We start from the raw sequence: 81962 nt of genomic DNA, 5'->3' as shown, positions 1-81962 counted from the left end.
AATATGGCGCAGCGGACGGGACTCGAACCCGCGACCCCCGGCGTGACAGGCCGGTATTCTAACCGACTGAACTACCGCTGCGCGATACACGTAGAGAAAGTGGTGGGTGATGACGGGATCGAACCGCCGACCCTCTGCTTGTAAGGCAGATGCTCTCCCAGCTGAGCTAATCACCCGCTTGTCTCTCGGTGTGGCGCGCATTCTACGGATGGACCTACCACCTTGCAAGCGCTTTTTTAAATTATTTTTCCAAGCCTTCCAAACACTTAGCGCAGGGTTGGCCTGTACCCTCACACGAGACAATAATGCGTCCCTTATGTGCTGAGGAGTGATTCACCCCATGTGGTTCAAAAACCTGCTTGTCTACCGCCTGACCCAAGATATTCCTTTCGACGCCGAAGCACTGGAAACCGCATTGGCCACCAAGCCGGCTCGCCCCTGCGCCAGCCAGGAACTGACCACCTATGGTTTCGTCGCCCCTTTTGGTAAAGGTGAAGACGCCCCTCTGGTTCACGTCAGCGGTGATTTCCTGCTGATCAGCGCGCGCAAGGAAGAACGCATCCTGCCGGGCAGCGTGGTGCGCGACGCCGTGAAAGAGAAGGTTGAAGAGATCGAAGCCGAACAGATGCGCAAGGTCTACAAGAAGGAGCGCGATCAGATCAAGGACGAGATCATCCAGGCCTTCCTGCCCCGCGCCTTCATTCGCCGTTCGGCCACCTTTGCCGCCATCGCCCCCAAGCAGGGCCTGATCCTGGTGAACTCGGCCAGCCCCAAGCGTGCCGAAGACCTGCTGTCCACCCTGCGTGAAGTGATGGGTTCGCTGCCGGTTCGCCCGCTGACCGTGAAAACCTCGCCTACCGCCGTGATGACCGAGTGGGTCAAGACCCAGCAAGCCGCGCCCGACTTCTATGTACTGGACGAGTGCGAACTGCGTGACGTGGAAGAAGACGGTGGCATCGTGCGCTGCAAGCGCCAGGACCTGACTTCCGACGAGATCCAGCTGCACCTGAGCACCGGCAAGCTGGTCACTCAACTGGCCCTGGCCTGGCAGGACAAACTGTCGTTCGTGCTGGACGACAAGATGGTGGTCAAGCGCCTGAAGTTCGAAGAGCTGCTGCAGGACCAGGCCGAAGAAGACGGCGGCGACGAGGCCCTGGGCCAACTGGACGCCAGCTTCACCCTGATGATGCTGACCTTCGGCGATTTCCTGCCGGCACTGTTCGAAGCCCTGGGCGGCGAAGAGTTGCCACAAGGCATCTGATGCGCCCGTGACGCGGCCTATCGGCCGCTGCTACCCCGCTCCCGTGGGAGCGGGTTCTACCTGCGAAGACAACACCGCGTAGCATCAGATACGCCGCAACGACCTTTTCGCGGGCAGAGCCCGCTCCCACGAAAAGCACTCGGTCGGCGTCACAACCTATAAGAAGGAAACACCTGTCATGCGCGCCCTGGCCGCCCTCAGCCGTTTTGTCGGCAACACGTTCGCTTACTGGGTCTTACTGTTCGCCGTGCTGGCGTTCCTGGCGCCCCAGTGGTTCATCGCGCTTAAAGTACTGATCGTGCCTCTGCTGGGCCTGGTGATGTTCGGCATGGGCCTGACCCTCAAGCTCGACGACTTCGCCGAACTCAGCCGGCACCCCTGGCGCGTACTGCTGGGCGTGGTGGCGCACTTTGCGATCATGCCCGGCATGGCCTGGTTGCTGTGCCAGCTGTTCCACCTGCCAGCGGAAATTGCCGTAGGCGTGATCCTGGTAGGCTGCTGCCCAAGCGGCACGGCCTCGAACGTCATGACTTGGCTGGCCAAGGGCGACCTTGCACTTTCGGTGGCCATTGCCGCGGTCACCACCCTGCTCGCCCCGCTCATGACACCTGCGCTGATCTGGTTGCTGGCGTCGGCGTGGCTGCCGGTTTCGTTCATGGAAATGTTCTGGTCGATCCTGCAACTGGTGATGCTGCCGATCGTGTTGGGCGTGGTTGCCCAGCGCCTGCTCGGGGCACGGGTGCGCTATGCGGTGGACGTACTGCCGCTGGTGTCGGTGGTGAGCATCGTCATGATCGTCTGCGCCGTGGTTGCCGTAAGCCAGGCGAAAATCGCCGAGTCGGGCCTGTTGATCATGGCCGTGGTGATCCTGCACAACAGCTTCGGCTTTGTGCTGGGCTATGTCACCGGTCGCGTGTTCAAACTGCCGCTGGCCCAGCGCAAGTCACTGGCGCTGGAGGTGGGCATGCAGAACTCCGGGCTGGGGGCCGCCCTGGCCAGTGCACACTTTTCGCCCCTGGCGGCGGTGCCCAGCGCGCTGTTCAGTGTGTGGCACAACATTTCCGGGGCATTGCTGGCCACCTTCTTCCGCAAGATGGACGACCGCCCGTAGCGGCATGCTTGTTTGCAGGTTGAGAAATGTGCACTATAGTGCGCACCCGCAGGACGACCTGCCGGTGCGCACTTTTTCGTTCGGGGACGGCCCCATCACGTGATTGATGATGGAGGTTGCCATGTCCTGGCTGATTCTTTTCCTGGCCGGCCTGTTCGAAGTGGGCTGGGCCATTGGCCTGAAATACACCGACGGCTTTTCCCGCCCCCTGCCCACCGCGCTCACCGTTGCCGCCATGGCGGCCAGCCTTGGCCTGCTGGGCCTGGCTATGCGTGAATTGCCTCTGGGCACAGCCTATGCCATCTGGACGGGGGTGGGCGCCGTGGGGACGGTGATTGCCGGGGCGGTGCTGTTTGGCGAGGCCGTGGCGCCCATTCGCATCGCCAGCGTGGCGCTGATCATCACCGGCCTGGTGGGCTTGAAAGTCAGCGCCGCGTAACGCCGGAGGTATCAGCGGCCGTCGCCGCGCAGCTCGGCGACTCGCACCCGCAACTGCGATGGCACTGCCTGGTCCGCTGCAATCGGCGCCCCGGCAATGACCTTCACCCGCGACCACAACCGACGGAAAAAACCTTTCTGCGGGTCACGGCTGAAGAAACTGCCCCACAGGCCTTGCAGCGCCAGGGGAATCACCGGCACCGGGGTCTGTTCCAGCACCCGCGTGACGCCGCTCTTGAACTCATCGATCTCGCCGTCGGTGGTCAGCTTGCCCTCCGGGAAGATGCACACCAGTTCGCCCTCGGCCAGGCAGGCGGCGATGCGCTTGAAGGCCTGATCGTAAATCAGCAGGTCTTCGCCACGCCCGGCAATGGGGATGGCACCCGCCGTGCGGAAGATGAAATTGAGCACCGGCAGGCGGAAGATTTTGTAGTACATCACGAAACGAATCGGCCGCCGCACAGCGCCGCTGATCAACAGCGCATCCACGAACGACACATGGTTGCACACCAGCAACGCCGCGCCCTCGTCCGGTATCTGGTCGAGATCGCGGTGCTCCACCCGGTACATGGAATGGCTGAGCAGCCAGATCATGAAGCGCATAGTGAACTCCGGGACAATCTTGAAGATGTAGGTGTTGACCGCGATGTTCATCACCGACACCACCAGGAACAGCTGCGGGATCGACAGTTTCGCCACGCTGAGCAGCACGATGGAAACAATGGCCGACACCACCATGAACAAGGCGTTGAGGATGTTGTTGGCGGCAATCACCCGCGCCCGCTCCTTCTCGGCGGTGCGAGACTGGATCAGCGCATACAGGGGCACGATATAAAAACCGCCGAACATGCCCAGGCCCAGGATATCGACCAACACCCACCAGGCATGACCGATACCCAACAGGGTCAGCCAGTCATTGGCCACGGGGCCTTGGGCAAAGTCGCCCGAATGCCACCACAGCAACAGGCCGAACAGGGTCAGGCCAAAGGAGCCGAACGGCACCAGGCCGATCTCCACCTTGCGCCCCGACAGCTTCTCGCACAGCACCGAGCCCAAGGCGATACCCACCGAAAACACGGTCAGGATCAGCGTGACGACCGTCTCGTCGCCGTTGAGCCAGTCCTTGGCATACGCCGGGATCTGCGTAAGGTAGATGGCGCCGACGAACCAGAACCACGAGTTGCCGACCACCGAACGCGATACCGCCGGGGTTTGCCCCAGGCCCAATTTCAGCGTGGCCCAGGATTGGCGAACGATGTTCCAGTCCAGGCGGATGCCAGGGGTGTCGGCGGCGGCGCGGGGAATGGCGCGACTGGCCAGGTAGCCCAACACCGCCACCAGTACAATGGCCGTGCTGACTATAGGTGCGTAGCGGGCCTGGGACATCATGACCCCGGCGCTGATCGTGCCTGCCAGAATCGCCAGGAAGGTGCCCATTTCCACCAGGCCGTTGCCGCCCACCAGCTCTTCTTCGCGCAGGGCCTGGGGCATGATCGAATACTTCACCGGGCCAAACAGCGCCGAATGGGTGCCCATGGCGAACAGCGCGGCCAGCATCATCCACAGGTGGTCGAACATGAACCCGGTGGCACCCACGGCCATGATCACGATCTCGCCCATCTTGATCACCCGGATCAGCGTGTCCTTGTTGAACTTCTCGCCCAATTGCCCGGCCAGTGCCGAGAACAGGAAGAACGGCAGGATAAACAGCAGCGCACACAGGTTGACCCAGATCGTGCGGTCACCGCCAATGCTCAGCTTGTACAGAATGGCCAGGATCAGCGACTGCTTGAACACGTTGTCATTGAAGGCCCCCAGGGACTGGGTAACGAAGAACGGCAGGAAACGTCGCTTGCTCAACAGACTGAATTGCGAAGGGTGACTCATCGTCCTTGCACCTTAGTGGCGCCGTTATCGGCGTAGGCTTTTGGCATTGGATGCAACCGGCGACCCTGCAAGCCACATCCGCTGCCATAGCTTACCTAAACCACCCAGGTTTTCACTGCCCGCGCGCGGCGGCGATACATGGCGACACAAATAGTTCGCCACGCCAGGCGCCACGCACGGTACGGGTCATCACCAGCGCCCACAGCATCGCCAGGCACGCCACCAGGCCCTGACCGCACCAAGTGAAGAACGACAGGTGCAGCACGCTGCCCAGGCGCAAAGTCGCCAGAGTGTAGACCCCCAACGGGAAAATGAAGCCCCACCAGCCCAGGTTGAATGGCATGCCACTGCGCAGGTAGCGCACGGTGATCAGCATGGCCAGCAGCATCCACCACAGGCCCATGCCCCACAGAATCACCGCACTGACCAACCCCAGCCCGTCGATCATGGTGCCCACGCCCGGCAGCACCCCGGCGGCGGCAAAAATGCCCGGGGCGTCGCCACCCAGCACCAGCATCCCCAACGCCCCGGTACCGATGGGGCCCAGTGCCAGCCAGCTCGACGCTGCCATGCTTTCATGGGGCAGTTTGTGCAACGCCATGCGCAGCATCAGGATGGTGAGGATGGCAAAGGCCACCGGCACCGAGAAGGCCCACAGCACATAGCTGGTGATCAGCATGCCGAACTGCGCCGCCGGGGCCAGCAGGTGCGGGGCCAGCAGGCCGCCACTGGCCGCCGCCACTTCGGCAGCCACCACCGGCAGCAACCACACGGCGGTCATCTGGTCGATGCTGTGCTGTTGACGGGTGAACATCAGGAATGGAATACCCACCCCGCACGCCAGCGACAAGGCCACGTCCAGCCACCACAGGCCCTGCAACCACGGCAACGCCCCTGCCCCCGCATCCGCCAGGGCGAACACCACGAAACCGTTGATCAGCGTGGCCAGCGCCATGGGGATAGTGCCGATGAACATCGACACCGTGGAGTGCCCGAAAATACGCCGCGCCTCGTCGAAAAACAGCACCCAACGCGCGGCGTACAACAGCGTGAACAGGCCGAACAACAGCACCGCCAGCACCCACATGCCCTTGGCCAAGCCGTGCATCACCGACCACCCCGGCGGCAGTTGCGCCAAGGCCAGGGCCAGCACGCCAGTGCCCATCACGGCGGCAAACCAGTTGGGGGTGAATTGGCGAATCACTTCACGAGGGTGCTGCAAAGCGCTGAACGGCCGGGTGGCCAGAGGGATCGGGCGGTGCATGGTGTTCTCCTGTCCTCGTATGAGGTAAGGCTATGCTAGCCGCCTTTAATTTATCTACTAAACGGGTAGTTTCGCTATGGGTCATCGATTATGCCGATATGGCCGCGGCACCTCGACGCAGCCACATGCCCAGCAAGGCCACCGCGCACAAGGCAATCTGCAACACACCATAGCCTTCGCTGGTCACCACCAGGCCGACGGTGCGCACCAGGAAACCGGCCAATATCGCCGGCACGCTGAAGGCCAGGTAGCTGAGCACGTAGAACGTCGACATCAACCCTGCGCGCTCATGGGCATGGGCCAGGGGCAACACGCTGCGCGCCGAACCCAGGAAGCCGCTGCCAAAGCCGGCGCCGGCCATTACCGCGCCCACGAAGAACAGCAACAGCGCCTGGTGATTCGCCGCCAGCAGCACTAGCGCAATACCGATGGCCAACAGCACCGTGCCCAGGCGCAGTACCTTGTCGCAAGCGCTGGCACGCAGGGCGTAAATGGCCGCGGCACCACTGAGGGTCAAGGTGGCCACCAGCGCTCCGCCGATCAGGTTGGACGTGGAACCGGTGGCGGCTCTCACCAGCGACGGCGCCAGCGACAGGAAAAAGCCGCCGGTCATCCACACCGCCGTGTTCACCGGCAACATGCGCCATACGGCGGCGCGCGCCTGGCTGGGCACACTCAGCCGTGGCCGCAGCGACGCCAGCGCGCCGGGCTGGGCGCTGACGCTTTCCGGCAGCCACACCAGCATCACCGCCTGCATCACCAACAGCGCCAACAACACCCAGTACACCAGGCTCAAGGGCATGGGCGCGTACTGCACCAGCAAGCCACTGCCCAGGCCGCCCAGGGCCATGCCCAGCAACGGCGCCAGGCTATTGAGCAGCGGGCCTTTGTGCCGGTCGTTGTCCAGCAGCGCGGCACCCAGGGAACTGGTAGCCATGCCCGTGGCAAAGCCTTGCAGGATGCGCGCCGCCAGCAGCCAATTGACGTCACGGGCATAGATGAACGCCAGCATCGACACCATGTTCATCAGCAAGGCTGCGCGCAGCACCGGGCGCCGACCGATATAATCCGACAGCGAACCGACGGTCAGCAGCGCCGCCAGCAGGCTGAGGGCGTACACGCCGAAGATCATCGTCAGCATGCCCGGCGAGAATTGCCAGGCTTCCTGATACAGGTGATACAGCGGCGTCGGCGCGCTGGAGGCCGCCAGGAAAGTCAGCAGCACCACCGACAGGTAGGTCAGGCTGTTTCTTGCAGACAGGATGCTGGGCATGTGACACTCTCCACAAAAGCTAATTAATTGCATTAGCAGAGTCTGCACCCGCGTCATGCTTAAAGCAAACGCTTTGTGTTAAGGTCGTTGAATGGCTATCAAAGAAGGTATTCGCACGGGCGGCCGCAGTGCCCGCGTGCAAGAGTCTGTGCACGCGGCCGTCCGCGCCCTGCTGCAAGAGCAGGAGCGTGAATCACTCACCGTGCCGCTGATTGCCAGCCGCGCCGGCGTTACCCCGTCGACCATCTATCGGCGCTGGGGCGAACTGGCCGCGTTGCTGGCGGATGTGAGCCTGGCACGTCTGCGGCCCGACAGCGAACCCTTGGACACCACCAGCCTGCGCGGTGATTTGGTGGCCTGGGCCGAACAGTACCTGGACGAGATCAACTCGGAACCGGGCCGCAACATGATGCGCGACTTTATCGCCAGCGGTTGCTCGTTCCAGTGCGCCACGGTGCTGCGCGGCCAATTGCAGACCATTCTGGACCGCGCCCGCCGCCGCGGCGAGACCCCGCCGGATGCCGATCACCTGCTCAACCTGTTGGTAGCACCGGTGGTGTACCGCGTGCTGTTCGCCGAGTCCGCACCCAGTGTCGCGCAGATGCACCAGCTGGTAGACCTGAGCCTGACGTAACCACCGGCTACAACCTTGGTCGACACTGACGCCACGGCCTGCGCCATGCGAGACTGTCATTCCATCTGCATCGGAGCCTTTGATGTCGCTGTCCAGCGGGCTGATCGCCGCCGTCGCCCTGGCCTATATGGCCATCATGTTCGCTATAGCCTTTTACGGTGACCGCCGTGGCACGCCGCTGTCGCCACGCCTGCGCGCCTGGGTGTACAGCCTGTCGCTGGCCGTGTATTGCACCAGTTGGACCTTCTTCGGTGCAGTGGGCCAAGCCGCCGAGCAACTGTGGGCGTTCCTGCCGATCTACCTGGGGCCGGTGCTGCTGATGGTGTTTGCGCCCTGGGTGCAACAGAAGATGGTCCTGATCAGCAAGCAGGAAAACATCACCTCCATCGCCGACTTCATTGCCGCCCGCTATGGCAAATCCCAGTCTTTGGCCGTGGTGGTGGCGCTGATCTGCCTGGTGGGTGTGTTGCCCTATATCGCCCTGCAACTCAAAGGCATCGTGCTGGGCGTCAACCTGCTGATCGGTGCCGGAGCCGACGCCGCCGGCACCCGCGTGCAGGACACCGCATTGGTGGTGTCCCTGGTACTGGCCCTGTTCACCATCGTGTTCGGCACCCGCAGCCTGGACGTTACCGAGCACCACCGCGGCATGGTCCTGGCCATTGCCTTCGAAGCCCTGGTCAAGCTGTTTGCCTTTCTGGGTGTGGGGGCGTTCATCACCTACGGCCTGTACGACGGTTTCGGCGACCTGCTCAGCCAGGCCAGGCTGGCACCTGGGCTGGAAACCTACTGGCAGGAAACCGTGAACTGGCCGTCGATGGTGGTGCAAACCGGGGTGGCGATGATGGCGATGATCTGCCTGCCGCGGCAGTTCCATGTCACGGTGGTGGAAAACATAGAGCCTCAGGACCTGCGCCTGGCGCGCTGGGTGTTCCCTGCCTACCTGGTGTTGGCTGCACTGTTCGTGGTCCCCATCGCCCTGGCCGGGCAGATGCACCTGCCAAGCTCGGTGATTCCCGATTCGTTCGTGATCAGCCTGCCTCTGGCCGAGTCGCACCCGGCGCTGGCCCTGCTGGCCTTCATCGGCGGCGCCAGCGCCGCCACCGGCATGGTCATCGTCGCCAGCGTGGCGCTGTCCACCATGGTTTCCAATGACATGTTGCTGCCCTGGCTGCTGCGCCGGCAGAGCGCCGAGCGGCCATTCGAGGTATTCCGTCATTGGATGCTGTCGGTGCGCCGCATCAGCATCGTGGTCATTCTGCTGCTGGCCTACGTCAGCTACCGCCTGCTGGGCAGCACGGCCAGCCTGGCCACCATCGGCCAAATCGCCTTTGCCGCCGTGGCTCAACTGGCGCCGGCCATGCTCGGCGCCCTGTATTGGAAAAAAGCCAACCGCCGTGGCGTGTTCGCCGGGCTCGCTGCCGGTACCTTCCTGTGGTTCTATACCCTGGTGCTGCCCATCATGGCCCACAGCCTGGGCCTGTCGCTGCACCTGTTCCCAGGCCTGGCCTGGCTGCGCGGCGATCCGCTCGGCCTGCCCATTACACCGCTGACGCTGGGGGTGGTGCTGTCGCTGGCAGGCAACTTCACTCTGTTTGCCTGGGTGTCGGCGCTGTCGCGCACGCGGGTGTCCGAACATTGGCAGGCCGGGCGCTTTATCGGCCAGGAGACCAGCGCGCGCCCCGGCGGCCGCCTTCCCCTGTCGGTGCAGATCGAAGACCTGCTGACCCTGGCGTCGCGCTTTGTCGGTGAAGAACGGGCGCGCCAGAGCTTCATTCGCTACGCCTACCGCCAGGGCATCGGCTTCAACCCCAATCAGAGCGCCGACAACGAGTGGATCGCCCACACCGAGCGTCTATTGGCCGGGGTACTGGGCAGTTCCTCGACCCGGGCCGTCGTACGCGCGGCCATTGAAGGCCGCGACATGCAGCTGGAAGATGTGGTCAAGATTGCCGACGAAGCCAGCGAAGTACTTCAGTTCAACCGCGCCCTGCTGCAAGGCGCCATCGAGAACATCAGCCAGGGCGTCAGCGTGGTCGACCAGTCGCTGCACCTGGTGGCCTGGAACCGTCGCTACCTGGAACTGTTCAATTACCCCGACGGGCTGATCAGCGTGGGCCGGCCCATCGCCGACATCATTCGCTACAACGCCGAGCGCGGCCTGTGCGGCCCTGGCGAAGCCGAGGTGCATGTGGCCCGGCGCCTGCACTGGATGCGCCAGGGCCGCGCCCACACCTCCGAACGGCTATTCCCCAGCGGCCGGGTCATCGAGCTGATCGGCAACCCCATGCCCGGCGGCGGCTTCGTCATGAGCTTCACCGACATCACCGCGTTCCGCGAGGCCGAGCAGGCCTTGACCGCGGCCAATGAAAGCCTGGAACAACGGGTAGCCGAACGTACCCACGAGCTGTCGCAGCTCAACCAGGCACTCACCGTGGCCAAGAGCACCGCCGAGGCCGCCAACCAGTCCAAGACACGCTTCCTGGCCGCCGTGGGCCATGACCTGATGCAGCCGTTGAACGCCGCACGGCTGTTCTCCGCAGCGCTGTCGCATCAGGGCGAAGGGCTGTCGGCAGAGGCCCAGCAACTGGTGCAGCACATGGACAGTTCGCTGCGTTCGGCCGAAGACCTGATCAGCGACCTGCTGGACATCTCGCGCCTGGAAAACGGCAAGATCACCCCCGACCACAAGGCCTTTGCCCTCGGTGACCTGTACGAGGCACTGGGCGCCGAGTTCAAGGCCCTGGCCCAAGAGCAGGGCCTGACCTTCCACCTGCACTCTTCGGCACTGCGCGTGAACAGCGACATCAAGCTGCTACGGCGCATTCTGCAAAACTTCCTGACCAACGCCTTCCGTTATGGCAAGGGGCCGATCGTGCTGGGTGTGCGTCGCAAGGCCGGGGCCCTGAGCCTGGAAGTGTGGGACCGTGGCCCGGGCATCCCCGAAGACAAGTTGCAGGTGATCTTCGAAGAGTTCAAGCGCCTGGACAGCCACCAGACCCGCGCCGAAAAAGGCCTGGGCCTGGGCCTGGCGATTGCCGACGGCCTGTGCCGGGTGCTCGGCCATAGCCTGCAAGTGCGCTCATGGCCTGGCAGGGGCAGCTTATTCAGCGTGCGCGTGCCGCTGGCCGGCGCCGATAGCGCCGCCCCGGTCACCGCTATCGCCAGCAAGGGCCAGGACCTCAGCGGCCTGAAAGTGCTGTGTGTCGATAACGAAGACAGCATTTTGATGGGCATGCGCAGCCTGCTCAGCCGCTGGGGCTGCGAGGTGTTCACCGCGCGCGACCGTGGCGATTGCAGCCGCCTGCTGGAACAGGGCATGCGCCCCAACCTGGCGCTGGTGGACTTCCACCTGGACGAGGGCGATACCGGCCCGCAATTGATGGCCTGGCTGCGCGCGCACCTGAGTTCGCCGATACCGGGCATGGTGATCAGCGCCGACGGCCGCCCCGAAGTGCTGGCCCAGGTGCACGCCGCTGGCCTCGATTACCTGGCCAAGCCGGTCAAGCCGGCGGCCCTGCGCGCCCTACTGAACCGGCACCTCAGCCGGCAGTGAGGCGCCTTCGGCGTCGGTCATGGCGCGTTCCAGCAGGTCAGCCGGCAGGCTCTTGCTGGCACGGGCGCCCAGCAGCTTGAGCTGCTCGGTGCGGCTGACCAGGTTGCCGCGGCCATCGGTGAGCTTGTTGCGCGCTGCGCTGTAGGCCTTGTCCAGTTGTTGTAGGCGGTTACCCACCTCATCCAGGTCCTGGATGAACAGCACGAATTTGTCATATAGCCACCCGGCACGCTCGGCGATCTCCCGGGCGTTCTGGCTCTGGCGCTCCTGCTTCCACAGGCTGTCGATCACCCGCAAGGTGGCCAGCAACGTGGTGGGGCTGACAATGACGATCTGCCGGTCGAAGGCTTCCTGGAACAGGTTCGGTTCTGCCTGCAAGGCGGCCGAAAAAGCCGCTTCGATGGGCACGAACAGCAACACAAAGTCCAGGCTGTGCAAGCCTTCCAGGCGGTTGTAGTCCTTGCCGGACAACCCCTTCACGTGATTGCGCAGCGACAGCACGTGCTGCTTGAGCGCGGCCTGGGACACCGCTGGGTCTTCGGCGCTGATGTATTGCTGGTAGGCGGTAAGGCTCACCTTGGAATCGACCACCACCTGCTTGTCGCCCGGTAACATGATCAGCACGTCTGGCTGGAAGCGCTCGCCATCCGGGCCTTTCAAGCTGACCTGGGTCTGGTACTCGCGGCCCTTCTCAAGGCCTGCGTGCTCCAGCACCCGTTCCAGAATCAATTCACCCCAGTTGCCCTGGGTTTTCTGCCCCTTCAGCGCCTGGGTCAAGTTGGTGGCTTCGTCGCTCAGGCGCTGGTTGAGCTGTTGCAGACGCTCCAGTTCCTTGCCCAGGGAAAAGCGTTCGCGCGCCTCCTGCTGGTAGCTTTCTTCCACACGCTTTTCGAACGACTGAATGCGCTCCTTGAGCGGGTCGAGCAATTGCCCCAGGCGTTGCTGGCTGGTCTCGGCGAAGCGCTGCTCGCGCTCATCGAAGATCTTCCCGGCCAGTTCGGCAAACTGCGCCCGCAGTTCATCGCGCGAGCCTTGCAGGTCGGTCAGACGCTGCTGGTGGCTGTCCTGCTGCTCGCGCAATTCGGCCTGCAGGCCTGCACACTGGGCGTCCAGGCGGCGCAGTTCCATTTCCTTGGTACTGCGCTCCAGATTCCAGGCGTGGGAGGCGTCGCGGGCGTTGTCGCGTTCGATCTGCAACAAGTCCAGTTCGCGCCCTTGGGCGGCCAGTTCGGCCTGCTTGACGGTATTGGCCTGGGACAGGTCGCTGATTTCATCGCGACAGGCATCCAACTGCGCACCTAAGCCATCCTGGGCCAACTGCGCGGTGGCCAGGCGTTCCTGCAGCAGCGCCGTATCGGCATTCAGGGCGCTCAGGCGTCGCTGTATCCGCCAGGCCAGCGCCAGGCTGGGCGCGCCTGCCAGCAGCAAGCCAAGTAAAAGGCTGGTGATGTCCAATGCCATTTCAATTCCACCGCGTACGAACAAAGGCCACAGTTTGAGCGATGCGGCGACTGGCGGCAAACAGACGCCCCCCTGGCCTCTGGTCGGGCGATAGCCGCACGATTTTGAACCTCCGAACGAAAAAAATATCAGTCCGACACCGATGGAAATTCTTCTCATCATGCGACTGGCCAGTTCGCATGAAGACTTTGTAAGAAACATGAAATAACCGGGTACGCCCGTGCTAGAGCAAGCGCTCGGGACAATCCACAGAAGCTGTGGATAACTCAGTGGACAACCGCCTCGCAATCCCCGCAAACCCTTGCGGAATAGGGCCTCCAGTCAAACTGACGATTTTTTCACCAGTAAAAAAAAGCGTTTTTTTTCATTGACTTAAATTTTCAGTCCGGCGTAGGGGGCATATCGCCAGCGCCACCGCTGCCCCATGACAATTGTGGGGCAGTATGTGTACAACCGCCCTCAATGAAGGCGTCCGACCGCACCATTTTCGTACTCGCTGTCAAGTAAAGCGGTGAAAACGCCGCCCTGGGGGGCTTCCCAACGGGTGCGTCACGAGGCAAACTGGTCTGCTGAGCATCGAGTACTGCCCATGCATCCAGTACATTAAAAAAATCCTTGCAAGTTACCCAGGCTATCGATTAGTCTTGGAACCGTTAGTACCAAGCTGAAAGTCAATTTACGGTCGACACAGTCCTCCAGCACGTTGTTCGCAGCAAAGCGAACCCCCTGCTGAAACAGCGGACCGACCAACTCGATGGTTTCCAGGTAAACACTTCACGAGCCGTGGCCAACGCCAGGCATCGATGCCAAGCCTCTTTACTCTGACCCAACCAACCTGCTGATTGATCAGGATCTTCACCCACGGGCAGCGAACCTTTGCCCCGGTGTGCTGCCTGTCCTCCTAAGTACCTACCGGTCAGCCCAAGCGCCACATTTTAAATGCGCTTCACACTGGCTGCTTTTGTTCCAGTCAGGTTCTTCGTCCGGCCAATGGTGGCCCGCGTTACTGGAACGTTTTTAGTGCGCACGGATCTTATCCGTGTCTTTTGCAGGAACATCCAATAACTATGAACACTATCCATACTCAAGATGCCATTCGCACCCTGACCCACGCGTTTGCACCAATGAACTGCCTGATCATGGCCGCTCGCAAAGGCTGCTTCAGCTTCACGATCGTCAACGAGCACGGTATTGCCCGCCACAGCGAACGCCTGTACCCGGAGCAATACTCCAGCGCTGAACCGCTGCAAGCCGTTATCGATCGTACGCGCCAGGCACTGGTCGCCTAAAGCGAACAGGCAACACCCGAGGCCCCGCTACTGAGCGGGGCTTTTTTTGGCCTTTTCATCGATTTTCAGCCGCCCACCCCGCCGCCACGCACAGGCTGCGCCGTGCACACAAGGCGGACGGTAAAGAGGCCACTGGGACGCTACGCTGGAAGCAAACGGCAGGAGCGACGGGGCGGCCATGCCCGCGGCGCTTCGCGGACACGGCGCTCTCCTACCTGTGTTTGGAGCGTGCACAATCAGTGACATCTCCACCGTCCGCCTTGTTTGTCCCGCCACGAAACCGCAGTGCTCCGATAGGTCTTCCTTATAATTTGCCTTATCACCTCAGGGCATATCCCCAGGTTCTCGTCACCGGCAAATAATTTAAAAACAGCCCTTTACAGCACAAATTTGACACTACACTTCAATTCAAGCGGTTAGCGCCGCTTCCGATGGAGCCTGCCGATTCACTGCTGCCAAGCACCGGGCTTCGTCGGCCAGACAGGAGAGGTCGAAGGAGCTTATGGGTATCGCCGCGCGGGAATTGAGCCAGTACGTGATACGCCCGACGTTGATGTACCTGGGCCGTCACTGCGCCACGGCCGAAGCCTTGCTGCTAGGCGTGGCCGCCAGCCAGTCGGCGCTGGGCACCGAGTTGCACGGCCGCCGCGGTCATGGCCTGTACCGCATTGGCGCCCTGCGCCATCAGGCGTTATGGGACAGCTACCTGGCCCTTGACCCCGATCTGGCGAGCCTCGTGAGGGGGCTGGCCAGCCAACATGCTTTTTTAAGTGGCCCGCACCAGGAATTGACCGTCAACCTGCGATACGCCACCGCTATTGCGTGGCTGTTGATCGAAGAGCAAAAAGCGCCCTTGCCACAGGCCGATGATGTTATCGGCATGGCCAGAATATGGCGCCAAACCTTCCAGCCTCAGGGGCGTTTAAGGGATTTCACCGCCGCCTGGACAACCTGCATCACCGTTACTGACAGATTAGCCAGCTGAACATCATGGCATAAAGCCAGCTTATAACCCGCAAATCTGGTCGGATTGTCCTACAAAACCGCTCTATCTCCAGCGATACGGGCTATAGCGCCGCGACGAAAATGTTGGTAGTTTTCGCTTCGGTGATCACATGGAGTTCTAATAATGAAAAAAGTAATGCTCAAGACCACACTCAGCATCGCCGTTACAGTCGCGTCCACCCAGCTGTTCGCCAGTGGCTTTGCCATCAACGAAACCAGCATCAGTGGCATGGGCACCGGCTTTGCTGGCCGCTCTTCTTCTGCCGATGACGCCAGCACCATCTACGGCAACCCTGCCGGTATGTCGCGTCTCAAGAAAGAGCAAGTGACCGTAGGTGCCGCCGTCATCGACGCGAAAACCGACATCAGCGACACCAAGAGCAACTTCGGTGGCAAAGAAGGCGGCGACATGGTGCCGATGACCACGGTTCCCATGGGCTACTACGTCAAGCCGATTGATGATCATTGGGCGTTCGGTGTCGGTTTCTATGTGCCGTTCGGTCTGATCACTGACTACCACAGCGACTTTGCCGGCCGTTACTTTGCCAACAAGAGCAAGGTGCAGGTCATCACCTTCCAGCCAACCGTCAGCTACGCCTTCAACGACGTGGTATCGATCGGTTTTGGTCCAACCATCAACCGCATCGACGGCGAGTTGAGCTCGATGGTGCCAAACGCCTTCACGCCTGGCACCAACGACGGCAAGGTCAAGATCAACGGTAACGACACCGCTATCGGCTTCAACGCCGGTATCCTGGTACAGGCCACGCCGACTACCAGCCTGGGTCTGACCTACCACTCCAAGGTTGACTACCACTTGGATGGCGACACAAAGGTCAGTGGCGGCACGTTCAGCCTGCTGGGGGTAAGTGGCAAAAGCTACGACGCTTCGCTGGATCTGGACACTCCGGAATCCGTTGACTTCTCCATTACCCAGAAGCTGGGTGATGACTGGACCGTCTACGCCGGTAGCACCTGGACCCGCTGGAGCCGCCTGAAAGACATTACCGTCGAGACCACCGGCCTACCGGCCCAGCTGGCCACGCTGGCGACCAACACCGAAGAGCAAAACTGGCACGACACCTGGGCTCATGCCATCGGTGCCGCCTACCAGTTGAACAAACAAGTCGTGCTGCGCGCCGGCTACTCCGTTGACCAGTCGCCCACCAACAACGTCAACCGTTCGCCACGCATCCCTACCGGCGACCGCCAGGCCGTCAGCTTCGGCGTGGGTTACACCCCGGTGGACAACATCACCCTGGACTTCGCCTACTCCTACCTGTGGGAAGAGAGCGTGAAGATCAACGAAGACCCGGGCACCGCCCTGGCCTACAGCTCCAAGTACAAGAACAGCGCCAGCGGTTTCGGTACCTCGATTACCTACCGCTTCTGATCCACGTACCTGCAGCAAAAAAACCCGCTTCGGCGGGTTTTTTCATGGGCCGTATCCCGCCCCACAAGAAAGTTGCTGCTACGGTTTGGAGGCAATCGCCTTTTCCACGGCCGCAATCAGGTCTGGGTCATCGGGCTTGGTGATGCTGGAAAAACTGGCAATGACGTTGCCCTGGCGGTCCACCACGTATTTATAGAAATTCCACTTCGGTGCACTGCTCTGCTCGGCCAGCACCTTGAACAGGTGGGTGGCGTTCGAACCACGCACGGCAGCCGGCTGGGTCATGGTGAAGGTCACGCCATAGTTGGCGTAGCACACCTTGGCGGTTTCCGCCGTGTCCTGGGCTTCCTGCTTGAAGTCGTTGGACGGCACGCCAATCATTTCCAGGCCTTGGCCTTTGTAGCGCACGTACAAACCTTCGAGGCCGTTGAACTGCGGTGCAAAGCCACAGTAACTGGCCGTGTTGACCACTACCAGCGGCTTGCCGGCGAAGCGCTGGCACAGGTCAATGGAGTCTTTGCCGCGCAGCTTGGTCATCTGGCCTTGCAGCAATTGGGGGCAGTCAGCGGCCAACACCGTACCGCTGGCCGCAAGCAACAACAGGGGTACCGTCATCCAGCGCAGGTTCATGACCACAATCCTCGACTGATGGAATCACCAAGCTACCACACCCTCGCACCCGCCACAGGCGGAACGAACTTCCTGCACGCAGCACGCCTCTGAAGTTTAAGCCCCCAGCCAGAAGCCGCCACCCATGGACCTCGTCATCGCTCGCCCCGAAGGCTTGTATTGCCCGCCCGGGGATTTCTACATCGACCCCTGGCGGCCCGTGGAACGCTCGGTGATTACCCACGGCCATGGCGACCACGCACGCACCGGTAACCAGCATTACCTGGCCGCCAGCCCCGGGGCCGGCATACTGCGCGCAAGGCTGGGCGCCGACATCAACCTGCAAACCCTGGACTACGGTGAACGGCTGGTGCACCACGGCGTCACCCTCAGCTTCCACCCCGCCGGCCACGTGCTGGGTTCGGCCCAGGTGCGCCTGGAATATCAGGGTGAAGTCTGGGTCGCTTCCGGCGACTACAAGGTCGAGGCCGACGGCACCTGCGCGCCGTTCGAGCCGGTGCGTTGCCACACGTTCATTACCGAGTCGACCTTCGGCCTGCCCCTCTACCGCTGGCAACCGCAGCAGGAAATATTCAGTGAAATCGACGCCTGGTGGCGCGCCAACGCCCAGGCCGGCAAGGCCAGCGTGCTGTTCGCCTACGCTTTCGGCAAGGCCCAGCGCATCCTGCACGGCATCGACGCCAGCATCGGCCCGATCCTGGTGCATGGCGCGGTCGAACCGCTGAACCGGGTGTACCGCGAAGGCGGCGTGCGCATCCCCGAAACCCTCTACGCCGGCGACTTCAAAAAGACCGACCCGGCGTTGCGCCAGGCCCTGATTCTGGCGCCCCCTTCGGCCGGCGGCAGTACCTGGATGCGCCGCTTCGGCGACTACAGCGACGCCTTCGCCAGCGGCTGGATGCGCCTGCGCGGCACCCGCCGGCGGCGCGGTGTAGACCGTGGTTTTGTGCTGTCCGACCACGCCGACTGGCCGGGCCTGTTGTGGGCCATCGAACAGACCGGCGCCGAACGCGTGATGGTCACCCACGGCTCGGTGGCCGTGCTGGTGCGTTACCTGCGCGAGGCAGGCCTGGATGCCCAGGGCTTCACCACCGAATACGGGGATGACGACGAGCAGGCCAGCGCATGAGAGCCTTTGCCGAGCTTTACGCGCGCCTGGACGAAACCACCTCCACCAACGCCAAGCGCGATGCCCTGCTGGACTACTTCAGCCACGCCGACGCGGCCGACGCCGCATGGGCGGTGTATTTTCTGTCCGGCGGCCGCCCCCGGCAACTGGTGCCCAGCCGCGTATTGCGCGAGATAGCAGTGGGCACCAGTGGCCTGCCCGGCTGGCTGTTCGAGGAAAGCTACCAGGCGGTAGGCGACCTGGCCGAAACCTTTTCCCTGCTGCTGCCCGAGTCGGCGCACAGCAGCGACCAGGGCCTGGCCTGGTGGGTAGAGCAAGCACTGTTACCCCTGCGCGGCCAGCCACCCGAGCTCTTGGCCGAACGCCTGCCAGCGCTGTGGGCCCAACTGGACCGGCAAAGCCTGCTGGTGTGCGTGAAACTGATCACCGGCAGTTTCCGCGTGGGCGTCTCGAAGCTGCTGGTGACCCGCGCCCTGGCGCAGTTGGCGGACATCGACAGCAAGCGCGTGGCCCAACGCTTGGTAGGCTACACCGACCTGGCGCACCGACCCACGGCGGCCAGCTATCAGCAACTGATCGCCGCCGAATCGGACGACGAGCATGCCCAGCGCGGTGGCCAGCCCTACCCGTTTTTCCTCGCCCATTCCCTGCAACAGCCCGCAGATCAGTTCGACACCTTGCTAGGCCCGGTCAGTGACTGGCAGGTGGAATGGAAGTGGGACGGCATTCGCGCGCAACTGGTCAAGCGCGACGGCCGCCTGTGGATCTGGTCACGCGGGGAGGAACTGGTGTCCGAGCGCTTTCCCGAACTGCACGTGCTGCAAGCAACCTTGCCCGACGGCACCGTGATCGATGGTGAGATCGTGGTGTGGAACGATGATCGCGTACAACCATTCGCCCTACTGCAACAGCGCATTGGCCGCAAAACGCTGAGCCGCAAATTGCTCGATGAGATACCCGTGGCCGTGCTGGCCTATGACCTGCTGGAGTGGCAGGGCCATGACTGGCGCAACCGCAACCAGCACCAGCGCCGCGAGCAACTGGAGAACGTGGTGAGGGCCGTCGCCCATCCGGAGTTGCGCCTGTCCCCCGTATTGCACGGCAGCGACTGGCTCGACCTGCAACGCCAGCGCGAAGACTCCAGGCGCCTGGGGGTGGAAGGCATGATGCTCAAGGCCCGCGACGCGCTGTACGGAGTGGGCCGCACCAAGGACATGGGCGTGTGGTGGAAATGGAAAGTCGACCCGTTCAGTGTCGATGCCGTGCTGATCTATGCCCAGGCTGGCCATGGTCGACGCGCCAGCCTCTATACCGACTATACCTTTGCCGTGTGGGACGGGCCTGCCGACGCCAGCGAGCGCACGCTGGTGCCGTTCGCCAAGGCCTACTCAGGCCTCACCGACGAGGAAATGCGCCAGGTGGACGCCATCGTGCGCAAGACCACCGTGGAAAAGTTCGGGCCGGTGCGCAGCGTGCGCCCCACCCTGGTGTTCGAGCTGGGATTCGAGGGCATTGCCCTGTCAAAACGTCATAAAAGCGGCATTGCCGTACGTTTTCCGCGCATGTTGCGTTGGCGGCATGACAAGCCGGTGGAAGAAGCCGATAGTCTGGCTACGCTGCAAGACCTGCTGCGCTGATTGCGCGTTTTTGGTGCGCGTTTCGAGGCTCGCCCGATTTCGGGCACGCGGCCGTGCCAGAGCCTTTGAGGCCGCCCCATTTAAACGCTCGTTCGGGTACTGTGGTGCGAAAATTGCTATCAGAATGATGTCTGGCATCCGCCGGTAACGAATGTCGCGTACACCCGTACGCTCTTCTCAGGTTCTAAGGACTGCACAATGAAAAAAGCATTGCTGACCCTTTCTGCACTGGCCTTATGTTTGTCTGCTGGCGCCGCGATGGCCAAGGATTACAAGGTACTGCGCTTTGGCGTGGACCCTTCCTACGCACCTTTTGAATCCAAGGCCGCCGATGGCAGCCTGGTGGGCTTTGACATCGACCTGGGCAACGCCATCTGCAAAGAACTCAAAGTCGAGTGCAAATGGGTTGAGAACGACTTCGACGGCATGATCCCCGGCCTCAACGCCGGCAAGTTCGACGGCGTCATTTCGTCCATGACCGTGACCGACGCGCGTGCCAAAGTCATCGACTTCTCCGCCGAACTGTTTTCCGGCCCTACCGCACTGGTGTTCAAAAAAGGTGCAGGCTACAGCACCCCCGAATCGCTCAAAGGCAAGACCGTGGGCTATGAGCAAGGCACCATCCAGGAAGCCTACGCCAAGGCCGTCCTGGACAAGGCCGGCGTGACCACCAAGGCCTATGCCAACCAGGACCAGGTGTATGCCGACCTGACCTCCGGCCGCCTGGATGCCTCCATCCAGGACATGCTGCAGGCCGAGCTGGGCTTTTTGAAATCGCCGCAGGGCGCAGACTACGAAGTCAGCAAACCGGTTGACGATCCCCTGCTGCCGGCCAAGACCGCCGTGGGTATCAAAAAGGGTAACAAAGAGCTCAAGGCTCTGCTGGACAAAGGTATCGAAGCGTTACACAAGGATGGCACCTACGACACCATTCAGAAGAAACACTTCGGTGATCTGAACCTGTACAGCGGTAAGTAACATTTGGTAACGACGCCTTCCTCCCGCGCGGAGGAAGGCGTTTTTTCTACCTGCACAGGCCTGATCCATGTTCGACGACCTATTACAAAGCCTGGGGCTTTCGGCATTCAGCTTGAAGGGCTTTGGCCCGATCCTGCTGGAAGGCACCTGGATGACCATCAAGCTGGCAGTGCTGTCACTGCTGGTGAGCGTTTGCCTGGGCCTGCTGGGCGCCAGCTGCAAACTCTCCAGCCTCAAGATGCTGCGCGTGCCCGCCCAGCTCTACACCACCCTGATCCGCGGCGTACCCGACCTGGTGCTGATGCTGCTGATCTTCTACAGCCTGCAAACCTGGCTGACCAATCTCACAGATGCCATGGACTGGGACTACATCGAGATCGATCCATTCACCTCCGGTGTGATCACCCTCGGGTTCATCTATGGCGCCTATTTCACCGAAACCTTCCGCGGCGCCATCCTGGCCGTCCCGCGCGGTCAGGTGGAAGCGGCCACCGCCTACGGCCTCAAGCGCAGCCAGCGCTTTCGCTACGTGGTGTTCCCGCAAATGATGCGCTTTGCCCTGCCGGGCATTGGCAATAACTGGATGGTGATGCTCAAGGCCACCGCGCTGGTATCGATCATCGGCCTGGCCGACCTGGTCAAGGCCGCGCAGGACGCCGGCAAAAGCACCTACCAGCTGTTCTACTTCCTGGTGCTGGCCGCCATCATCTACCTGCTGATCACCAGCGCCTCCAACCTGGTGTTGCGCTGGGCCGAACGGCGTTACAGCGCAGGCAGCCGGGAGGCCGTGCGATGATTGAACTCTTGCAACAATACTGGCGCCCGTTCCTGTACTCCGACGGCCAGCACATCACCGGCCTGGCCATGACCCTGTGGCTGCTCAGCGCCTCCATTGCCATCGGCTTCGTGGTGTCCATCCCGCTGTCCATCGCCCGCGTGTCCACACACTTCTGGGTGCGCTGGCCGGTGCAGTTCTACACCTACCTGTTCCGCGGCACGCCGCTGTATATCCAGTTGCTGATCTGCTACACAGGCATCTACAGCATCGAGGCGGTGCGCAACCAGCCAGAGCTGAACGCGTTCTTCCGCGACGCCATGAACTGCACCATCCTGGCCTTTGCCCTGAACACCTGCGCCTACACCACCGAGATCTTCGCCGGCGCCATCCGCAGCATGAACCACGGCGAAGTGGAAGCCGCCAAGGCCTACGGGCTGACCGGTTGGAAGCTCTACACTTACGTGATCATGCCGTCGGCGCTGCGCCGCTCGCTGCCCTTCTACAGCAATGAAGTGATCCTGATGCTGCACTCCACCACCGTGGCCTTCACCGCCACCGTACCGGACATCCTCAAGGTGGCCCGCGACGCCAACTCGGCCACCTTCATGACCTTCCAGTCGTTTGGCATCGCCGCGCTGATCTACCTGACCATCACCTTCACGCTGGTGGGCCTGTTCCGCCTGGCGGAACGCCGTTGGCTGGCCTTTCTTGGCCCCGCGCACTAGGACGCAACCATGCATCATCGCACCCACGACCTGATCAGCCCGGTGCCCGGCACCGGGCGGCAGATCCACAGCTTCCACTTCGGCCCCACCGACGGCGCGGGCAAGATCTACATCCAGGCCTCGCTGCACGCCGACGAGTTGCCCGGCATGCTGGTGGCCTGGCACCTCAAGCAGCGCCTGGGCGAGCTGGAACAGGCCGGGCGCCTGAACAGTGAAATCGTGCTGGTGCCGGTGGCCAACCCCATTGGCCTGGAGCAGGTACTGATGGACGTGCCGCTGGGCCGCTACGAGCTGGAGAGCGGGCAGAACTTCAACCGCCTGTTCATCGACCTCAGTGACGAAGTGGGCACCGACGTCGAAGCCCAGTTGGGCGACGACCCACAGCACAACGCCCGCCTTATCCGCGCCAGCCTGCGCCGCGCCCTGGAGGCGCAAGTGCCGGCCACCCAACTGCAATCCCAGCGCCTGACCCTTCAGCGCCTGGCCTGCGACGCCGACATGGTGCTGGACCTGCACTGCGACTTCGAAGCCGTGGCCCACCTGTACACCACGCCCGAGGCCTGGCCGAAGGTTGAACCGCTGTCGCGCTACCTGGGTGCCCAGGCCAGCCTGTTGGCCACCGACTCGGGGGGCCAGTCGTTCGACGAATGCTTCACCCTGCTGTGGTGGGAGCTGCAACAACGCTTCAACCACCGCTTCGAGATTCCCCAAGGCAGCTTCTCGGTGACCCTGGAGCTGCGTGGCCAGGGCGATGTCGACCATCACACCGCCAGCGGCGACGCCCAGGCGATTCTCGATTACCTCACCGACTTCGGCGCCATTGCCGGCACGGCCGCGCCACTGCCCGAACTGCTTTACCCGGCCACCCCGCTGGCCGCCGTGGAGCCCGTGGTGAGTACGGCCGGCGGCCTGCTGGTGTTTCACGTGCTGCCGGGGGAAATGATGAGTGCAGGCCAACTGATTGCCGACGTCATCGACCCCATCACCGACCGCATCACGGCCGTGCGCTGCACCCAGCCTGGCCTGCTGTACGCCCGTTCTCTGCGGCGCATGGCCACCGCCGGCATGGTGGTGGCTCACGTCGCCGGCCGCGAGGCCTTTCGCAGCGGCTACCTTCTTTCGCCTTGAGACCTGATTGCATGTACAAACTGACCATCGATGGCCTGCATAAAAGCTACGGCGACAACGAAGTGCTCAAGGGCGTTTCGCTCAAGGCCAAGACCGGCGACGTCATCAGCCTGATCGGCGCCAGCGGCTCGGGCAAAAGCACATTCCTGCGCTGCATCAACTTTCTGGAAACTCCCAACGACGGCGCCATGAGCCTGGACGGCAAGCAGATCCGCATGGTGCAGGACAGCCACGGAATGCGCGTGGCCGACCCGGACGAACTGCAGCGCATCCGCACGCGCCTGGCCATGGTGTTCCAGCATTTCAACCTATGGAGCCACATGACCGTGCTTGAGAACATCACCATGGCCCCGCGCCGGGTGCTGGGCGTGAGCAAGCACGATGCCGAAGAGCGTGCGCGCCGCTACCTGGACAAGGTGGGCCTGCCGGCCCGCGTGGCCGACCAGTACCCGGCGTTCCTGTCCGGCGGCCAGCAGCAGCGCGTGGCCATTGCCCGTGCGTTGGCCATGGAACCTGAGGTGATGCTGTTCGACGAGCCCACTTCGGCGCTGGACCCCGAACTGGTGGGCGAAGTATTGAAAGTGATCCAGGGCCTGGCCGAGGAAGGCCGTACCATGATCATGGTCACCCACGAAATGAGCTTTGCTCGCCAGGTGTCGAGCCAGGTGATGTTCCTGCACAAGGGCCTGGTGGAAGAAGAAGGCGCGCCGGCCGATGTGCTGGGCAACCCCAAGAGCGAACGCCTGCGCCAGTTCCTCAGCGGTAACCTCAAGTAACTGCCGCAGGAGCGGACCGGTCCCGGGTAAACTAATCCGCTGGGTTCGCTGTCACTGGTTTAACCCCCACGGACAGCGCCCATGCCCGATCACGCCAAACACTGGTTCGCCGCCCGCCACTGGAAGCCGTTCGCGTTCCAGAAGCAGGTGTGGGCCGCTGTGAAGGCAGGGCAATCAGGTTTGCTGCACGCCAGCACCGGCGCCGGCAAGACCTACGCCCTGTGGTTCGCTGCCCTCAACCGGTTTGCCACACCCGGTAGCCGCACAGCAGCGCTGACGGTGCTGTGGATCACCCCCATGCGCGCCCTGGCCGCCGACACCCATCGCGCCCTGTTGGCACCGCTGGACGAGCTGCAACTGCCATGGACCGTGGGCCTGCGCACCGGCGACACCGGCAGCGCCGAACGCGCCCGCCAAGGCCGGCGGCTGCCCACCACGCTGATCACCACCCCGGAAAGCCTGACGCTGCTGTTGGCGCGCGCCAATGCCCAGGCCGAGTTCGCCAGCCTGGCCATGGTGGTGGTGGACGAATGGCACGAACTGATCGGCAACAAGCGCGGCGTGCAATTGCAACTGGCGCTGGCCCGCCTGCGCCAATGGCAGCCGGCGTTGATCACTTGGGGCATTTCGGCAACGCTGGGCAATCAACGTCACGCCCAGGACGTACTGCTGGGTTTGGACCAGGGCGTCACCGTGCATGGCGCCGAGGCCAAGCGTATCGAGGTGGACACCTTGCTGCCCGCCGCCATTGACCGCTTTCCCTGGGGCGGGCACATGGGCCTGCGCATGCTCGGCCAGGTGGTGGGCGAAATCGACGCCAGCAGCAGTTGCCTGGTGTTCACCAATACCCGCTCCCAGGCGGAAATATGGTTCCAATCCATTCTCGATGCCCGCCCCGACTGGGCCGGCATCATTGCCCTGCACCACAGCTCACTCGCCCGGGAGACCCGCGACTGGGTGGAGCAAGCCCTCAAGAACGGCCAGCTGAAGGCGGTAATCTGTACCTCCAGCCTGGACCTTGGCGTGGATTTTCTGCCCGTGGAGCGTGTGTTGCAGATCGGCTCGGCCAAAGGCGTGGCGCGGCTGATGCAACGCGCCGGCCGCTCGGGGCATGCACCGGGGCGGTCTTCGCGGGTCACCCTGGTACCCACCCACAGCCTGGAACTGGTGGAGGCCGCCGCCGCCGAACACGCCGTGGCCCAACGGCAGATCGAACCGCGCGAATCACCCCACAAGCCCCTGGATGTGCTGGTGCAGCACCTGGTAAGCATGGCCCTGGGCGGCGGCTTCACGCCTGACGCCCTGTTGCACGAGGTACGCAGCGCCTGGGCCTACCGTGAACTGAGCGATGATGAATGGCAGTGGGCACTGGCCTTCGTGCGCCATGGCGGTCATTCCCTGACTGCCTACCCCGACTACCGCCGCGTGGAACCCGATGACCTGGGCATATGGCGCGTGCCGGACGCGCGCCTGGCCCGCCGCCATCGCATGAGCATCGGTACCATCGTCAGCGACGCCAGCCTGCAGCTCAAATTCTGGAGCAAGGGCGGTGGCGGCCGTTCGCTGGGCAGCGTCGAGGAAGGCTTTATCGCCCGCCTGCGGCCCGGCGACGGCTTTCTCTTTGCCGGGCGCCAGCTGGAACTGGTACGGGTGGAAAACATGACCGCCTACGTCAAGCGCAGCACGGCGAAAAAAGCCGCCGTGCCACGCTGGAATGGCGGGCGCATGCCGTTGTCCAGCGAACTCGCCGCGGCCCTGGTGCAGCAGTTGGGGCTGGCTGCACGCGGCGAGTACCAAAGCGCCCCCATGCGTGCCGTGCGCCCGTTACTGCAAGTGCAGCAGCACTGGTCGGCGCTGCCCACGCCGCAGACGCTGCTGGCCGAAACCCTGAAGTCGCGCGAAGGCTGGCACCTGTTCCTCTACCCCTTCGCCGGTCGCCAGGTGCATCTGGGCCTGGCCAGCCTGCTGGCGTCACGCATGAGCCAGCGCCAGCCGCTAACCTTCTCCATTGCCGTCAACGACTACGGCTTCGAACTGTTGAGCGCCACGGCCGTGGACTGGCCCCAGTGGCTGAACGGCGCCTTGCTGAGCCCTGAGCAACTGCTGGCGGACGTGCTGGCCAGCCTTAACGCCGGTGAACTGGCCCTGCGACGCTTTCGTGAAATCGCGCGCATCTCGGGGTTGGTGTTTGGCGGCTACCCCGGCGCGCAGAAAAGCACACGCCAGGTGCAGGCTTCCAGCGGGTTGTTTTTCGAAGTGTTCAAGCAGTACGACGCCGGCAACTTGCTGCTGACCCAGGCCCAGGAAGAAGTGCTGCGCCAGGAGCTGGATGTGCAGCGCCTGGAGCAGACGCTGTTGCGCATGCAGCGCCAACGCCTGGACCTGCACGCCCTCAAACGCGCAACGCCCTTGGCCTTCCCACTGATGGTGGAGCGCTTCCGCGAAAGCCTGAGCAGCGAAAAACTCGCCGACCGCATCGCGCGCATGGTCAGCGACCTGGAAACGGCGGCGGGACCATGAGTGGGCACCACGCGGTCAGCTTTCATGGCGCCACTTTGTGGCTGCTGCCCGAGAAAGCCATCTATTGGCCTGAACAGCGCGCCCTGTTAATTGCCGATGCACACTTCGGCAAGGCCGCCGCCTACCGACGCCTGGGCCAACCGGTGCCGCACGGCACCACGGCCAGCAACCTGGCGGTACTGGACCGCCTGCTCTGCAGCCACGACTGCCAGCAGCTGATTTTCCTCGGAGACTTCCTGCATGCGCCGGGGTCCCAGGGCGCCAGCACCCTGGGGGCCTTGCAGCAATGGCGCGAGCGCCATTCACAGCTGGCCGTGACCCTGATTCGAGGCAACCATGACCGTCGCGCCGGCGACCCACCTGCCGCATTGGCCTTCCAAATGGTAACCGAACCGTTGCTGCTGGGGCCCTTCGCCCTGCAGCACGAACCCGACGCGCACCCCCACCTGCCGGTGCTGGCCGGCCATGTGCATCCGGTGTATCGGTTACATGGCAAGGGCCGCCAGCGCTTGCGCCTGCCGTGTTTCAAGTTGGGTGGGGCTGTCAGCCTGCTGCCGGCGTTTGGCGCCTTCACGGGCGGTCATGGGGTATACCCTGGCCGTGACGACGCCATTTTCGTGATCGGCGACGGCCAGGTGTGGCCAGTGGGCAATCAGGCGACGGGGGCAGGTGGCGGTTCATCGGGGATGGTCGGTTCCCCGGGCTCCGACGGTTGTGGATAGTTCGGGGTGTCGGGGTCCGGTTGGCCCGGAACGCCCCCGGCCTGCTGGGCCATGGGGTTGGCCAGCAAGGTCCAGGCGAGCACGCCAATCTGGTTGGGTTCAAGCCTGGCCAGTTCGGCGCTGATGGTCGGGTCGATTTTCATGGGCACTCCCTGGGCAATGGCCCGTTTCACGTAACGCGAAACAGAACAGTTCACCTCGATAGAGTGCCTTTTGCCCGACTAATTCCTTGCGCCGGTCGGATTATGTACGCGGCAGGGTCACGCCACGCTGGCCCTGGTACTTGCCGCCACGGTCCTTATAGGACACTTCGCACTCTTCGTCCGATTCCAGGAACAGCATCTGCGCCACGCCTTCGTTGGCGTAGATCTTGGCCGGCAGCGTGGTGGTGTTGGAGAACTCCAAGGTCACGTGGCCTTCCCACTCCGGTTCCAGCGGGGTGACGTTGACGATGATGCCGCAACGCGCGTAGGTGCTCTTGCCCAGACAGATGGTCAGCACGTTGCGCGGAATGCGGAAGTATTCAACCGTGCGGGCCAAGGCGAAGGAGTTCGGCGGAATGATGCATACGTCGCTCTTGACGTCGACGAAGCTCTTCTCGTCGAAGTTTTTCGGGTCCACGGTAGCCGAGTTGATGTTGGTGAACACCTTGAATTCATCGGCGCAGCGCACGTCGTAGCCGTAGCTGGACACCCCGAAGGAGATCAGGCGGTCGGCGCCTTCGCCACGCATCTGGCGCTCGACGAAAGGTTCGATCATGCCGTGCTCTTGCGCCATGCGGCGAATCCACTTGTCCGATTTGATGCTCATGGCGGGGGTGTCCTGAATAGCGAGGTGGTGAAAATAATGCCCGCATCTTACCGGACCGCAGGCCATGGCTCAAAGCGCCGCCGACATTTACCCGGACCGCCTGGTCATTCGGTGCCCCACAGCCCCCGAAAACTGCGACTTTCCGTCACTTGCCCACACCGTCAGTCATGATTTGGGATATTCGTGTGTCAGGGCATTGGCAGGCCTCGGAAAAAGGGTTAAGGTGGCGTCACTGTGTTGCTTGTGTCACTGAGAATCTCTACCCGATGTTTTACATCTTCATGAATTTTCCTGCTCTTTGCACTCAGTCTCGGCCAAGGCATTTCTTGAGCCGCAGTTAACTTTGTCCAAGGAGATTTACCATGTCCAATCGCCAAACCGGTACCGTTAAGTGGTTCAACGATGAAAAAGGCTTCGGCTTCATCACTCCACAATCCGGTGACGACCTGTTCGTACACTTCAAAGCCATCCAGGCTGACGGTTTCAAAAGCCTGAAAGAAGGCCAGCAAGTTTCTTTCGTCGCTACCCGCGGCCAGAAAGGCATGCAAGCTGAAGAAGTTCAAGTTATCTAACTTGTACTGAACAGTTAAAAAGAACCCCGCTCTCGAGCGGGGTTTTTTTATGCCTGCTGCAACCAGAAATACGCCTATTTCGTGGAGCGGGCCCTGCCCGCGAAAAGCACACCGCCGATTATCAGATACACCGCGGCATTCTTTTCGCGGGCAGAGCCCGCTCCCACCTAAAGCGAGAGGCTACTGGTTCAATCTTCGCTAATGGTAATACTCGGCATCGCCGGCGCTGCCGCTTCCTGCAACACGATGCGCGCGCCCACGTGGCGGGCCAGGTCTTGATACACCATGGCGATCTGGCTTTCCGGCTCGGCGATAGCCGTGGGCTTGCCGCTGTCGGCCTGCTCGCGGATCAGCATCGACAACGGCAGCGACGCCAGCAACTCAACGCCGTACTGGCTGGCCAGCTTCTCACCGCCGCCCTCGCCGAACAGGTGCTCGGCGTGACCGCAGTTGGAGCAGATGTGCACGGCCATGTTCTCCACCACGCCCAGCACCGGGATGTTCACCTTGCGGAACATTTCCACGCCCTTCTTGGCGTCCAGCAGCGCCAGGTCCTGGGGCGTGGTGACAATCACAGAACCGGCCACCGGCACTTTCTGCGCCAGGGTCAGCTGGATGTCGCCGGTGCCCGGCGGCATGTCGATGACCAGGTAGTCCAGGTCATCCCAGGCGGTCTGGGTTATCAGTTGCATCAACGCTCCGGACACCATCGGCCCACGCCATACCATGGGCGTGTTGTCGTCGGTCAGGAACGCCATGGACATCACTTCCACGCCATGAGCCTTGAGCGGCACGAACCACTTCTGATCCTTCACCTGCGGCCGCGTGCCTTCGGGAATGCCGAACATCACGCCCTGGCTGGGGCCGTAGATGTCGGCGTCGAGCATGCCCACGCGGGCGCCTTCGCGTGCCAGGGCCAGGGCCAGGTTGGCCGCGGTGGTGGACTTGCCCACACCGCCCTTGCCCGACGCCACGGCAATGATGTTCTTGACGTTGGCCATGCCCGGCACCTGGGCCTGGGCCTTGTGGGCGGCGATGACGCAGTCGATGCGCACCGTGGCGCGCGTCACGCCTTCCAGGCCCTCGATGGCCAGTTGCAGCATCTGCGCAAAGCCATTCTTGAACAGGCCGGCGGCGTACCCCAGTTCCAGGACCACGCTAACCTGCTCGCCATCGATATCGATGGCCCGCACGCACCCGGCGCTGACCGGGTCCTGATTCAGGTAAGGGTCGGTGTACTGGCGAAGCACGGCTTCGACGGCGGCGCGATTGACGGCACCCATGGGTTCTCCCGTTATAAAGACTGAGCAAGACAGGTGGCTATCCTAGCGCGTCCACCAGACGAAATCTGTAATTGTGGGAGCTGGCTTGCCCGCGAGCTCCAAGGGTTCCCAAAATCTCGCTGGCAAGCCAGCTCCCACACTGCAAGGCGAAGAGGCGGGGTGAAAAAAATCCGCCAGGCCTTTATAGTGGCCGATCTTCGTTTGACTTCTAAGTAGCCGAGCCCCATGTCCGAGCCCCGCAAGATTCTCGTCACCAGCGCCCTGCCCTACGCCAATGGTTCGATCCACCTTGGCCACATGGTCGAGTACATCCAGACCGACATGTGGGTGCGTTTCCAGAAGCACCGTGGCAACCAGTGCACCTACGTCTGCGCCGACGACGCCCACGGTTCGGCCATCATGCTGCGCGCGGAAAAGGAAGGCATCACCCCCGAGCAACTGATCGCCAACGTGCAGGTCGAGCACAGCACCGACTTCGCCGACTTCCTGGTGGAGTTCGACAACTTCCACTCCACGCACTCGGACGAGAACCGCGAGCTGTCGTCGCAGATCTATCTGAAGCTGCGCGACGCCGGGCACATTTCCCAGCGCTCGGTAACCCAGTACTTCGACCCAGACAAGCAGATGTTCCTGGCCGACCGCTTCATCAAGGGCACCTGCCCCAAGTGCGCAGCCGAAGACCAGTACGGCGACAACTGCGAAAAGTGCGGCGCCACCTACGCCCCCACCGAGCTGAAGAACCCCAAGTCGGCGATTTCCGGTGCCACGCCGGTACTGCGTGACTCACAGCACTTCTTCTTCAAGCTGCCCGACTTCCAGGCCATGCTGCAGCAGTGGACCCGCAGCGGCACCCTGCAGGACGCCGTGGCCAACAAGCTGGCCGAGTGGCTGGACAGCGGCCTGCAGGAGTGGGACATCTCCCGCGACGCACCCTATTTCGGCTTCGAGATCCCGGGCGAGCCAGGCAAGTATTTCTATGTGTGGCTGGACGCGCCGATCGGCTACATGGCCAGTTTCAAGAACCTGTGCGCGCGCCGTCCGGACCTGGACTTCGACGCCTACTGGGCCAAGGACTCCACTGCCGAGCTGTACCATTTCATCGGCAAGGACATCATCAACTTCCACGCCCTGTTCTGGCCCGCCATGCTCGAAGGCGCTGGCTACCGCAAGCCGACCGCCGTCAACGTGCACGGCTACCTGACCGTCAACGGCCAGAAAATGTCCAAGTCGCGCGGCACCTTCGTCAAGGCCCGCACCTATCTGGACCATCTGTCGCCCGAGTACCTGCGCTACTACTACGCTTCCAAGCTGGGCCGTGGCGTGGACGACATGGACCTGAACCTCGATGACTTCGTGCAGAAGGTCAACTCCGACCTGGTGGGCAAGGTGGTCAACATCGCCAGCCGCTGCGCAGGTTTCATCCACAAGGGCAACGCCGGCGTGCTGGTGGCCGAAAACGCCGCGCCAGAGCTGACCGACGCGTTCCTGGCGGCCGCGCCAAGCATCGGCGAAGCCTACGAGAACCGCGACTTCGCCCGCGCCATGCGTGAAATCATGGCACTGGCCGACCGCGCCAACGCCTTCATCGCCGACAAGGCCCCCTGGGCCCTGGCCAAGCAGGAAGGCAAGCAGGACGAAGTACAGGCCGTGTGCGCACTGGGCGTGAACCTGTTCCGCCAGCTGGTGATCTTCCTCAAGCCCGTGCTGCCGCAACTGGCTGCCGATGCCGAGGCGTTCCTGAACGTCGCACCACTGACCTGGGCCGACCACGCCACCCTGCTGGCCAACCACCAGCTCAACCCGTTCCAGGCGCTGATGAGCCGTATCGACCCGGTGAGAGTGCAGGCCATGGTCGACGCCTCCAAGGAAGACCTGGAAGCCGCCCAGGCCAGCAATGCCCCGGCCGGCAACGGCGAGCTGGTGAAGGAGCCGCTGGCGGCGCAAATCGAGTTCGACACCTTTGCCGCCGTTGACCTGCGCGTGGCCCTGATCGTCAAGGCCGAGCACGTGGAAGGCGCCGACAAGCTGCTGCGCCTGACCCTGGACATCGGTGACGAGCAACGCAACGTGTTCTCGGGCATCAAGAGCGCGTACCCGAACCCGGCGGAACTGGAAGGTCGCCTGACCATGATGATCGCCAACCTCAAGCCACGCAAAATGCGCTTCGGTATGTCCGAAGGCATGGTCATGGCTGCCGGCCCCGGTGGCGAAGAGATCTACCTGTTGAGCCCTGACAGCGGCGCCAAGCCGGGCCAACGCATCAAGTAATACCCTTTGCGGGAACTGGCTTGCCAGCTCCCGCAATTGTTCCTGCACTGCGGACCCAAAGATGAGCCTGATTCAACGCATCGACGCCCTGCTGCCCCAGACCCAGTGTGGCAAATGCGGCCATGGCGGCTGCCTGCCGTATGCCAAGGGCATTGCAACAGGCGAAGACATCAACAAATGCCCGCCAGGCGGCACGGAAACCCTGGGCGCCCTGGCCAACCTGCTGCAGGTTCCGGTGATTGCACTGGACACCAGCCGCGGCAGCGCCCCGGCGCAAGTGGCCTTTATCCGCGAAGCCGAGTGCATCGGTTGCACCAAGTGCATACAGGCCTGCCCGGTAGACGCCATCCTCGGCGCAGCCAAACAGATGCACAGCGTCATCGTTGACGAATGCACCGGCTGCGACCTGTGCGTGGCACCGTGCCCGGTTGATTGCATCGAATTGCGACCGCTGCCGGCCGGCGTCACCGTGGCGATTGTCGGCGGCCTGGCCACCAGCGAGGTTCAGCGCCAAGCCCGCTCGCTCAAGCGCGACCGCGCGCGCCGGCGCTTCGAAAACCGCAGCGCACGGCTGGCGCGCCAGGTAGCGCTGCGCGAAAGCCGGCGGCCGGTCGCTGTGGTTGCCACGCCTGCCCCGGCCGCGGCGCCGTCCGACCCCGTGCAGGCGGCCCTGGCACGGGTCAAGGCGCAAAAGGCGGCCAATGCCGACGCACAGCTCAAACAGGCCAAGATAGCCGCCGCCATGAGCCGTGCACAGTGGAGCAAAACCCTGCGGGCCTACACCACGCCGCCTACGCTGGAACAGTTCGAACGCCTGCATGCCCTGGACGCCGAAGCCAGGCAGGCCGAGGCGCACTTGGCGAGCCTGCTACGCGGCCAGCCATGACCCCTTGCCACCCTGGACACCGTGATCGATGAACAACGTCAAACGTCGGGAAATATTCCGCCGGCTGCATGAAGACAATCCCGAACCCAAGACCGAACTGGCCTACAGCTCACCGTTCGAGTTGCTGATTGCCGTGATTCTGTCGGCCCAGTCCACCGACGTGGGCGTCAACAAGGCCACCGCCAGGCTGTACCCGGTGGCCAATACCCCAGCCGCGATCTACGCACTGGGCGTGGAAGGGTTGTCCGAATACATCAAGACCATCGGCCTGTACAACAGCAAGGCGCGCAACGTGATCGAAGCCTGCCGCATGCTGGTGGAACTGCATGGCGGCGAAGTGCCACAAGACCGCGAATCACTTGAGGCCTTGCCAGGCGTTGGCCGCAAGACGGCCAACGTGGTGCTCAACACCGCGTTCCGCCAGCTCACCATGGCCGTGGACACGCATATTTTCCGAGTCAGCAACCGCACCGGCATCGCCCCGGGGAAAAATGTGATCGAGGTGGAAAAGAACCTGCTCAAGTTCGTGCCACGCCAATATCTGCTCGATTCCCACCACTGGCTGATCCTGCACGGCCGTTACGTGTGCCAGGCGCGCAAGCCGCGATGCGGCAGTTGCCGTATCGAAGACCTGTGTGATTACAAGCACAAAACGTCCGACGATTGATCGGCTATTGAAAAAATCCATAAGCCGATTGAAAAAATCTTTTTTACGTGCTGCAAAATTACCGATATAAGGTGCGCCAATGGCATTCCAAGCCTGGAGTTGACTGTATGAGCACCGGTAAAGAAGAACTGGATGTGGAAGACGAGTTTGCCCCTGTCGACAACGAAGAAGCAGATGCCCCGGTAGAGGTGGCAAAAACCAATCTCAACAAGCGCCGTACCATTGATAACCTGCTGGAAGAACGCCGCCTGCAAAAGCAGCTGGCCGACTACGATTTCGACCTGTAGCCCCTTTCCCCTTCGAGCACCGGCCTTGTAGCCGCTGCCGAAGGCTGCGGTGGCCCTTAAGCCAAACCATTTCGCTGCGCCAGCTCGATCAGGTCCACCAGCGAACGGGCATTGAGCTTGAGCAGCAAGCGGGTCTTGTAAGTGCTGACCGTCTTGTTGCTCAGGAACATGCCGTCGGCGATCTCCTTGTTGCTCTTGCCCCGGGCCAACTGCTGCAACACCATCATTTCGCGCCCCGACAGGCGTTCGATCATCTGCGCCTCCGACGCATTGCCCAGGCTTGAACGCACCGAGTGCAATGCCTGGTTGGGAAAATAGCTGTAGCCGGACAATACCGCCTTGATGGCACTGAGCAGTTCGGTGAGTTCCTGCTGCTTGCACACGTAACCGGCAGCGCCAGTCTGCATGCAGCGCAGGGAAAAATGCCCGGGCGCCTGCGAGGTCAGGACCAGCACCTTGCACGAACGCTTTTCACTGGAAAGGCGCGCGATTACCTCCAGGCCATCGAGCTTGGGAATGGCAATATCGAGTATGACGATGTCAGGTTCATGCTCACGAGCCAGTTGCAAGGCGTCCACGCCATTGTCCGTCTCGCCGATCACCTCGTAGCAATGGCGCTCCATCAGCATGCGCACCGCCAGGCGAACGACAGGGTGATCATCCACGATCAGCACTTTATTCATGGGCAAATCCAATTTTCGCTGTTCGAATTTTTAGAGCCCGCACAATAGCCTAGTCGTCTGGCTCTTTGCATTGCATCGCCGCCAGCCACCTAGCAGCAAAGACAAAACCTACAGCCAAGAGAGACATTTCCTACAGAAAACCTCACTCCTTGAAGTTCCCTCCAGATTTTTCCGACAATTGGTAGCCCTACATTGATAAATATATGACGACAAAGAGCATTGCACATTGAATTATCCACAGCAATTGAGTATTTACTTACAAGCCAGTCAACCTGTGTCGAACTCTTCACGCACACTCTTTCGCCTGCCAGTCATTACATTCTGCTGGCAAAGTCCCGCCAAGGCCTCTGTACTCTTTATATCCAGCTGTAAATAACCGTACAACTGTCAGAACCTGCAAAGCCTCCCGCAACGCCTGCGCCCCGGGCCCTTCGGACAGGAAAGGGGTTCCCCCGCAGGCACCGTACAACGCTGACAGCTGTCATATCCGCAAACAAAAATAACTATGCATCGGATAGCCCTCGCCACAGAAACTCTAATATTCCAATGACAGATGCCGGCTTATGAACAGGCCGCGCCAAGGAGTTTCGATGTCCAGCCCGCCCGCGCATACCAAGAACCCCCTGACGATCATTGCCATATTCGCAGCCATCGTCGAAGCCTCAGCACTGGCGTCGTTGCCATTTCTCAAGGACGATAGCCAGGACTTGTACACCTGGTTCCTGATCGGCTTCCCGCCATTCCTGACCCTGCTGTTTTTTGTAACACTCAACTTCAATTACAAAGTGCTGTATTCGCCTTCCGATTTCAGCAACGAAGGTGATTTCCTCCAGATCGCCAAAGGCGGTGCCGCGCCCCCCTGCAATACGGCCGCAGCCAAACCCGATGACCTGGCACCGCCCCCCGAGGCGGCCACCGAGCCCTCGGCGGCAAGCCATGCCCAGGCGCCGCCCGGGGCTGCGCCGCGCCAGGAGCGCATGGTTGAATCCAGGGCGCTGTATATCCTTGATTGCCAGCACTTCGCTTGCGACGAACAGCTGGGCAGCACGGTCAACGAAATCCTGAAGCCTAACCAGGGGCCGGACCGGCACCTGATCATCCTGTATCGCACGCCACAACTGCGCAGCCCTGTCAGCCAACTGCTGACCCAGGTGTTGAGCCAGGCATTCGAGGGCGGTACCGATTGCGTCATCAGTGCCTATGACCTGGACGAAGCGGCGCTCACCACCCTGACCCGGCGGCTGGCCAGCGCACCTGGCCGGCCGATAGCCGGCGAGCCATGAAAGGCAGGCACCTAAACGCACAAAGCCCCGGGCAGGCCGGGGCTTCGTGGGTTAACCAGGGGGCAATCAGAACAGCTTGCGACCCTTGTTGGCTGCGATGCGCATGCGCAGTGCGTTGAGCTTGATGAAGCCCGCTGCGTCAGCCTGGTTGTACGCGCCGCCGTCTTCTTCGAAGGTGGCGATGTTGGCGTCGAACAGCGAGTCGTCGGACTTGCGGCCGGTGACGATGACGTTGCCCTTGTACAGCTTCAGGCGCACGACGCCGTTCACGTTGACCTGGGAGGCGTCGATCATCTGTTGCAGCATCAGGCGCTCAGGGCTCCACCAGTAGCCGGTGTAGATGAGGCTGGCGTACTTGGGCATCAGCTCGTCTTTGAGGTGAGCCACTTCACGGTCCAGGGTAATGGACTCGATGGCCCGGTGAGCGCGCAGCATGATGGTGCCGCCTGGGGTCTCGTAGCAGCCACGGGACTTCATGCCCACGTAACGGTTCTCGACGATGTCCAGGCGGCCGATGCCGTGGGCGCCGCCGATCTTGTTCAGGGTAGCCAGCACGGTAGCCGGGGACATTTCCACGCCGTCCAGGGCGACGATGTCACCGTTGCGGTAGGTCAGTTCCAAGTATTGGGCGGTGTCGGGTGCGTTCTCTGGCGAGACGGTCCAACGCCACATGTCTTCTTCGTGCTCGGTCCAGGTGTCTTCCAGCACACCGCCTTCATAGGAGATGTGCAGCAGGTTGGCGTCCATCGAGTACGGGGACTTCTTCTTGCCGTGGCGCTCGATCGGGATCGCGTGCTTCTCGGCGTAGTCCATCAGCTTCTCGCGCGACAGCAGGTCCCATTCACGCCAAGGGGCGATGACTTTCACGCCTGGCTTGAGGGCGTAGGCACCCAGCTCGAAACGCACCTGGTCGTTGCCCTTGCCGGTGGCGCCATGGGAAATGGCGTCGGCGCCGGTTTCGTTGGCGATTTCGATCAGGCGCTTGGCGATCAGCGGGCGAGCGATGGAAGTACCCAGCAGGTACTCGCCTTCGTAGACGGTGTTGGCGCGGAACATCGGGAACACGAAGTCACGCACGAATTCTTCGCGCAGGTCGTCGATGTAGATCTCTTTGACGCCCATGGCTTGCGCCTTGGCGCGGGCCGGCTCTACTTCCTCGCCTTGACCCAGGTCTGCGGTGAAGGTCACCACTTCGCAGTTATAAGTGTCCTGCAGCCACTTGAGGATCACCGAAGTGTCCAGGCCGCCGGAATACGCCAGAACGACCTTGTTTACGTCCGCCATGCCATCACTCCACGGGGTTGTACGGAAAGCCGATTAGTCTACCGTTCAAACCCGCAAAATTACAGAGGCGCGACAGCAAATGACGATGAAGCGACAATAAGTTTCACCCCGGCGACCCTACTCTCTACGCCCCAGCACCTGTAGCAGCGGCCGCAGGGCGCGGCAAAGGCACCGCGCAGTGCCTGACACACCGCGCCGCAAAACGCAGCCTTCGCCAGCTACCCGCTCCCACAAAGACAGTTGCTGCTACGGGAGTGGTCGCAACCGGCACTACAACTGCGCTGGCGGCTTGGGCTGCGCCGGTCCTGGCTGGGCAGGCGCCTGCTGGGACGCTGGCACCGCCGCCTTTTGCGCGGCTTCGGCAGGCACTGCCGGCTTGTCTGACGCAGCCACCCGCGACAGCTGGATATTCACCCGGCGGTTCAGCGCACGGTTGGCCGCGTTGGTGTTCGGCGCCACCGGGTACTGCTCGCCATGGAAACGCATGACCATGTCGGTCTCCGGCACGCCCGCAGCCTTGAGGTAATCCAATACCGCCAACGCACGGCGACGGGACATGTCACGGTTGGTCAGGCGGTTGCCACTGTTGTCGGAATGGCCGTCGAGCTCGACATGGTTCACCGAGGGGTCGGCTTTCATATATGCCAGTATCGTATCCAGGCGGCGCTTGTCGGCCGCATCCAGATCTGCCCCACCCCCAGGGAAACCCACCTGGGTACGGCTGACCTGATCAAAGTTCATTGGCAGCAGCTTGGTGGTGCACGCCTGGAAATCGCTGTAGCCCTGGTTGAACCGCACCGGCAGCACGCGCACTTCGGTGGGCCGTCCGGTTTCTCCGGAAATAGTGCGGATGACCGTACTGCGACCCTCGATCAGGCCGCCGATCAAACGGCTGGCCTGGCCCTGGGAGGTGCTGAACAACGTGCCGCCACCGCCCATGCGCACCGAGCCCAGGTTGATGTCGCCACGCCCCGGCTGCCAGGGCGCAGCCGCCGCCAGCAAAGTCGCCGAGCCATGGCCCAGCAGCAGGCTGGTGGATTTGAGGCTGAACACCGCGCCCTCGCCCGCGCGCTGGACGAATTCGCCGGCACCGAAATCGGTGATCGGCTGGACCAGGCGGCACTCGAACTGATCGCCTTCAACCTTCCACTCGACGCTCTCCAGGCGGGTCTGGAAAGTGATGGCCATCGCAGGCAAGGTGGCAAACATACTGAGCAAGGCAAGATAACGCTGGCGCACGGGAGGCTCCACAGATTTGTACGGCATACCTCCGGGCTATCGGTCAGCTGTCTGAAAACTTGATAGCGAGTGCCTGCATCGGCCATTTGCGGTAGCATTCCCCCGAGTTCGAACCGCCTGGAATCCCCCCAATGTCCGACCGCCTGACCCTCCTGCGTCCCGATGACTGGCACATCCATCTTCGCGATGGCGCCGTGCTGCCCCATACCGTCGGCGACGTCGCGCGCACCTTTGGCCGCGCAATCATCATGCCTAACCTGGTACCACCCGTTCGCAACGCCCAGGAAGCCGACGCCTACCGTCAGCGCATCCTGGCCGCGCGCCCGGCCGGCAGCCGTTTCGAGCCCCTGATGGTGCTGTACCTCACCGACCTGACCACCCCTGCCGACATTCATGCGGCCAAGGCCAGCGGTTTTGTCCACGCCGCCAAGCTGTACCCGGCCGGAGCCACCACCAACTCCGATTCCGGCGTGACCAGCATCGACAAGATCTTCCCGGTACTGGAAGCCATGGCCGAAGCCGGCATGCCGCTGCTGGTGCACGGTGAAGTGACCCGTGGCGAAGTCGACGTGTTCGACCGCGAGAAGCAGTTCATCGACGAGCACATGCGCCGTGTGGTGGAACGCTTCCCGAGCCTGAAAGTCGTGTTCGAGCACATCACCACCGGTGATGCCGTGCAGTTCGTCAACGAGGCCTCGGCCAACGTGGCGGCCACCATCACCGCGCACCACCTGCTGTACAACCGCAACCACATGCTGGTGGGCGGCATTCGCCCGCACTTCTACTGCCTGCCAATCCTCAAGCGCAACACCCACCAGGTGGCGTTGCTGGACGCGGCCACCAGTGGCAGCAGCAAGTTCTTCCTGGGCACCGACTCGGCGCCCCATGCCCAGCACGCCAAGGAAGCCGCCTGCGGCTGCGCGGGCTGCTACACCGCCTATGCGGCGATCGAGTTGTACGCCGAGGCGTTCGAACAGCGCAATGCCCTGGACAAGCTCGAAGGCTTTGCCAGCCTGCACGGCCCGGCGTTCTACGGCCTGCCGGTGAACACCGACCGCATCACCCTGGTCCGCGAAGAGTGGACCGCCCCGGCCAACCTGCCCTTCGGCGAGTTGTCCGTTATCCCGCTGCGCGCCGGTGAAAAACTGCGCTGGCGCCTGCTGGAGCAAAACGCGTGAGTGAAGATCAGTTCGACGAAGACCAGGACAACGGCAGCAGCGCTTCGCGCCACCCCATGGCGGCGCGTTTTCGCGGTTACCTGCCGGTAGTGGTCGATGTCGAGACCGGTGGCTTCAACAGCGCCACCGACGCGCTGCTGGAAATTGCCGCCACCATCATCGGCATGGACGAGATGGGCTTCCTGTACCCCGAGCACACGCTGTTCTTCCGCGTGGAACCGTTCGAAGGCGCCAACATCGAACCGGCCGCCCTGGAGTTTACCGGCATCAAGCTGGACCACCCGCTGCGCATGGCGGTAAGCGAAGAGTCGGCGCTGACCGAGATCTTCCGCAGCATTCGCAAATCGTTGAAGTCCAACGGTTGCAAGCGTGCGGTGCTGGTGGGCCACAACGCCAGTTTCGACCTGGGGTTCCTGAACGCCGCCGTGGCGCGCAATGACCTCAAGCGCAACCCGTTCCACCCCTTCTCCAGCTTCGACACCGCCACGCTGGCGGGCCTGGCCTACGGCCAGACCGTGCTGGCCAAGGCCTGCCAGGCCGCCGACATCGACTTCGATGGCCGTGAGGCTCACTCGGCGCGCTACGACACCGAAAAGACCGCCGAGCTATTCTGCGGCATCGTCAACCGCTGGAAGGAAATGGGCGGCTGGGAAGATTTCGATCATTGATCGATGCGTGAGCTTCGCCAACGGCGCCTTCGGGCGCCGTTTTCATGTGTGCACTACCGCTCATCGCTCCTCATCATTTATAGAACGAAGTTGTTTTGACAAGCATTCTCATTACGATTAGTCTCACCGGATCAAGAAGACACAGCGACGGTGTGTACCCTATGTATGTTTGCCTCTGCCAAGGTGTGACCGACGGTCAGATCCGTGACGCGATCTATGAAGGATGCTGCAGCTACAAGGACGTCCGCCAGACCCTGGGCGTGGCCAGCCAATGCGGCAAATGTGCCTGCCTGGCCAAGCAGGTGGTACGCGAAACCCTCACCGAACTGCAAGCCACCCAGGCCGCTCTGCCCTATCCAGTAGAATTTACCGCCGCCTGAAATAACGCATTTTGAAGAACCGGACCTCGTGTCCGGTTTTTTTATGCCTTTAATTCAATCAGTTACGCCGTGGATGCAGAACTCAAACATTCTTATTCCGATTAATTTTCATATATTATTCAATAACTTAGGTTTGACAGCGGAAGTTGTCGGGCTCAAACTTCTGTCATTGGCATACTTCAACCAGGACAGGACCCCATCATGAAAGGCGATATCAGCGTCATCCAGCATCTCAACAAGATCCTCGGTAACGAGCTCATCGCCATCAACCAATACTTCCTTCATGCCCGCATGTATGAAGACTGGGGCCTGAACAAGCTGGGCAAGCACGAGTACAAGGAATCCATCCAGGCGATGAAGGACGCTGACAAACTGATCAAGCGTATCCTGTTCCTCGAAGGCATTCCCAACCTGCAAGAACTGGGCAAGATCCTGATCGGCGAGCACACCCGCGAAATGCTGGAATGCGACCTGAAGATCGAGCGCAAGGCGCACACCGACATCAAGGCCGCCATCGCCCACTGCGAAACCACCGGTGACTACGGCAGCCGCGACATGCTGGAAGACATTCTGGAAGACCAGGAAGAGCACATCGACTGGCTGGAGACCCAGCTGGGCCTGATCGACAAGGTCAGCCTGGAGAACTACCTGCAGTCGAGCATGGGCGACGACGAGTAATCCTGCCCTGCCCCAACAGCCCCGCCGGCAAACACCCGCGGGGCTTTTTCATGGACAACACGAATTGCCACCATCAGGCCGGCGGCCCCGCAGCCTTGGCGTTTAATCGGCCACACGGAAAATGAGTTCCGAATGGGAAGATGAAGATACTTTCATGATGCTTGCACAAGGTGCGACAAACCGCCGCAGGCCGCCAAGCACGGGCCTTTCGGCCATTCGTGCAGTTCTCGCAAGAAATCGTTGCAAAAATTAGGTATTTACTTAGGAAGCTACCAAATTCTATAAAAGAGTCCTGCAGAGCCTTGCTGCAGAACTTGAGAAATTGGAGCTTTCAAATGACTGTAAAAGTAACCGAACGCGACGATTCACATATGTCCCACGAAGGCCTCGCCGCTGGCATCCGTATCTGGGACGTGTATCAACAAGACCTGCTGGTCGGCATGTTCCACAACGAGAACGACGCCCACAGCTATAAGGCCGAGCTGGAAAACCTCGAAGCGCAGCGCTTCCAGCAATAATTCATGGTTACCTCTTTTCTGCCTTCAACAAAAAACCCCGCCTAGGCGGGGTTTTGTTTTACAGCGGCGTTACCACATCAGGTCATCAGGGATCACGTACGCCGCGTACGGGTCATCCGCGTCCGGCTCTTCGGTCACCACGTTGAGCAGCACGATACGCTCCGGTGCGCGCTCCTGAATCTTCAGGGCGGCTTCGCGAGGAATCACCTCGTAACCACCGTTGTGGTGCACGATGGACAGCGAGCCGGAGCTGAGCTTGGCGCGCATCAAGGCGTTGACCGACAGGCGCTTGACCTTCTTGTCGTCGACGAAGTTGTAGTAGTCCTCGGTGGTCAGCTTGGGCAGGCGCGACACTTCGATCAATTGCTTGACCTGGGCGGCACGGGCCTTCTGCTCGGCCTTTTCCTGCTGCTGGCGATTGAGCTCCTGGTCGCGCTTGACCTTCTCGGCCATCGCTTCCTGGGCCAGGCGCTGCTGGGTGTCATCGACTTCCACCTGGCCTTTTTGCTCCAGGCGTTTCTGTTTCTGCTGGGTCTTGCTGACTTGCTTGACCTGCTTATGGTTGACCAGACCGGCTTTCAGCAATTGGTCACGAAGGGAAAGGCTCATGGTACGTGCTCACTTATGCAACGGGCTCAGCCACAGCTGGGCAGGTTCTTTTCCTGGCGTTTGGCTTCACCCCACAGGGCGTCCAATTCGTCGAGGGTGCAATCTTCAATGGGACGGTGGGTGTCGCGCAATGCCTGTTCGATAAAACGGAAGCGCCTGTCGAATTTACCGTTGGCGCCACGCAGGGCGTTTTCCGGATCGACCTTGAGGTGACGGGCCAGGTTGACCACGCTGAACAGCAGGTCGCCGATCTCCTCGGCCACCGCGTCCTTGTCATCGCCGGCCATGGCTTCCAGCACTTCGTCCAGTTCTTCGCGCACCTTGTCCAGCACCGGTAGCGCGGCGGGCCAGTCAAAGCCAACGCCAGCGGCGCGCTTTTGCAGCTTGGCCGATCGGGCCAAGGCCGGCAAGGCCTGGGGAACGTCATCGAGCAGAGACAACTGTTCCGGGGCCTTGGCCTTCTCGGCGCGCTCCTGGGCCTTGATCTCTTCCCAGCGATGCTTGACCTGTTCTTCGGTCAAGCGCGGGGTGTCCAGGGGCGCGTAGAGGTCACCCGTGGGGAACACATGGGGGTGGCGACGGATCAGTTTGCGGGTGATGCTGTCGACCACACCATCGAACTCGAACCGCCCTTCCTCGCGGGCCAGTTGGCTGTAGTACACCACTTGGAACAGCAGGTCGCCCAGCTCGCCCTGCAAGTGCTCGAAATCGCTGCGTTCGATGGCGTCGGCGACTTCGTAGGCCTCTTCCAGCGTATAGGGGACGATGGTGGCGTAGGTCTGCTTGATGTCCCACGGGCAACCGTATTGCGGGTCACGCAGGCGGGCCATGAGGCTCAGCAAATCTTTGAGTTGATACATGGGGCTCCTTTGGGTCGCAGCTTCAAGCTGCAAGCAGTACGCGCTCGGCTTGCAGCTTGCAGCTACGCCTCAAGGCGTACGGTTACGGCGGGTCTCGATGATGTTAGGTAACTGCGAGATGCGCCCCAGCAAGCGCCCCAGGGCGTCCAGGCCGGGGATCTCGATGGTCAGCGACATCAGCGCGGTATTGTCTTCCTTGTTCGACCGGGTATTCACCGCCAGCACGTTGATGCGCTCGTTGAGCAGCACCTGGGACACGTCACGCAACAAGCCGGAACGGTCGTAGGCACGGATGATGATGTCCACCGGGTAGGTGAGCACCGGCACCGGGCCCCAGCTGACCTGGATGATGCGCTCAGGCTCGCGACCCGACAGTTGCAGCACCGAGGCGCAGTCCTGGCGGTGAATGCTGACGCCGCGGCCCTGGGTGATGTAGCCAACAATGGCGTCGCCCGGCAATGGCTGGCAGCAGCCGGCCATTTGCGTCATCAGGTTGCCCACGCCCTGGATCTGGATATCGCCACGCTTGCCCGGTTTGTAACCGGTGCTGGACTTGCGCGGTATCAGTTCCAGTTGCTCGTTGCCGCGCTCCGGCTCCACCAGTTGCTGGGCCATGTTGACCAGGTGTGCCAGGCGCAGGTCGCCCGCGCCAAGGGCTGCGAACATGTCCTCGGCGGTCTTGTGGTTGGCTTTTTCGGCCAACTGCTCGAAGTCCACCTGGGGCAGGCCCAGGCGACTCAGCTCACGCTCCAGCAAGGTCTTGCCGGCAGCCACGTTCTGGTCGCGCGCCTGCAGTTTGAACCAGTGAACGATCTTGGCCCGGGCCCGCGAGGTGGTCACGTAGCCCAGGTTGGAGTTCAGCCAGTCGCGACTCGGCGTGCCGTGCTTGCTGGTGATGATTTCCACCTGCTCGCCGGTCTGCAGGCTGTAGTTGAGCGGCACGATGCGGCCGTTGATCTTGGCGCCACGGCAGTTGTGGCCAATCTCGGTGTGCACCCGGTAGGCAAAGTCCAGCGGGGTGGCGCCCTTGGGCAGGTCGATGGCGTGGCCGTCGGGGGTGAACACGTAAACGCGGTCAGGCTCGATGTCCACGCGCAGCTGTTCGGCCAGGCCGCCAATGTCGCCCAGTTCTTCGTGCCATTCCAGCACCTGGCGCAACCACGAGATTTTCTCTTCGTAGTGGTTGGACCCCGACTTGACGTCAGTGCCCTTGTAGCGCCAGTGCGCGCACACGCCCAGCTCGGCCTCTTCGTGCATGGCGTGGGTGCGGATCTGCACCTCCAGCACCTTGCCCTCGGGGCCGATCACGGCGGTGTGCAGCGAGCGGTAGCCGTTTTCCTTGGGGTTGGCGATGTAGTCGTCGAACTCCTTGGGAATGTGCCGCCACAGGGTGTGGACGATGCCCAGCGCGGTGTAGCAGTCGCGCATTTCCGGCACCAGCACGCGCACGGCGCGCACGTCGTAGATCTGGCTGAACTCCAGGCCCTTGCGCTGCATTTTGCGCCAGATGGAATAGATATGCTTGGCGCGGCCGCTGATGTCGGCCTTCACGCCGGTGGCCAGCAGTTCGTTCTGCAACTGGGTCATCACGTCGCTGATAAAGCGCTCGCGGTCCAGCCGCCGCTCGTGCAGCAGCTTGGCGATCTGTTTGTACTGGTCGGGCTCAAGGTAACGGAAGGACAGGTCCTCCAGCTCCCACTTGATATGGCCGATGCCCAGGCGGTGGGCCAGCGGCGCATAGATGTCGAACACCTCGCGGGCCACGCGGTTGCGCTTCTCTTCGTCGGCGTTTTTCACCGCGCGGATGGCGCAGGTGCGTTCGGCCAGCTTGATCAGCGCCACGCGCACGTCGTCGACCATGGCCACCAGCATCTTGCGCAGGTTTTCCACCTGCCCCTGGCTGCCCAGCACCAGCGACTGGCGCGGGCTGAGGCTGGCGCTGATGGCGGCCATGCGCAGCACACCGTCGATCAGCTTGGCCACCAGCGCACCGAAGCGCTGGCCCACGTCGGCCAGGGTAACGCGACCCTCACGCACGGCGCGGTAGATTACCGCGGCCACCAGGGTGTCCTGGTCCAGCTTGAGGTCGGCGAGAATTTCAGCGATTTCCAGGCCCGCCTGGAAACACGAGGTGCCGTCGGCCCACGAATGCTTGGCCTTGTTGCCTTGCTGTTCGGCCTGCAGGGCGAACTCGCAGGCCGTCTTCAGGGCTTCACGGTCCAGCGCCAGATCGACGCTGACAATATGATCGAGCCATGCATCGAGATTGATACTGCCGTCAGTGTTGATCGGCTGGTGTGCTCTCACCTGTACCATCTTTTACCTTCCCTATGACGCGTTGCTAACGCATCAACAGATCGCTGGCTTTGACCTTCGCTGGGCCGGCGAAGGTCCTGCTTTCAAGCACCAGTCGGATTAGACGGACCGTCCTGGTCCGCTTCAAATAACGCCATCGCCTCGACATGCGCTGTCTGGGGGAACATATCGAGGATTGCGGCACGTTTTAACCGGTAGCCCTGCTTGATCAATTCGACCGCGTCGCGTGCCAAAGTTGCCGGGTTGCAGGACACATACACCAATCGCTTGGCACCCAGTGCCGGGATGTTCCTGACCACCTCGAAAGCACCGTCGCGCGGTGGGTCCAAGAGTACCGCAGAAAAGCCCCCGGCGGCCCAATCCGAACCCGCCAGCGGCTGGGACAAATCGGCCTGAAAAACCTTTACGTTATGCAGATTGTTGCTGAGCGCATTGGCTGCCGCCCGGTCCACCATGGCCTGCACGCCTTCAACCGCCACCACCTCTTTCACCCGGGTGGCCAGTGGCAAGGCAAAGTTGCCCAAACCACAGAATAGATCCAGAACCCGCTCCTGGGGTTGCGGTGCGAGCCAGGCCAGGGCCTGCTCCACCATCAAGGTATTGACCGCCTCGTTGACCTGCACGAAGTCCCCGGGGCGGTACGCCAGCGTCAGGTTCCAGGGTGCCAGGGCAAAGCCCAGCGCCGCGTCGCTGTCCACCGGCTGCGGCTGGCCATCGCCCTGCAACCACAACTGCGCACCATGCTCGGCGCAGAACCCTTGCAGGGCTTGCAGGTCAGCTTCGGGCAACGCCGCGGTGTGGCGCACCAGCACGCACAACGCGGTGCCGGCGAACAGTTCCACGTGGCCGATGGCCTGGGGTTTGTTCAAGCCCTGAAGCACGGCGGGCAAACCGCTCATGATCGGCTGCAAGGGCTGTACCAGCACCGGGCAATCGACGATGGCCACGATGTCCTGGCTGGCGGCGGCACGGAAACCCACGTCCAGTTTGCGCGCCTTGATGTCCCAGCGCACGGCCACGCGGGCGCGGCGGCGGTAGCCGAATTCGGGCCCGGTCAGCGGCGTATCCCACTGTGGCGGGGCAATGTTACCGGCACGCTGCAGGTGCTCGGCGAGCATGCGCTGTTTGAGTGCCAACTGTTCTTCGCGCGGCACGTGCTGCACGCTGCAACCGCCGCAGCGGTCGGCGTGGGCGCAGGGGGCGGGACGGCGCATGGCGCTGGCCTTGAGCACCTTTTCGGTGCGTGCCTCCACCACCTTGCCGTGGGCGTTGAGCACACGTGCTTCTACCTGCTCGCCGGCCAGGGCGCCCAGCACGAACCAGGTGCGCCCTTCCAGGAAGGCAATGCCGCGGCCGTCGTTGCTCAGGCGTTCGATATCCAGGCGCTGCTTCTTGCCCGTGGGCACCTGCACGGCGCGCTGACCGCCCGTTGGCTGAAAGCGCAGGCCGACATTCTTCTTAGCCATCAGTTGGGCGCATCGAAAATGCCGCTGGACAGGTAGCGGTCGCCGCGGTCGCAGATGATCGCCACGATGGTGGCGTTCTCCACTTCCCGGGACAAGCGCAGCATGGCCGCCACGGCACCGCCCGAGGATACGCCGCAGAAGATGCCTTCCTCGCGCGCCAGGCGGCGTGTGACATCTTCGGCTTCGGCCTGGGCCATGTCGACGATGCGGTCAACGCGGTCAGCCTGGTAAATTTTGGGCAGGTATTGGGTGGGCCAGCGGCGGATGCCGGGGATGGCCGAGCCTTCCATCGGCTGCAGGCCGACGATCTGCACGTCAGGGTTCTGCTCCTTGAGATAGCGCGAGGTCCCCATGATGGTACCGGTGGTACCCATGGAACTGACGAAATGGGTGATGGTGCCGTTGGTCTGCTGCCAGATTTCCGGGCCGGTGCTGACGTAGTGGGCCTCGGGGTTGTCACCGTTGGCAAACTGGTCCAGCACCTTGCCGCGGCCTTCGGCCTGCAGGCGTTCAGCCAGGTCGCGGGCGCCTTCCATGCCCTGTTCCTTGGTCACCAGGATCAGCTCGGCGCCATAGGCGGTCATGGCGGCCTTGCGCTCGGCGGTGGAGTTGTCGGGCATGATCAGGACCATCTTGTAGCCCTTGATTGCAGCCGCCATGGCCAGGGCAATACCCGTGTTGCCGGAGGTCGCTTCGATCAGGGTGTCGCCGGGCTGGATCTGCCCACGTGCTTGGGCGCGGGTAATCATCGACAGCGCCGGGCGGTCCTTCACGGAACCTGCCGGGTTATTGCCTTCCAGCTTGAGCAAAAGAATGTTGCTGGTTTCACCGGCCAGGCGCTGCAAGCGCACCAGCGGCGTGTTGCCGACGCAATCGGCGATGGTTGGGTACTGCAGGGTCATGGCGTCTTCGCAATCCGGACTGCGGGGCCGCCTATCATACCGGCAAACGTCCCGAGGCCATATCACGCAAAGTGCAGCACTAATTCCATTCAGCTATAAGTAGCCGGCACGCGCAGGTTCAGGCGCAGGCCCGCGCCGGTGTTCTGCGCCCACAAAGCCCCGCCCTGCCGGGCCAGGGCGTTGCGGGCGATGCTCAGGCCCAGGCCAAAACCGCCGTCACCCGGCCGGGCGCCATCCAGGCGGATAAAAGGATGAAAGATGCGTTCAAGATCGCCATCCGCCACACCGCCGCCCTGATCCTCCAGCAACAGCAGCCACTCGTCGCCCTCGCGGCGGGCATGCAGGCTGATCACGCCCTGGGGCGGCGAATGACGAATGGCGTTGCGCAAAATGTTTTCCAGGGCCTGGGCCAACGCGTTGAGGTTGCCCTGCACCCAGCAGTCGGCGCTGACCGTGCAGTGCAGTTGGCTGACGGGCCAGCCGCTTTCGTAACACGCATTTTCCACCAGCATGTCCCACAGCGCCTGCACCTGGATGGGCTCCAGCGCCGGTGCCTTGCGTTCGGTGTCCAGCCAGGCCAGTTGCAGGGTGTCGTCGACCAGGCGCTGCATGCCCTGCACCTCGCGCTGTACGCGGTCACGCAGGCGCGCGCAGTCCTGCTCGCTGTCGCTGGCCACGCGCAGGCGGCTCAGCGGCGTGCGCAACTCATGGGACAGATCGCGCAATAGCTGGCGTTGCAGGGCCACGGTGCTTTGCAGGTGCTCGGCCATGTGGTCGAAGGCGCGGCCCAGTTCGCCCAACTCGTCGGCGCGGCTGGTGGCCTGGGCGGTCAGGCGGCCTTGCAAGGGGTCGGCGCGCCAGGCGTTGGCCTGTTCGCGCAGGCGGTTGAGCGGCGCGATCAGCAAGCGGTACAGGCCCACGCACAATAGAAAGGTGAACAGCCCGGGGATGATGCCGGTGATGCTCACGTGCCACAGCAAGGCGTAGCGGCCAGGCATCAGGCGCTCGGGCAACTCAATCACCAGGCTGCCGGCCTGGGGGTGGTGCGCGAACGGCACGCGCAGCCAGGGCAGGCCCAGGCTGCGACGGCTCACCGGCCAGTCCAGGCCGCGCAGGAACGTCATGCGCTGGGCCTGGGCGTCGGTCAGTTCGCGGCTGCCCAAAGGTTGCAGGTCACGACCGATCACGCCTATCCAGCCTTGCTCCTGGCGCGCCATGGCGGCCAGCCAAGTGTCGACGCCAGCGGTGCCGCCCCGCTCCCAGGCCCGTTCGGCATCCTCGGCATAGTGGCTGAGCAGCGCCTTGGCCTCGCTGGACAGGAAGGCGTTCTGCGTTTCCATGTAGCGGCCCCAGGACCAGCTCAACCAGATCATCAGCAGGCAGAAGCCGATCAAAAGCACCACCAGTTTCCAGAACAGCGACTGACGGCCGGGCATCACAGCGCCTCGCTGGCGCTGAACACATAGCCCTTGCCCCATACCGTGCGCACTTCGCGCGCCAAGTAGCCCACGGCCTTGAGCTTTCGACGGATTTGGCTGATGTGCATGTCCAGGCTGCGGTCATGCTGCACGTAGCCGCGCTGCAGCACGTGCTGATAAAGGAAAGCCTTGCTCAGCACCTCGTCGGCATGGCGGTTGAGGGTGTCCAGCAGGCGGAACTCGCTGCGGGTCAACCCGCCCGCACGGCCGCTGAAACTGATGTCGGAATGCTGGTCGTAAAAGCACAACTCATCGGCTGCTGCCTCCCCCCGCGCAGGTGGCTGGGTACGGCGACGCTCCAGGGCCACCCGGCGCATGATCGCCTCTACCCGCACCTGCAATTCGTCGACACTGAACGGCTTGGGCAAATAGTCATCGGCGCCGCGGCGAAAACCCGTGATGCGGTCGGCCTCAGCACCCAGCGCCGACATCAGTATCACGGGCGTGGCCGAGTGCTCACGCAGGTGCTGCAGCACGTCCAGGCCATTCATGCCGGGCAGCAGAATATCCATCAGCACTACGTCGAACTCCTCACCACGGGCCAAGGCCAGGCCATCGCTGCCGTTCTGGCACCAAGTGACCTGGAAGCCACAGCGGCCCAGTTGCTGATGCACATAGGCACCCAGCACCGGATCGTCTTCGATGGCGAGAATATTGCCGACACAATTGCTTACAGGATTCATTGGCATCTGGCACTAATTATCAATAACCAATTATCAGTGATCCCATTGCCAGCAAGCAACCGCCCGTCGTCCGGTTAACATTCAGAGCGGCGCGGCATGCTCCACCAGGGCTTCCAGTACCAGTTTGATCTGCTGGGCCGGATCACTGTGCCCCTGCAGCACCAAGCCTTCGGACAAGGCGGTGAACAACATGGCGAGGACGCTACGCTCCATGGGCGCGCGCTTGCCATGGTGGTTGAAGATCAGCTCGATCAGCTCGCCCAGCGCTTCACTGTTTTGCTGGTGCAAGTCGTGGTAGTGGCGGGCGAACGACTCGTCGCGGGCCGCGATCAGTTGCAGCTCCACGTCCAGAATCACGCAGGCCTTGTTGTTCTTCAGGTTGTCGATGTAAACCACAAGCCCTTGGCTGAGCTCGGCAGCCGAGGCGCCTGAGCTCAGCGCACTGGCCAGGCGATCGATCTCCACGCCCTTGAAGCGCTGGGTAAGTGCCACCAGCAAATCGGCCTTGCTGGCAAAGTTGGAAAAGAACGCGCCTTTGGAAAAGCCGGCGGTTTCTGCAATATCGCTAACGCTGGCCGCATGATAGCCCTTGCTGACCATAAGCTCGGTGGCAGCCTCAAAAAGTTTCTCGCGGGTATATTGCTGTTTTTCTTCCCGACCCATTCTAGTTTTTATCAACACTTTAAACTCCAGACTTTAACGCTGAAAGGATGAATAGTTGGCAAGACATCCCGAAACCACAACAGCAGGCAGGTAACAATTTATTTCAGATTCATGATAACCCATCATCCCAACATTGGGCATGCATCGCCAAAAAAAGCTGGTCTTTAATCGCTTCAGCCACGGACCTGGCGGCGCCCCCAGGGCACAGGGCACAGGTCTGGGTCCTCCCCACCCAAGCGTGTTATCAAGCAGGTCTTTCAATGGAATGTGCATTTGTAACCGGTGCAACCGGCTTATTGGGAAACAACACGGTACATACACTTCTGCAGCGCAACATCAAAGTCAAAGCGCTGGTGCGATCCGTGGAAAAAGCCAGAAAGCAATTCGGCGATCTGCCCGTCGAATGGATACAGGGCAACTTGTTGGACGTGGAAAAATTCAGTCAGCACTTGCAGGGCTGTGACACCCTGCTGCACACCGCCGCGTACTTCCGTGACAGTTACAAGGGTGGTAAACACTGGCAAATTCTCTACGACACTAACGTTAAGGCCACCGAACTACTGTTGGCCGCCGCGTATAAGGCCGGTGTGCGCCAGGCCGTGCACGTTTCCTCCATTGCCGTACTGCAAGGCGGCCCCGAGGATTTGATCGACGAGACCATGTCGCGCCCCGAACACGGCGCCGATGACTACTACCGCAGCAAGATCCTTTCCGAGCAGGTGGTGCATGAGTTCCTGCGCAAGCACCCCGACATGTCGATCAGCATGGTGCTGCCTGGCTGGATGTTCGGCCCCGGCGACATCGGGCCTACGTCCTCGGGGCAATTCCTGCTCGATTTCGTCCAGCGCAAGTTGCCCGGTGTATTGCCAGGTACTTTCTCGGTGGTCGATGCCCGAGACGTTGCCCTGCACCTGATCGCCGCCGCCGAGAAAGGCCGTAGCGGTGAACGCTACCTGGCCGCCGGCAGGCACATGGACATGGGCAGCATTTTCGAGGCACTGGCCAGCGTCAGCGGCGTAGCTGCGCCGCAACGCAAGGTACCGCTGGCGATGCTGCGACTGATCGCCTCCGTGTACGAGGTGTACCACCTGATCACTGGCAAGCCGGTACTGATCAGCACCTCGACGGTCAAGTTGATGGCCCAGGAGCGCGGCCGAACCCACTTCAGCCACGACAAAAGCGCCCGGGAGTTGGGCAGCAGCTTCCGGCCGGTGGAACAGACCCTGGCCGACACGCTCAAGTGGTACCGCGACAACGACTATCTGGCCGACAACGGCGCCCCGCTTTCAACGCTCGACTAAGCACCGCCCCTGAACCAGGATGGAGGTTTTGCAGCAATGGCACCTATTTCACCCCAACCCGGCTTTGTGCATCGTTTCACAGCCACTGGTCGGCCTCCGTCGACTACCGCTACCTGCAAACCCGCGCGGCGCACTTTGGCGACATCAATGGCCTGCCCGCAGGGGATGTCAGCACCCGCTATAACGCCCAGTCACTGATGTTCGGCGTGCAGTACTGGCTTTAAAATCGACATAAAGCGCCCTTAACGGATGCACGCGCGGCCACGGCAAGGTATTTTGCCGTGTGGCGCGCGGCTGTTCGCGCCCATTATCGAAAGCCATGGCCGGGAGAAACAGGCGTGCTGAAACGACTCGGGATCAGGGGCCGCGTGCTCTTGCTGGCCCTGCTGCCGGCCACCTTGATGGCCGTGCTGCTAGGCGGCTATTTCAGCTGGATGCAGCAGGCCGAACTGCAAGCCCAGTTGCTGCGCCGCGGGCAAATGATCGCCGAGCAGTTGGCGCCGCTGGTGGCCCATGGCATGGCGCGCAATGACGCGCCGTTGCTCGAACGCATTGCCGCCCAGGCGCTGGAGCAGGCCGACGTGCGCTCGGTGTCGTTCCTGGCGGCCGACCGCGAGCCCCTGGCCCACGCCGGCCCGAGCATGCTCAACCCGGTGCCCATCGGCAACAGTACCCACTTGCTGCTACGCAGCGGCAACGACGCTACGCGCTACCTGCTGCCAGTATTCGGCCATCATCGCGACCTGTCCGGCGACATGGTGCCAAGCGAGGCCGACCGCCTGCTGGGCTGGGTGGAACTTGAACTGTCCCACGACGGCACGTTGCTGCGCGTGTACCGCGGCCTGTTTGCCAGCCTCATGCTGATTGCCTGCGGTTTGCTGGGCACCGGCCTGCTGGCCATGCGCATGAGCCGCGGCATCAATGGCCCCATCAGTCAGATCAAGCAAACCGTGCTGCAACTCAAGGACGGCAACCTGGAAAGCCGGCTGCCGGCCCTGGGCAGCCATGAGCTGGACGAACTGGCGGCGGGCATCAACCGCATGGCCGAGACCCTGCAGGGCGCGCAGGAAGAACTGCAGCACAGCGTGGACCAGGCCACCGAAGACGTGCGCCAAAACCTGGAAACCATCGAGATCCAGAACATCGAACTGGACCTGGCGCGCAAGGAGGCCCTGGAGGCCAGCCGCATCAAGTCCGAGTTCCTGGCCAACATGAGCCACGAGATCCGCACCCCGCTCAATGGCATCCTGGGCTTTACCCATCTGTTGCAGAAAAGCGAGCTCACGCCGCGTCAGCTGGACTACCTGGGCACCATCGAGAAGTCGGCCGACAGCCTGCTGGGCATCATCAACGAGATCCTCGACTTCTCCAAGATCGAGGCCGGCAAGCTGGTGCTCGACAGCATCCCGTTCAACCTGCGCGACTTATTGCAGGACACCCTCAACATCCTGGCACCCGCAGCCCACGCCAAGCAGCTTGAGCTGGTGAGCCTGGTGTACCGCGACACGCCGCTGTCGCTGATCGGCGACCCGTTGCGGCTCAAGCAGATCCTCACCAACCTGGTGAGCAACGCCATCAAGTTCACCCGTGAAGGGACCATCGTCGCCCGCGCCATGCTCGAAGACGAAAATGACAACGGCGTGCAGTTGCGCATCAGCGTGCAGGACACCGGCATCGGCCTGTCCAATGCCGACGTGCGCACCCTGTTCCAGGCCTTCAGCCAGGCTGACAACTCGCTGTCGCGCCAGCCGGGCGGCACCGGCCTGGGGCTGGTGATTTCCAAGCGCCTGATCGAGCAGATGGGCGGCGAGATCGGCGTGGACAGCACCCCTGGCGAAGGCTCGGAGTTCTGGATCAGCCTGCGCCTGCCCAAGGCCCGCGACGATGCCGAAGACCTGCCCAGCGAGCCCCTCAATGGCCGCCGCATCGCCATCGTCGAGCACCACGAATTGGCCCGCCAGGCCTTGCAGCATCAACTGGAAGACCTGGGCCTGGACGTCAGCACCTTCGCCTCGGTGGAAAAGCTGGCGGGGGGCGCCAGCGCCGCGCAACTGGCCGGCCAGCCCTTCGACCTGGCGGTGCTGGGCCTTACCAGTTACGACGTGGGCCCCGACCGCCTGGCCGAGCAAGTGCGCGACATCGAACAGTTTGCCTGCAAGGTGCTGGTGCTTTGCCCCACCACTGAACAGGCGCTGTTCCACCCCGCCGTGCCCAACCCGCACAGCCAGTTGCAAGCCAAGCCGGCGTGCACGCGCAAGCTGCGCCGTGGCCTGAGCGACCTGATCAACCCCAAGCGCTTGCGCAACGACACCCACGAGCCATTGGGCAACCGCGCGCCCCGCGTGCTGTGCGTGGACGACAACCCGGCCAACCTGCTGCTGGTGCAAACCCTGCTGGAAGACCTGGGCGCCGAAGTGCTGGCGGTGGACAGCGGCACCACGGCCATCAAGGCGGTGCAGGACGAGCGCTTCGACCTGGTGCTGATGGACGTGCAGATGCCAGGCATGGACGGCCGCGAAACCACCGAGAAGATCCGCTTGTGGGAGGCCACGCAAACCGGTCCGGCGCTGCCCATTGTGGCCCTGACCGCCCACGCCATGGCCAACGAAAAGCGCGCGCTGCTGCAAAGCGGCATGGACGATTACCTGACCAAGCCCATCAGCGACCGGCAGTTGGCACAGGTGGTGCTGAAATGGACCGGGCTGGTGCTGCGCACGCGCACCACCGAGCGCAGCGAATGGGCGCCCGAGGACGATGTGTTGCACGTGCTGGACCTTGAAGAAGGCCTGCGCCTGGCCGCCGGCAAGGAAGACCTGGCCGCCGACATGCTGGCCATGCTGCTGGCCTCGCTGGAGGACGAACGCAGGGCCATCAAGGCCGCGCGCGACGCCCAGGACCACACCCTGACCATCGAGCGGGTGCACCGCTTGCACGGCGCCACCCGCTACTGCGGCGTGCCGCAACTGCGCGCCGCGTGCCAGCGCAGCGAAACCTTGCTCAAGCAGAACGACGGCGAAGCCCAGGAAGCACTGGACGAACTCGACGCCGCCATCCAGCGCCTGGCCGAGCACGCCCGCATCGCCGTGTAACCGCCTTGTAGCCGCTGCCGCCCGGCTGCGCGGGCCCCATGCCTCGCTGCGAACCTGCAGCGAACCGACCGGCCAGCGCAGCCTTTGGCAGCAGCTACAATGATGGCCACTTATAAGGAAGCCCGACCATGCGCACCCTCCTGTTCAGCAGCCAGCACTACGATCAGGACAGTTTCCTGGCCATCCCCCGCGACCTCGACATCGACCTGCACTTCCAGCCTGCGCGCCTGACGCCTGACACTGCGCCCCTGGCCGTCGGCCACGAGGTGGTCTGCGCCTTCATCAATGACGACCTGGGTGAAGCAGTGCTCAAGCAACTGGCCGCCGGTGGCACGCGGCTGATTGCCCTGCGCTCGGCCGGCTACAACCATGTCGACCTGCCCACCGCCAAGCGCCTGGGCCTGGACGTGGTGCGCGTACCCGCCTACTCACCCAATGCGGTGGCCGAGCACGCCGTGGCCTTGATCATGGCCCTGAACCGCCACCTGCACCGCGCCTACAACCGTACCCGCGACGGCGACTTCACCCTGCACGGGCTGACCGGCTTCGACCTGGTGGGCAAGACCGTGGGCGTGGTCGGCACTGGGCAGATCGGCGCCGCCTTCGCGCGCATCATGCACGGCTTCGGCTGCCGGTTACTGGCGTACGACCCCTACCCCAACGATGCCGTGCTAGCCCTGGGCGCCCGCTACTTGCCGCTGGACGAACTACTGGCCCAAGCCCACGTCATCAGCCTGCATTGCCCGCTGACCGCCGACAGCCACCACCTGATCAACGCCCGTACCCTGGCGCAGCTGCAACCCGGCGCCATGCTGATCAACACCGGCCGTGGCGCGCTGGTAGACACCCCGGCGCTGATCAACGCCCTGAAAACCGGGCAGCTGGGCTACCTGGGCCTGGACGTGTACGAAGAAGAGGCGCAGCTGTTTTTCGAAGACCGCTCCGACCTGCCCCTGCAGGATGACGTATTGGCGCGCCTGCTGACCTTTCCCAACGTGATCATCACCGCACACCAGGCCTTTCTGACGCGCGAGGCGCTTGCCGCCATCGCCAGCACCACCCTGAAGAATATTTCCGACTGGGGGCGTGGTTCGCCGCAGAATCTGGTCGAGGCTTAGTCGATAGGCCGTGCTAGCATGTCGCGCAGATTTGGAGGACCCATGGTCGAACACGATTTTCGCTACAGCCTGCTCAACCCGCACCACACCCTGATTGAATGCCGCGCCCTGGCGCCAGGCCGTTATCAGGTCACCGGCAACGGTGGTTCGATTCACAACGACGACGTTCTGCTGGTGACCCTCAAGGGCAGCAAGACCTTGTCCATGCGCCTGACCATCGAGAAAGTCCGCCACCTGATCAACCCGCCCGGCCAATGGGTTGCCGTGGCCAGCGGGCCGGTGTTCGGCGAGCTGGCCATTCACCAGTGGCACGTACAGTGCGACGCCTGCAACGCGGACCTTGAGTTCGAGTTCGCCGTTGACGCCAAGCTGGGCACCAAGGCGCAGAAGCCAGCGGCCACGGCGCGCATCGCCGAGCTTGGCTGGAGCACCGTGGGCGACAAGCACCTGTGCCGCAAATGCCAGGAGCCGCGCCCGTGAAACACGTCCTGCTGCTGGCGGCACTGGCCGCCACCCTCACGGGCTGCGCATCCGGGCCCAAGCTGCAACAGGAACAGGCGTACACGCTGGAGTGGATTGGCGACCGTCCGTTGATGGACTACAGCCACATCAGCCTGACCCTGGGTGAGGACGGCCGCGCCTATGGCAACGCCGGCTGCAACCACTGGTTCGCGCCCTATACGCTCAAGCGTCACCACCTGACCTTCGGCCCGGTAGGCAGCACTCGCCGTGCCTGCGATCCGGCCACCATGGAACAGGAACAGCGCTTCCTGCAGGCCCTGGGCGGCGTGCAGCGCTGGAGCGTGTCCAAGGAAGGCCAGATCCGCCTGTGGCCCGAAGAAGGCAAGCCACTGCGCCTGTGGCCTGACGAGGGCTGATATCGTTTGTGGGAGCGGGCTCTGCCCGCGAAAAGGGCGCGGCGGTGAATCAGACCGCGCGCCGTATGGCCTTCGCGGGCAGAGCCTGCTCCCATAAAAGCCTTTCGGGCTCAGGAATTCTTCAGCTTCGCCAGCTTCTCGCTGATCCCCGCCGCCGTCTGCTCGCCAATCAACTGCTCGCGCACCTTGCCCTTGGCATCGATGATGTAGGTGATGGGCAGCGCGTCGTTCTGCGGCAGGTCGAAGCGCGGGCCGGGGTCGTCGGCCAGCACCGTGAAGCTGATGCCCAGCTCCTGGGCGGCCTTCTTCAGGTCGTCGCCGTGCAAACCGTCAAAATTGACACCCACCACCGCCACGCCCTTGCCCTTGAGCTGATCCGCCAAGGCATTGAGCTGCGGTATTTCGCTGCGGCACGGGCCGCACCAGTCCGCCCAGTAGTTGACCACCAGCCATTGGTCATCCAATTGCCGCGCCTTGACCAGCTTGCCGTTCTGGTCGACCCCGTAGTCCGCGCCACAGCCGGCCAGCAGTACCAGCACCAGACACACCACCCCACGCCATGCCATGATCGTTACCTTCCTAAATGTGCCCGCCACAGGGTTAGAATAGCTCCCCCTTCACCCAAGGTGCGACCGCAAATGACCGACCTGACGCTTTATCACAACCCGCGCTGCTCCAAATCCCGTGCCGCGTTGGAACTGCTGCAGGCCCGCGGCCTGGAGCCCACCGTGGTGCGCTACCTGGACACCCCGCCCGACGCCGCCGCCCTCAAGGCTGTGCTGGCCAAGCTGGGCATTCACGCCCGCGCCCTGCTGCGTACCGGCGAAGACGAATACAAGGCCCTGAACCTGGCCGACGCCACCCTGGGCGAAGACCAGTTGATCGCGGCCATGGTGCAACACCCGAAACTGATTGAACGGCCGATCCTGATCGCCGGCAACAAGGCCGCCATTGGCCGCCCGCCCGAGAAAGTGCTGGAGATTCTGCCGTGACCCAACCGTACATCCTGGTGCTGTATTACAGCCGCAGTGGCGCCACCGCGCAGATGGCCAGGCACATCGCCCGCGGCGTGGAACTGAGCGGCATCGAGGCGCGCCTGCGCACCGTGCCGCCGGTGTCTGCCGACCACGAGGCCACCGGCCCTAGCATTCCCGACCATGGCGCCCCGTACGCCAGCATCGACGACCTGAAAAACTGCGCTGGCCTGGCCATGGGCAGCCCCACGCGCTACGGCAACATGGCGGCGCCGCTCAAGTACTTCCTGGACGGCACCAGCAGCCTGTGGCTGAGCGGCGCGCTGGTGGGCAAGCCGGCCTCGGTGTTCACCTCCACTGCCAGCCTGCACGGGGGCCAGGAAACCACCCTGCTGTCGATGATGATGCCGTTGCTGCACCACGGCATGCTGATCAGTGGCATTCCCTACAGTGAATCGGCGCTGCTGGACACCCGTGGCGGCGGCACGCCCTACGGCGCCAGCCACCACGCCGGGGCCGACAGCAAGCGCGCCCTGGACGAGCACGAAATCACCCTGTGCCGCGCCTTGGGCCAACGCTTGGGCAACATCGCGCAGCAACTGGAGCTACCGCGTGGCTAAACGCCCCAAGGTGCTGCCCAGCGCCGAATGGCTGCAACCCCGGGTGCGCCTGGCGCGCTGGTTGAGCCTTGGGTGCTTTTTCGCCTTCATGGCGCTGCTGTGCGTGTATTACCTGTTGGTCGCCGACCTGCACGGCGCGCGCCCCTGGGTGATTTTACTGATCGAACTGGTGCCGCTGTTGCTGCTCACCCCAGGCATGCTGCTGGGCAGCCCACGCGGGCACTCCTGGACGTGCTTTGCGGTCAACCTGTACTTCATCAAGGGCGCCTTGGCCGCCTACGACCCCAACCGTCATCTGTTCGGCCTGCTGGAAATGGCCGCCAGCCTGGCAGTGTTCACCAGTGCCCTGCTGTACGTGCGCTGGCGCTTTCAATTGAATCGGAAACTGGCCGGAGAGGGCCTGGCGTGAATGCAGGATTACAAGTGGCTGAACGAATACTGCCTTAACCGCTTCGGCGGGGCCAAGGCGCTGGAAGACCACCTTCCCGATGCGAAAACCCCGGCACAACTGCGCAATATCCCCGCTGATCGCTACCTGTCCACCCTGGCCCTGCGCGTGTTTCGCGCCGGCCTCAAGCACAGCCTGGTAGACGCCAAATGGCCGGCCTTCGAGCAGGTGTTCTTCGGCTTCGACCCGGAAAAAGTGGTGTTGATGGGTGCCGAGCACCTGGAACGCCTGATGCAGGACACCCGCATCATTCGCCACCTGGGCAAGCTCAAGAGCGTACCTCGCAATGCGCAGATGATGCTGGACATCGAGCACGAACACCAAAGCTTCGGCGCCTTCATCGCCGACTGGCCAGTGACCGACATCGTCGGCCTGTGGCAGTACCTGGCCAAGCATGGCAACCAGCTGGGCGGCCTGTCGGCGCCACGGTTCCTGCGCATGGTGGGCAAGGACACCTTCATCCCTACCTGGGACGTGGTGGCCGCGCTCAATGCCCAGGGCATCGTCGACAAGGTGCCCAGCAGCAAGCGCGACCAGGCCAAGGTGCAGGAAGTGTTCAACCAGTGGCAGGCCGAGAGCGGACGGCCCCTGTGCCAGCTGTCGGCGATGCTGGCCTACACCGTCAATCACTAACCGCATGGAATGCTCATGAAACTCAAATCGCTGTGGCTGTGGGCGGGCGTGCCCGTTGTGTGCGGGTTCGGCTTCCTGGCCTGGCAACACTTCTGGCCGGTGCAGGCGGCGGATGGCTGGAGCACGCGGCGGGTCTACGACAACGTCAAGAAGGCGGCCGCCCTGGGCTTTGATGGCCCCAACGTGCTGGTCACCGAAGAGCTGCGCAATGACAAGGGCCGCCTGCTCAGCATTGCCCCCGACGGCACCCGCACCACCCTGCTCGATAACCTGAGCAAGCCCGACGGCATGGCGCCCTACCTGGGCGGCCATGCCTTCAGCCAGGAATGGGAAAACAAGCCGGTGCAACTGCTCAAGGACGGCAAGCTGACCCCGCTGTTCATGGGCACCGACGTGCAGGGCCTCAAACCTGACGGCAATAAGCTGTATGCCATCGAAGACCGCCACGACCACGGCCGGTTGATGCGCTATGACGCTACCGACGGCTCGCTGACGGTGCTGCGCGACAACCTGTCGGAAACCGAATCGGTGGAAATCTGCCCGGGCGGCAAGCTGCTGTACACGGTGAAGAAGGAAGGCGTGATTCGTCAGTTCGATGAGTCAGGCAAAGACCCGGTGTACGTGGACGGCATCACCAACCCCACCTTCATCCTGTGCGACAAGCGCGGGCTGTGGATCGTCGAAGACCAGACGCACCTGGCACGGCTGTGGCTGCGCACGCCGGATGGCAAGTTGCAGGTAATCCTGTCGCACCTGCGCGCGCCGCAGGAATTGCTGCCCAGTGGCGACAACACCTACCTGCTGGCCGAGGGCGGCCGGGATCGGGTGATCGAGCTAAAGGCCGAGTAACAACCAACCTTCGCAGGGGCCGCCATCAGGCTGCGAAGGCGCACCGCAGGCCCGGTACCGGCATGCCCCCGCAGAAGGTCCTGCGGACCTTTGCGCAGCCTGGCGGCCGCGCCTACTAGGGGTGGGGAACTGGCGCTGGATCAGAGGTTGAGAACGTTGAGCACGCGCGAAGGCGCCGACTCATCAATCGCCAGGTTGACGAAGTCAAAGAGGTTGCGGTCAGCCAGTTGCGACGGCACCACGTTCTGCAAGCCGCGGAAGATACTGTCGGTACGCCCCGGGTGCTTGCGCTCCCAGTCCACCAGCATGTCCTTGACCACCTGGCGTTGCAGGTTTTCCTGCGAGCCACACAGGTTGCACGGGATGATCGGGAACTGCTTGAGGTCCGAATAGGCCTGGATGTCCTTCTCGTTGCAGTAGGCCAGCGGGCGAATCACCACGTTGCGGCCGTCGTCGGCGCGCAGCTTGGGCGGCATGGCCTTGATGCTGCCGTTGAAGAACATGTTCAGGAAGAACGTCTCGACGATGTCGTCGCGGTGGTGCCCCAGGGCCATCTTGGTGGCGCCGATTTCGTCGGCGAAGGTGTACAGCGTGCCACGGCGCAGGCGCGAGCACAGCGAGCACGTGGTCTTGCCTTCCGGGATCAATTCCTTGACCACCGAATAGGTGTCTTTCTCGACGATGTGGTACTCCACGCCCAACGCTTTCAGGTAGGCCGGCAGCACGTGCTCGGGGAAGCCTGGCTGCTTCTGGTCCATGTTCACGGCCACGATGCTGAACTTGATCGGCGCCACCTTCTGCAGGTGCATCAGCACGTCGAGCATGGTGTAGCTGTCCTTGCCGCCCGACAGGCAGACCATGACCTTGTCACCGTCCTCGATCATGTTGTAGTCGGCGACGGCCTCCCCGGCCAGCCGACGAAGGCGTTTCTGCAGTTTGTTCTGGTTGACCGAAAGGGTGCCCATGGCGCTTGAAATCCGCGTGGTGAGACGAAAAGCCGGGCATTTTACCTGTAAAGCCGGCGCACGGGTACGGTATCTGGTCAACTGGCACCCACCGGCGGGTAAATACTGCAAAGTGCTTACAAGGGGCCATTAGAGCGCGATTTGCTCTAAAACTGCCGGAATCTGCCCCCTATACTCCCGTGTGAAGCTGTAATCACCGCAGGAGTGACTGGCATGATCCATCACGTCGTGGGGTTGTTCACCCATCCCGATCAAGAATGGCACCAGATACGTGGCGAAGAAGAAACCATCGGCCACATGTACTTCACCCATACCCTCATATTGGCGGCAATACCGCCCATATCGGCGTTTATTGGCACAACACAGGTAGGCTGGGTGATCGGCACCCGGGCACCGGTGATGCTCACCCTGGAAAGCGCCGTGTGGATGACCATCATGTCGTACGTCGCCATGCTGGGCGGGGTGGCGGTGATGGGCGCCTTCATTCACTGGATGGCCCGCACCTACGACGCCAGCCCCAGCCTGGCCCGCTGCATCGCCTTTGCCACCTACACCGCCACCCCATTGTTCATTGGCGGCCTGGCGGCGCTGTATCCGCACTTGTGGCTGGGGATGGTGCTGGGCACCGCGGCCATCTGCTACACCGTGTACTTGTTGTACGTGGGCCTGCCCACCTTCATGAACATCGATCCGGATGAGGGCTTCCTGTTCTCAAGCTCGGTGCTGGCGGTGGGCCTGGTGGTGCTGGTGGCCATCATGGCGTTCACGGTGATCATCTGGGGACTGGGCGTAGGCCCCGTCTACACTAACTGACCCTGGCGCGCCGCCTGGCGACAGGCGGCTCGGCATGCCCGTGTGGTTGCGGCATAATCGGCACATATGGAGTGTCGTCTAGCATGCCCGAGTTACTCAATACCCGCGTCGAATCCTGTTTCCAACAAGCCGAAGCCTTCTTCAAACGCACCTTCGTCCGCCCCCAGGTCAGCTTCAAGCTGCGCGGGCAGAAGGCCGGTGTCGCGCACCTGCATGAAAACCTGCTGCGCTTCAACCCGCAGTTGTACCGCGACAACAGCGAAGATTTCCTCCGCCAGACCGTGCCTCACGAGGTGGCCCACCTGGTAGCCCACCAACTGTTCGGCGACCGCATCGCGCCCCATGGCGAGGAGTGGCAGTTGATCATGAGGGGCGTGTACGAACTGCCGCCCAACCGCTGCCACACCTACGAGGTCAAGCGCCGCCGGGTAATGCGCTACATTTACCGCTGCCCGTGCGCCGACAGCGACTTCCCCTTCAGCGCCCAACGCCACAGCCTGGTACGCCAGGGGCGGCGCTACCTGTGCCGGCGGTGCCGGCATACGCTGGTGTATACCGGAGAAACCCGGGTGGAGTAAGCCAGCATGATGGCTGCTATCCCATAAAAAAACCCATCCGAAGATGGGTTTTTGGTGTTGCATCAGCGCTTAGCGCGGGGCGTCTGCCACCACCGTTTCATGGGCTTGCGCCACTTCGATGGCGGTAGGCCCGGCGGCCAGTTGCGCCTTCATGGTGTCTTCGTCCAGCTCACCCACCCACTTGGCTACCACCAGGGTAGCCACGGCGTTGCCGACCAGGTTGGTCAGCGCGCGGGCTTCGGACATGAAGCGGTCGATACCCAGGATCAGCGCCAGGCCCGCCACCGGCAGGTGGCCAACGGCCGACAGGGTGGCGGCCAGCACGATGAAGCCGCTACCGGTCACGCCGGCTGCACCCTTGGAAGAGATCAGCAGTACGGCCAGCAGGGTGATCTGGTGGAACAGGTCCATGTGGGTGTCGGTGGCTTGGGCGATGAATACCGCCGCCATGGTCAGGTAGATCGCGGTACCGTCCAGGTTGAACGAGTAACCGGTTGGAATCACCAGGCCTACTACCGACTTCTGCGCGCCCAGACGCTCCATTTTCACCAGCATGCGTGGCAGGGCCGATTCCGAGGAAGAAGTACCCAGAACAATCAGCAGCTCTTCACGAATGTAGCGCACCAGCTTGAGGATGCTGAAACCGTGGGCACGGGCGATCGAGCCCAGCACCAGCAGCACGAACAGGATGCAGGTGATGTAGAAGCAAATCATCAACTGGCCCAGTTGCACCAGCGAGCTCACGCCATACGCACCGATGGTGAAGGCCATGGCACCCAGGGCACCCAGTGGCGCCAGCTTCATGATCATGTTGATGATGTTGAACATGACGTGCGCGAAGCGATCAATCAGGTCCAGCAGCGGCTTGCCGTAGGCGCCCAGGCGGTGCAGGGCAAAACCGAACAGTACGGCAAACATCAACACTTGCAGGATGTCGCCAGTGGCGAAGGCACCCACAATGGTGTTGGGGATAATGTTCATGAAGAACGCAATGATGCTCTGGTCTTTACCGGCGGCAACGTAGCTGGCGACCTTGGAGGCGTCCAGGCTGGCAGGGTCGATGTGCATGCCGTTGCCCGGGCCAACCACGTTGACCACAACCAGGCCGATCAGCAGCGCAATGGTGGACACCACTTCAAAGTACAGCAGCGCATAGCCACCGGTCTTGCCCACGGCCTTCATGCTTTCCATGCCGGCGATGCCGCTGACCACGGTGCAGAAGATGATGGGGGCGATGACCATTTTGATCAGTTTGATGAACCCGTCGCCCAGAGGCTTGAGGGTTACCGCGGTGTCAGGGTAGAAGTGCCCCAACGCGATACCGATGATGATCGCGACGATCACCTGGAAGTAGAGCGATTTGTACAGTGGCTGACGAGTCGTCATTACAAGTTCCTCAAGTGCATCGCCTGGCATCCATTTCCCTGATGCACACGACACCTAAAGCACGAACCCTCCTGTACTGGAGGGATTTATTGTCGAGCTGCGCGTGGCAGACCTTGCACGTGTATCGCAAGGGGCGTGCCAGAACGCCTGCTTTGGCTAATGATCAATGATTTTGGGGTTGGGTGCCATCATGTTAGCCACCATGGGAAAACTTGCATGGCGGATATCCGCCATTTACGCCGATCAACTTCCGCCACGTGGCGGATATCCGCCGCGCACAAACACTGTGGGAGCCGGCTTGCCAGCGAGTTTTTGGGGGGGCGAACAGTTCGCGGGCAAGCCAGCTCGCACAACCACCGCGTAGTTGAGGTATAGCGCAAATCAGAAGGGTTTGAAGCGCACCCGGAAGGCCGCGCCGCCCAGGGGCGAGTCATCCAGGATGAGCTGGGCGTCATAGCTTTCGATGATGTCCTTGACCACTGCCAGGCCAATGCCCTGCCCCGGGTTCTGCCGGTCCAGCCGCTCGCCGCGTTGCAGGATGCGCGCCCTCTGGCTTTCCGGCACGCCAGGGCCGTCATCCTCGATGCTGAGCTGGGTGCCGAACTCGTCAAACGCCAGGCTTACTTTCACCTCGCCCAGGCACAAGCGGTAGGCGTTCTCCAGCAGGTTGCCGAGCATCTCCAGCAAGGCCGCCTCTTCCATCGGCACCTGGGCCAGGTCCGGGAGGTTGCACACGATGTGCACGCGCTTGTCGCGGTACACCTTCTGCAGGGTGCTGAACAGGCTGTCCAGCAGCGGCTTGAGCAACACCTGGTGGCGCACCAAGCCGCTCTTGCGCAGGCTGGCGCGTTGCAACTGGTAGCCGATCTGCTGGCTCATGCGCTCGATCTGGCTTTGCAGGATGCGCGCCTGCTCAAGGTTTTCCGGGCGCTGGGCGATGGTCTCGCTGACGCCCTGCAACACCGCCAGCGGGGTTTTCAGGCTGTGGGCCAGGTCGCCCAGGGAGTCGCGGTAACGGCCGCGCTGTTCGCGCTCGCTGCTCAGCAGACGGTTCAGCGAGCCGGTCAGGCGCAGCAGTTCGCGGGGGTGGGTTTCGCTGAGGCTCTCACGCTCGCCAGACTCGATCTCGTCCAACTCCGAACTCAACTGGCGCAAGGCACGCAGGCCCCAGGTGAGGCCGGCCCACAGCAACACCAGCAAGGCCATTAGCGCGGCACCGAAGCCCAGGAACAGTTTCTCCCGCAGCCCGGAGAGGATGGCCTTGTACTCGCGTACCGGCTGCAGGGCCACGATGCTATAGGCCGCGCTCTTGCCGCCCAGCAGCTTTACCTCCACGTCGTAGACGAAATACTCCTCGCCATTGGCCTCGTGGATGTGCGCGAACTGCGCACCCAAGCCATCGTAGCGCGGGGTGTAGTTGATGCTTTGCTCGGTGGTGGCCCGGGAGCGCCACACCAGGTCGCCCTGGCGGTTGTAGATGTAGCCCAGCAGGCGGCTGTCGGGCAGGTTGAAGCGCTCGTCCGGCAGCAGGTCGGGCATCTGCAGCTTGCCGTTCTCCACCCGAGCGGCGGAAATCAGCGTGGTCACGTCAGACGCCAGGCGCTGCTCGATGGATTCGCGCAGCGCCAGGCTGAAGGTACTTTGCAACGCTGGCAACAGGCCGAGCATGAACAGCACCGCCAGGATAAAGGCGGCCAGCATCAACCGTACGCGCAGCGATCGAATCATTTACACCGCTCAGTGAACAGGTAGCCGAGGCCGCGCACGGTCTCGATCGGCTTGAAGCCATTGGTGCCCTCAAGCTTGCGGCGCAGGCGGCCTACCAGCACTTCGATGACGTTCGGATCGCGCTCGTCGTCGTCCGGGTACAGCTGTTCCATCAGGCGGTCCTTGGCCACCACCTGCTGGTGATGACGCATCAGGTATTCAAGAATGCGGTATTCGTAGGCGGTCAGGGCCAGCGGCTGCTCGTCCAGGCTCGCCTGCTTGCGGTTGAGGTCCAGCAGCAGGGGGCCAGCCACGATGGTCGACTGGATGAAACCACTGGAGCGGCGCAGCAAGGCATTGAGGCGCGCTTCCAGCTCTTCGAACTGAAAAGGTTTTACCACATAGTCGTCGGCACCGGTGGCCAGCCCTTCCACTTTGTCCTGCCAGTTGCCGCGCGCGGTCAGGATCAGGATAGGGAACGACTTGCCCTCGGCCCGCAGGCGCCGGATCAGGTCCAGGCCGCCCATGCCCGGCAGGCCCAGGTCTACCACCGCCAGGTCGTGATTGTACTGCGAGGCCTGATACAAGGCTTCCTCGGCGTTGGCCACCGCCTCAACCACATGGCCACTTTCGGTCAAGCGGGTAAACAAGTGGTGCCGCAACAGCGCCTCATCTTCTACCACCAGCAGTTTCATAGTGCTCCCCGAGCGGTGCCCTGCCATGCGGGACGCCGAATTTCCTCATTTCAATGGGCGGCACCGGACGCTTGTTCGACCAAGCCCCGGCGCCAAAGAGTGTACCTGTAACAAGCTTAGTCAGGGAGCGCTGAACCCCAACTGAACCGGATGGGCTAGGCTGTTTTCACTGCCTATAAAGGAGCACCGAAGATGCGTGTATTGCTGATGTGCCTGTTGCTGGCGGCCAGCGCTGCGGCCCAGGCCGAGATCAAGACCCAGGAATTGCATTACAAGGACCTCAACGGCACGCCGCTGGTGGGTTACTTTGCCTACGACGACGCCATCCAGGGCCCGCGCCCCGGCGTGGTGGTGGTGCATGAATGGTGGGGCCTGAACGACTACGCCAAGGGCCGCGCCCGCGCCCTCGCCGCCCTGGGCTACAGTGCCCTGGCCATCGACATGTATGGCGAAGGCAAGAACACCGAGCACCCCAAGGACGCCATGGCGTTCATGCAGGAAGCCTCGGCCAACGCTGCGGTGTCCAGCGCCCGTTTTGACGCCGGGGTGCAACTGCTCAAGCAACAGCCGCAGACCAACCCGGCCAAGGTGGCCGCCATTGGCTACTGCTTTGGCGGCACGGTGGTGCTGAACGCCGCCCGTCACGGCGAAACACTGGCCGGCGTGGTGAGCTTCCACGGCGGCCTGGCCGCCAAGACCCGGGCCACCAAGGGCAGCGTCAAGACCCCGATTCTGGTGGAACATGGCGAGTTGGACAGCATGAGCACGCCCAAGGATGTGGCCGACTTCAAGACCGAAATGTCCACCGCCGGGGTGAATTATCAGTTCGTGGTGCAGCCGGGGGCCAAGCATGGCTTCACCAACCCGGACGCCGACCGCCTGGCCCACGGCGACCATGGCGGGCCGGACATTGGCTACAACAAGGAAGCCGACGAGAAATCCTGGGCGGACATGCAGGCGTTTCTGAAGAAAGTCTTCAGCTGACCTGCGCCCGTCGCCAACCTTGTAGGCGCAGCCTGACGGCAGCGGGGTTATGGCACACTATGGCGATGAACCCGCCCCTCGCCTGCTGCACCGCCCCCCACGCCCACTGGCCCCTGCCCTTCACCCTGCCTGGCGTGGTGCTGGTCAGCAACCGCTTCGACCCCAAGGCCCTGGTCCCGGACGACTTCGTGCGTGCCGGCATCACCCCGCCCGCCAGCATCCAGCGCTCGGTAGCCAAGCGCCAGGCCGAGTTCCTGGCCGGCCGCCTGTGCGCGCGCACGGCATTGCAGCAACTGGCCGCTATCGATCACGTCCCGGCCATCGGCGAAGACCGCGCCCCACTCTGGCCTCCCGGCATCAGCGGCTCCATCAGCCACGGCACCGGCTGGGCCGGCGCCGTCGTCGCCCGTCACAGCGACTGGCAGGGCCTGGGCTTGGACATGGAAACCCTGCTGGGCGAAGAGCGCGCCACGCGCCTGGCCGGCGAGATTCTCACCCCAGCCGAACTGGCGCGCATGGACCCGGCCCAGGCGTCACTGACCGTGACCCTGACCTTCTCCATCAAGGAAAGCCTGTTCAAGGCGCTGTACCCCATTGTCGGCAAGCGTTTCTACTTCGAGCATGCCGAGGTGATGGAATGGGACACCTCAGGCCGGGCGCGCATGCGGCTGCTGACTGACTTGTCGCAGCGTTGGTGCCATGGCGTCGAGATCGAGGGGCAGTTCGGGCTGCACGATGATCATCTGCTGAGCCTGATTGCCATCCCCCACAGACACGACGCCCCCGTATAGAAGCGGGTTACACCAGCAACGGGCAATGCTCACAATGCCCCACCCATTCCACTTTATAAGCCAGGCAACAACTGCGCCGCTGCCGCGTGCCGTCCGGCAAATAACGAATGGGCTCATATAAAGGGTTGCTGCGCCCATCCGCCGACTTGCGCGAATGCAGCAACGCCAACGCCGGCCCCACCGCCAGCCCCAACGCCTGCAAGCGCACCGCGGCCTGTTCCAGGTAATCACCGGCATTGCCCCACAACACGGCCGTGGGCACCTCGCCATAGGCGCTCAAGCGCTCAATGAAGGGCCGCAGGCTGGCCTGCACCACCGGCTCAAGGGATTCGTCGGCATCACCCGGCTCGCCCTCCTCCAGCAGCTTTACCGCCAACGGCAAGCCACGTTCGTTGAGCACCAGCCCTACCTGGTCCAACTGCAACGGCAGGTACCAGCCATGGGCCAACTGGGTGACCAGAATGGCCGGCAACCAATACATGAAAAAATACTTCGACCATTGGGAAACCAATACCGGTTTCTGTTCATCGAACAGCGGCTGCCCATAGATGCGCACCAAGGCAGCGTCCAGATGCGCCGGCTGCAGGGCATCGTGCACCGATTGCGCAAGGCGCGGGTCATCCACGGGCAACAGGCCCTGCGTGAATGCGGCATAAGGGCCACTGGCCCACGGGTGGTTCATTGAAGCTCCTGACAGCGTCCAGGGTGACTAAAGGACGCACGAAACAACAGCATGCCAAAAACGCCTCGGTGCCTGTGTTTTTTTATGTTAGGGTGCGCGCCCGCAAAAAACCGGACCGGCAAATTTTGCCCCGAGGAATGCCGGACAAATGGTCTCAGGCATGTGGGACCCGGCCTACATGGGCTGCACGGTTTCGCACACAAATTACCCACAAGTTATCCACAGAACACCGTGTTGCAATCCTCCCACAGGGGCCTTATCTTGTATCTCCGGCGCGCCAAACCACTACATGTTGGGTTTTGGTGGATTTGCCAACCACATTTTTTACGCTAATCTCAAGCCCGTCTTGAGGTTATTTTTCACAGATTTACACTTTTTTTTTCGCTCTTTAACGCTCGCGAACGGAACCAGCACGACTTCACGTCGTAGGCTGGTGTTTTCCGTTTTCGAGCCGTAGCGCCCAGGGACGGTCAGTAAACCCGTCCCCGATCGTTGCAACGCTTTTCAAAGAACTACAGGTACCCCCAGGGCCTAACCCATTCGATCGTGGAGATACAGATGCAGACCGACACAACTCGCGAGAACCCGGCAGGCAAGGCGCCACTGGCTACAGAATCCAGCCAGGATCTGAACGCCACCGCGCCGGGCCAGCTGCGCGTGATCAAGCGCAACGGGACTGTCGTCCCTTACACCGACGACAAGATCACCGTCGCCATCACCAAGGCTTTCCTCGCAGTTGAAGGCGGCACCGCTGCCGCTTCGTCGCGCATCCACGACACCGTGGCGCGCCTCACCGAACAAGTCACCGCTACCTTCAAGCGTCGCATGCCTTCGGGCGGCACCATCCACATCGAAGAAATCCAGGACCAGGTAGAACTGGCCCTGATGCGTGCCGGCGAGCAGAAAGTGGCCCGCGACTACGTGATCTACCGTGACGCCCGTTCCAAGGAACGCGCCGTGCGCACCACCGCCGACACCCCGGTAGATGCCCACCCAAGCATCCGCATCAGCCTGGCCGACGGCAGCTTCGCGCCGCTGGACATGGGCCGCCTGAACACCATCATCACCGAAGCCTGCGAAGGCCTGGCTGAAGTGGACGGCGACCTGATCCAGCGCGAAACCCTGAAAAACCTGTACGACGGCGTAGCGTTGAAAGACGTCAACACCGCCCTGGTGATGACCGCCCGTACCCTGGTTGAGCGTGAGCCGAACTACTCGTTCGTCACCGCCCGCCTGCTGATGGACACCCTGCGCGCCGAAGGCCTGGGCTTCCTGGAAGTGGCCGACAGCGCCACTCACCACGAAATGGCCGACCTGTACGCCAAGGCCCTGCCGGCCTACGTGGCCAAAGGCATCCAGTACGAACTGCTGAACCCTGTGCTGGCCGAATACGACCTGGAAAAACTGGGCAAGGCCATCAACCACGAGCGTGACCAGCAGTTCACCTACCTGGGCCTGCAAACCCTGTACGACCGCTACTTCATCCACAAGGATGGCGTGCGTTTCGAACTGCCGCAGATCTTCTTCATGCGCGTGGCCATGGGCCTGGCCATCGAAGAGAAACAGCGCGAAGACCGTGCCATCGAGTTCTACAACCTGTTGTCGTCCTTCGACTACATGGCGTCGACCCCTACCCTGTTCAACGCCGGCACCCTGCGTCCACAACTGTCCAGCTGCTACCTGACCACCGTGCCGGATGACCTGTCGGGCATCTACCACGCCATCCACGACAACGCCATGCTGTCCAAATTCGCTGGCGGCCTGGGCAACGACTGGACGCCGGTCCGTGCGCTGGGTTCGTACATCAAGGGCACCAACGGCAAATCGCAAGGCGTCGTACCCTTCCTGAAAGTGGTCAACGACACCGCCGTTGCAGTCAACCAGGGCGGCAAGCGCAAAGGCGCCGTGTGCGCCTACCTGGAAACCTGGCACCTGGACATCGAAGAGTTCATCGAACTGCGCAAGAACACCGGTGATGACCGTCGTCGTACCCACGACATGAACACCGCCAACTGGATCCCTGACCTGTTCATGAAGCGCGTCTTCGATGACGGCAAGTGGACCCTGTTCTCGCCAAACGAAGTACCAGACCTGCACGACCTGACCGGCAAGGCCTTCGAAGAGCGCTACGAGTACTACGAAGCCCTGACCGAGTACAACAAGATCAAGGTATTCAAAACCATTCAGGCCAAAGACCTGTGGCGTAAAATGCTGTCGATGCTGTTCGAAACCGGCCACCCATGGTTGACCTTCAAAGACCCGTGCAACCTGCGTTCGCCACAGCAGCACGTAGGCGTGGTGCACAGCTCCAACCTGTGCACCGAGATCACCTTGAACACCAACAAGGACGAGATCGCGGTCTGCAACCTGGGTTCCATCAACCTGCCGAACCACATCGTGGACGGCAAGCTGGACACCGCCAAGCTGGAGCGCACGGTCAACACCGCCGTACGCATGCTCGATAACGTTATCGACATCAACTACTACTCGGTACCACAGGCCAAGAACTCCAACTTCAAGCACCGCCCGGTGGGCCTGGGCATCATGGGCTTCCAGGACGCGCTGTACCTGCAGCACATCGCCTACGGTTCCGACGCTGCCGTCGAGTTCGCCGACAAGTCCATGGAAGCGGTCAGCTACTTCGCCATCCAGGCTTCCTGTGACCTGGCCGACGAGCGCGGCGCCTACGAGACCTTCCAGGGTTCGCTGTGGTCCAAAGGCATCCTGCCGCTGGACTCGCAACAGATCCTGATCGAAGCCCGTGGCCAGAAGTACATCGACGTCGACCTGAACGAGTCCCTGGACTGGGCCCCGGTCCGTGCCCGCGTACAGAAAGGCATTCGTAACTCGAACATCATGGCCATCGCACCGACCGCCACCATCGCCAACATCACGGGCGTGTCGCAGTCGATCGAACCGACCTACCAGAACCTGTACGTGAAATCGAACCTGTCGGGCGAATTCACCGTGATCAACCCCTATCTGGTTCGCGACCTCAAAGCCCGCGGCCTGTGGGACTCGGTCATGATCAACGACCTGAAGTACTACGACGGTTCGGTACAGCAGATCGAGCGCATCCCGCAAGAGCTCAAAGACCTCTACGCGACCGCCTTCGAAGTGGACACCAAGTGGATCGTCGACGCCGCCAGCCGTCGCCAGAAGTGGATAGACCAGGCTCAGTCGCTGAACCTGTACATCGCCGGCGCCTCGGGCAAGAAGCTGGACGTGACCTACCGCATGGCTTGGTACCGTGGCCTGAAAACCACCTACTACCTCCGTGCCCTGGCTGCCACCAGCACCGAGAAATCCACCATCAACACTGGCAAACTGAACGCCGTGTCGAGCGGTGGTGACAGCGCACCTGTCCAGGCAGCGGGCCCAGCACCAGTGCCAAAGGCTTGCGCGATTGACGAGCCGGATTGCGAAGCTTGCCAATAAGGCTTAGCTAGCAGCACAAAAAGGCCAACCTTCGGGTTGGCTTTTTTGTGCCCGGCAAACGCCACCTTCTGTACCCGCTACTGCCTTTTTTGTGGGAGCGGGCTCTGCCCGCGAAGTCACCGTCGAACGCCCCCCCCATGAAGCCGCCGTTACACCTTGCCAATCCGTCTCCGCTACAATATCCAAACCTACGATTCAGGAGGCGCCATGGAACCCCTGTCCTTTCAAGCCAAGAAAGCCTATTACGCCAAAGTCCGTCGATCCAACTACACCGCCAGCCTCCGTCTGGAGGGGTTTGACGTAACCCGTGAGGATGCCGAGCGCCCACTGCCTAGCCGCGAATCCGTAATAAACCGCTACCGCAAGACAGCTGACTGATGGTCGACAAGTACGGCGTAGGGCAAGACCCGTACTGCTATCCAGGCACCACCATCCTGCGCAATAAGCTGAATATCCGCTGCGAGATAGAATTGGATCAGGCCGAGCGTGAGCTTTCCGATATCGCTGCAAGCCAAATTGAGTTCTGCCTCCCGCCTTACGATTTCCCCTATCTGAAAAAAATCCATCATCGACTTTTCTTGATGCCGTAGCTCCATACGACTCCAACCCTGTGGGACCGGGCGAAGCTCGGGAAAACCCCACCACCGCTCCCGCGCCCTAACGCCACACCCCCCAGAAACTTCTCGCAATCAACCTTGCGAACCCGCCTCCAAAACACTATATTTAGTGCCTGCAAACAACATCCAACACCACATACGCGATTCACCTGCGTGAGCGGTCAATACCCGTTTGCAAACCAGGGGCTCCAAAAAGCCCACCCAAAATAGCGAATTGATTGCGCTACGATGAACACGGACGCTGCAATATTCCGTATAATCGCGTCCCCCACACAGGGCAAAAACCATGATGACTTGCGTACCTGATTTCGGCCTCAACCCTGCCGTCCACCGCAAGCGTCACTGCTGATTTCGATCATCCGCAGCGGTTGCCACAGCACGTAGCAACCGGGCAAATCCGAACCAATTAGAAATGCCGTCCGTTAAGCCTTCGTGCACTGTAACGGCCAATGGCAACCTCATCTTAAAATCCATCCGGTCGCCCGCGGGCAGACCCAAGCAGGAGCCTTCATCACCATGCTGAGCTGGGACGAATTCGACAAAGAAGACGACGCGCAACCCGCCAAAGGCGCCAACGCCGGCCACGCCGCTGAAGCGGCCATGGACAAACTCGACAGCGCCGGCGCCGGTGCTGCGAAAGAAGCCCGCGCCGTCACCGCGACTGACTCCGCCGCCGTAGCCCGCGCCAAAGCCGCCCTCGACAAACTCGACGTCGCCGAAGGCCTGGCTGAACTGGAAGGCTCCGCCGCCCGCGTCGCGGTCGACGAAAAGCGCATGATCAACTGCCGCGCCGACCTCAACCAACTCGTACCCTTCAAGTACGACTGGGCCTGGCAGAAATACCTGGACGGCTGCGCCAACCACTGGATGCCGCAAGAAGTCAACATGACCGCCGACATCGCCACCTGGCGTAACCCGGAAGGCCTGACCGACGACGAGCGCCGCATCGTCATGCGCAACCTGGGCTTCTTCAGCACCGCCGACTCCCTGGTCGCCAACAACCTGGCCCTGGCCGTGTACCGCCTGATCACCAACCCGGAGTGCCGCCAGTACATCCTGCGGCAGGCCTTCGAAGAAGCGATCCACACCCACGCCTACCAGTACTGCATCGAATCCCTGGGCATGGACGAAGGCGAAATCTTCAACATGTACCACGAGATCCCATCGGTCGCCAAAAAGGCAGCCTGGGGCCTGAAATACACCCGCGCCATCTCCGACCCGGAATTCAACACCGGCACCCCGGAAACCGACAAAGAACTGCTGCGCAACCTGATCGCCTACTACTGCGTACTGGAAGGCATTTTCTTCTACTGCGGCTTCACCCAGATCCTGTCCATGGGCCGCCGCAACAAAATGACCGGCGTGGCCGAGCAGTTCCAGTACATCCTGCGCGACGAGTCGATGCACCTGAACTTCGGTATCGACGTGATCAACCAGATCAAGATCGAAAACCCGCACCTGTGGGATGCCGAACTGAAGGAAGAAGCTTCGCAGATGATTCTGCAGGGTACCCAGCTGGAGATCGAATACGCGCGTGACACCATGCCTCGTGGCGTGCTGGGCATGAATGCGGCGATGATGGAAGATTACCTGAAGTTTATTGCCAACCGTCGTCTGTCGCAGATTGGGTTGAAGGAAGAGTATCCAGGGACTACTAACCCGTTCCCTTGGATGAGCGAGATTATGGACTTGAAGAAGGAGAAGAACTTCTTTGAGACGCGGGTTATTGAGTATCAGACTGGTGGGGCGTTGAGCTGGGATTGATCTTAGAAAGGGATTGGAGAACAACCAAAAGTGCAAACTTCTGGTTGTTTTCATTTTAGCCTTACTATATTTCAACCAGAAACCCTCAGCGCAAAACCATCAATATGAAATCTGCATTGAGTAATGCGAATGACTGTAGCAGCCGTTGATCTGTTCTGCGGAGCAGGAGGACTAACTCGAGGCCTTTTAAATTCGGGCATCAACGTAACTCACGGGGTCGATTTTGACCCGGCATGTACCTATGCTTTCGAACACAATAACAGCGGCGCGAAATTTGTTAACAAATCAGTAACAGATTTGACTGGAAATGAGCTGAACAACTGGTTTGGCGGCCAAGAAATCAAGCTTTTGGCAGGGTGCGCCCCATGCCAACCTTTCTCCAAATACTCTAGCACCAGGAAGTCTAACGATGATGACAAATGGAAGCTGCTAAATGAATTTCGACGACTAATCTCAGAGACAAAACCTGAGCTAGTCACAATGGAAAATGTCCCACAACTAAGAACGCATGAAATATATCTGAAGTTTGTTAGCTTCCTTAAAGTCTCTGGCTACCATGTAGATTTCAAAGTTGTCTCATGCGCCCAGTATGGTCTTCCGCAGATGCGTAAAAGATTGGTACTCTTAGCCTCAATGCTCGGCCCTATAGAAATTATTCCCCCGACGCATTCAAGCGGTAACTTCACGTCAGTTAGAGATGCAATCAAGCATCTCCCAAGGCTTTCAGCCGGCGAGCAGGATCCTGACGACCCGCTGCATTATTCCGCATCCCTTAGCCAAATAAATCTGCAGCGTATAATTCGCTCATCACCCGGCGGCACTTGGAGAGACTGGCCAGAGCACTTACGTGCCCCATGTCACTCGAAGAAATCAGGCTCAACATATGCTAGTGTATATGGGCGCATGGAGTGGGACAAACCAAGCCCAACAATCACAACGCAAAGTTACGGGTACGGGAATGGCAGATTTGGCCACCCCGAGCAAAACAGAGCTTTGTCTCTTAGAGAGGCGGCTATCCTGCAATCATTTCCAGACGATTACAGCTTTTACGAACCGGGCACAGACATGTCGACACGAGCATTATGCACAATGATCGGAAATGCTGTACCCGTCCGCCTAGGTGAAGTCGTAGGTGAAAGCATTAAGCTACACTTGAGGGATCCAAATAAAGCTGCCTCTCCAAGTAACTATCAGTTAGATTTATAATATGAGCCATATATTCCCCCACATTGTCTCGAGCGGACCTCAGATCCTTTACAGTTAAGTCACGCCCGTATTTCTCAAAAGAGGACGCTCCATGAGCAAGGCTATTTCGAGCGTCCTTGATACCTAACAGTTCCGCCCCAGTATTATCCAAACTAGGATTCGTGACCAGCAGATTATAGAACCCTAGAACCTCCCTAAGCTTTCTAGCATCGACATTCCCGCTAAATACTCGGTCGAGCTTAAGCGACGCACGAGCTAAAGCAGCTGCAATATCTCCTCCCTGCAAGCTTTTCAAAAGAGAGCTTCCGGAATGATAAGACTCCTTGCAGTCGTTTAGAATTTTCTTCTTAAAACATTCAACGAGACTATTAAAACTAACATTTCGCTCATCAATTGCATCATAGATTGACTCCACGCATGAGAACGCAGTCGACTCAATCTGATTGTATAACATCAGGCATAGCGAAGATGAAAGTATCGGAACAATTCCGTTTCCAACCCTTGAAAGATGAGCATCTTCAGCTTGAGCCAGAAATTCGATATGACTAAATAAGACGTCTATCTCATCAGATCTGCGAGCAAATTCATCCTTGACCGATTCAATCATGTCAATCACCCAGCAACCTTGGCCCTGACAAACTCAATCCTCGCCAATAACTGCGATTTATTGTTGGCACTATCTGCGCTAATCACAGATTGAAATTCATCCTGATACATCCACTCATTCACCGGGGTGGCAGGCTCTACCAACCCTGGATTATCTCTTAGTGCCAAAGCGACACCAACCGCAATGGCCTCAAAACGCGCGCGAGGGGTTGTTTTACTGGTCGGAGTACGACGAAAACCCGTAGGGAAATGAGCATTAATAAAGTTCATCGTATTGTTAAACACAGCGAGATCTCCGGCAATAAAATCTGCGCCCCTGTCAACGCTCTTAGCCAGAAACGCTTCAAGAAACTGAAGAACCTTACCGTTGTAGGACTCGAGATCATTCAGATATCCAAAGAACCTCGTCACTAACTCTAGATGATCGCCATTAGATTTCTTTTTATCTGACAGCGGAGCCAGATCAGAGAAAAGCTTATCCGCCGAACAGGGAACGATGACCCTCTTATAAAATTCGGAGGAAGCATATTCCGAACCATGCCGTGTCTCAGCACCTACCAGCTTCTTCATACCAGAGTTTATGCGCTCAAATAGATCACGGCGATGCGACTCACTCACATCACCTTTTAGTTCCACAAACCTTAGTGTTTCTCTAAGAAATCTTCTTTTCCTACCAACTGGAAGATCCTCAAAATAAAACCCCTCTAACGCCTTCAGCTCTTTTAAGTCCTGCAATGGCACTTCACCATTCACAAAATAATGAAGAGCTCGAATCCGCTGCGACCCGTCAATGATCTCAACCCGCCCATCAAGCTCTGCATCTTCTGCAGACACGTTTGCTATGTAAATATAAGGAATCGGGAAATCTAACAAAATACTTTCAATAAATCTTGATAAGGTTTTATCATCCCACTTATAGTCCCGCTGATAGTCAGGAATGAAAAGCTCATTGGTATCACTATCAAGCCCTTCCTGGTACTTCTGCAAAATAGTCTCTATAGGAAATTCCCGTGTGCTATAGGAAATGTTTTTCTGTGCATGCCGAATTGCATTCTCAGCTAGAACCCGAAGGCTTTCCATTTTAGACATGACGACAGCTTTAATATCATCAGATTTTGCTGACGCCAACTCTTTACGCAACTCTTCCATCTGGCTAGGCATTTGACTCTCTGTGGACCAAGTTAATAATGGCATTATGACCTCGACTTAGATTACTGATCTCATAGTAGACTTACAACTCGAAAACCGTGATAAAGCAAATTCTTAACGTTGACAACTAGCCAAAAGCATGATCCTGACACCTTGCATCGACTGTGAAGAGATTTCGCCTTCCCGATATCTTCCTTGTGGGCTTGAATATGATCAATAAAGTTACTAAAAAATCAGCTCCAATGCACCAGCGCGGAAATCACAAGATCCATTTTTTACATTTTAACAATTGCGGCGCCTTGACTCTCCCCTTATTCTCCGTCTGCGCCTAAGGAACGCCTCAAGTAGCGGCCAATCCGCTCCCGAAAAAGCGGTATTTTGTGCCTGCGGCCCCCGGCTGCACGTCTCAAAAGCTCTGATACGTCGGGAGTGGACTAATACAAGACCCGCAAGGGGAATACGTCCGGCCTTCTACTTGAGGTTTCTTAACCCCCGACACCTAGCCCTAAGAAAGCTATCAAGTAGAGATAAATGGACATGTCAACCAACGAAACCGGCAGCCACCGAAGGCCCGACGACGGACGAGCACACCAATCCAACGACGTTCCCCACACGCCAATCGTCTTCACCCGCCACAACCGCCCGCTCCACGCCCTCTGGCTAGAATCCCAAATCTGGTTCTCCGCCCGGGACCTAGGCCGACTCATCGGCCGACACCTAGAATCCCACGCCCTCCGCAAGCTAGACCCCGACCAAACCTGCACCCTCTCCCTGCTCTACAACGGTGAAATCCAGCCCACTGTCATGATCAGCGAATCAGCCGTCTACATGACACTGGTCCACCACTTCATCCCAGAAAACCGCAGCCTGCGACGCTGGCTCACCCACGAAGTCATCGCCGTGATGCGCGACGAACGCGCTGACCACGACACCCACGCCCCGAGCCTAAGCCTTCTACGCTGGGCTAACTTGTCGCTCAGCATGCTGCACTGGCAAAGCGAGCCCTGGATTCGCCTCAGGGACGTACCCGAGATTCTGACTCACCCTCACCTCGCACAATCTGGCCCACGTCCACTCCCCTCACACTGGCGACAGTTCGTCGGCAAGCTGATCGGGCGCTAGCCGATCCACATGGAGGTCTGCCCTCAGGCCTCCATGTCAGAGCAGTCCGATACCACGCAATGCTCAATGCCTACTTTGAAACGGCACGCTGACCACATCGCCAGCCACCAACTGCCCCAACTCCAAATCAAACGGCACCACCCACAGCCTCAGCCCCGCGCCATATTCAAAAACCGGCAAGGGCTCCTGAAACCCAGCCCGCCGCGGATAGATCAGCACCAGATCCCCTTCCCCCTTCAGGTACTTATGCCCATACGCAAACATCTGGTAGATGTCCGCCTGACTGATCCCATAGTGTTTACCTACCAGCTCGCCATCCAGCCGCTTCCACTTGGTATCCATCACCCAACGCTTGCCATCCAACTCGGCCATCAAGTCAGGCCGCAACTGAAAAACGTGCTTGTCCCGATGCAAGCAAAGATGCTCACCCGTCACCTGCGTACTCAAGGTTGCGCCTGGCACTAACGTGTCCCGCAGGCAAGCCGCCACGTAGTTCTCAAACAACCGCTCCATTGGGAACAACAGGCTCATCCCTCGCCACTCGCCAGCAACGGCCAACGGCGTCTGTTGTTGAATGATCAACTCAACCCACGGCTTGACCGGTTGGTAGTGGGCCATCAGCCGATCATTACGCCACTGTTTAAAGTCCTGGGCCGTGTCGCGGCTGCTAGGTATCTCCAGCAACACGGTGCGCAGTTCATGGGATAGGCGCCAGCTACTGGGGTCTTGGGTTGTCTTGCAGACGATCTCCAGCGCCGTCTTAAGCAGTCGGTTTTCGGGTCGATCCGGCAAGAACACGTCATGACGAATCTGAAAGTGGTGTTGGCGCGCCGGTGACTGTCGTACCTGGCGGGCAGTGTTCAGTTGCCCGCGCAGGAATGGCTGTTCTTCTTCGATGCGTTGGTAATCGAACCGAATGCCTCGCTTGATCAAGTGATCCAGCGCATCAAGAAACCGCGCCATCACCCATTCCGTCAGGGGCGCATCGAAACGCTGCAGTGAGGCAGCGCCAACCTGCCGAGTCGGTAGTTTCAACGAGGCTTGGATCATGCGGCGCAGCAGCGCGCGGCTCTGCTGTATGCAGTCGCCCTGTTCGAAGTGTTTGGGCAGTATCTCGATGCGGGTGCCGCACGGGCTTTCCAAGGCGCCGACGTAGTTGTCGAGTTTCAGGCAACGTCGGTCTTGGAGTTGTACCAGGGCTGCGCCGCCCTGGCTGAATCCGGCATTGAGCTCGCATAGCCAGTCGAACGCCGAGGCACTGATTTGGGCGAAGTCCAAGGTCGGGTGCTCGACGTGACTGGTGGTCAACCGGGCGTATTCACGCACGGTGACAGTCATGCTCACGGCGCTTGCTCGATCAAGTAGCTGATGATCTTCCTGCCTAACCGGCGAGTGGTTTGCGGAGTGCCCGTGGATGTCAGCAGTGAGATACCGCGCTCAGTCGCGATTTCTTCCAGGACCGGTCTGGCATCAATCACCTGACCGTTACGCAGCAGCTCGACAGCGCCTGAGGTGGATTGCCGTAGTACTACATCCCCCCACTGCTTCTCCTTAGCCTCGTACTTGGGAGGTACGGACGCTTTAGCGGTGTGATCAATGATGCCTAGGTAGGATTCAACACGCTCAAAAGCCTGCGCATTGAGATCCCAGCGTTCGTTACTTTGGTTGACCATGACGGTTTCACCGAACAGCACGTTGAGGTCCTGGCTCGGCTGCAGCAAGAAGCGGTGCTCCACTGGTTTCCGCTGGTCGTTGAGCACCCACTGGATTCGCTGCCAATCTTCAAAGAAGTACTCCTGCAGCAGGGGCAAGATCTGCTGTTTGAATATCTCCGCAAGGCGCGCCAAGGTTGGTTCATCTTTTAGTGGGATGAAGTAGGCATGGCCAAGGCAGTGATCGCGATCAAGCAAAGCGGCAATACGTGCGTTCATGACGCTTAGCAATTCATCAACCGCGATGCCTTCTACTTCGATCTCTTCCAGCAACTCTGGGTTGGGCGGGACCTCGATGAAGCTAAAGCGGCGGCGCAGCGCGATATCCATAGATGCCAGCGAGCGGTCAGCGGTGTTCATGGTGCCGATGAGATACAAGTTGTTCGGGACGCTGAAGCGCTCTTTGGAATAGGGCAGCGTGATTTCCAACGCTTCGGAATTTCCAGCGCGCTTGGATGGTTCGATGAGGGTGATGAGTTCACCGAATATGCGCGATACGTTGCCACGGTTGATCTCATCAATGATCAGGACCTTGGGGGTGTCGCTTGCTTTCACTTGCTCCTGCTCGAAAAGACCGGCTT

At 61.5% G+C, this 81962-nt stretch carries 76 protein-coding genes, 2 tRNA genes and 1 pseudogene (1 of these 79 running past the window's edge); 48 read left to right on the top strand and 31 right to left on the bottom strand.

Annotated features, from left to right (window positions below; translation table 11 throughout):
* Nucleotides 1-4: 4 nt before the first annotated feature.
* Together PMM47T1_RS03880 and PMM47T1_RS03875 are read right to left on the bottom strand one after the other, a co-directional pair.
* Nucleotides 5-81: transfer RNA gene (locus tag PMM47T1_RS03880), tRNA-Asp, on the bottom strand.
* Between the two features lie 19 nt (nt 82-100).
* Nucleotides 101-176: transfer RNA gene (locus PMM47T1_RS03875), tRNA-Val, on the bottom strand.
* A 164-nt stretch (nt 177-340) separates the two neighbouring features.
* Here PMM47T1_RS03875 and rdgC point away from each other — a divergent pair.
* From rdgC to sugE, 3 genes are all read left to right on the top strand, one after another.
* On the top strand, nt 341-1261 hold the full coding sequence (gene rdgC / locus PMM47T1_RS03870) for a recombination-associated protein RdgC (protein ID WP_008365973.1): 921 nt from the start codon (nt 341-343) through the stop codon (nt 1259-1261).
* A gap of 178 nt (nt 1262-1439) precedes the next feature.
* Nucleotides 1440-2372, top strand: coding sequence for a bile acid:sodium symporter family protein (locus tag PMM47T1_RS03865; RefSeq protein ID WP_008365972.1), 933 nt, complete (start codon nt 1440-1442; stop codon nt 2370-2372).
* A gap of 121 nt (nt 2373-2493) precedes the next feature.
* Nucleotides 2494-2811, top strand: coding sequence for a quaternary ammonium compound efflux SMR transporter SugE (gene sugE, locus PMM47T1_RS03860; protein ID WP_008365971.1), 318 nt, complete (start codon nt 2494-2496; stop codon nt 2809-2811).
* Between the two features lie 11 nt (nt 2812-2822).
* Here the strand turns inward: sugE and PMM47T1_RS03855 are convergent, their stop codons facing one another.
* The 3 genes from PMM47T1_RS03855 to PMM47T1_RS03845 all read right to left on the bottom strand — a co-directional run bounded on the left by PMM47T1_RS03855 (nt 2823) and on the right by PMM47T1_RS03845 (nt 7234).
* Nucleotides 2823-4697: an MFS transporter gene (locus tag PMM47T1_RS03855; RefSeq protein ID WP_008365969.1), complete on the bottom strand. Its 1875-nt coding sequence runs from the start codon at nt 4695-4697 to the stop codon at nt 2823-2825.
* Between the two features lie 112 nt (nt 4698-4809).
* Nucleotides 4810-5961 (bottom strand): TDT family transporter, encoded by a 1152-nt coding sequence (locus PMM47T1_RS03850; RefSeq protein WP_008365966.1) that lies wholly within the window; start codon nt 5959-5961, stop codon nt 4810-4812.
* Between the two features lie 88 nt (nt 5962-6049).
* Nucleotides 6050-7234, bottom strand: a complete 1185-nt coding sequence (locus PMM47T1_RS03845) for an MFS transporter (protein WP_008365965.1) — start codon at nt 7232-7234, stop codon at nt 6050-6052.
* Nucleotides 7235-7325: 91 nt separating this feature from the next.
* Here PMM47T1_RS03845 and PMM47T1_RS03840 point away from each other — a divergent pair, with 91 nt between their 5' ends.
* Both PMM47T1_RS03840 and PMM47T1_RS03835 read left to right on the top strand, forming a co-directional pair.
* Nucleotides 7326-7868 (top strand): TetR/AcrR family transcriptional regulator, encoded by a 543-nt coding sequence (locus PMM47T1_RS03840; protein WP_008365962.1) that lies wholly within the window; start codon nt 7326-7328, stop codon nt 7866-7868.
* Nucleotides 7869-7950: 82 nt separating this feature from the next.
* Nucleotides 7951-11424: a hybrid sensor histidine kinase/response regulator gene (locus PMM47T1_RS03835; protein ID WP_008365960.1), complete on the top strand. Its 3474-nt coding sequence runs from the start codon at nt 7951-7953 to the stop codon at nt 11422-11424.
* Here PMM47T1_RS03835 and rmuC read toward each other — a convergent pair.
* On the bottom strand, nt 11395-12771 hold the full coding sequence (gene rmuC, locus PMM47T1_RS03830; protein ID WP_177323361.1) for a DNA recombination protein RmuC: 1377 nt from the start codon (nt 12769-12771) through the stop codon (nt 11395-11397). The genes PMM47T1_RS03835 and rmuC overlap by 30 nt on opposite strands.
* 1181 nt (nt 12772-13952) lie before the next feature.
* Here rmuC and PMM47T1_RS03825 point away from each other — a divergent pair.
* From PMM47T1_RS03825 to PMM47T1_RS03815, 3 genes are all read left to right on the top strand, one after another.
* Nucleotides 13953-14174, top strand: coding sequence for a hypothetical protein (locus PMM47T1_RS03825; protein ID WP_008365955.1), 222 nt, complete (start codon nt 13953-13955; stop codon nt 14172-14174).
* Nucleotides 14175-14676: 502 nt separating this feature from the next.
* Nucleotides 14677-15159: a hypothetical protein gene (locus PMM47T1_RS03820; protein WP_008365952.1), complete on the top strand. Its 483-nt coding sequence runs from the start codon at nt 14677-14679 to the stop codon at nt 15157-15159.
* A 144-nt stretch (nt 15160-15303) separates the two neighbouring features.
* Nucleotides 15304-16572 (top strand): OmpP1/FadL family transporter, encoded by a 1269-nt coding sequence (locus PMM47T1_RS03815; protein ID WP_008365950.1) that lies wholly within the window; start codon nt 15304-15306, stop codon nt 16570-16572.
* Between the two features lie 78 nt (nt 16573-16650).
* Here PMM47T1_RS03815 and PMM47T1_RS03810 read toward each other — a convergent pair whose 3' ends face one another.
* Nucleotides 16651-17202, bottom strand: a complete 552-nt coding sequence (locus PMM47T1_RS03810) for a glutathione peroxidase (RefSeq protein ID WP_008365949.1) — start codon at nt 17200-17202, stop codon at nt 16651-16653.
* Nucleotides 17203-17326: 124 nt separating this feature from the next.
* On the opposite strand from PMM47T1_RS03810, the gene PMM47T1_RS03805 reads away from it, so the two are divergent.
* The 9 genes from PMM47T1_RS03805 to pdeM all read left to right on the top strand — a co-directional run bounded on the left by PMM47T1_RS03805 (nt 17327) and on the right by pdeM (nt 27595).
* A complete protein-coding gene (locus PMM47T1_RS03805) occupies nt 17327-18331 on the top strand; it encodes a ligase-associated DNA damage response exonuclease (protein WP_008365947.1) in 1005 nt (334 codons plus the stop codon).
* Complete coding sequence (locus PMM47T1_RS03800) at nt 18328-19968, top strand: ATP-dependent DNA ligase (protein ID WP_008365945.1); 1641 nt, start codon at nt 18328-18330, stop codon at nt 19966-19968. The genes PMM47T1_RS03805 and PMM47T1_RS03800 overlap by 4 nt, the downstream gene beginning before the upstream one ends.
* Nucleotides 19969-20166: 198 nt before the next feature.
* Nucleotides 20167-20946 (top strand): transporter substrate-binding domain-containing protein, encoded by a 780-nt coding sequence (locus tag PMM47T1_RS03795; RefSeq protein ID WP_008365943.1) that lies wholly within the window; start codon nt 20167-20169, stop codon nt 20944-20946.
* 67 nt (nt 20947-21013) lie between these two features.
* Nucleotides 21014-21742, top strand: a complete 729-nt coding sequence (locus tag PMM47T1_RS03790; protein WP_008365941.1) for an ABC transporter permease — start codon at nt 21014-21016, stop codon at nt 21740-21742.
* Nucleotides 21739-22449 (top strand): ABC transporter permease, encoded by a 711-nt coding sequence (locus PMM47T1_RS03785; RefSeq protein ID WP_008365939.1) that lies wholly within the window; start codon nt 21739-21741, stop codon nt 22447-22449. The genes PMM47T1_RS03790 and PMM47T1_RS03785 overlap by 4 nt, the downstream gene beginning before the upstream one ends.
* A 9-nt stretch (nt 22450-22458) precedes the next feature.
* The gene (locus PMM47T1_RS03780; protein WP_008365937.1) at nt 22459-23577 is read left to right on the top strand and encodes a succinylglutamate desuccinylase/aspartoacylase family protein; all 1119 of its coding nucleotides are present in this window, start codon (nt 22459-22461) and stop codon (nt 23575-23577) included.
* Nucleotides 23578-23588: 11 nt separating this feature from the next.
* Nucleotides 23589-24353, top strand: coding sequence for an ABC transporter ATP-binding protein (locus PMM47T1_RS03775; protein ID WP_008365935.1), 765 nt, complete (start codon nt 23589-23591; stop codon nt 24351-24353).
* 81 nt (nt 24354-24434) lie between these two features.
* Nucleotides 24435-26873, top strand: coding sequence for a ligase-associated DNA damage response DEXH box helicase (locus PMM47T1_RS03770; protein ID WP_008365933.1), 2439 nt, complete (start codon nt 24435-24437; stop codon nt 26871-26873).
* A complete protein-coding gene (gene pdeM / locus PMM47T1_RS03765) occupies nt 26870-27595 on the top strand; it encodes a ligase-associated DNA damage response endonuclease PdeM (RefSeq protein WP_008365932.1) in 726 nt (241 codons plus the stop codon). Before PMM47T1_RS03770 ends, pdeM begins: the two co-directional genes overlap by 4 nt.
* Here the strand turns inward: pdeM and PMM47T1_RS28840 are convergent.
* Both PMM47T1_RS28840 and dcd read right to left on the bottom strand, forming a co-directional pair.
* A complete protein-coding gene (locus PMM47T1_RS28840) occupies nt 27526-27738 on the bottom strand; it encodes a hypothetical protein (protein ID WP_008365930.1) in 213 nt (70 codons plus the stop codon). The two genes, pdeM and PMM47T1_RS28840, sit on opposite strands and share 70 nt — an antisense overlap.
* A 100-nt stretch (nt 27739-27838) precedes the next feature.
* A complete protein-coding gene (dcd, locus tag PMM47T1_RS03760; RefSeq protein ID WP_003184751.1) occupies nt 27839-28405 on the bottom strand; it encodes a dCTP deaminase in 567 nt (188 codons plus the stop codon).
* 362 nt (nt 28406-28767) lie between these two features.
* Here dcd and PMM47T1_RS03755 point away from each other — a divergent pair, with 362 nt between their 5' ends.
* Entirely contained in the window at nt 28768-28977 is a 210-nt protein-coding gene (locus PMM47T1_RS03755; protein ID WP_008365925.1) for a cold-shock protein, read from the top strand.
* Between the two features lie 188 nt (nt 28978-29165).
* On the opposite strand, the gene apbC is transcribed toward PMM47T1_RS03755, so the two are convergent.
* Nucleotides 29166-30260: an iron-sulfur cluster carrier protein ApbC gene (gene apbC / locus PMM47T1_RS03750; protein WP_008365923.1), complete on the bottom strand. Its 1095-nt coding sequence runs from the start codon at nt 30258-30260 to the stop codon at nt 29166-29168.
* A 225-nt stretch (nt 30261-30485) separates the two neighbouring features.
* Between apbC and metG the strand changes: the two genes are divergently transcribed.
* The 4 genes and pseudogenes from metG (at nt 30486) to PMM47T1_RS03730 (ending at nt 34368) form a co-directional block, all read left to right on the top strand.
* Entirely contained in the window at nt 30486-32528 is a 2043-nt protein-coding gene (metG, locus tag PMM47T1_RS03745) for a methionine--tRNA ligase (protein WP_008365921.1), read from the top strand.
* A gap of 61 nt (nt 32529-32589) precedes the next feature.
* A pseudogene (locus tag PMM47T1_RS03740) lies at nt 32590-33411 on the top strand (RnfABCDGE type electron transport complex subunit B); the annotation flags it as partial.
* 31 nt (nt 33412-33442) lie between these two features.
* Nucleotides 33443-34081 carry an endonuclease III gene (gene nth / locus PMM47T1_RS03735; RefSeq protein ID WP_008365918.1) on the top strand — a complete coding sequence of 213 codons (639 nt, stop codon included), beginning with the start codon at nt 33443-33445 and terminating at the stop codon, nt 34079-34081.
* Between the two features lie 107 nt (nt 34082-34188).
* Nucleotides 34189-34368: a PA3496 family putative envelope integrity protein gene (locus PMM47T1_RS03730; protein ID WP_008365916.1), complete on the top strand. Its 180-nt coding sequence runs from the start codon at nt 34189-34191 to the stop codon at nt 34366-34368.
* 56 nt (nt 34369-34424) lie between these two features.
* Here PMM47T1_RS03730 and PMM47T1_RS03725 read toward each other — a convergent pair whose 3' ends face one another.
* Complete coding sequence (locus PMM47T1_RS03725) at nt 34425-35051, bottom strand: response regulator transcription factor (RefSeq protein ID WP_008365915.1); 627 nt, start codon at nt 35049-35051, stop codon at nt 34425-34427.
* Nucleotides 35052-35641: 590 nt separating this feature from the next.
* Here PMM47T1_RS03725 and PMM47T1_RS30255 point away from each other — a divergent pair.
* Entirely contained in the window at nt 35642-36334 is a 693-nt protein-coding gene (locus tag PMM47T1_RS30255; protein ID WP_008365913.1) for a hypothetical protein, read from the top strand.
* A gap of 66 nt (nt 36335-36400) precedes the next feature.
* Here PMM47T1_RS30255 and PMM47T1_RS03715 read toward each other — a convergent pair whose 3' ends face one another.
* Nucleotides 36401-37618, bottom strand: coding sequence for an argininosuccinate synthase (locus tag PMM47T1_RS03715; protein WP_008365911.1), 1218 nt, complete (start codon nt 37616-37618; stop codon nt 36401-36403).
* A 270-nt stretch (nt 37619-37888) separates the two neighbouring features.
* On the bottom strand, nt 37889-38857 hold the full coding sequence (locus PMM47T1_RS03710) for a flagellar protein MotY (protein WP_008365908.1): 969 nt from the start codon (nt 38855-38857) through the stop codon (nt 37889-37891).
* A gap of 131 nt (nt 38858-38988) precedes the next feature.
* Here PMM47T1_RS03710 and pyrC point away from each other — a divergent pair, with 131 nt between their 5' ends.
* From pyrC to PMM47T1_RS03685, 5 genes are all read left to right on the top strand, one after another.
* Entirely contained in the window at nt 38989-40035 is a 1047-nt protein-coding gene (gene pyrC, locus PMM47T1_RS03705; protein ID WP_008365907.1) for a dihydroorotase, read from the top strand.
* Nucleotides 40032-40703 (top strand): ribonuclease T, encoded by a 672-nt coding sequence (rnt, locus tag PMM47T1_RS03700; RefSeq protein WP_008365905.1) that lies wholly within the window; start codon nt 40032-40034, stop codon nt 40701-40703. The genes pyrC and rnt overlap by 4 nt, the downstream gene beginning before the upstream one ends.
* Before the next feature lie 161 nt (nt 40704-40864).
* A complete protein-coding gene (locus tag PMM47T1_RS03695) occupies nt 40865-41083 on the top strand; it encodes a bacterioferritin-associated ferredoxin (protein ID WP_008365903.1) in 219 nt (72 codons plus the stop codon).
* A gap of 201 nt (nt 41084-41284) precedes the next feature.
* Nucleotides 41285-41761: a bacterioferritin gene (bfr, locus tag PMM47T1_RS03690; RefSeq protein ID WP_008365901.1), complete on the top strand. Its 477-nt coding sequence runs from the start codon at nt 41285-41287 to the stop codon at nt 41759-41761.
* 335 nt (nt 41762-42096) lie between these two features.
* Complete coding sequence (locus PMM47T1_RS03685; RefSeq protein WP_008365899.1) at nt 42097-42279, top strand: hypothetical protein; 183 nt, start codon at nt 42097-42099, stop codon at nt 42277-42279.
* A 69-nt stretch (nt 42280-42348) separates the two neighbouring features.
* Here the strand turns inward: PMM47T1_RS03685 and PMM47T1_RS03680 are convergent, their stop codons facing one another.
* The 8 genes from PMM47T1_RS03680 to PMM47T1_RS03645 all read right to left on the bottom strand — a co-directional run bounded on the left by PMM47T1_RS03680 (nt 42349) and on the right by PMM47T1_RS03645 (nt 51256).
* Entirely contained in the window at nt 42349-42888 is a 540-nt protein-coding gene (locus tag PMM47T1_RS03680; RefSeq protein WP_008365897.1) for a DUF2058 domain-containing protein, read from the bottom strand.
* Nucleotides 42889-42914: 26 nt separating this feature from the next.
* Nucleotides 42915-43748: a nucleoside triphosphate pyrophosphohydrolase gene (gene mazG / locus PMM47T1_RS03675; protein ID WP_008365895.1), complete on the bottom strand. Its 834-nt coding sequence runs from the start codon at nt 43746-43748 to the stop codon at nt 42915-42917.
* Between the two features lie 69 nt (nt 43749-43817).
* Nucleotides 43818-46064 carry a GTP diphosphokinase gene (gene relA / locus PMM47T1_RS03670; RefSeq protein ID WP_008365894.1) on the bottom strand — a complete coding sequence of 749 codons (2247 nt, stop codon included), beginning with the start codon at nt 46062-46064 and terminating at the stop codon, nt 43818-43820.
* 83 nt (nt 46065-46147) lie between these two features.
* Nucleotides 46148-47530, bottom strand: a complete 1383-nt coding sequence (gene rlmD / locus PMM47T1_RS03665; RefSeq protein WP_008365892.1) for a 23S rRNA (uracil(1939)-C(5))-methyltransferase RlmD — start codon at nt 47528-47530, stop codon at nt 46148-46150.
* On the bottom strand, nt 47530-48432 hold the full coding sequence (gene cysM / locus PMM47T1_RS03660; protein ID WP_008365891.1) for a cysteine synthase CysM: 903 nt from the start codon (nt 48430-48432) through the stop codon (nt 47530-47532). Before cysM ends, rlmD begins: the two co-directional genes overlap by 1 nt.
* 89 nt (nt 48433-48521) lie before the next feature.
* On the bottom strand, nt 48522-49868 hold the full coding sequence (locus PMM47T1_RS03655) for a HAMP domain-containing sensor histidine kinase (protein ID WP_008365888.1): 1347 nt from the start codon (nt 49866-49868) through the stop codon (nt 48522-48524).
* Nucleotides 49868-50593 carry a response regulator transcription factor gene (locus PMM47T1_RS03650; RefSeq protein ID WP_008365886.1) on the bottom strand — a complete coding sequence of 242 codons (726 nt, stop codon included), beginning with the start codon at nt 50591-50593 and terminating at the stop codon, nt 49868-49870. Before PMM47T1_RS03650 ends, PMM47T1_RS03655 begins: the two co-directional genes overlap by 1 nt.
* A gap of 81 nt (nt 50594-50674) precedes the next feature.
* The gene (locus PMM47T1_RS03645; protein WP_008365884.1) at nt 50675-51256 is read right to left on the bottom strand and encodes a TetR/AcrR family transcriptional regulator; all 582 of its coding nucleotides are present in this window, start codon (nt 51254-51256) and stop codon (nt 50675-50677) included.
* 260 nt (nt 51257-51516) lie between these two features.
* On the opposite strand from PMM47T1_RS03645, the gene PMM47T1_RS03640 reads away from it, so the two are divergent.
* From PMM47T1_RS03640 to PMM47T1_RS03620, 5 genes are all read left to right on the top strand, one after another.
* On the top strand, nt 51517-52557 hold the full coding sequence (locus tag PMM47T1_RS03640; RefSeq protein WP_008365882.1) for an SDR family oxidoreductase: 1041 nt from the start codon (nt 51517-51519) through the stop codon (nt 52555-52557).
* Between the two features lie 338 nt (nt 52558-52895).
* The gene (locus PMM47T1_RS03635; protein ID WP_043300657.1) at nt 52896-55646 is read left to right on the top strand and encodes a response regulator; all 2751 of its coding nucleotides are present in this window, start codon (nt 52896-52898) and stop codon (nt 55644-55646) included.
* Nucleotides 55647-55774: 128 nt separating this feature from the next.
* On the top strand, nt 55775-56764 hold the full coding sequence (locus PMM47T1_RS03630) for a 2-hydroxyacid dehydrogenase (RefSeq protein WP_008365879.1): 990 nt from the start codon (nt 55775-55777) through the stop codon (nt 56762-56764).
* Between the two features lie 42 nt (nt 56765-56806).
* On the top strand, nt 56807-57244 hold the full coding sequence (locus tag PMM47T1_RS03625; RefSeq protein ID WP_008365877.1) for a hypothetical protein: 438 nt from the start codon (nt 56807-56809) through the stop codon (nt 57242-57244).
* Entirely contained in the window at nt 57241-57642 is a 402-nt protein-coding gene (locus PMM47T1_RS03620; protein ID WP_008365876.1) for an META domain-containing protein, read from the top strand. The genes PMM47T1_RS03625 and PMM47T1_RS03620 overlap by 4 nt, the downstream gene beginning before the upstream one ends.
* A gap of 110 nt (nt 57643-57752) precedes the next feature.
* On the opposite strand, the gene PMM47T1_RS03615 is transcribed toward PMM47T1_RS03620, so the two are convergent.
* Entirely contained in the window at nt 57753-58208 is a 456-nt protein-coding gene (locus PMM47T1_RS03615) for a TlpA disulfide reductase family protein (RefSeq protein WP_008365873.1), read from the bottom strand.
* 72 nt (nt 58209-58280) lie between these two features.
* Here PMM47T1_RS03615 and arsC point away from each other — a divergent pair, with 72 nt between their 5' ends.
* The 5 genes from arsC to PMM47T1_RS03590 are packed head-to-tail and all read left to right on the top strand — an operon-like array spanning nt 58281 to nt 61166.
* Nucleotides 58281-58634: an arsenate reductase (glutaredoxin) gene (arsC, locus tag PMM47T1_RS03610; RefSeq protein WP_008365871.1), complete on the top strand. Its 354-nt coding sequence runs from the start codon at nt 58281-58283 to the stop codon at nt 58632-58634.
* Complete coding sequence (gene wrbA / locus PMM47T1_RS03605) at nt 58631-59236, top strand: NAD(P)H:quinone oxidoreductase (RefSeq protein ID WP_008365870.1); 606 nt, start codon at nt 58631-58633, stop codon at nt 59234-59236. Before arsC ends, wrbA begins: the two co-directional genes overlap by 4 nt.
* A complete protein-coding gene (locus PMM47T1_RS03600) occupies nt 59229-59645 on the top strand; it encodes a DUF2069 domain-containing protein (RefSeq protein WP_008365868.1) in 417 nt (138 codons plus the stop codon). The genes wrbA and PMM47T1_RS03600 overlap by 8 nt, the downstream gene beginning before the upstream one ends.
* Nucleotides 59646-60317 carry a DNA-3-methyladenine glycosylase I gene (locus PMM47T1_RS03595; protein ID WP_008365866.1) on the top strand — a complete coding sequence of 224 codons (672 nt, stop codon included), beginning with the start codon at nt 59646-59648 and terminating at the stop codon, nt 60315-60317.
* A gap of 15 nt (nt 60318-60332) precedes the next feature.
* Nucleotides 60333-61166 (top strand): hypothetical protein, encoded by an 834-nt coding sequence (locus PMM47T1_RS03590; RefSeq protein WP_008365864.1) that lies wholly within the window; start codon nt 60333-60335, stop codon nt 61164-61166.
* 140 nt (nt 61167-61306) lie between these two features.
* Here PMM47T1_RS03590 and ttcA read toward each other — a convergent pair whose 3' ends face one another.
* Nucleotides 61307-62131, bottom strand: coding sequence for a tRNA 2-thiocytidine(32) synthetase TtcA (ttcA, locus tag PMM47T1_RS03585; protein ID WP_008365863.1), 825 nt, complete (start codon nt 62129-62131; stop codon nt 61307-61309).
* A 213-nt stretch (nt 62132-62344) separates the two neighbouring features.
* Here ttcA and PMM47T1_RS03580 point away from each other — a divergent pair, with 213 nt between their 5' ends.
* Entirely contained in the window at nt 62345-62944 is a 600-nt protein-coding gene (locus PMM47T1_RS03580; RefSeq protein WP_008365862.1) for a Yip1 family protein, read from the top strand.
* Nucleotides 62945-63027: 83 nt separating this feature from the next.
* Nucleotides 63028-63522 (top strand): SprT family zinc-dependent metalloprotease, encoded by a 495-nt coding sequence (locus PMM47T1_RS03575; protein ID WP_008365860.1) that lies wholly within the window; start codon nt 63028-63030, stop codon nt 63520-63522.
* Nucleotides 63523-63591: 69 nt separating this feature from the next.
* Here the strand turns inward: PMM47T1_RS03575 and PMM47T1_RS03570 are convergent, their stop codons facing one another.
* The 3 genes from PMM47T1_RS03570 to PMM47T1_RS03560 form a co-directional block, all read right to left on the bottom strand.
* Complete coding sequence (locus PMM47T1_RS03570; protein WP_008365858.1) at nt 63592-64908, bottom strand: dicarboxylate/amino acid:cation symporter; 1317 nt, start codon at nt 64906-64908, stop codon at nt 63592-63594.
* Between the two features lie 381 nt (nt 64909-65289).
* A complete protein-coding gene (locus PMM47T1_RS03565) occupies nt 65290-66636 on the bottom strand; it encodes an ATP-binding protein (protein WP_008365856.1) in 1347 nt (448 codons plus the stop codon).
* The gene (locus tag PMM47T1_RS03560) at nt 66633-67310 is read right to left on the bottom strand and encodes a response regulator (protein ID WP_008365854.1); all 678 of its coding nucleotides are present in this window, start codon (nt 67308-67310) and stop codon (nt 66633-66635) included. The genes PMM47T1_RS03565 and PMM47T1_RS03560 overlap by 4 nt, the downstream gene beginning before the upstream one ends.
* Nucleotides 67311-67502: 192 nt before the next feature.
* On the opposite strand from PMM47T1_RS03560, the gene PMM47T1_RS03555 reads away from it, so the two are divergent.
* Together PMM47T1_RS03555 and PMM47T1_RS03550 are read left to right on the top strand one after the other, a co-directional pair.
* Nucleotides 67503-68294, top strand: coding sequence for a dienelactone hydrolase family protein (locus tag PMM47T1_RS03555; protein ID WP_008365853.1), 792 nt, complete (start codon nt 67503-67505; stop codon nt 68292-68294).
* Between the two features lie 65 nt (nt 68295-68359).
* Nucleotides 68360-69085, top strand: a complete 726-nt coding sequence (locus PMM47T1_RS03550; RefSeq protein ID WP_008365851.1) for a 4'-phosphopantetheinyl transferase family protein — start codon at nt 68360-68362, stop codon at nt 69083-69085.
* A 7-nt stretch (nt 69086-69092) separates the two neighbouring features.
* On the opposite strand, the gene fhuF is transcribed toward PMM47T1_RS03550, so the two are convergent.
* Nucleotides 69093-69767, bottom strand: coding sequence for a siderophore-iron reductase FhuF (fhuF, locus tag PMM47T1_RS03545; protein WP_008365849.1), 675 nt, complete (start codon nt 69765-69767; stop codon nt 69093-69095).
* Between the two features lie 558 nt (nt 69768-70325).
* Between fhuF and PMM47T1_RS03540 the strand changes: the two genes are divergently transcribed.
* The 5 genes from PMM47T1_RS03540 (at nt 70326) to PMM47T1_RS28825 (ending at nt 76792) form a co-directional block, all read left to right on the top strand.
* On the top strand, nt 70326-73205 hold the full coding sequence (locus PMM47T1_RS03540; RefSeq protein WP_008365847.1) for a ribonucleoside-diphosphate reductase subunit alpha: 2880 nt from the start codon (nt 70326-70328) through the stop codon (nt 73203-73205).
* Between the two features lie 207 nt (nt 73206-73412).
* Nucleotides 73413-73583: a YhfG family protein gene (locus PMM47T1_RS29500; protein ID WP_085989328.1), complete on the top strand. Its 171-nt coding sequence runs from the start codon at nt 73413-73415 to the stop codon at nt 73581-73583.
* Nucleotides 73583-73795, top strand: a complete 213-nt coding sequence (locus tag PMM47T1_RS28830; RefSeq protein WP_081492608.1) for a hypothetical protein — start codon at nt 73583-73585, stop codon at nt 73793-73795. The genes PMM47T1_RS29500 and PMM47T1_RS28830 overlap by 1 nt, the downstream gene beginning before the upstream one ends.
* A gap of 543 nt (nt 73796-74338) precedes the next feature.
* Entirely contained in the window at nt 74339-75586 is a 1248-nt protein-coding gene (locus PMM47T1_RS03530; RefSeq protein ID WP_008365843.1) for a ribonucleotide-diphosphate reductase subunit beta, read from the top strand.
* Nucleotides 75587-75709: 123 nt separating this feature from the next.
* Complete coding sequence (locus PMM47T1_RS28825) at nt 75710-76792, top strand: DNA cytosine methyltransferase (RefSeq protein WP_008365841.1); 1083 nt, start codon at nt 75710-75712, stop codon at nt 76790-76792.
* On the opposite strand, the gene PMM47T1_RS29670 is transcribed toward PMM47T1_RS28825, so the two are convergent.
* Nucleotides 76728-77399: an MAE_28990/MAE_18760 family HEPN-like nuclease gene (locus PMM47T1_RS29670; RefSeq protein WP_157212943.1), complete on the bottom strand. Its 672-nt coding sequence runs from the start codon at nt 77397-77399 to the stop codon at nt 76728-76730. The two genes, PMM47T1_RS28825 and PMM47T1_RS29670, sit on opposite strands and share 65 nt — an antisense overlap.
* Before the next feature lie 5 nt (nt 77400-77404).
* On the bottom strand, nt 77405-78559 hold the full coding sequence (locus PMM47T1_RS03525; RefSeq protein ID WP_008365838.1) for a DUF262 domain-containing protein: 1155 nt from the start codon (nt 78557-78559) through the stop codon (nt 77405-77407).
* A 519-nt stretch (nt 78560-79078) separates the two neighbouring features.
* Between PMM47T1_RS03525 and PMM47T1_RS03520 the strand changes: the two genes are divergently transcribed.
* Nucleotides 79079-79669: a BRO-N domain-containing protein gene (locus PMM47T1_RS03520; RefSeq protein ID WP_008365837.1), complete on the top strand. Its 591-nt coding sequence runs from the start codon at nt 79079-79081 to the stop codon at nt 79667-79669.
* 63 nt (nt 79670-79732) lie between these two features.
* Here the strand turns inward: PMM47T1_RS03520 and PMM47T1_RS03515 are convergent, their stop codons facing one another.
* Together PMM47T1_RS03515 and PMM47T1_RS03510 are read right to left on the bottom strand one after the other, a co-directional pair.
* Entirely contained in the window at nt 79733-81013 is a 1281-nt protein-coding gene (locus PMM47T1_RS03515; RefSeq protein WP_008365834.1) for an McrC family protein, read from the bottom strand.
* Nucleotides 81010-81962 carry the 3' portion of an McrB family protein gene (locus PMM47T1_RS03510; protein WP_008365832.1) on the bottom strand. Its footprint extends 595 nt past the window's final position, so 953 of the gene's 1548 nt are visible here — the last part of the coding sequence; its start codon lies off the right edge, out of view; the stop codon is at nt 81010-81012. The genes PMM47T1_RS03515 and PMM47T1_RS03510 overlap by 4 nt, the downstream gene beginning before the upstream one ends.

This window comes from Pseudomonas sp. M47T1 (assembly GCF_000263855.1).
GTDB lineage: Bacteria > Pseudomonadota > Gammaproteobacteria > Pseudomonadales > Pseudomonadaceae > Aquipseudomonas.
The sequence above is the reverse complement of the archived record's forward strand: the minus strand, read 5'-3'. Positions and strand labels throughout refer to the sequence as shown.

Coding starts and splice junctions, on each gene's coding strand:
- rdgC (WP_008365973.1), top strand. CDS start 341: ATGTGGTTCAAAAACCTGCTTGTCTACCGCCTGACCCAAGATATTCCT.
- PMM47T1_RS03865 (WP_008365972.1), top strand. CDS start 1,440: ATGCGCGCCCTGGCCGCCCTCAGCCGTTTTGTCGGCAACACGTTCGCT.
- sugE (WP_008365971.1), top strand. CDS start 2,494: ATGTCCTGGCTGATTCTTTTCCTGGCCGGCCTGTTCGAAGTGGGCTGG.
- PMM47T1_RS03855 (WP_008365969.1), bottom strand. CDS start 4,697: ATGAGTCACCCTTCGCAATTCAGTCTGTTGAGCAAGCGACGTTTCCTG.
- PMM47T1_RS03850 (WP_008365966.1), bottom strand. CDS start 5,961: ATGCACCGCCCGATCCCTCTGGCCACCCGGCCGTTCAGCGCTTTGCAG.
- PMM47T1_RS03845 (WP_008365965.1), bottom strand. CDS start 7,234: ATGCCCAGCATCCTGTCTGCAAGAAACAGCCTGACCTACCTGTCGGTG.
- PMM47T1_RS03840 (WP_008365962.1), top strand. CDS start 7,326: ATGGCTATCAAAGAAGGTATTCGCACGGGCGGCCGCAGTGCCCGCGTG.
- PMM47T1_RS03835 (WP_008365960.1), top strand. CDS start 7,951: ATGTCGCTGTCCAGCGGGCTGATCGCCGCCGTCGCCCTGGCCTATATG.
- PMM47T1_RS03825 (WP_008365955.1), top strand. CDS start 13,953: ATGAACACTATCCATACTCAAGATGCCATTCGCACCCTGACCCACGCG.
- PMM47T1_RS03820 (WP_008365952.1), top strand. CDS start 14,677: ATGGGTATCGCCGCGCGGGAATTGAGCCAGTACGTGATACGCCCGACG.
- PMM47T1_RS03815 (WP_008365950.1), top strand. CDS start 15,304: ATGAAAAAAGTAATGCTCAAGACCACACTCAGCATCGCCGTTACAGTC.
- PMM47T1_RS03810 (WP_008365949.1), bottom strand. CDS start 17,202: ATGAACCTGCGCTGGATGACGGTACCCCTGTTGTTGCTTGCGGCCAGC.
- PMM47T1_RS03805 (WP_008365947.1), top strand. CDS start 17,327: ATGGACCTCGTCATCGCTCGCCCCGAAGGCTTGTATTGCCCGCCCGGG.
- PMM47T1_RS03800 (WP_008365945.1), top strand. CDS start 18,328: ATGAGAGCCTTTGCCGAGCTTTACGCGCGCCTGGACGAAACCACCTCC.
- PMM47T1_RS03795 (WP_008365943.1), top strand. CDS start 20,167: ATGAAAAAAGCATTGCTGACCCTTTCTGCACTGGCCTTATGTTTGTCT.
- PMM47T1_RS03790 (WP_008365941.1), top strand. CDS start 21,014: ATGTTCGACGACCTATTACAAAGCCTGGGGCTTTCGGCATTCAGCTTG.
- PMM47T1_RS03785 (WP_008365939.1), top strand. CDS start 21,739: ATGATTGAACTCTTGCAACAATACTGGCGCCCGTTCCTGTACTCCGAC.
- PMM47T1_RS03780 (WP_008365937.1), top strand. CDS start 22,459: ATGCATCATCGCACCCACGACCTGATCAGCCCGGTGCCCGGCACCGGG.
- PMM47T1_RS03775 (WP_008365935.1), top strand. CDS start 23,589: ATGTACAAACTGACCATCGATGGCCTGCATAAAAGCTACGGCGACAAC.
- PMM47T1_RS03770 (WP_008365933.1), top strand. CDS start 24,435: ATGCCCGATCACGCCAAACACTGGTTCGCCGCCCGCCACTGGAAGCCG.
- pdeM (WP_008365932.1), top strand. CDS start 26,870: ATGAGTGGGCACCACGCGGTCAGCTTTCATGGCGCCACTTTGTGGCTG.
- PMM47T1_RS28840 (WP_008365930.1), bottom strand. CDS start 27,738: ATGAAAATCGACCCGACCATCAGCGCCGAACTGGCCAGGCTTGAACCC.
- dcd (WP_003184751.1), bottom strand. CDS start 28,405: ATGAGCATCAAATCGGACAAGTGGATTCGCCGCATGGCGCAAGAGCAC.
- PMM47T1_RS03755 (WP_008365925.1), top strand. CDS start 28,768: ATGTCCAATCGCCAAACCGGTACCGTTAAGTGGTTCAACGATGAAAAA.
- apbC (WP_008365923.1), bottom strand. CDS start 30,260: ATGGGTGCCGTCAATCGCGCCGCCGTCGAAGCCGTGCTTCGCCAGTAC.
- metG (WP_008365921.1), top strand. CDS start 30,486: ATGTCCGAGCCCCGCAAGATTCTCGTCACCAGCGCCCTGCCCTACGCC.
- nth (WP_008365918.1), top strand. CDS start 33,443: ATGAACAACGTCAAACGTCGGGAAATATTCCGCCGGCTGCATGAAGAC.
- PMM47T1_RS03730 (WP_008365916.1), top strand. CDS start 34,189: ATGAGCACCGGTAAAGAAGAACTGGATGTGGAAGACGAGTTTGCCCCT.
- PMM47T1_RS03725 (WP_008365915.1), bottom strand. CDS start 35,051: ATGAATAAAGTGCTGATCGTGGATGATCACCCTGTCGTTCGCCTGGCG.
- PMM47T1_RS30255 (WP_008365913.1), top strand. CDS start 35,642: ATGTCCAGCCCGCCCGCGCATACCAAGAACCCCCTGACGATCATTGCC.
- PMM47T1_RS03715 (WP_008365911.1), bottom strand. CDS start 37,618: ATGGCGGACGTAAACAAGGTCGTTCTGGCGTATTCCGGCGGCCTGGAC.
- pyrC (WP_008365907.1), top strand. CDS start 38,989: ATGTCCGACCGCCTGACCCTCCTGCGTCCCGATGACTGGCACATCCAT.
- PMM47T1_RS03695 (WP_008365903.1), top strand. CDS start 40,865: ATGTATGTTTGCCTCTGCCAAGGTGTGACCGACGGTCAGATCCGTGAC.
- bfr (WP_008365901.1), top strand. CDS start 41,285: ATGAAAGGCGATATCAGCGTCATCCAGCATCTCAACAAGATCCTCGGT.
- PMM47T1_RS03685 (WP_008365899.1), top strand. CDS start 42,097: ATGACTGTAAAAGTAACCGAACGCGACGATTCACATATGTCCCACGAA.
- PMM47T1_RS03680 (WP_008365897.1), bottom strand. CDS start 42,888: ATGAGCCTTTCCCTTCGTGACCAATTGCTGAAAGCCGGTCTGGTCAAC.
- mazG (WP_008365895.1), bottom strand. CDS start 43,748: ATGTATCAACTCAAAGATTTGCTGAGCCTCATGGCCCGCCTGCGTGAC.
- relA (WP_008365894.1), bottom strand. CDS start 46,064: ATGGTACAGGTGAGAGCACACCAGCCGATCAACACTGACGGCAGTATC.
- rlmD (WP_008365892.1), bottom strand. CDS start 47,530: ATGGCTAAGAAGAATGTCGGCCTGCGCTTTCAGCCAACGGGCGGTCAG.
- cysM (WP_008365891.1), bottom strand. CDS start 48,432: ATGACCCTGCAGTACCCAACCATCGCCGATTGCGTCGGCAACACGCCG.
- PMM47T1_RS03655 (WP_008365888.1), bottom strand. CDS start 49,868: ATGCCCGGCCGTCAGTCGCTGTTCTGGAAACTGGTGGTGCTTTTGATC.
- PMM47T1_RS03650 (WP_008365886.1), bottom strand. CDS start 50,593: ATGAATCCTGTAAGCAATTGTGTCGGCAATATTCTCGCCATCGAAGAC.
- PMM47T1_RS03645 (WP_008365884.1), bottom strand. CDS start 51,256: ATGGGTCGGGAAGAAAAACAGCAATATACCCGCGAGAAACTTTTTGAG.
- PMM47T1_RS03640 (WP_008365882.1), top strand. CDS start 51,517: ATGGAATGTGCATTTGTAACCGGTGCAACCGGCTTATTGGGAAACAAC.
- PMM47T1_RS03630 (WP_008365879.1), top strand. CDS start 55,775: ATGCGCACCCTCCTGTTCAGCAGCCAGCACTACGATCAGGACAGTTTC.
- PMM47T1_RS03625 (WP_008365877.1), top strand. CDS start 56,807: ATGGTCGAACACGATTTTCGCTACAGCCTGCTCAACCCGCACCACACC.
- PMM47T1_RS03615 (WP_008365873.1), bottom strand. CDS start 58,208: ATGGCATGGCGTGGGGTGGTGTGTCTGGTGCTGGTACTGCTGGCCGGC.
- arsC (WP_008365871.1), top strand. CDS start 58,281: ATGACCGACCTGACGCTTTATCACAACCCGCGCTGCTCCAAATCCCGT.
- PMM47T1_RS03595 (WP_008365866.1), top strand. CDS start 59,646: ATGCAGGATTACAAGTGGCTGAACGAATACTGCCTTAACCGCTTCGGC.
- PMM47T1_RS03590 (WP_008365864.1), top strand. CDS start 60,333: ATGAAACTCAAATCGCTGTGGCTGTGGGCGGGCGTGCCCGTTGTGTGC.
- ttcA (WP_008365863.1), bottom strand. CDS start 62,131: ATGGGCACCCTTTCGGTCAACCAGAACAAACTGCAGAAACGCCTTCGT.
- PMM47T1_RS03580 (WP_008365862.1), top strand. CDS start 62,345: ATGATCCATCACGTCGTGGGGTTGTTCACCCATCCCGATCAAGAATGG.
- PMM47T1_RS03575 (WP_008365860.1), top strand. CDS start 63,028: ATGCCCGAGTTACTCAATACCCGCGTCGAATCCTGTTTCCAACAAGCC.
- PMM47T1_RS03570 (WP_008365858.1), bottom strand. CDS start 64,908: ATGACGACTCGTCAGCCACTGTACAAATCGCTCTACTTCCAGGTGATC.
- PMM47T1_RS03565 (WP_008365856.1), bottom strand. CDS start 66,636: ATGATTCGATCGCTGCGCGTACGGTTGATGCTGGCCGCCTTTATCCTG.
- PMM47T1_RS03560 (WP_008365854.1), bottom strand. CDS start 67,310: ATGAAACTGCTGGTGGTAGAAGATGAGGCGCTGTTGCGGCACCACTTG.
- PMM47T1_RS03555 (WP_008365853.1), top strand. CDS start 67,503: ATGCGTGTATTGCTGATGTGCCTGTTGCTGGCGGCCAGCGCTGCGGCC.
- PMM47T1_RS03550 (WP_008365851.1), top strand. CDS start 68,360: ATGAACCCGCCCCTCGCCTGCTGCACCGCCCCCCACGCCCACTGGCCC.
- fhuF (WP_008365849.1), bottom strand. CDS start 69,767: ATGAACCACCCGTGGGCCAGTGGCCCTTATGCCGCATTCACGCAGGGC.
- PMM47T1_RS03540 (WP_008365847.1), top strand. CDS start 70,326: ATGCAGACCGACACAACTCGCGAGAACCCGGCAGGCAAGGCGCCACTG.
- PMM47T1_RS29500 (WP_085989328.1), top strand. CDS start 73,413: ATGGAACCCCTGTCCTTTCAAGCCAAGAAAGCCTATTACGCCAAAGTC.
- PMM47T1_RS28830 (WP_081492608.1), top strand. CDS start 73,583: ATGGTCGACAAGTACGGCGTAGGGCAAGACCCGTACTGCTATCCAGGC.
- PMM47T1_RS03530 (WP_008365843.1), top strand. CDS start 74,339: ATGCTGAGCTGGGACGAATTCGACAAAGAAGACGACGCGCAACCCGCC.
- PMM47T1_RS28825 (WP_008365841.1), top strand. CDS start 75,710: ATGCGAATGACTGTAGCAGCCGTTGATCTGTTCTGCGGAGCAGGAGGA.
- PMM47T1_RS29670 (WP_157212943.1), bottom strand. CDS start 77,399: ATGATTGAATCGGTCAAGGATGAATTTGCTCGCAGATCTGATGAGATA.
- PMM47T1_RS03525 (WP_008365838.1), bottom strand. CDS start 78,559: ATGCCTAGCCAGATGGAAGAGTTGCGTAAAGAGTTGGCGTCAGCAAAA.
- PMM47T1_RS03520 (WP_008365837.1), top strand. CDS start 79,079: ATGGACATGTCAACCAACGAAACCGGCAGCCACCGAAGGCCCGACGAC.